112 protein-coding genes and 1 pseudogene (2 of these 113 running past the window's edge) are annotated in these 111,851 nt (G+C 59.3%); 51 read left to right on the top strand and 62 right to left on the bottom strand.

Going from position 1 to position 111,851, the window contains the following annotated elements; genetic code table 11:
- The 3 genes in view from DY250_RS12640 to DY250_RS12630 are tightly spaced (at most 54 nt apart) and all read right to left on the bottom strand, a layout consistent with a single transcriptional unit that may run on beyond the window.
- On the bottom strand, window positions 1-40 hold the 5' end (the start) of the coding sequence (locus tag DY250_RS12640; protein ID WP_115612586.1) for a TerD family protein. The gene continues 578 nt to the left of window position 1, outside the view; 40 of the gene's 618 nt are visible here — the first part of the coding sequence; its start codon is at window positions 38-40; its stop codon lies beyond the left edge, outside the window.
- A gap of 2 nt (window positions 41-42) precedes the next feature.
- Window positions 43-678 carry a vWA domain-containing protein gene (locus DY250_RS12635; protein WP_115612585.1) on the bottom strand — a complete coding sequence of 212 codons (636 nt, stop codon included), beginning with the start codon at window positions 676-678 and terminating at the stop codon, window positions 43-45.
- 54 nt (window positions 679-732) lie between these two features.
- Entirely contained in the window at window positions 733-1,311 is a 579-nt protein-coding gene (locus tag DY250_RS12630) for a TerD family protein (protein ID WP_006984234.1), read from the bottom strand.
- A 72-nt stretch (window positions 1,312-1,383) separates the two neighbouring features.
- Here DY250_RS12630 and DY250_RS12625 point away from each other — a divergent pair, with 72 nt between their 5' ends.
- A complete protein-coding gene (locus DY250_RS12625; protein ID WP_115612584.1) occupies window positions 1,384-2,514 on the top strand; it encodes a phosphoribosyltransferase domain-containing protein in 1,131 nt (376 codons plus the stop codon).
- A 206-nt stretch (window positions 2,515-2,720) separates the two neighbouring features.
- Here the strand turns inward: DY250_RS12625 and DY250_RS12620 are convergent, their stop codons facing one another.
- From DY250_RS12620 to DY250_RS12610, 3 genes are all read right to left on the bottom strand, one after another.
- Window positions 2,721-3,437 (bottom strand): UDP-2,3-diacylglucosamine diphosphatase, encoded by a 717-nt coding sequence (locus DY250_RS12620; protein ID WP_115612583.1) that lies wholly within the window; start codon window positions 3,435-3,437, stop codon window positions 2,721-2,723.
- A 66-nt stretch (window positions 3,438-3,503) separates the two neighbouring features.
- Window positions 3,504-3,995, bottom strand: a complete 492-nt coding sequence (locus DY250_RS12615; RefSeq protein ID WP_115612582.1) for a peptidylprolyl isomerase — start codon at window positions 3,993-3,995, stop codon at window positions 3,504-3,506.
- Window positions 3,992-4,570 carry a peptidylprolyl isomerase gene (locus DY250_RS12610; protein ID WP_115612581.1) on the bottom strand — a complete coding sequence of 193 codons (579 nt, stop codon included), beginning with the start codon at window positions 4,568-4,570 and terminating at the stop codon, window positions 3,992-3,994. Before DY250_RS12610 ends, DY250_RS12615 begins: the two co-directional genes overlap by 4 nt.
- 67 nt (window positions 4,571-4,637) lie before the next feature.
- Here DY250_RS12610 and cysS point away from each other — a divergent pair, with 67 nt between their 5' ends.
- The 5 genes from cysS (at window position 4,638) to DY250_RS12585 (ending at window position 11,434) form a co-directional block, all read left to right on the top strand.
- The gene (gene cysS, locus DY250_RS12605) at window positions 4,638-5,993 is read left to right on the top strand and encodes a cysteine--tRNA ligase (protein ID WP_115612580.1); all 1,356 of its coding nucleotides are present in this window, start codon (window positions 4,638-4,640) and stop codon (window positions 5,991-5,993) included.
- Between the two features lie 30 nt (window positions 5,994-6,023).
- The gene (locus DY250_RS12600; protein WP_115612579.1) at window positions 6,024-7,568 is read left to right on the top strand and encodes a site-specific DNA-methyltransferase; all 1,545 of its coding nucleotides are present in this window, start codon (window positions 6,024-6,026) and stop codon (window positions 7,566-7,568) included.
- Between the two features lies 1 nt (window position 7,569).
- A complete protein-coding gene (locus tag DY250_RS12595) occupies window positions 7,570-8,148 on the top strand; it encodes a hypothetical protein (RefSeq protein WP_115612578.1) in 579 nt (192 codons plus the stop codon).
- A complete protein-coding gene (gene hemW, locus DY250_RS12590; protein WP_115612577.1) occupies window positions 8,145-9,278 on the top strand; it encodes a radical SAM family heme chaperone HemW in 1,134 nt (377 codons plus the stop codon). The genes DY250_RS12595 and hemW overlap by 4 nt, the downstream gene beginning before the upstream one ends.
- A gap of 230 nt (window positions 9,279-9,508) precedes the next feature.
- Window positions 9,509-11,434, top strand: coding sequence for an OPT family oligopeptide transporter (locus tag DY250_RS12585; RefSeq protein ID WP_115612576.1), 1,926 nt, complete (start codon window positions 9,509-9,511; stop codon window positions 11,432-11,434).
- 215 nt (window positions 11,435-11,649) lie between these two features.
- On the opposite strand, the gene DY250_RS12580 is transcribed toward DY250_RS12585, so the two are convergent.
- The 3 genes from DY250_RS12580 to DY250_RS12570 form a co-directional block, all read right to left on the bottom strand.
- A complete protein-coding gene (locus DY250_RS12580; RefSeq protein ID WP_115612575.1) occupies window positions 11,650-12,396 on the bottom strand; it encodes a TatD family hydrolase in 747 nt (248 codons plus the stop codon).
- A gap of 4 nt (window positions 12,397-12,400) precedes the next feature.
- Entirely contained in the window at window positions 12,401-13,714 is a 1,314-nt protein-coding gene (locus DY250_RS12575; protein ID WP_245951134.1) for a TRAM domain-containing protein, read from the bottom strand.
- A gap of 61 nt (window positions 13,715-13,775) precedes the next feature.
- Window positions 13,776-14,120, bottom strand: a complete 345-nt coding sequence (locus DY250_RS12570) for a helix-turn-helix domain-containing protein (protein WP_115612574.1) — start codon at window positions 14,118-14,120, stop codon at window positions 13,776-13,778.
- A 193-nt stretch (window positions 14,121-14,313) separates the two neighbouring features.
- Between DY250_RS12570 and DY250_RS12565 the strand changes: the two genes are divergently transcribed.
- From DY250_RS12565 to DY250_RS14105, 3 genes are all read left to right on the top strand, one after another.
- Complete coding sequence (locus tag DY250_RS12565) at window positions 14,314-15,279, top strand: AEC family transporter (RefSeq protein ID WP_115612573.1); 966 nt, start codon at window positions 14,314-14,316, stop codon at window positions 15,277-15,279.
- A gap of 35 nt (window positions 15,280-15,314) precedes the next feature.
- Window positions 15,315-16,952: an NAD-dependent malic enzyme gene (locus DY250_RS12560; protein WP_115612572.1), complete on the top strand. Its 1,638-nt coding sequence runs from the start codon at window positions 15,315-15,317 to the stop codon at window positions 16,950-16,952.
- 80 nt (window positions 16,953-17,032) lie between these two features.
- A complete protein-coding gene (locus DY250_RS14105; RefSeq protein WP_172542374.1) occupies window positions 17,033-17,185 on the top strand; it encodes a hypothetical protein in 153 nt (50 codons plus the stop codon).
- Window positions 17,186-17,189: 4 nt separating this feature from the next.
- Here the strand turns inward: DY250_RS14105 and DY250_RS12555 are convergent, their stop codons facing one another.
- Window positions 17,190-17,420 (bottom strand): HP1242/YdcH family protein, encoded by a 231-nt coding sequence (locus tag DY250_RS12555; RefSeq protein WP_115612571.1) that lies wholly within the window; start codon window positions 17,418-17,420, stop codon window positions 17,190-17,192.
- A gap of 158 nt (window positions 17,421-17,578) precedes the next feature.
- Between DY250_RS12555 and DY250_RS12550 the strand changes: the two genes are divergently transcribed.
- From DY250_RS12550 to DY250_RS12540, 3 genes are read left to right on the top strand one after another with little or no spacing between them, the layout of a single operon-like run.
- The gene (locus tag DY250_RS12550) at window positions 17,579-18,709 is read left to right on the top strand and encodes an acyltransferase family protein (RefSeq protein ID WP_245951133.1); all 1,131 of its coding nucleotides are present in this window, start codon (window positions 17,579-17,581) and stop codon (window positions 18,707-18,709) included.
- Complete coding sequence (locus DY250_RS12545; RefSeq protein ID WP_115612570.1) at window positions 18,706-19,281, top strand: DUF1007 family protein; 576 nt, start codon at window positions 18,706-18,708, stop codon at window positions 19,279-19,281. The genes DY250_RS12550 and DY250_RS12545 overlap by 4 nt, the downstream gene beginning before the upstream one ends.
- The gene (locus DY250_RS12540; RefSeq protein ID WP_115612569.1) at window positions 19,266-20,168 is read left to right on the top strand and encodes a nickel/cobalt transporter; all 903 of its coding nucleotides are present in this window, start codon (window positions 19,266-19,268) and stop codon (window positions 20,166-20,168) included. Before DY250_RS12545 ends, DY250_RS12540 begins: the two co-directional genes overlap by 16 nt.
- Window positions 20,169-20,293: 125 nt before the next feature.
- Here DY250_RS12540 and DY250_RS12535 read toward each other — a convergent pair whose 3' ends face one another.
- Entirely contained in the window at window positions 20,294-20,974 is a 681-nt protein-coding gene (locus DY250_RS12535; RefSeq protein ID WP_245951132.1) for an ACP-like domain-containing protein, read from the bottom strand.
- 192 nt (window positions 20,975-21,166) lie between these two features.
- On the opposite strand from DY250_RS12535, the gene DY250_RS12530 reads away from it, so the two are divergent.
- Window positions 21,167-21,367 carry a hypothetical protein gene (locus tag DY250_RS12530; RefSeq protein WP_006986279.1) on the top strand — a complete coding sequence of 67 codons (201 nt, stop codon included), beginning with the start codon at window positions 21,167-21,169 and terminating at the stop codon, window positions 21,365-21,367.
- Between the two features lie 36 nt (window positions 21,368-21,403).
- Window positions 21,404-21,877: an MliC family protein gene (locus DY250_RS14655; protein ID WP_245951131.1), complete on the top strand. Its 474-nt coding sequence runs from the start codon at window positions 21,404-21,406 to the stop codon at window positions 21,875-21,877.
- Between the two features lie 45 nt (window positions 21,878-21,922).
- On the opposite strand, the gene DY250_RS12520 is transcribed toward DY250_RS14655, so the two are convergent.
- The 6 genes from DY250_RS12520 to infA form a co-directional block, all read right to left on the bottom strand.
- Window positions 21,923-25,006, bottom strand: a complete 3,084-nt coding sequence (locus DY250_RS12520; RefSeq protein WP_115612567.1) for an efflux RND transporter permease subunit — start codon at window positions 25,004-25,006, stop codon at window positions 21,923-21,925.
- A gap of 118 nt (window positions 25,007-25,124) precedes the next feature.
- Complete coding sequence (locus DY250_RS12515) at window positions 25,125-26,180, bottom strand: efflux RND transporter periplasmic adaptor subunit (protein ID WP_115612566.1); 1,056 nt, start codon at window positions 26,178-26,180, stop codon at window positions 25,125-25,127.
- Window positions 26,181-26,454: 274 nt separating this feature from the next.
- On the bottom strand, window positions 26,455-27,483 hold the full coding sequence (locus DY250_RS12510; protein ID WP_115612565.1) for a threonine aldolase family protein: 1,029 nt from the start codon (window positions 27,481-27,483) through the stop codon (window positions 26,455-26,457).
- 123 nt (window positions 27,484-27,606) lie between these two features.
- The gene (locus tag DY250_RS12505) at window positions 27,607-27,885 is read right to left on the bottom strand and encodes a cell surface protein (RefSeq protein ID WP_115612564.1); all 279 of its coding nucleotides are present in this window, start codon (window positions 27,883-27,885) and stop codon (window positions 27,607-27,609) included.
- A gap of 104 nt (window positions 27,886-27,989) precedes the next feature.
- On the bottom strand, window positions 27,990-28,514 hold the full coding sequence (locus tag DY250_RS12500) for a restriction endonuclease (protein ID WP_115612563.1): 525 nt from the start codon (window positions 28,512-28,514) through the stop codon (window positions 27,990-27,992).
- 52 nt (window positions 28,515-28,566) lie between these two features.
- Window positions 28,567-28,785, bottom strand: coding sequence for a translation initiation factor IF-1 (gene infA, locus DY250_RS12495; RefSeq protein WP_006986287.1), 219 nt, complete (start codon window positions 28,783-28,785; stop codon window positions 28,567-28,569).
- 156 nt (window positions 28,786-28,941) lie between these two features.
- Between infA and gcvT the strand changes: the two genes are divergently transcribed.
- The 4 genes from gcvT to DY250_RS12475 all read left to right on the top strand — a co-directional run bounded on the left by gcvT (window position 28,942) and on the right by DY250_RS12475 (window position 32,498).
- A complete protein-coding gene (gene gcvT, locus DY250_RS12490) occupies window positions 28,942-30,045 on the top strand; it encodes a glycine cleavage system aminomethyltransferase GcvT (RefSeq protein WP_115612562.1) in 1,104 nt (367 codons plus the stop codon).
- A 59-nt stretch (window positions 30,046-30,104) separates the two neighbouring features.
- Window positions 30,105-30,722 (top strand): hypothetical protein, encoded by a 618-nt coding sequence (locus tag DY250_RS13815; RefSeq protein WP_147293524.1) that lies wholly within the window; start codon window positions 30,105-30,107, stop codon window positions 30,720-30,722.
- 130 nt (window positions 30,723-30,852) lie between these two features.
- Window positions 30,853-31,515 carry a hypothetical protein gene (locus DY250_RS12480; protein WP_115612560.1) on the top strand — a complete coding sequence of 221 codons (663 nt, stop codon included), beginning with the start codon at window positions 30,853-30,855 and terminating at the stop codon, window positions 31,513-31,515.
- 11 nt (window positions 31,516-31,526) lie between these two features.
- Window positions 31,527-32,498 carry a hypothetical protein gene (locus DY250_RS12475; RefSeq protein WP_115612559.1) on the top strand — a complete coding sequence of 324 codons (972 nt, stop codon included), beginning with the start codon at window positions 31,527-31,529 and terminating at the stop codon, window positions 32,496-32,498.
- Window positions 32,499-32,866: 368 nt separating this feature from the next.
- On the opposite strand, the gene DY250_RS12465 is transcribed toward DY250_RS12475, so the two are convergent.
- From DY250_RS12465 to trhP, 7 genes are all read right to left on the bottom strand, one after another.
- Window positions 32,867-33,607: an acid phosphatase gene (locus tag DY250_RS12465; protein ID WP_006986292.1), complete on the bottom strand. Its 741-nt coding sequence runs from the start codon at window positions 33,605-33,607 to the stop codon at window positions 32,867-32,869.
- Between the two features lie 342 nt (window positions 33,608-33,949).
- Entirely contained in the window at window positions 33,950-34,474 is a 525-nt protein-coding gene (locus DY250_RS12460; protein ID WP_115612557.1) for an FtsB family cell division protein, read from the bottom strand.
- Complete coding sequence (eno, locus tag DY250_RS12455) at window positions 34,474-35,766, bottom strand: phosphopyruvate hydratase (protein ID WP_006986294.1); 1,293 nt, start codon at window positions 35,764-35,766, stop codon at window positions 34,474-34,476. The genes DY250_RS12460 and eno overlap by 1 nt, the downstream gene beginning before the upstream one ends.
- Before the next feature lie 18 nt (window positions 35,767-35,784).
- Window positions 35,785-36,597: a 3-deoxy-8-phosphooctulonate synthase gene (kdsA, locus tag DY250_RS12450; protein ID WP_115612556.1), complete on the bottom strand. Its 813-nt coding sequence runs from the start codon at window positions 36,595-36,597 to the stop codon at window positions 35,785-35,787.
- Window positions 36,594-38,228: a CTP synthase gene (locus tag DY250_RS12445; RefSeq protein ID WP_115612555.1), complete on the bottom strand. Its 1,635-nt coding sequence runs from the start codon at window positions 38,226-38,228 to the stop codon at window positions 36,594-36,596. Before DY250_RS12445 ends, kdsA begins: the two co-directional genes overlap by 4 nt.
- Entirely contained in the window at window positions 38,225-39,520 is a 1,296-nt protein-coding gene (gene tilS / locus DY250_RS12440) for a tRNA lysidine(34) synthetase TilS (protein WP_245951130.1), read from the bottom strand. The genes DY250_RS12445 and tilS overlap by 4 nt, the downstream gene beginning before the upstream one ends.
- Window positions 39,521-39,734: 214 nt before the next feature.
- A complete protein-coding gene (trhP, locus tag DY250_RS12435) occupies window positions 39,735-41,075 on the bottom strand; it encodes a prephenate-dependent tRNA uridine(34) hydroxylase TrhP (protein WP_115612848.1) in 1,341 nt (446 codons plus the stop codon).
- A gap of 104 nt (window positions 41,076-41,179) precedes the next feature.
- Here trhP and DY250_RS12430 point away from each other — a divergent pair, with 104 nt between their 5' ends.
- Entirely contained in the window at window positions 41,180-41,644 is a 465-nt protein-coding gene (locus DY250_RS12430) for an S-ribosylhomocysteine lyase (RefSeq protein ID WP_006986300.1), read from the top strand.
- Between the two features lie 302 nt (window positions 41,645-41,946).
- On the opposite strand, the gene DY250_RS12425 is transcribed toward DY250_RS12430, so the two are convergent.
- Together DY250_RS12425 and DY250_RS12420 are read right to left on the bottom strand one after the other, a co-directional pair.
- The gene (locus DY250_RS12425; RefSeq protein WP_115612553.1) at window positions 41,947-43,017 is read right to left on the bottom strand and encodes an AAA family ATPase; all 1,071 of its coding nucleotides are present in this window, start codon (window positions 43,015-43,017) and stop codon (window positions 41,947-41,949) included.
- 114 nt (window positions 43,018-43,131) lie between these two features.
- Window positions 43,132-43,626 carry a DMP19 family protein gene (locus DY250_RS12420; RefSeq protein WP_115612552.1) on the bottom strand — a complete coding sequence of 165 codons (495 nt, stop codon included), beginning with the start codon at window positions 43,624-43,626 and terminating at the stop codon, window positions 43,132-43,134.
- 70 nt (window positions 43,627-43,696) lie between these two features.
- Here DY250_RS12420 and DY250_RS12415 point away from each other — a divergent pair, with 70 nt between their 5' ends.
- The 6 genes from DY250_RS12415 (at window position 43,697) to DY250_RS12390 (ending at window position 50,900) form a co-directional block, all read left to right on the top strand.
- Entirely contained in the window at window positions 43,697-44,233 is a 537-nt protein-coding gene (locus DY250_RS12415) for a methylated-DNA--[protein]-cysteine S-methyltransferase (protein ID WP_115612551.1), read from the top strand.
- The gene (gene crcB, locus DY250_RS12410) at window positions 44,230-44,586 is read left to right on the top strand and encodes a fluoride efflux transporter CrcB (protein ID WP_115612550.1); all 357 of its coding nucleotides are present in this window, start codon (window positions 44,230-44,232) and stop codon (window positions 44,584-44,586) included. The genes DY250_RS12415 and crcB overlap by 4 nt, the downstream gene beginning before the upstream one ends.
- A gap of 108 nt (window positions 44,587-44,694) precedes the next feature.
- On the top strand, window positions 44,695-47,502 hold the full coding sequence (locus tag DY250_RS12405) for a valine--tRNA ligase (RefSeq protein WP_172542372.1): 2,808 nt from the start codon (window positions 44,695-44,697) through the stop codon (window positions 47,500-47,502).
- 450 nt (window positions 47,503-47,952) lie between these two features.
- Window positions 47,953-48,432 (top strand): CBS domain-containing protein, encoded by a 480-nt coding sequence (locus tag DY250_RS12400; RefSeq protein ID WP_115612549.1) that lies wholly within the window; start codon window positions 47,953-47,955, stop codon window positions 48,430-48,432.
- An 8-nt stretch (window positions 48,433-48,440) separates the two neighbouring features.
- A complete protein-coding gene (locus DY250_RS12395) occupies window positions 48,441-49,766 on the top strand; it encodes an ArsB/NhaD family transporter (protein ID WP_115612548.1) in 1,326 nt (441 codons plus the stop codon).
- 165 nt (window positions 49,767-49,931) lie between these two features.
- Window positions 49,932-50,900: a polyprenyl synthetase family protein gene (locus DY250_RS12390; RefSeq protein ID WP_245951129.1), complete on the top strand. Its 969-nt coding sequence runs from the start codon at window positions 49,932-49,934 to the stop codon at window positions 50,898-50,900.
- On the opposite strand, the gene DY250_RS12385 is transcribed toward DY250_RS12390, so the two are convergent.
- Both DY250_RS12385 and yihA read right to left on the bottom strand, forming a co-directional pair.
- Window positions 50,897-51,673, bottom strand: coding sequence for a TSUP family transporter (locus DY250_RS12385; RefSeq protein ID WP_115612546.1), 777 nt, complete (start codon window positions 51,671-51,673; stop codon window positions 50,897-50,899). The genes DY250_RS12390 and DY250_RS12385 overlap by 4 nt on opposite strands.
- The gene (yihA, locus tag DY250_RS12380; RefSeq protein WP_115612545.1) at window positions 51,663-52,274 is read right to left on the bottom strand and encodes a ribosome biogenesis GTP-binding protein YihA/YsxC; all 612 of its coding nucleotides are present in this window, start codon (window positions 52,272-52,274) and stop codon (window positions 51,663-51,665) included. Before yihA ends, DY250_RS12385 begins: the two co-directional genes overlap by 11 nt.
- 84 nt (window positions 52,275-52,358) lie before the next feature.
- Here yihA and DY250_RS12375 point away from each other — a divergent pair, with 84 nt between their 5' ends.
- The 3 genes from DY250_RS12375 to DY250_RS12365 are packed head-to-tail and all read left to right on the top strand — an operon-like array spanning window position 52,359 to window position 54,191.
- Complete coding sequence (locus DY250_RS12375) at window positions 52,359-53,036, top strand: c-type cytochrome (RefSeq protein WP_115612544.1); 678 nt, start codon at window positions 52,359-52,361, stop codon at window positions 53,034-53,036.
- A 1-nt stretch (window position 53,037) separates the two neighbouring features.
- On the top strand, window positions 53,038-53,493 hold the full coding sequence (locus DY250_RS12370; RefSeq protein ID WP_115612543.1) for a YcgN family cysteine cluster protein: 456 nt from the start codon (window positions 53,038-53,040) through the stop codon (window positions 53,491-53,493).
- Window positions 53,494-53,498: 5 nt separating this feature from the next.
- Window positions 53,499-54,191, top strand: a complete 693-nt coding sequence (locus DY250_RS12365) for a cell division protein ZipA C-terminal FtsZ-binding domain-containing protein (protein WP_115612542.1) — start codon at window positions 53,499-53,501, stop codon at window positions 54,189-54,191.
- 142 nt (window positions 54,192-54,333) lie between these two features.
- Here the strand turns inward: DY250_RS12365 and gap are convergent, their stop codons facing one another.
- The 4 genes and pseudogenes from gap to cysT all read right to left on the bottom strand — a co-directional run bounded on the left by gap (window position 54,334) and on the right by cysT (window position 57,439).
- The gene (gap, locus tag DY250_RS12360; protein WP_006986316.1) at window positions 54,334-55,341 is read right to left on the bottom strand and encodes a type I glyceraldehyde-3-phosphate dehydrogenase; all 1,008 of its coding nucleotides are present in this window, start codon (window positions 55,339-55,341) and stop codon (window positions 54,334-54,336) included.
- 162 nt (window positions 55,342-55,503) lie between these two features.
- Window positions 55,504-55,989, bottom strand: a complete 486-nt coding sequence (locus DY250_RS15175) for an ATP-binding cassette domain-containing protein (protein ID WP_218565600.1) — start codon at window positions 55,987-55,989, stop codon at window positions 55,504-55,506.
- Between the two features lie 93 nt (window positions 55,990-56,082).
- Complete coding sequence (locus DY250_RS15170; RefSeq protein WP_218565599.1) at window positions 56,083-56,616, bottom strand: sulfate/molybdate ABC transporter ATP-binding protein; 534 nt, start codon at window positions 56,614-56,616, stop codon at window positions 56,083-56,085.
- Window positions 56,613-57,439: pseudogene (gene cysT / locus DY250_RS12350) on the bottom strand (sulfate ABC transporter permease subunit CysT). Before cysT ends, DY250_RS15170 begins: the two are co-directional and overlap by 4 nt.
- Before the next feature lie 249 nt (window positions 57,440-57,688).
- Between cysT and DY250_RS14800 the strand changes: the two are divergent.
- Complete coding sequence (locus DY250_RS14800; RefSeq protein WP_281270390.1) at window positions 57,689-57,817, top strand: hypothetical protein; 129 nt, start codon at window positions 57,689-57,691, stop codon at window positions 57,815-57,817.
- Between the two features lie 48 nt (window positions 57,818-57,865).
- Here DY250_RS14800 and DY250_RS12345 read toward each other — a convergent pair whose 3' ends face one another.
- The 7 genes from DY250_RS12345 to DY250_RS12315 all read right to left on the bottom strand — a co-directional run bounded on the left by DY250_RS12345 (window position 57,866) and on the right by DY250_RS12315 (window position 64,280).
- Entirely contained in the window at window positions 57,866-58,435 is a 570-nt protein-coding gene (locus DY250_RS12345) for a hypothetical protein (RefSeq protein WP_115612541.1), read from the bottom strand.
- 3 nt (window positions 58,436-58,438) lie between these two features.
- Window positions 58,439-59,077 (bottom strand): thermonuclease family protein, encoded by a 639-nt coding sequence (locus tag DY250_RS12340; protein WP_115612540.1) that lies wholly within the window; start codon window positions 59,075-59,077, stop codon window positions 58,439-58,441.
- The gene (locus DY250_RS12335) at window positions 59,067-59,456 is read right to left on the bottom strand and encodes an integration host factor subunit beta (RefSeq protein ID WP_172542370.1); all 390 of its coding nucleotides are present in this window, start codon (window positions 59,454-59,456) and stop codon (window positions 59,067-59,069) included. Before DY250_RS12335 ends, DY250_RS12340 begins: the two co-directional genes overlap by 11 nt.
- A 141-nt stretch (window positions 59,457-59,597) precedes the next feature.
- The gene (gene rpsA / locus DY250_RS12330; protein WP_115612539.1) at window positions 59,598-61,268 is read right to left on the bottom strand and encodes a 30S ribosomal protein S1; all 1,671 of its coding nucleotides are present in this window, start codon (window positions 61,266-61,268) and stop codon (window positions 59,598-59,600) included.
- Between the two features lie 24 nt (window positions 61,269-61,292).
- Entirely contained in the window at window positions 61,293-61,967 is a 675-nt protein-coding gene (cmk, locus tag DY250_RS12325; protein WP_115612538.1) for a (d)CMP kinase, read from the bottom strand.
- Window positions 61,960-63,279 (bottom strand): 3-phosphoshikimate 1-carboxyvinyltransferase, encoded by a 1,320-nt coding sequence (gene aroA, locus DY250_RS12320; RefSeq protein WP_115612537.1) that lies wholly within the window; start codon window positions 63,277-63,279, stop codon window positions 61,960-61,962. The genes cmk and aroA overlap by 8 nt, the downstream gene beginning before the upstream one ends.
- Window positions 63,280-63,371: 92 nt before the next feature.
- The gene (locus tag DY250_RS12315) at window positions 63,372-64,280 is read right to left on the bottom strand and encodes a cation diffusion facilitator family transporter (protein WP_245951128.1); all 909 of its coding nucleotides are present in this window, start codon (window positions 64,278-64,280) and stop codon (window positions 63,372-63,374) included.
- A 354-nt stretch (window positions 64,281-64,634) separates the two neighbouring features.
- Here DY250_RS12315 and DY250_RS12310 point away from each other — a divergent pair, with 354 nt between their 5' ends.
- Window positions 64,635-65,825: an NRAMP family divalent metal transporter gene (locus DY250_RS12310; protein ID WP_218565641.1), complete on the top strand. Its 1,191-nt coding sequence runs from the start codon at window positions 64,635-64,637 to the stop codon at window positions 65,823-65,825.
- Between the two features lie 57 nt (window positions 65,826-65,882).
- On the opposite strand, the gene DY250_RS12305 is transcribed toward DY250_RS12310, so the two are convergent.
- From DY250_RS12305 to DY250_RS12285, 5 genes are all read right to left on the bottom strand, one after another.
- Window positions 65,883-66,992 (bottom strand): mevalonate kinase family protein, encoded by a 1,110-nt coding sequence (locus tag DY250_RS12305; protein ID WP_115612534.1) that lies wholly within the window; start codon window positions 66,990-66,992, stop codon window positions 65,883-65,885.
- Window positions 66,993-67,002: 10 nt separating this feature from the next.
- The gene (locus tag DY250_RS12300) at window positions 67,003-67,233 is read right to left on the bottom strand and encodes an antitoxin (protein ID WP_218565595.1); all 231 of its coding nucleotides are present in this window, start codon (window positions 67,231-67,233) and stop codon (window positions 67,003-67,005) included.
- A 34-nt stretch (window positions 67,234-67,267) separates the two neighbouring features.
- Window positions 67,268-68,422, bottom strand: a complete 1,155-nt coding sequence (locus DY250_RS12295; protein ID WP_115612533.1) for a hydroxymethylglutaryl-CoA synthase — start codon at window positions 68,420-68,422, stop codon at window positions 67,268-67,270.
- A gap of 127 nt (window positions 68,423-68,549) precedes the next feature.
- Window positions 68,550-69,575 (bottom strand): type 2 isopentenyl-diphosphate Delta-isomerase, encoded by a 1,026-nt coding sequence (fni, locus tag DY250_RS12290; RefSeq protein WP_115612532.1) that lies wholly within the window; start codon window positions 69,573-69,575, stop codon window positions 68,550-68,552.
- Window positions 69,572-70,618 carry a hydroxymethylglutaryl-CoA reductase gene (locus DY250_RS12285; RefSeq protein ID WP_115612531.1) on the bottom strand — a complete coding sequence of 349 codons (1,047 nt, stop codon included), beginning with the start codon at window positions 70,616-70,618 and terminating at the stop codon, window positions 69,572-69,574. The genes fni and DY250_RS12285 overlap by 4 nt, the downstream gene beginning before the upstream one ends.
- A 72-nt stretch (window positions 70,619-70,690) precedes the next feature.
- Between DY250_RS12285 and DY250_RS12280 the strand changes: the two genes are divergently transcribed.
- The 4 genes from DY250_RS12280 (at window position 70,691) to sstT (ending at window position 75,392) form a co-directional block, all read left to right on the top strand.
- On the top strand, window positions 70,691-70,879 hold the full coding sequence (locus tag DY250_RS12280) for a hypothetical protein (RefSeq protein ID WP_115612530.1): 189 nt from the start codon (window positions 70,691-70,693) through the stop codon (window positions 70,877-70,879).
- 154 nt (window positions 70,880-71,033) lie between these two features.
- The gene (locus DY250_RS12275; RefSeq protein ID WP_115612529.1) at window positions 71,034-71,891 is read left to right on the top strand and encodes a hypothetical protein; all 858 of its coding nucleotides are present in this window, start codon (window positions 71,034-71,036) and stop codon (window positions 71,889-71,891) included.
- Window positions 71,892-71,921: 30 nt separating this feature from the next.
- On the top strand, window positions 71,922-73,763 hold the full coding sequence (locus tag DY250_RS12270) for an ABC transporter ATP-binding protein (RefSeq protein ID WP_115612528.1): 1,842 nt from the start codon (window positions 71,922-71,924) through the stop codon (window positions 73,761-73,763).
- Between the two features lie 279 nt (window positions 73,764-74,042).
- Complete coding sequence (gene sstT, locus DY250_RS12260) at window positions 74,043-75,392, top strand: serine/threonine transporter SstT (protein ID WP_115612526.1); 1,350 nt, start codon at window positions 74,043-74,045, stop codon at window positions 75,390-75,392.
- 32 nt (window positions 75,393-75,424) lie between these two features.
- On the opposite strand, the gene DY250_RS13810 is transcribed toward sstT, so the two are convergent.
- On the bottom strand, window positions 75,425-75,673 hold the full coding sequence (locus DY250_RS13810) for a hypothetical protein (RefSeq protein WP_147293522.1): 249 nt from the start codon (window positions 75,671-75,673) through the stop codon (window positions 75,425-75,427).
- Window positions 75,674-75,690: 17 nt separating this feature from the next.
- Here DY250_RS13810 and pbpC point away from each other — a divergent pair, with 17 nt between their 5' ends.
- Complete coding sequence (pbpC, locus tag DY250_RS12250) at window positions 75,691-77,682, top strand: penicillin-binding protein 1C (RefSeq protein ID WP_115612524.1); 1,992 nt, start codon at window positions 75,691-75,693, stop codon at window positions 77,680-77,682.
- A 551-nt stretch (window positions 77,683-78,233) separates the two neighbouring features.
- Here pbpC and hrpA read toward each other — a convergent pair.
- Window positions 78,234-82,142 carry an ATP-dependent RNA helicase HrpA gene (gene hrpA / locus DY250_RS12245; RefSeq protein WP_115612523.1) on the bottom strand — a complete coding sequence of 1,303 codons (3,909 nt, stop codon included), beginning with the start codon at window positions 82,140-82,142 and terminating at the stop codon, window positions 78,234-78,236.
- Between the two features lie 200 nt (window positions 82,143-82,342).
- Here hrpA and DY250_RS12240 point away from each other — a divergent pair, with 200 nt between their 5' ends.
- From DY250_RS12240 to DY250_RS12210, 7 genes are all read left to right on the top strand, one after another.
- On the top strand, window positions 82,343-83,602 hold the full coding sequence (locus tag DY250_RS12240) for a lytic murein transglycosylase (RefSeq protein ID WP_115612522.1): 1,260 nt from the start codon (window positions 82,343-82,345) through the stop codon (window positions 83,600-83,602).
- Between the two features lie 55 nt (window positions 83,603-83,657).
- Complete coding sequence (locus DY250_RS12235; RefSeq protein ID WP_115612521.1) at window positions 83,658-84,701, top strand: restriction endonuclease; 1,044 nt, start codon at window positions 83,658-83,660, stop codon at window positions 84,699-84,701.
- Window positions 84,694-86,367 (top strand): hypothetical protein, encoded by a 1,674-nt coding sequence (locus DY250_RS12230; RefSeq protein WP_115612520.1) that lies wholly within the window; start codon window positions 84,694-84,696, stop codon window positions 86,365-86,367. Before DY250_RS12235 ends, DY250_RS12230 begins: the two co-directional genes overlap by 8 nt.
- Entirely contained in the window at window positions 86,360-86,782 is a 423-nt protein-coding gene (locus DY250_RS12225) for a hypothetical protein (protein WP_115612519.1), read from the top strand. The genes DY250_RS12230 and DY250_RS12225 overlap by 8 nt, the downstream gene beginning before the upstream one ends.
- Before the next feature lie 137 nt (window positions 86,783-86,919).
- Window positions 86,920-88,008, top strand: a complete 1,089-nt coding sequence (gene aroB / locus DY250_RS12220; protein WP_115612518.1) for a 3-dehydroquinate synthase — start codon at window positions 86,920-86,922, stop codon at window positions 88,006-88,008.
- 168 nt (window positions 88,009-88,176) lie between these two features.
- Entirely contained in the window at window positions 88,177-89,265 is a 1,089-nt protein-coding gene (locus DY250_RS12215) for a TerC/Alx family metal homeostasis membrane protein (RefSeq protein WP_115612517.1), read from the top strand.
- Window positions 89,266-89,289: 24 nt separating this feature from the next.
- Window positions 89,290-89,868, top strand: coding sequence for a TerD family protein (locus DY250_RS12210; RefSeq protein WP_006984429.1), 579 nt, complete (start codon window positions 89,290-89,292; stop codon window positions 89,866-89,868).
- Window positions 89,869-89,921: 53 nt separating this feature from the next.
- Here the strand turns inward: DY250_RS12210 and DY250_RS12205 are convergent, their stop codons facing one another.
- The 6 genes from DY250_RS12205 to agaF all read right to left on the bottom strand — a co-directional run bounded on the left by DY250_RS12205 (window position 89,922) and on the right by agaF (window position 95,879).
- Window positions 89,922-90,134, bottom strand: a complete 213-nt coding sequence (locus DY250_RS12205) for a hypothetical protein (protein ID WP_115612516.1) — start codon at window positions 90,132-90,134, stop codon at window positions 89,922-89,924.
- A 218-nt stretch (window positions 90,135-90,352) separates the two neighbouring features.
- Window positions 90,353-91,723, bottom strand: coding sequence for an L-serine ammonia-lyase (locus tag DY250_RS12200; protein ID WP_115612515.1), 1,371 nt, complete (start codon window positions 91,721-91,723; stop codon window positions 90,353-90,355).
- Between the two features lie 9 nt (window positions 91,724-91,732).
- Entirely contained in the window at window positions 91,733-92,959 is a 1,227-nt protein-coding gene (locus DY250_RS12195; protein ID WP_006984426.1) for a serine/threonine transporter, read from the bottom strand.
- Window positions 92,960-93,388: 429 nt separating this feature from the next.
- Window positions 93,389-95,107 carry a phosphoenolpyruvate--protein phosphotransferase gene (gene ptsP / locus DY250_RS12190; protein WP_115612514.1) on the bottom strand — a complete coding sequence of 573 codons (1,719 nt, stop codon included), beginning with the start codon at window positions 95,105-95,107 and terminating at the stop codon, window positions 93,389-93,391.
- Between the two features lie 71 nt (window positions 95,108-95,178).
- Window positions 95,179-95,439: an HPr family phosphocarrier protein gene (locus tag DY250_RS12185; RefSeq protein WP_006984423.1), complete on the bottom strand. Its 261-nt coding sequence runs from the start codon at window positions 95,437-95,439 to the stop codon at window positions 95,179-95,181.
- Window positions 95,440-95,441: 2 nt separating this feature from the next.
- Window positions 95,442-95,879, bottom strand: coding sequence for a PTS galactosamine/N-acetylgalactosamine transporter subunit IIA (agaF, locus tag DY250_RS12180; protein WP_115612513.1), 438 nt, complete (start codon window positions 95,877-95,879; stop codon window positions 95,442-95,444).
- Window positions 95,880-95,991: 112 nt separating this feature from the next.
- On the opposite strand from agaF, the gene DY250_RS12175 reads away from it, so the two are divergent.
- Window positions 95,992-96,282, top strand: coding sequence for a type II toxin-antitoxin system RelB/DinJ family antitoxin (locus DY250_RS12175; RefSeq protein WP_115612512.1), 291 nt, complete (start codon window positions 95,992-95,994; stop codon window positions 96,280-96,282).
- Entirely contained in the window at window positions 96,279-96,548 is a 270-nt protein-coding gene (locus DY250_RS12170) for a type II toxin-antitoxin system RelE/ParE family toxin (RefSeq protein ID WP_115612511.1), read from the top strand. The genes DY250_RS12175 and DY250_RS12170 overlap by 4 nt, the downstream gene beginning before the upstream one ends.
- A 98-nt stretch (window positions 96,549-96,646) precedes the next feature.
- On the opposite strand, the gene DY250_RS12165 is transcribed toward DY250_RS12170, so the two are convergent.
- The 10 genes from DY250_RS12165 to DY250_RS12125 all read right to left on the bottom strand — a co-directional run bounded on the left by DY250_RS12165 (window position 96,647) and on the right by DY250_RS12125 (window position 104,398).
- Window positions 96,647-97,591, bottom strand: a complete 945-nt coding sequence (locus DY250_RS12165; RefSeq protein WP_006984419.1) for a PTS system mannose/fructose/sorbose family transporter subunit IID — start codon at window positions 97,589-97,591, stop codon at window positions 96,647-96,649.
- A 2-nt stretch (window positions 97,592-97,593) separates the two neighbouring features.
- Window positions 97,594-98,382 carry a PTS N-acetylgalactosamine transporter subunit IIC gene (agaW, locus tag DY250_RS12160; protein ID WP_115612510.1) on the bottom strand — a complete coding sequence of 263 codons (789 nt, stop codon included), beginning with the start codon at window positions 98,380-98,382 and terminating at the stop codon, window positions 97,594-97,596.
- Window positions 98,383-98,394: 12 nt separating this feature from the next.
- The gene (gene agaV, locus DY250_RS12155) at window positions 98,395-98,877 is read right to left on the bottom strand and encodes a PTS N-acetylgalactosamine transporter subunit IIB (protein ID WP_115612509.1); all 483 of its coding nucleotides are present in this window, start codon (window positions 98,875-98,877) and stop codon (window positions 98,395-98,397) included.
- A 42-nt stretch (window positions 98,878-98,919) separates the two neighbouring features.
- A complete protein-coding gene (locus DY250_RS12150) occupies window positions 98,920-99,210 on the bottom strand; it encodes a type II toxin-antitoxin system RelE/ParE family toxin (RefSeq protein ID WP_006984416.1) in 291 nt (96 codons plus the stop codon).
- Window positions 99,188-99,394, bottom strand: a complete 207-nt coding sequence (locus tag DY250_RS14100; protein ID WP_006984415.1) for a hypothetical protein — start codon at window positions 99,392-99,394, stop codon at window positions 99,188-99,190. Before DY250_RS14100 ends, DY250_RS12150 begins: the two co-directional genes overlap by 23 nt.
- Window positions 99,395-99,535: 141 nt before the next feature.
- Window positions 99,536-100,711 (bottom strand): SIS domain-containing protein, encoded by a 1,176-nt coding sequence (locus tag DY250_RS12145; protein ID WP_115612507.1) that lies wholly within the window; start codon window positions 100,709-100,711, stop codon window positions 99,536-99,538.
- Window positions 100,712-100,742: 31 nt separating this feature from the next.
- Window positions 100,743-101,747 carry a tetratricopeptide repeat protein gene (locus tag DY250_RS12140; protein WP_115612506.1) on the bottom strand — a complete coding sequence of 335 codons (1,005 nt, stop codon included), beginning with the start codon at window positions 101,745-101,747 and terminating at the stop codon, window positions 100,743-100,745.
- Window positions 101,744-102,193: a tetratricopeptide repeat protein gene (locus DY250_RS12135; protein WP_115612505.1), complete on the bottom strand. Its 450-nt coding sequence runs from the start codon at window positions 102,191-102,193 to the stop codon at window positions 101,744-101,746. The genes DY250_RS12140 and DY250_RS12135 overlap by 4 nt, the downstream gene beginning before the upstream one ends.
- 128 nt (window positions 102,194-102,321) lie before the next feature.
- Window positions 102,322-103,599, bottom strand: coding sequence for a class II D-tagatose-bisphosphate aldolase, non-catalytic subunit (locus tag DY250_RS12130; RefSeq protein WP_115612504.1), 1,278 nt, complete (start codon window positions 103,597-103,599; stop codon window positions 102,322-102,324).
- The gene (locus tag DY250_RS12125; RefSeq protein ID WP_115612503.1) at window positions 103,580-104,398 is read right to left on the bottom strand and encodes a DeoR/GlpR family DNA-binding transcription regulator; all 819 of its coding nucleotides are present in this window, start codon (window positions 104,396-104,398) and stop codon (window positions 103,580-103,582) included. Before DY250_RS12125 ends, DY250_RS12130 begins: the two co-directional genes overlap by 20 nt.
- Before the next feature lie 373 nt (window positions 104,399-104,771).
- Between DY250_RS12125 and DY250_RS12120 the strand changes: the two genes are divergently transcribed.
- The 7 genes from DY250_RS12120 to pheT all read left to right on the top strand — a co-directional run.
- Window positions 104,772-105,785, top strand: a complete 1,014-nt coding sequence (locus DY250_RS12120) for an SIS domain-containing protein (RefSeq protein ID WP_115612502.1) — start codon at window positions 104,772-104,774, stop codon at window positions 105,783-105,785.
- An 84-nt stretch (window positions 105,786-105,869) separates the two neighbouring features.
- Window positions 105,870-107,789 (top strand): threonine--tRNA ligase, encoded by a 1,920-nt coding sequence (gene thrS / locus DY250_RS12115; RefSeq protein WP_115612501.1) that lies wholly within the window; start codon window positions 105,870-105,872, stop codon window positions 107,787-107,789.
- A 1-nt stretch (window position 107,790) separates the two neighbouring features.
- Window positions 107,791-108,306, top strand: a complete 516-nt coding sequence (infC, locus tag DY250_RS12110) for a translation initiation factor IF-3 (protein WP_115612500.1) — start codon at window positions 107,791-107,793, stop codon at window positions 108,304-108,306.
- A gap of 64 nt (window positions 108,307-108,370) precedes the next feature.
- Window positions 108,371-108,559: a 50S ribosomal protein L35 gene (gene rpmI, locus DY250_RS12105; RefSeq protein ID WP_006984406.1), complete on the top strand. Its 189-nt coding sequence runs from the start codon at window positions 108,371-108,373 to the stop codon at window positions 108,557-108,559.
- A gap of 10 nt (window positions 108,560-108,569) precedes the next feature.
- Entirely contained in the window at window positions 108,570-108,923 is a 354-nt protein-coding gene (gene rplT, locus DY250_RS12100) for a 50S ribosomal protein L20 (protein ID WP_006984405.1), read from the top strand.
- Between the two features lie 100 nt (window positions 108,924-109,023).
- Window positions 109,024-110,058: a phenylalanine--tRNA ligase subunit alpha gene (pheS, locus tag DY250_RS12095; protein WP_147293521.1), complete on the top strand. Its 1,035-nt coding sequence runs from the start codon at window positions 109,024-109,026 to the stop codon at window positions 110,056-110,058.
- A gap of 9 nt (window positions 110,059-110,067) precedes the next feature.
- Window positions 110,068-111,851: the 5' portion of a phenylalanine--tRNA ligase subunit beta gene (pheT, locus tag DY250_RS12090; protein WP_115612499.1), read on the top strand. Its footprint extends 616 nt past the window's final position; the window shows 1,784 of its 2,400 coding nt (coding positions 1-1,784); it begins with the start codon at window positions 110,068-110,070; its stop codon lies beyond the right edge, outside the window.

The raw sequence follows: 111,851 nt of genomic DNA, 5'->3' as shown, positions 1-111,851 counted from the left end.
GCAGGCTGACGCCCTGGCCTTTTTGCAGGTTGATGGCCATGTTTACAGCACGATGTTGAGTTCGGGGGGCGGCGGCGGCAATTCATCCAGCCCGCTGACTTCTTTGCCGCTTTCGATTTTCTGGCTGGAAACGGAGATGGAGGAGCTGACCCACTGGAAGAAGCTTTTGATGGAGGTGGCGTCGGCGGTGTCGAGCGAGACGACGGTTTCGGTGATGCGTTTCAGGGTGGCGGTGTCCGCACTGGGGCCGGCGGCACAGGCGACGAAGGTGCCGGTTTTCACGCCCCGGATGGCGGTGATGCCTTTTTCCAGGTCATCGGTTGGCGCGCCGTCAGAGAGGAGGAAAACCACGGGTTTCCAGTCGCCTTTAACTTCGGCGCTGCCTTTCACCACTTCGCGGTTGATGCAGTCGGCCAACAGGGTCAGCGCGGCACCGAGGGCGGTCATGCCGCTGGCGTGCAGATCGGGTGTCTGGAAGCTCATCAGTTCGGTGAGTGGGGTGAGCTGTTTGGCGTCGTTATTGAAGGTGATGACGGAGAGATAGGCAGTTTCCAGCGCGTAGGGGTCTTGACGCAGGGCGGAGACGAGAACTTGCAGACCGTTGCGTACGGATTCAATGGCTTCGCCGTGCATGGAGCCGGAGGTATCAACGAGGAGGTAAACGGGGAGGCGTCGCATGGGATTTCCTTATAGGGTTGGGCGAAAGGCAGCCACGCGGGCTGCCTTGCGGGCTTAGAGGTAGGGGACGATTTTCGGCAGGATGAGATCCGGCGTCGCGCCCTGGCTGTTTTCGCCGATGGCGTGCATTTTCCATTCGCCGTTGTGGCGGTACAGCTTCGCCATGATTTGCGCGGTGTGGTTGCCTTGCGCGGAGAGGTTGTAGCGGGCGATTTCTTTGCCCGTCTGCCCGTCCACCAGGCGGCAGTAAGCGTTTTCTACCTGGCTGAAATTCTGCCCGGTGTAGTTGCTGACGGTGAAGACCAGGGTTTTGATATTGGCCGGGATACGGTTTAGGGCGACGGCGATTTGTTCGTCGTCCCCGTCGCCTTCGCCGGTGCGGTTGTCGCCGCTGTGCTGGATAGAGCCGTCGCGGCTCGCCAGCTGGCCGAAATAAACGAGATCGAGGGGGTTGTTGTTGTCATCGAAGACGAAGCAGGAGGCGTCGAGGTCGATAGACTGCTCACGGCCAAAGCCGAATAGGCCCTTTTTCTTGGCGACGTCCCAGCCGAGACCCATAACGACGCTGGTGAGCGTGCCGCCCGCTTCTTTTTCCAGAGAAATTTTCTGGCCTTTTTGCAGATTGACTGCCATAAGCACTCCTTAATTGAGGAAGATTGATGGAAAGAAAGCGCGGGCGATTGTACCAGCATTACCCCGCTTATAATGCGCGCATTTTTAACCACTTACCCCGCCATGCCCGCCTACACCCTGCCCTACGGTACCTTGCATCTCGACATTGACCATGCTGACCTGCCGCCGGACGACCTTTTCGCCCTCGGTGCCCGCGACAACCCGCGCCGCGTCTTCCTCTTCGTCAGCAAAGTGCTGGGCAAACACATCCCGGTGCCGACCGCGACCCTCGTCCGTGTACATCGCCTGCTTGCCGCGAAACTGCCCGCCGACCTGCCTGCCCCCGTGCTCTTCATCGGCATGGCGGAAACGGCGACCGCATTGGCGCAAGGCGTCTTTGAAGCCTGGCTTGCCACCCATTCGGCCACGCCCGCGCTCTACCTGCACACCAGCCGCTTGCGCGTCAAAGGTGCCGACATCTGCCCCTTCGAAGAAAGCCACAGCCACGCCGCGCAGCAATGGTTGCACCTGCCTGCCGAACGCGGTCTGCTCAATGCCGCGCAAAGCCTGGTGCTGATTGATGACGAACTCTCGACCGGCAACACCTTCCGCGCCCTCGCATCCGCCCTGCGCCCGCAACTGCCCGCTCTGCGCACGACGCACTGGCTCTCGCTTACCGATTTCAGCCCGCCTGCCGCCGCTCGCGACGTGCAGCGGCACAGCCTGCTGCGCGGCCGCTGGCACTACGAAGCGACCGCTACCGTGCCACCCGTTGCCAGCGTACAGGAAGCGCCCATTACCATCGCCGACAGCGGCTTTGGCCGCCTCGGTATCCGCCAGGCGGTGCGGCTGGATTCCGCCGTCTGGGCGGAGACGGGCGACATCGGCGCGGGCGCGCGCGTCCTCGTCCTCGGCACCGGCGAATTTATCCATCCGCCTGCCGTCTTCGCCCGCGAACTCGCGGCGCGCAGCGGCGCGGATGTGTATCTGCAATCAAGCAGCCGCTCGCCCGCACTCCCATGGGGCGCGCTGCCGCACAAGCGCAGTTTCGCCGACCCCTACGACGCTGGCGTGCCTTATTACCTCTACAACCTCGCCACGCCCGACGCCTACGACCACATTTTTATCTGCCACGAACACCCCGCCAACGCGGCGTTACGGGAAACCGCTGCAACGCTGGATGCGCGACTGCTGCATTTGCGCGCCAAGCGGGATAAAACCTGAATACTTGCCTAGTAAACGGCGTAAATACTGGGCTTTGTCGCTGTGCGGTTTTGTCCAACCCCCACCCCAACCCCTCCCCCATAAAAAAGGGGAGGGGCTTTTTTGTGCGAGATTCGCGTTCGGTACGCGCCAAGCGGGATAAAACCTGACCTCGCCAAGCGGCGTGTACTGGGCTCGTCAAGCAAAATCAGGTCTATTTGAAACGACTATAACGGCGGCAGGCTGGCGCTGTCGATGAGGCGGAAGCCGTCCGCGTCGTGGCAGAGGATTTGCCCATGCGGATGCCAGTCGCCGAGGACGTACACAGTTGTGCCGTCATCCAGCGGGTGCACGGCGGGACGGTGGGTGTGGCCGTGGATGAGGATATCTGCCTGTTGTGCTTGCAGGATGCGGCGGATGGTGGCGGGATTGGTATCCGTGATACGTGATGCTTTGCGGCGGGTGCGCTTGCGGCTTTGCCCGCGCAGTTTTTCGGCAATGGCGAGGCGCCAGCGCGCGGGCAGGCGGTAGTAGAGGCGTTGCAGGCAGCGGCAGCGCAGGATGCGGCGCAGGCGCTGGTAGCCGTGATCATCGGTGCAGAGCAGGTCGCCGTGTTCGATGAGGACGGTTTTGCCGCCGAGGCTCAGGCGGTGGCGTTCGGGCAGGATGTGCATGTTGGCCGCGCACGCGTAGGTGTCGCCGAGGAGGAAGTCGCGGTTGCCGTGCTGGTAGTAAACGGGGCAGGGCAGGGCGGCGAGGGCGGCGGCGATGCCCTGTTGCAGGGGGCTCGCGAGGTCGTCGCCGAGGTAGTAGTCAAAGAGGTCGCCCAGGATGTAAACGGTGCCGGCGTCGCGGGCGAGGGCGGCGAGGGTGGCGCGGAAGGCGGCGGTGATGTCGGGCCGTTCGGCACTAAGGTGGATGTCGGCGAGGAAGTATTCCGCCACGGGAGTTCCGGTTGGGTGAGCAATAAAATAGAGGCGGGCTGAGGTCCGCCCTATGTCGGTCGTGGTTTAGAGAACTTCCGTCTTCTCAATCACCACTTCTTCCAGCGGCACGTCTTTGTGCATTCCCCTGCGGCCGGTTTTGACCGTGGCGATTTTATCGACGATGTCCATGCCGGCGACGACCTTGCCGAAGACGGCGTAACCCCAACCGGCGGTGGTTTTGCTGGTGTGGTTGAGGAAGTGGTTGTCGACGAGGTTGATGAAGAATTGCGCCGAGGCGGAATGCGGGTCGCTGGTGCGCGCCATGGCGATGGTGCCGCGCGCGTTTTTCAGGCCGTTGTCGGCTTCGTTGGCAATCGGCTCGCGCGTGTCTTTTTCTTTCATGCCGCTTGCCATGCCGCCGCCCTGAATCATGAAGCCGGGGATGACGCGGTGGAAGATGGTGCCGTTGTAGAAGCCGTCTTCCGCGTATTGCTGGAAGTTCTGCGCGGTGACAGGGGCTTTGTCGAAGTCGGGTTCGATATCAATATTGCCGTGATTGGTGATGAACCGGATCATTTTTGTTTGGCCTCTTTGGTTTTTTCGGGAAGGATTTCAACGGATTGGATGGTGATGGTTTCTGCCGGGACGTTGGCGTGTGGCGGGCGTTTTTCCGTCGGCACTTTGGCGATGGCGTCCACCACGTTCATGCCGCTGGTGACTTTGCCGAAGACGGCATAGCCGTAGCTGTCCGCGCCGCCGGGGTTCAGGGCGTCGTTATCCACGAGGTTGATGAAAAACTGCGAGGTGGCGGAATGTGGATCGCTGGTGCGCGCCATGGCGATGGTACCGCGCGCGTTTTTCAGGCCGTTGTGCGCTTCGTTGGCAATCGGCTCGCGTGGTGGCTTCTCACGCAGGTCAGCCGTATGGCCGCCGCCCTGAATCATGAAGCCGGGGATAACGCGGTGGAAAATGGTGCCGTTATAAAAGTTGTCTTCAGCGTAGCGGCGGAAATTGGCGACGGTGGCCGGAGCCTTATCTTCATCGAGTTCGACGGTGATGTCGCCTTTTGTGGTGTGGATGATGGCGGTCGGTGTGGCGAGGGCGCTGCCGAAAGCGAGGCAGAGTGAGAGGCTGAGGAGCCGTTTTGACATGGTTTTTCCTTAGGTTTCAAGGGGCGTTTATACTAACAAACTTTTGAGATGACCCACCGGAGAACCCATGAGCGCCTTGCAGTTTTACAACAGCCTGAGCCGGCAAAAAGAACCCTTCCGCCCGCTGCATGCAGGCAAAACCGGCATGTACGTCTGCGGCATGACCGTGTACGACTACTGCCACATCGGCCATGCGCGCGTGATGGTCGTTTTCGACACCATCACCCGCCACCTGCGCGCACTGGGCTACGAACTGCATTACGTGCGCAACATCACTGACATCGACGACAAAATCATCGCCCGCGCTGCCGAAAACGGCGAAACCATCGCCGCCCTTACAGAGCGCTTTACCGCCGCCATGCACGAAGACGAAGCGGCGCTGGGCTGCCTGCCGCCGGACGAAGAGCCGCGCGCTACCGACGCCGTGCCCGGCATGATTGCCCTGATTGAAACGCTCATCAAAAAAGGCCACGCCTACGCGGCGGATAACGGCGACGTGTACTACGCCGTGCGCAGCTTCCCCGGCTACGGCAAGCTCGCCAACCGCAGCCTGGACGACCTGCGCGCCGGCGAACGCATCGCGGTAAACGAAGCGAAAAACGACCCGCTCGATTTCGTGCTGTGGAAAGCGACAAAGCCCGGCGAACCCAGTTGGGACAGCCCCTGGGGCCAAGGCCGCCCCGGCTGGCACATCGAATGCTCGGTGATGAGCGCCGCCGCGCTCGGCGAACACTTCGACATCCACGGCGGCGGCATGGACCTCAAATTCCCGCACCACGAATGCGAAATCGCGCAAAGCGAAGGCGCCTGCGGCCACCGGCACGTCAACTACTGGCTGCACAACGGCTTCGTGCAAATCAACGACGAGAAAATGAGCAAATCGCTCGGCAACTTCTTCACCGTGCGCGATGTGCTCCAGCACTACGACGGCGAAACCCTGCGCACCTTCATCCTCGGCAGCCACTATCGCGGCCCGCTCAATTACAGCGATACCGCCCTGGCTGAAGCGAAAAAAATGCTGACCCGCCTTTACACCGCCCTCGATAAACAGCCGCTGGACGGCGCGCTGGATACCGCCGCCGTCGCCGCCTTCGAAGAAGCGATGAACGACGACATCAACACCCCGAAAGCCTTTGCCGTCCTCTTCGACCTCGCCCGCCGCATCAACAGCGGCGATGCCCACCTCGCCGCGACGCTGAAAACCCTCGGCGGCCGTTTCGGCATCCTGCAACAAGCCCCCGCCGTCTTCCTCAAAGGTGAAGGCAGCCTCGATGAAGCGACGATTACCGCCCGTATCGCCGAGCGCAATGCTGCCAAGGCTGCAAAAGACTACGCCCGTGCCGATGCCATCCGCGCCGAACTCGCCGCCCAGGGCATCATCCTCAAAGACACGGCGGGCGGTACCGAGTGGTGCTATGAATAACCCCGCCAGCCGCCAGGGAAGTATCGGTTAATGACGGGGCACGACAACAGCGCGCTGGCGAAAATCGCCGCCCTCTTCCCCCACTGCATCCGCGAAAGTCGGGACGCTCACGGCAAGCCTGCGCCCGTCGTGGATTTCGACCTGCTGCGTCAGGAACTGGCGGGGGCGCTGGCCGAAGGCCCGCAGGAACGTTATCGCCTGGACTGGCCGGGCAAACGTGCCGCCATCCTTGCCGCCAACACGCCGCCCGCGCACCGCCTGCGCCCCTGTCCGGCGGAAAGCGTGGATTTCGAGCACACGCACAACCTCTTTATCGAAGGCGACAATCTGGAAGCGCTGAAACTCTTGCAGGCGGATTACGCCGGGCGGGTGAAAATGATCTATATCGATCCGCCTTACAACACCGGCAACGACTTTATCTACAAGGATAAATTTGCCGAAAGCCACCATGTGTACCGCCGCCGCGCCCGGCAGCAGACAAGCGAAACCGGCGACGAGGCGGGCAGTGACCACGAGCATGATGGCCGCCTGCACGCCAACTGGCTGTCGATGATGTACAGCCGCCTGAAAATGGCGCGCCCCTTGCTGGCGGACGACGGCGTCATCTTCATCTCCATCAGCGAAAAAGAGCTGGCCAACCTGAAAATCATCGCCGACGAAATTTTCGGCGCCGCCAACTTCATCGAACTCTTCAGCTGGCAGAAAACGACGACGCCGGCCAACCTGTCGCGGAAAACCAAAAAAACCTGCGAATACATCCTCGCCTACCAGAAAAAAGAAGACGTGCCGCTGTGGGGGACGGTAAAGGCGGCGAAAAGCAGCAACGGCCTGATGAACCAGAGCAATGCCGTGGGCAGGCTGGTCTTCCCCGCCTACCTCACCCGCACCAAACTGGCCGACGGCGTCTATCCGGCGGGCATGTACGGCACCAAGGCCTATGACATCGAGCTGGAACAGGCAACCACCGTCAAAGGCGGCGTGTTTACCCGCCCGGTACACCTGCGCGGCAAATTCAAGTGGACGCAGCCCTATCTGGAACAGCAACTCCGCGCCGGGGTGCAAGTCTTCATCCAAAGCCGCGCCTTCTCGCCCTCTTACGAAAAAGCGGCCTATGCAGCGGAAAAATCCTGGAACCTGCTCAATCAGGACTGCGGCGTCGGCACCAACGAAAACGCCAGCAGCGAGCTGGACAAACTCTTCAGCCCGAACTTCTCCGACAAACTCTACCCCAAGCCGCTGTCGCTCTTGCGCTACCTGATCAACACCAACGTCGGCAAGGACGGCCTCATCCTCGACTTCTTTGCCGGCTCGGCGACCACGGCGCATGCGGTGATGCAGCTCAACGCCGACGGCGGCAGCCGACGCTTCATCATGGTGCAACTGGCGGAACGGACGCCGCGCCACTCCGCCGCCGGCCAGGCGGGATACCTGACCATCGCCGACATTGGCAAAGAGCGCCTGCGTCGCGCCGCCGCCGCCATCCGCCAGACTGCCGCCGCCGACGGACAACCACTGCCCGCCAACTGGGACGGCGGCTTCCGTGTGCTGAAAATCGGCGACGACGGGGAGGCCTGACATGATCCTCATCCGCCGCGACAACGGCTTCCGCTTCGCCGCCCACTGGCGCTACGCACAGAGCAAGGCAGCGGCGATGCTGGCGCAGCAACTCTATTCCCGCTTCGGCTACGACGACGAGCTGCGGCTGGAAAAAGCCGCCATCGGCTGCCTCGGCGAAGCGGCCTTCCGCCATTTCCTGCACAGCCAGCGCATCCCGTTTCAAGAAGACACGACCGATTTCAGCCAGGCGCGCAGCGACGCCTTTGACGTCGCCATTCACGGCAAAACCATCGACGTCAAAGTGGCGAAAAAATCCACCCCCAACCTGCCCAACGATCACTGGACCTACGGCTACCCGCAGGAACAGCATCCCGCCAGCAAAGATTACGTCGTGGTCGGCCTCGTGGATTTCACCCTCGGCATCGTCGCCTTCTACGGCTGGATCAGCGGTGCGCAAATCAGCCGCTACCCCGTCGTCACCCAAAACAGCTACGCCAAATTCCCTTACGAAACCCCCAACCACGAATTCCGCTACGGCGACATGAATAAAGACTTCCAGCAGCTCTTCCGCCTCTGCGCCGCCGCACCTACCGTATGAACCCTATTCCGCAAAGCCTCTACATCCACATCCCGTGGTGCGTGCGCAAATGCCCGTATTGCGACTTCAATTCACACGCCCTGCGCGGGCAGATTGATGAGACGGCCTACATCCGCCACCTGCTCGCCGACTTCACCGCCGATTACGACGGCCGCCCCATCTACTCCATCTTCATTGGCGGCGGCACGCCGAGCCTGTTGAGCGGCGCGGCGGTTGCCGCCCTGCTGGACGGCATCGCTCACCTCGCCCCGCTTGCCGCTGATTGCGAAATCACCCTGGAAGCCAACCCCGGCACCTTCGAGCAAGAAAAATTCGCCGCTTACCGCGCAGCGGGCGTGAACCGCCTCTCCATCGGCGTGCAGAGCTTTGCCGATGCGCAGTTGCAGGCGCTGGGGCGCATCCACAGCAGCGCCGAAGCGGTGCGCGCCGTTACCCTCGCACAGCAGGCAGGCTTTACCCGTATCAACCTCGATGTGATGTTTGCCCTGCCCGGGCAGGACGTCGCCGGCGCGCTGGATGACCTGCGCCAGGCCATTGCCCTTGCCCCGGAGCACATCAGCTGGTACCAACTCACCCTGGAACCGAATACCGCGTTCTACGCCAACCCGCCCGTCCTCCCCGACAGCGACACGCAAATCGACATCTACGAAGCGGGCAGCGCCCTCTTGACGGCGGGTGGCTACCGCCAGTACGAAACCTCGGCCTGGCGTGCGGGCGAACCCTGCCGCCACAACCTCAACTACTGGCAATACGGCGACTACCTCGGCATCGGCGCGGGCGCGCACGGCAAACAGACACGGGACGGTGTCATCACCCGCCGCAGCAAATACCGCGCCCCGGCGGCGTACCAAAAAGCGGCGGGAGCGGGCGGGAACCCGTATAGCGACCAGCAGCTTGCCGTCGCCCGCGACGAACAGGCCTTCGAATTCATGATGAACGCCCTGCGCCTGAAAGACGGCGTGCCGACCGCTTACCTGACGGAACGCACCGCCCTCAGCCTGGACGACCTCCGCCCGACCCTGGACACACTCGTCGCCCGGGGCCTGCTCGCGCCGGATATCGGGCACCGCCTGCAAACGACGCCGCGCGGCTTCGCCCTGCTCAACAACGTGCTGGATGCCTTCCTGTGAGTAGCAGCGTGGGGAAAAAGTAACTGCTTGCCGGGCCCAGCGATGGCGCTGCTTGGTGGCATCTTATCGCTCCGCAGGTTAAACCGCACAAATTTCATCACATTTCACCGTTTAATCGCGATGATTATTTGTGAAGAAGATTGGATAGGCACATTTTGGAGTGTTAATATGCCCACACAGGAACGCTGCCAACAGGATGTTTTCACCTTTATGCATAAGGAACTCCAACCATGTCAGAAAAAATCTTACCCGCCCAACCCGTGATGGACCCCGGAAAACCGTATGTGGAAATCAACAGCTACGTCGTGTTCTGGGGTCTCTTCTACGCTGCCGTCTTTGCCCTTGCCGTTGGCTATCTCGGCCTGAAAATCGGTCAGACCATTGATGCTTTCGCCCCCGTTTCCATTCTGGCAATGGGCATGGCGATCATTTTTCACCGCCCGAAGCAGAACGCCTTCGCCGAAACGGTGCATATTCAGGCAATCGCGAGTGCCGGCACTAACGGGCTCGCCGGCGCACTCTTTTTCCTGCCTGCCTTCTACATCCTGAATATTGAAGGCATCAGCTTCTTCCAGATGGCGGCACCGATCGTACTCGGCAGCGTACTCGGCGTTTTCCTCTGCGTCATGTTCCGCCGCTATTTCTGCGAGGACATGCACTTCGTCTACCCCTTCCCGGCCGGACGCGCGGCGACGGAGGTGCTGACCAGTAACGGCGGCAGCAAGGCGAAGCTGATGATGGTGAGCGGCGCCATCGGCATGTTTTACGATTTCGTGCTGAACACGCTTGGCTGGTGGCAGGAAGTCATCCGCACCAACACCTTCAAATGGGGCATCCTCCTGCAAGAGAAGACCAAGCTTACCGCCTCGCTGGATACCGATGCGGCCCTGCTCGGCCTCGGTTATTTCACCGGCCTCAGATACGCCGCCATCATCGCCGCCGGTTCCTTCTTCTCGTGGTTCGTCTGCATGCCCATCGTCTACTACCTTGCGCCGGAACACATCATGCTCGTGGACGGGCAGCAAATGCTGCTGAAAGACGTACCGGTCAACACCGTCTTTTTCAGCTACATCCGCCACATCGGCATCGGCATGCTGGCAATGGCGGGCATCATCGGCCTGCTCACCATGTCGAAAGTGGTCAGCGGCGTGGTGAAAAAAGCCATCACCGATATTTTCAGCAGCAAGACCGTGGAAGTGGGCCTGCTCCGTACCCAGCGTGATATACCGATGTCGGTGCTCGTCCTCGGCATCATCGTGACCACCGTCCTCTTCGCCCTTTTCTTCCACATCAACTACGCCGAAAACCTGACCCAGACCGTGCTGGCCTTCCTCATCGTCCTCATCATGTCTTTCCTGCTCTCGGTGGTCGGCATCAGCTCCATCGCCTACACCGGTAACGAACCCGTCTCCGGCATGACCATCTTCATGATCATCGTCGCCGCCCTGATTCTGACCTCGGCCGGCGTCTCCGGTACGGTCGGCATGATCGCCATCCTGATGATGGCCGCCTTTGTCGGCACCACCATCGGCATGGCGGGCAACTTCATGTCGGAAATGAAAGTGGCACACCTGACCGGCGCAACACCCGCCAAGATGCAGCAATGGCAGATTGTCAGCGCCATCATGGCCTCCATCCTCTCCGTCGGCGTCCTCATCCTGCTCAACAACGCCTACGGCTTCACCGGCGAACACCCGCTGCCCGCACCGCAGGCCAACGCCATGGCTGCCATCATCAAGCCGCTGATGACCGGCGAAAGCGCACAATGGCCGCTCTACATGGCGGGCGCGCTCTTTGCCGTCGTGCTGTGGATGATGAAAGTGCCACCGCTGGCCTTCGCCCTCGGCACCTATCTGCCGATGGAAATCAACAGCCCGATCCTGGTCGGCGGCCTGATTGCCCACTTCGTCGCCAACAGCAGCAAGGACGAAAAACTGAGCGCGCTGCGCCTCAGCGAAGGCAACACCATCGCCTCCGGCCTGGTTGCCGGCGGCGCTATCGGCAGCCTGTTCAGCGCGGTGCTGCGTATCGCCGGCGTGGATGTCTTCATGACCGACTGGTCGGAAACCCCGGCAGCTACCTACCTCGGCATTGCCACCTACGCCGCCCTCTGCATCTTCCTCTACAAAGTCGCCGTCAAGCCGAAACAGGCCTGAGGCGAAACCGCAGGAAAAAGCCGCTATCCGGGATAGCGGCTTTTTTGTGCCGGGAGGTGAGATGCCCCGTCAAGCGGCGTAAATACTGGGCCCGTCAAGCGGCGTCGTTACTGGGCCCGCCAAGCGGTGTAGATACTGGGCCGTCAAGCGGCGTCATTACTGGGCTCGTCAAGCGGCGTCATTACTGGGCCCGCCAAGCGGCGCCGTGACTGGCCTTACCAGGCAAAAAAAGCATCGCAATTCGCTTCGGATTGGCGGCTGATACGATCCAGCGGCTCGCCGCGCAGGCGGGCGAGGTTGGCGGCGACGAGGGCGGTGCGCGCGGGGTGGTTCGCTTCGCCCTGGTAGCCGCAGAGGGGCTGGTCGGGAGCATCGGTTTCGAGCAGGTAACGGTCGGCGGGGACGGCCGCCAGTTGGCGTTGCAGGCGGGCGGCGCGCGGATAGGTCGAGGTGCCGCCGATGCCGATGTAACCGCCGAGGGCGAAGATCTGCGCCAGTTGCGCGTCCGAGCCGGTAAAGCTGTGGATGACGAAGCGGGCGTAGTGGGCGCGTTTCAGCTGATGCAGCACGGCATCAAGCGATTTGCGCGCGTGCAGGAGCAGCGGCAGGTGGTGGCGGCGGGCGATGTCGATTTGCGCGGCAAAGGTGGCGCGTTGCGCGGCGCTGTCGCCGCTGAGGAAGTCAAGGCCGCATTCGCCGATGGCGACGGTCGGGTGGTTGTGGATTTGCGTTTCCAGCGCGTGCAGATCGTCGTCGCTGTGTTCGTCCTGATAGAGCGGGTGCAGGCCGTAGGCGGCATACACGCCGGGCAGGGCGGCGGCGCGTGCCACGTCCGCCCAGCGCGCGCGGGTGGTCGCGGCGATGACGATGCGGCCAACGCCCGCCGCCTGCGCTTCCTGCACGGTGGCAGCGGGATCGGGAAACCAGTCGAGGTGGCAGTGGCTGTCGGTGAAGGCGGGCATAGCGTCAGCGGGTAAAGAGCAGCAGGCTTTCGACGTGCGCCGTCTGCGCGAACATATGCAGCAGGCGGCCGCTGGCGATGCGGTAGCCTTTGCCGCTGAGAATGGCGGCGTCGCGGGCGAGCGTGCCGGGGTTGCAGGAAACGTAGGCGATGCGCGCCGGGCCGTGTTTCGGATCGAGCACGGTACAGAGCGTCTGCGCCCCGGCGCGCGGCGGATCAAGCAGCCAGTAGTCCGCCCGGCCCCAGCGGTGCAGCTGTTTGGTGGTAACGGTAAAAAGATCGGCGCGCGCGAAACGGCAGCGGTCAGCAAGGCCGTGCGCAGCGGCGTTTGCGGTGGCGCGCGCCACCATCTCGTCCACGCCTTCGATGCCGAGCACATCTGCGTCGCTACGCGCCAGCGGCAGGCTGAAGTTGCCGAGGCCGCAGAAGAAATCCATGACGCGCGCGCCTGCTTCCGCGCCCAGGGTTGCCAGCGCAAACGATACCAGGCGGCGGTTGAGGGCTTTGTTGGCCTGGGTGAAATCGTCCGGCGTGTAAGGGAGGGTGAGGCCGTAATCGGGCAGTTGATAGGCCAGCGGCGGCGCGTCCGGCGGGATGGCGACGGTTCCGGCATCGTGTTGCAGGCGGATTTGCCACGGTTGCCCGTCTTCCTGATGCCAGGCGGCGATGGCTTCTTGCGCGGGACGCGCGTCCACCGCTTCGCGCAGGCGGATGCGCAGCACGTTCACCCCGTCTCCGGCGCTGAGGTCCACGCCGAGAATGGCGGTGCTGCGCGCGAGGGCGGCGCACAAGGCGCGGATGTCGGGGAGGCGGGCGGAGAGGGCGGGGGCGAGGGTAGGGCAATGCGTGATGGGGACGACGGTATTACCAGCGCGGGCACGGTAGCCGAGGTGTTCGCCATCCCAGGCAAGGCGGGTGCGGGCGCGATAATGCCAGTTGGCCCCGCTGATGGCGGGGAGAACGGTCTGCGGACGGACGCCGCCGATGCGCGCCAGCTGTTCCAGCCAGACGGTTTCTTTGAGACGGTGCTGCGCGGCGTCGCCGGCGTGTTGCAGGGCGCAGCCGCCGCAGGCGGCGTAATGCGGGCAAGCGGGCGGAACGCGCTCCGGCGCAGGGATAAGAATGTCGATGGCTTCTGCGGTCGCGTAGCGTTTTTTGCTTTCGAGGACGCGGGCGGTAACGCGTTCGCCCGGCAACGCGCCGCTGACGAAATGGGTCTTGCCGTCGTGGCGGGCGACGCCGCGCGCTTCATAATCGAAGCCGGTGATGTCGAGGGTGAGGGTGCTGGGCATAATCGGGATGGGAAACGGTTGGCGCATTATTCTACGCCGCTGCGGCGATGTTTCAGGTGGGAATGCCCGTTTTGTCCCGCTTGGCGGCTCACGCCTGTTGCAGGCGGTGGGCAAAGCGTTCGAGAAAATGCAGCATCAACTGGCGATCATTTTCCGCCAGACTAGCGATGGCGGTGTGCACATGGTGCGTCTTGTCGAAGAGGCGCGGGCTGCTTTCGGCCAACAGTTCGGCAGCGGTGCAATCGAAGATTTCCGCCAGTTCTAGCAGGCGGACGACATTCGGCATGATCAGACCGCGTTCCATGCGTGAGACTGCTTCATTGCCGATTTGCAGTTTTTCCGCCACCTGTTCCTGGGTTAGGCCGCTTTGCTGGCGGTATTGGGCAATAGCGCGGCCGATGCGGCGGTTGATTTCTTCATGATTAATGTTCATTTTAGGTAGTCCGTTCAACTTGGAAAGTGGAATATTCAGCGTTTATCCGTGTTTGATTAAGGACTTTTTAATATGAACGGTCATCCTTTTAGTTTGATTTATGGGTGTACAATGCAGGACGAGCGACAGTCTGCTGCTGTCAGACTTAGCATTTTCCCTTCTGTTCCCGACGGTTATAACCAAGGAGCTACCCATGATCTTCCTCACCGCTGTGGAAAGTGTCCTGTCCGTCGTGTTGCTGATTGCGCTGGGTTTCGTGTTGCGACAGCGCGGCTGGTTTGCCGATACGTTCGCTGCCAACATCTCGCGGCTGATTATGAATATTGCGCTACCGGCATCGATTTTCGTGTCGGTGCTGACGTATCTTCACCGCGACCAGCTCGCCGCATTATCGGATGGACTGATATATGGTGTGGTATCGCTTTTGTTGGGTTATCCGATGGCCTGGCTGATGGTGAAGGTATTGAAGGTGCGTCCGGGGCGGCGTGGGGTATTTATTAACACCATCGTTAATGCCAATACGATTTTTATCGGCCTGCCGCTCAATGTGGCGCTGTTCGGCGATGCGGCCATGCCGTATTTTCTGGTCTATTACGTGTTGAATACGGTCTCGACCTGGGCGTTCGGGGTCTTTCTGATTGCCCGCGACCCGCTGCCCGGACAATCCGCCGCACCGCAGAAAAAATTTGACTGGAAAAAACTGTTGCCCGCGCCGCTCTTGGGCTTTTTGCTGGCGATGGTCTTCCTGCTGGCCGATATTCCGGTGCCGTCATTCGCCCATGCCGCGCTCGGCTATATCGGCGCGACGGTAACGCCGCTTTCGCTTCTCTATATCGGAATTACCTTGTGCGATGCGGGGCTGGCAAGCATCCGCTTCGACCGCGATACCATCGCCGCGCTACTGGGTAAATTTGTCTTCGCGCCGCTGTTGATGTTCGTCCTGATTTATCTTGGCAAAAGTTGGCTGGCGCTGTCTGCGGCGGAGGCCAAGACTTTGATTGTGCAGTCGTCCGTATCCGCGTTGGCTGTCCTGCCGATTCTGGCGAACGAGGCCAGGGGCGACGTGCGCTTCGCCACCAATGTTGTGACCACCAGCACGCTGCTCTTTGTGGTGGTAGTGCCGCTGGTGGATTGGCTGCTGGCATGGCTGCCCCTTTAAACCCTTTCCCTTCAATATCCCCATAGGAGACAATGATGAGTAATACCCCCGATGTCATGCAAAACCCGCTGACCAATAAGGGCACCGCGTTCACGGTCGATGAACGTGCAAAATATGGCCTCACCGGCCGACTGCCCGTCGCCGTGGAAACCCTCGACCAGCAGGCAGCGCGCGCCTATCGCCAGTTCGCGTCCTACGAGAAGGACATGGAGAAATACATTTTTCTTGACCAGCTGCACAACCGCAACGAGGTGCTCTACTACAAGCTCTTGACCGATCATCTCGCGGAAATGCTGCCGATTGTTTATGACCCGACCGTCGGCGAGGCGATCAAGCAGTGGAGTCGCGATTACCGCCGCTCGCGCGCTGTGTATCTCGATGTGAACCATCCGGAGAATATCCGCGCTTCGTTTGCGACGCTGGGCCTCGGCGCGGATGATGTCGATTTGCTGGTGGTATCGGACGCGGAAGAAATCCTCGGCATCGGCGACTGGGGCGTGAACGGCACGGATATTTCCGTCGGCAAGCTGGCGGTGTACACCGCAGCGGCAGGTATCCACCCCGCGCGCACCATCGCTGTCAATCTTGATGTCGGCACCGACAACGAAGCGCTGCTCAATGACCCCGCCTACCTCGGCAATCGCCACGCCCGCGTGCGCGGCGAACGTTACGATGCGCTGATCGCCGAATACCTGAAAGTGGCGGCGGAACTCTTCCCGCACGCGCTGCTGCATTTTGAAGACTTCGGCCCGTCCAATGCCCGCCGCATCCTTGTGCAGAACCGCGATAAATACCGCATTTTCAACGACGATATGCAGGGCACGGGCGCCATCGTTATGGCCGCCGTCTTCTCCGGGCTGAAAGTCACTAAGCAAACCTTCGCCGAACAGCGGTTGGTCGTTTACGGCGCGGGCACGGCGGGCACCGGCATGGCGGATCAAATCAGCGCGGCGATGGAACGCGACGGCCTCTCGCGCGAAGAAGCGAAGAAACGGGTGTGGCTGATCGACCGCAACGGTCTTGTTACCGACGATATGGCCGACCTACCCGACTATCAGCAGGCATACGCCCGCCCCGCCGCCGAAGTGGCCGGCTGGCAGAAAGCGGACGGCAAAATCGGCCTGCTCGAAGTGGTGAAGCAGGTGAAGCCGACTATCCTGATCGGTACGTCCACCGATCACGGTGCCTTTACCGAAGCCGTCGTCAAGGCGCTGTGCGCCGGGGTGGAGCGCCCCATCCTGTTGCCGCTATCCAACCCGACCGAGCGCATCGAAGTGATGCCCGCTGATGCCATTGCCTGGTCGGACGGGAAGGCGTTGCTGTCGGTCGGCATTCCCGTTCCGCCTGTACCGTATAAAGGCGTGAATTACGTCATTGGTCAGGCAAACAATGCCATGCTTTACCCCGGCCTTGGCCTGGGAGTTATCGTCTCTGGCGCCAAACACGTTACCGACGGCATGCTGCTCGCTGCCGCCGAAGCCGTCGCTTCACAGGTCAACCCGCAAGACGTAGGCGCATCGCTGTTGCCGCCGGTGGATAACCTGCGCGCCTCATCCGCCACCGTCGCGGTCGCCGTCGCCAAACAGGCGGTGAAAGACGGTGTCGCCACCAAGCAGACGGATAATTGGGTGCAGACGGTGCAGGATGCAATGTGGCAGGCGGAATATCAATAAACACGCGATTGTCGCCAAGCTATATAAAGGGGGCTGTCATCGTGCAGCCCCTTTCCATATCCAAATAACGGAAACACATCATGATCTTTATCACCGCTACCGGAGGCGTGCTATCCATCATCCTTATCATAGCGCTGGCCTTCCTTCTGCGGCAGCGGGACCGGCTTTCGCTGGGAAACCGCAAGAACAGGCAAAAGAAAGCCCCGCATCAGCGGGGCTTTGCGTTGGTCTGACGCTTCAGCCGCGTGCGGCTTCTTTTTTGCGCAGGTAGTCGTAGATTTTGTCTTTCAGCGCGAGTTTTTCGCGTTTTTTGCGGTCAATGTCCGCCTGGCTGTTGGCAACGACGGCGGCATCACTTTCCATGCGCTTGATTTCTTCATCAAGGCTGTTGTGCTCGTCGAACAGGCGCGCAAAGTGGTTGTCATTCTGGCGCAGCTCGGCAATCAATTCGCGGTATTCGTGTAGCATGGGTTTTTCCTTTATGTTGTGGGGGATAGCCCCATTCTACCGTATTTTCAGGGGGCCGGTGTTAGCCGTGGCGCGCTTCGGCGAGTTTTGAAACAGTAAGTTTCCATTTCCCGGCCGTTTGTGAATAATGGGCCTTTCCACTTCGTAAGGCGTTGATTTTGTCTGCCCGTACCCCGCGTCCCACCCCGGCGCCCCGCTATTATTACGGCCTTGATGAGCTGCGCGCCGCGCTGATGCTCATCGGCGTCTTCTGGCATGCCGCTGCCGTCCTCTCGCCGTTCGCCGCTTTTGTTTACGCGAGCCCGTATCACCGCTCGATGGCACTCTATGCCACGATTTACCCCGAACATCTGTTCCGCATGGAGGCATTTTTCCTCGTCTCCGGCTTCCTGTCGCAGATGACGCTGGCGCGCAAGACAAAAGCCGTGTTCTGGCGGGCACGGCTGAAACGCGTGCTGGTACCGTTGCTCCTGGGCTGCCTTGGCGCGAACTTTATCCTGCAGGTCTTCGGCAGCATTTTCATGGAATACCAATGGGCGCACTACGATTTCTGGCGCTGGGTGATGCACGGCTGGTTCCTCATCTGCCTGATGGTCTTCGCATCCATTGACATGCTCTTGCCGCGCGGGGTGTTCGCGCGCATCGGCATGCTGCCCTGCCTGCTGGTCGCGGCCATCAGCTCGGTTGGCTACACCGCGCTGATTTTCTGGAACAGCGAAAGCTGGCACCTCGGCGGCGACCTCAGCACGCTCTACAACTTCTTCATCCTGCACGGCGTGCAGTATTACCCCTTCTACTTCGCGGGTTCGCTGCTCTACTACCACCAGGACAAACTGGCGCACATCAGCCGCCGCACCCTCATTCTGCTGGGTGTGCTGTCGCTGGTTGCCATGGCCCTGATATACCCGCACGGCTTGGAGCTCTATCCCATCTTCAATAACGGCATTGACGGTATCCTCATGCAGCGCCTGGTGCTGATGACGGCATCCGGCAGTGTCGCCTTCCTTCTTTTCTACTATTTTTACCATGTACAGCGCGAAGGCAGCCGCACCGTGCGCTACCTCATCAACTCGGCCATCGTCATCTACCTCGTGCACCATCCGCTGGTCATCATGCTCGGCTGGCTGCTGGACGATCCCGCCCTCAGCAACACCCAGTACTACCTGCTGCTGCTCACCCTCACCTTCACCTTCTCCTACCTTTGCTACGAAGGAGTGCGCCGCGCCGCCATCCTGCGCTTCGCCTTCGGCCTGAAACCGCAACAGCCACGCCACGCCCTCGCCACATGAAAACCCTGCTGTCCCTGCTCCTCGCACCCGCACTCGCCCTTGCCCATCCGCACCAATGGATAGACCTGCGCATTACCCCGGAAACCGACGCCGGCGGCGCGCTTACCGCCCTGCGCGAAAGCTGGGAATTTGACCCCTACACCTCCGAAATCCTCATCCAGCGCAACAAAGAGCCTGCCGCCCTGGCTCAGTTCAAAAAAGACATTGACCAATACTTCCGCGAACAGCACGGCTTCACCTACGGCGACACCCTCAGCTTCGGCGAGCCGCGTGACAGCGCCATCGATACTGCCGGCGGCGTACTGCGCTACACCTACACCCTGCCACTCAAACAGCCCGCGCGCGGCATGGCGCGCTTCAAAGTCTACGAAAACAGCTACTACATGGACGTCACCTACGCCCTTGACCAGCCCAAACAATGGGACAACGGCTGCACCCTCACCATCCGCGAAGCCAAACCCAGCGCCGAAGAAGAAGAACTGGCGGCGAGCTTCGACCAGAACGCCCAGGCGCCAGCCGGACTTGGCGCCGTCTTTGCCCAAACCTCTGAACTCCAATGCGGCACACCCTGACCCGTCTCCTGCCGGCACTTATCGCACTGGTGCTACTCATCCTCCTCATCGCCTACTGGCAACCGCTGCACCACGCCCTGCAACGCCTGCAAAACCAGTGGCAGCGTGACCTTGCCGCGCAACTCCTCGCCCTGCGCCGCCACGGCAACGACACCACTACCTGGCTGACACTGAGCGGCCTCGGCTTCCTTTACGGCATCCTGCACGCCATCGGCCCCGGCCACGGCAAAGCCATCATCGCCACCTTCACCCTCAGCCAGCCCACCGCACGGCGGCAAACCCTTGCCATCGCCATCGGTGGTGCCCTCATGCAAGGGATAAGCGCCATCCTCTGGGTTGCGCTCGCCATGGGACTGCTGCACCTGCTCATGCCGGACGCTGTTAACCACAGCTACTGGCTGAACCGCGCCAACGCCGCCCTCATCATCGCCATCGGTGCCTACATCCTCTACCGTCACCGCCCGCGCCGCCGGCACGACGCGCATTGTGCCTGCGGTCATGACCACCACCATCACGATACTCCCGCCACGTCCGCCCTCAGCCCGTGGGCGGCGATCATCGCCATCGGCATCCGCCCGTGCAGCGGCGCCGTTATCAGCCTTGCCGCCGCCTGGAGCTGGGGCATCACTGGTGCGGGCATTGCCATGACGCTCGCCATCGCCTGCGGCACCGCGCTGACTATCACCACCATCGCCCTGCTCTGCTACTACGGCAGACAACACCTTGCCCACCGCCTTACCCACGATGGTGCCCGCTTGGCCCGCCTCACCCGCACCCTTGCCCTTGCCGGCGGCCTCATCCTCATCCTCCTCGGCGCCTTGCTCTGGCAAAGCGACAGCGACACCGCCCCTGCGCCTACCAGCAATCCCATCGGCCTGCCGCGCTGACGCTTGCGAGGCCAGTGTTTATCCCGCCTTGGCGGGCCCAGTAACTACGCCGCTTGGCGAAAATCGTCGTGTCTGCAGCACGGTCACAAAAAAGCCCGCCGAAGCGGGCTTTTTCCTGTCATCCATCATTCTGTCGGAGAACAGTCTTTGTAGGCGATCTGGTTGCCCGGGCCGGTAACCATCACCGGTTGATCGCGGAAGTTGTCAGCAGTCATGTCGCTGGTGCTGAGGCGGTAGCCCGCGCCTTTGAAGGTAACATCAACATTGTCGGAACTGGCAAGATCGTATTTCATCGTCACTTTCTTGCCTTTCAGCGTGGCATCGGCCTTCACCGGCACACCCGCGCCGTTGAAGCCGTAAGTCACGCGCAGGCGGCGGTCGGCTTCACACATATAGGAAACGGTACCGGATTTGGTCACCTTGTTGGCGTTAATCGGCTTGTCGCTGGAAGCCGCTGCACCTGAGGCCGGATTGCAGTCCTTGAAGAGGATCTGGCTGCCCGGCGCAAAAATCATGATGGGCTGCTCGCGGTAGTTGGAAGAATCCATGCTGGAGGTGCTGATTTCATAGCCCGCTCCCTTGAAATAGGTTTCGACGTTGTCAGAGCGGTTCAGGTCGTATTTCATCACGCGAGCCTTGCCTTTCAGCGTGGCGGTGGCGCTGGTCGGGATGCCCTGTTTGTTGAAGGAATAGTTGACCGTCACCTTTTTGTTACCCTGGCATTGGTAGCTGACCGGGGCGGCGGAAGCAGAAGCGGAGAAGCCGAGTGCGAGTAACGCGGCTGCGGCGGGGAACCAGATTTTCATCGTAAAAACTCCTTGAAATTGAAGGAAAAAAGCGCAGGATGCCATGCGCTGCCTGCGCCGCGCAGTATAGAGATTGTATGGCGCAACTGTCTTGCAAAATGGTTAGCCACGCCTTGCAAAATATTAGCTTTCTGCCGCCGGGCATTCCGCTATGATGCGCGCGCCATCCGGCATTACCCGAATGGAGAATCGATGAAAATACAGCATATTATCTTCGTGGCGCTCGCCGCTGCCAGCCTCGCTGCCTGCAAAAACATCAGCAGCGGCATGAACCCGCGTGACCGCCATCCGGAACGCAAGGGCGAAGTGTATCCACAGGTTAATGACGCCCAGAGCGGCAACTACTACGGCGTGGCACCGCAAGAGATGCCGCCGCAGGAAGTATATCCGTAACAATAACCCCCATCCCTCAATAACAAGGAAACCCCCATGAAACTGCAACAACTGACCACCCCGGCACTTGCCAGCCTGCTTCTCACCGCTTGTGTCAGCAGCGGCATGAACCCGCACGACCACAACCCCGCACCGAACTACCCGCAGCCGGACTATCCGGTTTACCCGCAGGACAACAGCGCCTATCCGCAGCCGCAGAACCCGCGCCAGCCGATGCGCCCGCAGCAGCAGGGCTATACCGGCGGCCCCGGCCACTTTGACTGCGAAAACGGCCTTGCCGTGGATATCCGCCATCTCGGCACCGAGCAAATCGAACTGCGCCTGAACGACAAGAGTGCCGTGCTGCAAAATGCCACGACCGCTTCCGGTGAACGCTACGTTGCCACCAAAGGCCTCTACGGACGCGGCGCGGAATGGCACCAGAAAGGCAGCGAAGGCATCCTCAACTTCATTGACCCCTACGGCAACGCGGTTGAGACGAACTGCCGCAGCGGCATCATCCGCAACTGATTGCAAAAACGCCGGAAAGTCCGGCGTTTTTTTTTATGCCCGGAATCATCCCGGCGTAGGTGCGTCGCTTGTCTGGGCGGAGCTATGTTTTTTCTTCCTCCGCAGTAAATCCCCCGCGCCTTCCATCAGGCTGTACACCACCGGAATGACGACGAGGCTGAGGAGTGTCGAGGTGACAAGGCCGCTGATGACCGCCACCGCCATCGGCTGGCTGAAGGTCGGGTCGCCTTTGCCCCAGCCGAGCATGAGCGGGGTCATGCCCGCGCCCATCGCCACGCTGGTCATGATGATGGGGCGGGCGCGTTTGTGGCAGGCGTCGATGATGGCGTCATGGCGCGGCAGGCCGTCGCGTTTTTCGGCGATGATGCTGTAATCGACGAGCAGGATGGAGTTTTTGCTGGCGATGCCCATCAGCATGATGAAACCGATCATCGAGCTCATGCTGATGCCGCTGCCGCTGATGAGCAGGCCGGCGAAGGCGCCGCCGATGGACAGCGGCAAGGCCATGAGGATGGTGAAGGGTTGCAGGACGCGGTGGAAAAGGAGGATGAGGATGGCGAGGATGCAGAAGATGCCGACGCCCATTGCCAGCACGAAGCCTTCGAACAGTTCTTTCATGTTTTCCGCCTGACCTTCGTCGAGGGTGCGCACGGCGGGGGGCAGGTGCTGCATGGTCGGGGTGTTTTGCACGGCGGTGACGAGTTCGCCGAGCTGGCCGCTGCCAACCTGTGTCGTCACGCGGATTTCGCGGGCGCGGTCGAAACGGGTGATTTGTGAGGGGCCGCCGCCGAAGTCGAGGCGGGCCACGTCGCCGACGCGCACAGTACCGTTTGCGGTACGGATGGCGAGGTCGTGCAGGGTGGCAAGGTCGGCGCGAGCATCTGCGGGCAGGCGGACGACGATGGGGATTTGCCGGCTGTCGAGGTTCAGTTTGGCGAGGCGCTGTTCGTAGTCGCCTTGCGTGGCGATGCGCAGGGTATCGGCGATTTGCGCGGTGGTCACGCCGTGATCGGCCATGTGGAGCGCGTCCGGGGTGATGCGCAGTTCTTCGCGGGCAAGGCTTCTGGTACTGCTGACGGTGCCGGCGTTCGGCAAGGCGCGGATGTCGTGCATCAGGGCTTGCGCGGTTTCTTCGAGAAGGCGCGGGTTGTCGCTGGTGAGCGAGACGATGTAGCCGGGTTCGCCGCCGTTGCTGAGGCCGACGCTGAAGCGCGCGCCGGGGATGCTTTCCAGGCGGCGGTTGATTTCCTGTTCGATATGGGTCTTGTCGGGGCGGCTGCCGCGCGGCGCGAGGACGATGTCGAGGCTGGCGCGGTTGCGCGCTTTGCCGCCGATACTGCCGATGACCCGTGTCTGCTCGCCGATAGTGCTGAGGATGTGTTCGATGCCGTCGATGTCGGCGATGGCGCGGCGTACCTGCTCGCTGACGGCGAGGGTGTCACGCAGGACGGCATCGGGGGTGAGCTCGATGGTGACGCGCGTCTGGTCCATGTCGTCATCCGGTATGAAGGCGCTGGGCAGGTGGCGCGCCCAGCCGAGCGAGACAGCGAAGAGGACGATAGTGAGCGCGAGCGTCGTCCAGCGCCAGCGCAGCACCAGGGCGACGACGGCGAGGTAGGCGCGCATCAGGATGCCGTCGCTGCGCGCGGCATGTTGCGGTTCCGGGCGCAGGATGTAGGCGGACATCATCGGCGTAACGAGGCGGGCGACGACCAGCGAGAAGAACACGGCAATCGCCGCCGTCCAGCCGAACTGGCGGAAGAACTGGCCGATGACGCTGCCCATGAAGGCGGTCGGCAGGAAGACGCCGATCAGGGTGAAGGTCGTGGCAATCACCGCCAGGCCGATTTCGTCCGCCGCTTCCATCGCCGCGTCGTAGGGCGATTTGCCGCCGCGCAGGTGGCGGATGATGTTTTCGATTTCGACGATGGCATCGTCCACCAGCACGCCGATAACCAGCGACAGCGCCAGCAGCGAGATGATGTTCAGGGTAAAACCCAGCAACCACATGACGAGGAAGGCGGGGATGACCGATAGCGGCAGGGCAATGGCGGCAACCAGCGTCGCGCGCCAGTTGCGCAGGAAGAGGAAAACGACGAGGACGGCGAGCAGCCCGCCTTCCAGCAGCATATCGAACGAGCTGTGGTAATCGTCCTCGACCGGTGTGGCGCGGTCATAGACCTTGGCAATCGTCATCTGCGGATAATCCGCCTGAATGCGGGCGAGCTCCGCCTCGACCGCATGCGCGACCCCAACCTCGCTCGCGCCCCGGCTGCGGGTGATGGAGAAAGCGACCACCGTCTCACCGTCGTAGAGCGCCAGCGAATCCGCTTCCGCTGCACCATCGCGGATGGTGGCGAGATCGCCCAGGCGGTAAGCACCGCCCGCCGTGCGGATTTGCAATTCGGCCAGCGCGGGCGCATACGACAACGCCCCCAGCGCACGGATTGTCTGCTTGCCGCCGCCGACCTGCGCCTCGCCGCCTGCCGCATCGCGTTGCAGCGCGAACAGTTGCTGCTGCAATTCCGTAATCGTCAGCCCCAATCCCTGCAACTTCACCGGATCGGGCAAGACCTCCACCGTGCGTGCCTCGCCGCCGATGCGGTCCACACTGCCGACGCCGGGAACCGCGGTCAGGCGGCGGTTCAACTTGTCATCCACAAACCACGACAGCGCCAGCACGTCCATATCGCGCGCCGATACCGAAAACGTGAGCAGCGGCAGCCCAGTCGTCCCTATCTTGCTGATCACCGGTTCATTCGCATCCGCCGGCAAATCGCTGCGAATCTCGCCGATAGCCGAACGCACCTCGTCCAGCGCCTCCTGCAAATCCTTTTCCAGGCGGAACTCGATAATCGTGGTGGAAGCGCCGGTCTGCAACACGCCGCGAATTTTCTTCACCCCGTCGATGGACGCCACCCGACTCTCCACCTTCTTGGCAATATCCGTTTCCAGCTGCGGTGGCGCGGCACCGGGCAGCGTGACCGTAACCATCACCACCGGGAAATCCATATCGGGGAACTGCTGGATCTTCATCACATTAAACGCGTGAATGCCGCCGAGCGTGAGCAGGATGAAGAGCAAAATCGTGGCCAGTGGATTACGGATCGACCAGGCAGAAAAATTCATGACTTACCTCCGGTTAAAAATGGCGGGTAGGAAGAGACCGTAGGGTGGGCTTCAGCCCACCATTGCCATAGCGACATGGGTTTGTGGTGGGCTGAAGCCCACCCTGCATACCGAAGCATCACTCACCATCCACTACGCGCACCATATCCCCATCCTGCAAAAAGCTGCCGCCGCGCAGCACAAAGCGCGCATCCGCTGCCAGCCCCTCGCGCACCACCACGCGCTCGCCGATACGTTCGCCCAGCGATACCGTGCGGCGGGAGGCGCGGTTGTCGCCATCCACCAGCACCAGCAAGTCATAACCATCCTCGCGCACCACCGCCGACGCCGGCACCGTCAGCACCGCTTCCCCGCCGAGGGCAAACGCGCCGCGCACAAACATTCCGGCGCGCAGCGGCGCATCTTGCGGCACATCAACAAACACCGTAACCAGCCGCGACGCCGCGTCCGCCGTCGGCGCCAGCTTGCGTACCCGTCCATTCACCGCCGTCCCGCCCACCGCGAGATGTGCCACCGTGCCTGAACGAAGCGACGCCGCCGCATCCGGCGCGACCCGCGCCCGCCATTCCAGCGCGCCATTCACCTGCACCGTAAAGAGCGGCAGTCCGATTGCCGCCGTCATGCCAAGCTCCGCCGGACGTGCGGTGATAATGCCCGCCGCCGGGGCGCGCACCTGCGCATAACCCAGACGCAACTGCGCGAGACGCAGCGCCGCCTGCGCACCATCCAGCGCCGCCTGCGCATCACGCTCGGCGGTGAACAACTGCTCGGCATCATTGACACTGAACGCGCTGTCCTTGACCAGCTTGCGCGCCCGCGCCGCATTGCGCTTCGCCTGCGCCAGCGCCGCCTGGGCACGGTTCACCGCCGCCTGCGCCTGTGCCACCTCCTGCTGCAAAGGCGCGGCATCAAACAGAGCCAGCACCTGCCCGGCCTGCACGCGGTCGCCGACATCCGCCTTCAACTGCGCAAGGGCCACCCCGGCCAACTGCGCATTCACCGCCGCCAACTCGCGCGCAGCGACCTCGCCCTCAGCGGCAAGGGTGCGCTCGTGCGTGACGCGCTGCGGCGTGCCGAGCTGCACGGTGAGCGCGGATTTCTCCTCCGCCGGCGGCACCTCCTGCGCGAATAGCCACGAAGACAAAAAAACGAAGAAAAACAGCGGGAATTTCATGTGGTCAGCTCCTTACCATAGAGAAGACGCAGTGTAGCAAAAGGTAGTGGACGGATTTTGCGGCGGCGGAAGCCCGGGTTTTATCCCGCTTGGCGGGGTTGGTAACCACGCCGCTTGGCGACCCAAACCGTAGGGTGGTTCAGCCCGCCGCAAAACCGTGTCACTGTGGCAATGGCGGGCTAAAGCCCGCCCTACGCGAAAGCCAGTATTTTCGCCGCTTGGCGGTCAACTTCCGTCATCAACCCATCTGCCCGGCGGCAGCGGGCGGGTGTGATCAGATGGCTGCCAGCAACGCCTCGACTTCCGCTGCCGTGGTCGCCCAACTGGTGCAGTAGCGCACGATTTGTTGGCCGTTTTCCGCAGGCCAGTAGGCGGCGAAGCCGTAGTCGCGGATGAAGCGCGCCGCCTCTGCTTCGGGCAGGATGGGGAATTGCTGGTTGGTGGTGGAAGCGCCGTAAAAGGCAATGCCGCGCGCGGCGAAGGCGCTGCGGATGCAGCGGGCATGGGCGATGGCGTCGTGGCAGATGCGGGTGTAGAGGTCGTCGGTAAAAAGTACGTCGAACTGGATGCCGAGCAGTCGCCCTTTAGCAAGCAGGCCGCCGTGTTGCTTCATGGTCGCGCGGAAATACGGTTTGCAGGCGTCACGGGTGATCACGACCGCCTCGCCGAAGAGGGCACCGCATTTGGTGCCGCCAATGTAGAACACATCGCTCAGGGCGGCGAGGTCGGCAAGCGTCACGTCGCTCACTTCGGGATGCAGGGCATAGCCGAGGCGGGCACCATCAACGAAGAGCGGCAGGCTGTGGCGGCGGCAGACTTGCGCCAAAGCGGCGAGTTCCGCACGGCTGTACACCGTGCCGAGTTCAGTCGGCTGCGAGATGTACACCATGCCGGGCTGCACGATGTGCTCCTGAATACCGCTCGCCGCGTAGTACTGGGTGAAGAAATCCTGCACTTGCGCTGCCGTCAGCTTGCCGTCGGTGGACGGCAACGCCAGCACTTTGTGCCCGGCTGCTTCAATGGCGCCGGTTTCATGGGTGGCAATGTGCGCCGCTTCCGCCGCAATCACACCCTGATGCGGGCGCAGGATGTGGGCGATGACGGTGGTGTTGGTCTGTGTACCACCAACGAGGAAATGCACGTCGGCGTTGTCATCGCCGATAGCAGCACGGATTTTGGCGCGCGCGGAGGCGCAGTAGGGGTCAAGGCCGTAGCCGGGGGTTTGTTCGAGATTGCTGGCGATGAGGCGTTCGAGGATGGCCGGGTGGCAACCGGCGAGATAGTCGCTACCAAAGGAGGGCATAAGATGCTCCGCAAAAACGCGGATTATACGCGCGCAGCGGATAGCCTCCCCGCCGGAAGAAATGCCAAACTACCGCGCATAAAAAAGCCGAACCCGCAGGTCCGGCTTGATAAAGAGGTCAACTCAGCCTTTGGCTGCGTCTTTTTTCTCTTCGGCATCGTCCTTGTCGCTATCTTGATCGGCCATGCTGTAGGCTTCCAGAGCCGTTTTGCAGAAGGTCTCCTGCTGATCGGCAGGCACAGCGGCGACTTGATCCTTGATGATTTTCATCGTCTGTTCGCTGTAAGCACCGTCTTTTTTCAGGCCTTCTTCCGCTTTCTTGAAATAGTCGTCACAGGAACCGGCAAGGGCAATGACCGGGAACGCGGCAGCGATCAGGGAAGCAAACACTGCTTTTTTCATAAAGATTCCTTATGGTTAAGGGTTAAAGGGAGGCCCGAAGGCGATGCGATAATAGCACGCTGCCGGCATACGGCTTATTCGTTATCGGCTTGGTAACAGCCGCTTCATTTTTTCGCTGCTGCCTTGATGCGCACGACTTCGGCGACGAAGCGGGCGATGTGGGCGGCGATTTCCGGATCATCCACCGCGCCGATGAGGGCGCAGCGGTCTTCCTTATCGCCGTCTTGTACGGTGATGGTCGCGCCGTTGTAGTGAGCGAAGAAGAGGGCCTTGCCGCCACGGATTTTCCCCCGGTGCAGCAGCCATACCCGCCCGGTGTCATCACGTGCAAAAGCGCCGGATATGGCGCGGTTCAACCCGTCCGCCGGGATGTTGATTTCACTGGCAAGTGCCACTTTCTTCCCCGCCTGCGGTGCACCGTTACCGAAGCCGTGCCAGTAGGTTTTGTCGCTCTGTTGGGCGGCGTACCACAAGTCGAAGGAGGGCGAATAGGCAACGGTCACGGTAAAGCTGCCGCCGGCACCACCCACGGTGCAATCAATGCATTCGGGCAGGGCGGCGCGCAGGTTGGCGTCGAGTTGTTGTGCGGCAGCGCGGATGCTGGCTGCGTCACTGATGATGCGGTGCATGGTGTACTCCGGATGTAAAAAAGCCCGCGTACTGCGGGCTTTCTGGGCATTCTTATTTTTCGCGGAAAATGATGCGGCCTTTGCTCAGGTCATACGGCGTCATTTCTACTTTGACTTTATCGCCGGTGAGGATGCGGATGTAGTGTTTGCGCATACGGCCGGAAATGTGGGCGTTGATCATGTGGCCGTTTTCCAGCTCGACACGGAAAGTGGTGTTGGGCAGACTCTCTACCACGGTGCCGATCATTTCAATATTTTCTTCTTTGGACATGGTTACCTGTGTGGATGAAAAAACGCGCGGATTCTAGCAAGCTCCCGTTATAAATACAATTATCCGCCCGGTAGCGGGGAAGGCGTATAATACTTCACAGCAACCCTCAAACTTTAACCGCGTTTCAACAATTTTTCCCAACTAAGGAGACTTAATATGAGCACTGAGAAACACACCGCCCTCTATGACTGGCACGTCGCCCACGGCGCGAAAATCGTCCCCTTTGCCGGCTACGCCATGCCGGTGCAATACGCCGAAGGCATCGTGAAAGAACACCTGTGGACGCGCGAGCACGCCGGGCTCTTTGACGTGTCGCATATGGGGCAGCTCACCATCAGCGGCGCGGATGTTGCCACCAGCCTGGAACGCCTGTTGCCGGTTGACCTGCACGGGCTGGAAGTCAACCAGCAACGCTATGCCCTCTTGATGAACGCCCAGGGCGGTATTGATGACGACCTCATGCTCACCCGCCGTGCCAATGATTTCTACGTCGTGGTCAACGCCGCCTGCAAAGACGCCGACTTCACCAAACTGCAAGCCGGGCTGCCCGATTGTAAAGTCGAATGGTGGCCGGAACGCGCCCTGCTCGCCCTGCAAGGACCGGAAGCGGTAGAGGTGCTCGCCGCTATCGAGCCGAAAGTACGCGACCTGACCTTCATGCACGGCGGCGCCTTCACCCTGCTCGGTGCCGAGTGCTGGGTCAGCCGCTCTGGCTACACCGGGGAAGACGGCTACGAAATCTCCGTGCCGAACAGCAAAGCCGCCGTCTTTGCTGATGCGCTGTGCAGCGATGCCCGCGTCAAACCCATCGGCCTCGGCGCACGCGACAGTCTCCGTCTCGAAGCGGGTCTCTGCCTCTACGGCAATGACATTGACACCACCACCAGCCCCATCGAAGCCTCGCTTATCTGGGCCATCCAGAAAGTGCGCCGCCCCGGTGGCGACCGCGCCGGTGGCTATCCGGGCGCAGATATCGTCGCCCGCCATATCAAAACAGGTGCATCACGCAAACGCGTCGGCTTCAGTATCGAAGGCCGTGCGCCAGTGCGTGCCCATACCGACGTGTACCACAATGGCGAAAAAGTCGGCACCATCACCAGCGGCGGCTTCGGTGCCACCGTGAACGCGCCGGTGGCAATGGGCTACGTCCGCACCGATCTTGCCGCTGTCGGCACCAAACTCACCGCGAAAGTCCGCGACAAAGATGTGCCAATTGAAATCGTCGCCATGCCGTTTGTGCGCAAGGATTACAAAAAATAATTCCGCACTGACCCAAGTCCCCCGCCCAATGCGGGGGCTTTTATGTCTTTAAAAATCCAATGCCCTATAACGAAACCATTATCTGCTACCTGACTGAAATCCATAGTGGCATTCGCGAAAAAATCACCCTGCCCATCAATGCCCTGGATAACCGGAAAAAGGCGCTGGTATTTATCGAAAAATATGCCATATCGGGATTCCTGTATGCTGCTGGGAAAATACAAAACCATATCAAATGGCAATGGCTGAAATGGGCAGCGCTGCTGTTTCCTGTCTATCTTGCTCTGGCTGCGCTGATTTATTTGGGTGATAAAGACGCCATCAATGCCTTCTTTTACCGCCTTTTTGAGTGGCTGCACATTCCCGTCCGCTCGCCGCACGGCTGGAATTACAGCGCCTTCCTTGCCCTGCTGTTTGCCCTGTTGCAAACAGGGATAATGACAAAATACCGCCGCCATTTATACTGGCTGCGGCGATATATCTATTATCAACACCCTTTGCGGATATACTTTCTTATCCTGCTCGGTTTTCCCATCATGGTATTCCTCCTGTTTCTCTTTATTTATTTGCGGATATGCAGCATCCTTCCGCGAAGTGTGAGGAAATACTATGCCTGTTGGAAACAGAAGATATGTTTTTTGCGGCGACCATATTGTGCTATAGCACCATCATGCTGATACAACTCATGCTGTATGGACTGTTTTGCAGTGTTTTCTATCTAAACCATGAACGCCGCGATGAAGAAATTGATGACGCTATAACCCTCAACAACCTGAAATACCCGCACTGAAAACAGACAGAGAAAAAATGCCCCAAGAACCCCTGATTACCCATGTCAAACCGCGCGCTATGGATGCCGATGTTTTGCAGCTCCTCATCCATAGCGTGCAGATCTTGATTGCCCAATATCCGCCTGAAATCATCATCGCCGTCATGAATGATTTGCAGGCTTCCTATCTCGCTCGCTGGCGCAAGCGGCAGTTTCTCCTCCTGCCCGTCTATTACGCGCTGGCGTCGTTCATCTTTCTCACGGACATCGTTGCGACTAACGCCTTCTTCCACCGCCTCTTTGCTGCCCTATATCTGCCAGTTCCCGAGCGCGGCGGCTGGTATTACAGCGCCTTTCTCGCCATTCTCTTCCAAAGCTACTGCCTGCTGCCGCTGATACAAGGCGCAAAAGAGCTGGCCATATTCCGCCGCTCCATTACCTACCGCGACAGCGACCGTTACCTCACTATCCCCCTCTACCGCGCACTGTGCCTCTTCGCCGCCGTCATTAGCCTGTGGCTGTTCCTGCTTATCCCTGCATTGGCGGGCAACCGCTGGCAACTTTTTACCGTCAGCTCCGTGCTTGCTTACGCGGCACTGGGCACGGCAGCTTATGCACTTTATCGTACGCTTCTCGTCATTTATCCCGATAAAATAGACTTTGGTCGCTTGGTAGCCGCCGTACAACAACCCATTCCCTAAGGATAATCCCCATGCAAAAAACCCTTATTGCTCTGACCTTCCTCGCCGCACAAGCAGGCGCTGCGTCGCTTTTTAGCGACGATATTGCCGCCGACAAACAGCCGCTGACCTACCTCGGCAAAGACAGCAAAGCCGCCACTGCGCTGCTCTTGACCCAGAAAGCCGACGGTGGCGACGCCGTGGCACGCATCGCGGCGGACAGCCCTGTTACCATCCTGCTTGTGGATGACAAAGGCCGGGCGCTGGTCAAAAACGCTTTTGGCCTGACCGGCTGGGCGCAGGCGGATACCAGTGGCGCCGCTGCCGACAAACTGGATGGCCTGCAAAAAGCCGTTATCGGCGAAGACGCATTCATCTTCTATCACGATCCGAAAAACAGTACCTTTTTGAACGAAAGCCTGCCGGGTAAAGACGAGGAGCCGGAAGTCCATCGCGCCTTGCGCGGCAAGCTGGCGGGGGATGACAAAGACTACTTCGTCTATTGCGACCAGGGCATGAGCGGTGACCCGAACTGCACCATCTTCCCCGTTCCTGCCGATGGCAAAGCGCCGACAGAGACGGCCTACGATGAAAACCGCACCCTGAATGGCGAAACCTACTACCTGCCCGGCGACGGCACCGTGTACACCGATACCCGCGCCAACCTCTACTACCAGACGCGCAGCAAATACACGCTTAAAGGCGACAAACTGGATGAAGTCATCCAGCCCTACCACTACATCGGTGTGGATAGCAAAGCCGAAAACACCTTCACCCTGGACGGCCTCGACGGCAAAAAACACAAAGTCAAAAAGGGCGAGAAAGTACGCGTCATCCTTGACGACCCGCACGCCATTCCCTGCAAAGAAGACGAAATCTGTAAACTGAAACTGCTGGTGCAAAATGCCGCAGGCGACACCGGCTGGGTCATACCGGACACATATAGCGGTGAAGAAGACAAGCCGGGACCGAAGATCGAATACATCCGCTTCTATGGCGACTAACCGCCGCTTCCTGAGACACCGACACCGTCGGTGTTTTTTATGCGCGATTCACGCCAGGCGGCGTGGTTGCTGGGTCCGCCAAGCGGCGTGGTTGCCGGGTCCGCCAAGCGGTGTGGTTGCCAGGTCCGCCAAGCGGCGTGGTTGTCGGGTCCGCCAGGCGGCGTGGTTGCCGGGTCCGCCAAGCGGCGTGGTTGTCGGGTCCGCCAGGCGGCGTGGTTGCTGGATCCATCAAGTGGTGGGTTTGTGGGGTTTCGTCGCGGCTGTTTTCCATATTTCTGCTGTTTTCCCACAAAAACGCCGCAATGCGCGGCGTTTCTTCTATGCGATGCGCACCAAGCGGGATGGAACCCGCTCTCGCGTTGTTGAGTCTATTTTTGTTGTAGGGCTTTGAATTCGGCCTTGGCTTTTTCCAGTTGTGCGATGAAGGCGGGTTTGTTGTGCAGGGTGGCGACTACGGCGCTTGCAACCACGCGGGCGGCGTCCACATCGCTTTGCCAGTGATAGCCGCAGATGACCCGGCTTTGCCCCATTTCAAATCCGCGCTCGAAGATTTCCTGCTGGCGTGCCGGATTGATTTCGGCGAGTACCAACGCGCTTGCCCAGCCAATGGCGGTGTGGCCGGAGGGGTAGGAGCCATTTTTCGAGAGTTTTTCTTCGTCATCGGGGCGGCAGGTGTGTTCTTCAAAGAAGGCAAACGGGCGGATGCGCATGTAGTGTTTTTTGGCGGTGCGGGTGGCAAGCTCGCCTGCGTCTTCGCGGAAATGCAGGAGAAGTTTGTGGATTTCTGGAGTATCTTTTTCGGTGATGGGCATCCCGAAGGCTTCGGAGAAGGCCTGTGGCACGCCGCTGCCGCTTACGTGGGCATCGTTGTAGGCGAGCTCGCCGCGTGGGGTTTTGCGCAGTTGTTTGCCTTTGTCGTATTGCGCCTTGTCGTTGAGGAAGGCGATGCTGTCCATTGCCGGCGGTGGCGGCAGCAGTTTGAGGCTGTCGGCGACTTCATCTAGCGTCATGTAATACACGTCGGGACGGGTGGTAACGTCACCTTCGCCCGCATGCAGGGCGAGGGGCAGTGAGGCGAGCAACAGGGTTGTCAGCAGGGGCTTTTTCATATGTGGGTCCTGTGGAATGGATGGAGAAGCGGGCTGCACGACTATAGTTAAACATCTAAAAAATCGTAACGGCGTTGCGCTGCCTGTAAGGTCTGCGGCAGCGCGCCTTATTACGCTCTTTTATCTATTCAGCTATATAGGGACTTCAAATAGAAACCTACGGTATTGGCGCGACTCGTCGTGTTACACGTACGGTCTTCGTCGTGCCGCTTTATTTGAAGTTACTGTGCAACCCGGAGGTATTGTAACGCGAACACCGTGTTTTTCACAGGAATATATCTGAATTACCACGTTTGTTTTGTGTTTTTTTGAGGATTTGCCCAAGTGAGCAGGCGGAAGACGCTATTGCAGCGCTTCAAGTTGCAGCGGCACAGGGCTGACGGGGATGGGGGTGACGGTTTCATCGCCGTTACCGGAGCCACCAGTCGCAGGATTGACAGATTCGAGGGTGAGTTTTTGATCCAGCGGACGGGCATTGCCCGGCAGTTGCGGCGCGGCAAGGAGGAGGTTGTCGGCTTTTTGCCGTTTTTCCCGTTCGACGAGGCCGGGGATGTCGGGAATATGCGCCATTTCGCTGTCCGGCAGGACGAAGTAGGTCTCGTTTTTGCCGATCATGCCGTAGTCCTCACGCGCTTTTTCTTCGTACATGCGGTAGGCGTCGGGGGATTTGAGGCTGTCCACGTTGATGCGCAACGCATCGTTGCGGTCATTGAGTGCTTTGTTTTCACGCAAATGCAAGCCGACCTGCTGGCGCAGGTCGGCGATGTGTTCCTGGGTGCGGTTTTGCAACCGCCACAGGTAGGCGTTTATGAGTCCGAGGCTGAGCGCGATAGCGAGCAGCGTCAGGTAGATAAACGCTCGCTTCATCAGTTCTTGATTTTGCCAAGCAGAGCAGCTTTGCCACCGTAGCGGACTTCATTGCCGAGTTCGGCTTCGATGGTCAGCAGGCGGTTGTATTTGGCGACGCGGTCAGAGCGGCACAGTGAGCCGGTCTTGATTTGCGTGGCGCTGGTGGCAACGGCGATGTCGGCAATGGTGGTGTCCTCGGTTTCGCCGGAACGGTGCGAGACGATGGCGGCGTAACCGGCATCTTCAGCCATTTTGATGGCTTGCAGGGTTTCGGAGAGGGAGCCGATTTGGTTCGGTTTGATGAGGATGGCATTGGCGATGCCTTTTTCGATGCCTTCTTTGAAGATGCGGGTGTTGGTGACGTAGAGGTCGTCGCCGACGAGTTGCACTTTGCCGCCGAGTTTGTCGGTGAGGATTTTCCAGCCGTCCCAGTCGCTTTCGTCAAGGCCGTCTTCGATGGAGACGATCGGGTAGCGCTCAACGAGGCCGGCGAGGTAGTCCACAAATTCGGCAGAGGTGAAGGTTTTGCCTTCGGAAGCGAGGCTGTATTTGCCGTTTTCGTAGAGTTCGGAAGCGGCAACGTCAAGGGCGAGGTAGATTTGTTCGCCAGCTTTGTAGCCTGCTTTGGCGATGGCTTCCATGATGACTTGCAGGGCTTCTTCGTTGGAGCCGAGGTCAGGGGCAAAGCCGCCTTCGTCGCCGACGCCGGTGGAAAGGCCTTTGTCATGCAGGACTTTTTTCAGGGTGTGGAAGATTTCGGAACCGGCGCGCAGGGCTTCGTGGAAGCTGTTGAAGCCGGCAGGCATGATCATGAATTCCTGGATGTCCACGCTGTTGTCGGCGTGTTCGCCGCCGTTGACGATGTTCATCATCGGTACGGGCAGGGTGTAGCCGGTGGTGTTGTGCAGCACGGCGTAGAGCGGTTTTTTCAGGCTGGCAGCTTTGGCGTGGGCGAGGGCGAGGGAGACGCCGAGGATGGCGTTTGCGCCGAGGTTCTTTTTGAAGTCATCGCCGTCGAGGTCGAGCATGATTTTGTCGAGGGCGGTGAGGTCGTCAATGGCTTTGCCTTTGAGCGCCGGGCCGAGTTTTTCGTTGACGTTGGCGACGGCTTTGGTCACGCCTTTGCCGAGGTAGCGGGCTTTGTCGCCATCACGCAGTTCGAGGGCTTCGCGTGAGCCGGTAGAGGCGCCGGAAGGAACGCCAGCGGTGCCTTGTGCGCCGTCGGAAAGGGTGACGGTGACTTGTACGGTCGGGTTACCGCGTGAGTCGAGGATTTCGAGGGCTTTGACGTTTTGTACGGTTGTCGTCATTGTGTTGGCTCCTGTTAGTTAGAGGGTTTTGGCGATGTTGTCGAGCGCTTGCAGTTGTTTGAGCAGCTCGGGCATGTGTCCCAGCGGCCAGGCATTCGGCCCGTCGGAGAGGGCTTTATCCGGGTCGGGATGGGTTTCCATGAACAGTCCCGCGACGCCGACGGCAACTGCCGCGCGCGCGAGGACCGGCACGAATTCGCGCTGCCCGCCGGAGGAGGCGCCTTGTCCCCCCGGCAGTTGCACGGAGTGGGTGGCGTCGAAGACGACGGGGCAACCGGTTTGTTTCATCACCGGCAGCGAGCGCATGTCGGAGACGAGGTTGTTGTAGCCAAAGCTCACGCCGCGTTCACACAGCATGATGCGGTCATTGCCGGTGCTTTTTGCTTTATCGGCGACGTGGCGCATGTCCCACGGCGCGAGGAACTGGCCTTTTTTGATGTTGACCGGCAGACCCTGGGCGCAGACGTTGTGGATGAAGTTGGTCTGGCGGCAGAGGAAGGCCGGGGTTTGCAGCACATCCACCACGGCAGCGACTTCATCCAGCGGGGTGTCTTCGTGCACGTCGGTAAGAACGGGGACGCCAATCTCGGCTTTGACTTTGGCGAGAATGCGCAGGCCTTCGGCAATGCCGGGACCGCGATAGCTGGCACCGGATGAGCGGTTGGCTTTGTCGAAGGAGGATTTGTAGATGAAGGGGATGCCGAGATCGTCAGTGATTTTTTTCAGGGTTTCCGCTGTTGATAGCGCGAGCGCTTCGCTTTCGATGACGCAGGGACCGGCGATGAGGAAGAAGGGACGGTCGTTGCCGACTTGGTGGCCACAGAGGTTCATGCGTCTGCTCCGTCGTGATGGGCGCGCGCGGCGCGGATGAAGGATTCGAAGAGCGGGTGCCCTTTGCGCGGGGTCGAGGTGAATTCGGGGTGCGACTGGCAGGCGATGAACCACGGGTGGTCTGGCAGTTCGACGACTTCCACCAGGCCATTGTCTTCGGAACGGCCGGAGATGATCATGCCTGCGTCTTCGAGGCGTTTTTCGTAGTGGCTGTTCACTTCGTAGCGGTGGCGGTGGCGTTCGTTGATGATTTCCGCGCCGTAGATTTGTGCGATTTTGCTGCCGGATTTGAGCCGTGCCGGCAGGGCGCCGAGGCGCATGGTGCCGCCGAGGTCGCTTTGTTTGTCGCGCTGTTCAGTCTCGCCGCGTTCGTTCACCCATTCGGTGACGAGGGCGACCACGGGTTCCTGGCTGCTATCGCCCCATTCGGTGCTGCCGGCATTTTCGATGCCGAGGACGTGGCGCGCGTATTCGATGACGGCGAGCTGCATGCCGAGGCAGATGCCGAGGTAGGGGATGCGGTTTTCGCGCGCGTATTGCACGGCGCGGATTTTGCCGCTGATGCCGCGATTGCCGAAGCCTCCCGGCACGACGACGCCGTCCACGCCTTCCAGCAGCGATACGCCCTGCCGGTGCAGGTCTTCGGAGTCGATGTAGCGGATTTTCACCGCATTACCGCTGCGGATGCCGGCGTGGTAGAGCGCTTCGTTGAGCGATTTGTAGGCATCGGTGAGATCCACGTATTTGCCGACCATGGCAATCGTCACTTCCTGTTGCAGGTTGGCGATGGCGTCGTTGACCTGCTGCCAGTCACTGAGATCAGCGGGGGCGGCGTCAAGGGCGAAGTGGCGCATGACAACTTCGTCCACGCCCTGCTTGTGATAGAGCAGCGGGATTTCGTAGATATTTTTCACGTCCAGCCCGGCGAAGACCGCATCAGCGGGGACATTGGTGAAGAGGGCAATTTTGCGCCGCTCGTCTTCGGGAATATCACGGTCGGCGCGGCAAATCAGCATATCCGGCTGAATGCCGATCGAGCGCAATTCCTTGACGCTGTGCTGTGTCGGCTTCGTTTTCAATTCCCCTGCGGCGGCGATATAGGGCAGCAGCGTCAGGTGGATATACATGCAGCGGCTGCGGCCCAACTGCGTACCCAACTGGCGGATGGCTTCGAGGAAAGGCAGCGATTCAATATCGCCGACCGTGCCACCGATTTCCACCAGCGCAATATCCGCCCCCTCGGCGGCGCGTAACACGTACGACTTGATGGCATCGGTAATATGCGGGATGACCTGCACCGTCGCGCCCAAATAATCGCCGTGGCGTTCCTTGCGGATCACCTCGGCATAAATGCGGCCGGTGGTGCAATTATTGAACTGGGTGGCACGCATCCGCACGAAGCGTTCATAGTGGCCGAGGTCAAGGTCGGTTTCCGCGCCGTCGTGGGTAACAAACACCTCGCCGTGCTGGAAGGGGCTCATCGTCCCCGGATCGACATTGATATACGGATCGAGCTTGATCAGCGTGATGCGCAGCCCGCGTGATTCCAGAATAGCGCCCAAAGAAGCGGCGGCGATGCCCTTCCCCAAGGAAGAAACCACGCCGCCGGTAACAAAAATAAACTTGGTCATGCGTCCGAAACCGATGAAAAATGATGCGAAATGCTAACAGAATGCGCCTGTTGATGCCAGTCAAACGCCAGCCCGTCCCAGCCCGCCGCCGCACCAAAACCGCCCAACCACGCCGCTTCACCGTCCACCAGCAAGAGCGGCAGACGGCGGCGCAAATACGGCGGCACCCCCTGGTTCTGCAAAAAATTCTTCAGCGCCTGCGGATAACGCTGCCCGGGTGCCTGCCAGCGCGCGGCACAGGGAAACAGCGCCCAACGGCACACCCTGCCCGCCAGCAAATCCTGCCCCGTGCGCAAGTGCAACGCACCCACACCCTGCCACACTGTTTGGGCGGCAAACGGCGGTGGCGACTGCGGCGCACTGGCGCGGAACAAGTGCAAACAGCCGCGATGCTGCACCACTACCGTCCCGCCATAACACAATTCCGCATGACCATTCTGCCCGCCAAGCGCGTCTATAAACGACAACAACCGCTTAGCCGGCGGCGCGGGCTGCCCGGCACGCTGCAACCAGCGGCGTAACAAGGCCTTGGCGACCGTTGCCCCATGCGCAGTAACGAGCGCGTCCCACGGCAATACCGTCTGCGCCTCGCCCAGAATCCCGTCCAGCAACGCCTGCTGCACCGCTTGCGCTTCAGCCAGCCAGCCCGCCGAACGCGCGACCGCTGCCGCCATCTCCACCAGCGGCGGCAAACCCGCATGACGCAGGCGGTTGCGGGCAAAACGCGTATCCACATTGCTGGGATCATCCAGAAACGGCACCCCCTCGGCGGCAACAAACGCCTCAATCGCGGCGCGCGACGTATCCAGCAGAGGCCGCCAGTGCGCGCCATCGGCAAACGGACGTTGCGCAGGCATCGCCACGAGACCGTCCAGCCCGCTGCCGCGCAACAACTGCAAAAAAAACGTCTCGACCTGATCCTCGCGGTGATGCGCGGTGAGCAGCACCCCACGCGGTGGCAAACGCGCCGCCAGTGCCTGATAACGCAGCATTCGCGCCCTGGCTTCCAGACTCTCGCCCGACGCCGTATGCCAGTTGAGACGCAACACCTCGCAACGGATCCCGCGCGCCGCTGCCTCACGCACACAAAACGCGCCCCACTCGCCACTCGCCGCCGACCAGCCATGATCCACATAACAGGCGACAAGCGGTGCCGTAAGCTGTTGCCGCTGCGCGACGAGCGCCTGCAACAGCGCCATACTGTCGCGCCCACCGCTTAACGCGAGCCAATACGCCGCTGGGCGGTACGCCGCCTGCCAGTGCCAGAAGGGGGAAGAGTCAGAAAGCAACATCGGGATTACCAGCATGGAAAACGGCGCGAGGATAGCGCAAGAAGGGTGTAAATACAGAGCCCGCGTAGGGTGGGCTTCAGCCCACCGGGCAGGCACAGCCTGCTTTTTGCAATCTTGATAAGGGATAAAAACAACGCCAAGCGGTGTAAACACTGGGCCCGCCAAGCGGCGTCGTTACCGGCTTCATGGCGACATCACGCAATGCCACTTGTTATCACAAATGCTTCGCCAGCAGGGTATAGGTATCAACCGCGCCGAGGTCGGTTTGCACCCGCCAGCCGCTGCCTTTCGCTGCCGCTACGATCTCGCTGCTGCTCACGTCGCGCAGTTCGCCGAGGGTGAGATGGCGGTTACCGCCCGGCTGGATGAGTTCGATGCTGTCGCCGCTGGCGAAGTGGTTTTTCGCTTCAATGGTGGCAAGGCCTGTTGCCGCGTCAAAGGCGATGACTTCGCCGACGAATTGCTGCGTGGCAGCGTTCGATGAACCGGTGGCGTAGTTTTGCTGCGCCTTGATTTGCCGGCGCACAAAGAAGCCGTCGGTATAGCCACGGTTGGCAAGCCCTTCGAGGCTGTCGCTGAGACCAGGATCGAAGGGGCGGCCAGCAAGGGCGTCGTCAATGGCGCGGCGGTAGAGTTGCGCGGTGCGCGCCGCGTAGTAGAAGGATTTGGTGCGGCCTTCGATTTTCAGGCAGTCCACGCCGATTTTTACCAGTTCGCCGACGTGCTCGATGGCGCGCAGGTCGCGGCTGTTCATGATGTAGGTACCGTGTTCGTCTTCGGTGATTTCCATGTATTCGCCGGGGCGGTTCGTTTCTTCGAGGTAGTAGGTGCGGTCGGCGAGCGGGTGACGCTCTTGCGGGTCGGTGAGCCCTTGCAGCGCGTCGGGGGAGAAGATGCGGTCGGGCGTGGGGATGAATTCGCCCTCGCTTTCTTCGGTGGCGCCGTGCGTTTTGTATTGCCAGCGGCAGGCGTTGGTGCACACGCCCTGGTTGGGGTCGCGGTTGTTGAAGTAGCCGGAGAGCAGGCAGCGCCCGGAGTAGGCGATGCACAAGGCGCCATGCACGAAGACTTCCAGCTCGATGTCCGGGCAGCGTTCGCGGATTTCGCGGATTTCGTCCAGCGAGAGTTCGCGCGAGAGGATGATGCGGCTGATGCCGTTTCTTTCCCAGAATTTGACGCTGGCCCAGTTCATGCTGTTCGCCTGCACGGAGAGGTGGATGGGCATGTCGGGGAAGGCGTCCTTGACCAGCATGATGAGGCCGGGATCGGACATGATGCAGGCGTCCGGCCCCGCCCTGAGCGAGGGGCTGAGGTCGCGGATGGCGGTTTGCAGTTTGTAGTTGTGCGGCATGGCGTTCACGGTGAGGTAGAACTGCTTGCCCAGCGCGTGTGCCTCGTTGATGCCGGTTTGCAGGTTTTCGTCGTTGAACTCGTTGCCGCGCATGCGCAGGGAGTAACGCGCCGCGCCCGCATAGACGGCATCCGCGCCGTAGGCAAAGGCGTAGCGCATGGTTTTCAGGGAGCCGGCGGGGGCGAGGAGTTCGGTGTGTCGCATAAGTTCTCGGAGGGTATGGAAAAAGCGCGCATTATAGCGGCCCGCCTGCGGGGTCTGTGGCACAATGGCCGCCCCTTTTCTACTGAATAAATGCAGGAGTTGTTATGCAAAAACGCATGAATGTCGAGAGTTTCAACCTCGACCACACCAAGGTGAAAGCCCCCTATCTGCGCCTCGCCGACAAGAAACAGGGCGAACACGGCGACGTGATTTTCAAATACGACCTGCGCATCTGCCAGCCGAATCAGGAGCACATGGAAATGCCGGCGCTGCACTCGCTGGAACACCTGATGGCGGAGCTGTCGCGCAATCACAACGGTCATGTGGTCGATATTTCGCCGATGGGCTGCCAGACGGGGTTCTATGTGTCGCTTCTGAACGAGCCGGAATATCAAACGGCGCTGGATTTGATTGAAAAGACCCTGCGCGACGTGCTGGAAGCAACGGAAGTTCCGGCCTGCAATCCGGTGCAATGCGGCTGGGCGGCCAGCCACAGCCTGGAAGGCGCGAAGGAACTGGCGCGCAAGCTGCTTGACAAGCGCAGCGAGTGGGAAACGATCTTCGCCTGAGGCGGCGGATTCCCGCGCCGGATACTGCCCCGGCACACGATAAAGTCCTTCCCCGACGGGAAGGGCTTTTTTATCCCGCTTGGCGCATACCTCACCTGAAAACGTGCCCGCTAAAGCCTCCTTCCCTATTTTTAGCGGAGAAAGAGAGTATTCCTCCGCAGGACGCACCCAAAAGCGCCATTAACCTGCCGGACGCCAAAATCCAGAATCATCTGCCGCGAGGCGGTTCAAGTCCAGCGCAGCAATGCTAATAACGGACTGAAACCCGCCTGCGAGGAGCGTTTCATTTCCCGGCATCGGTATCACAGCTGCTCGCGGATCCAGCCCAGCATATCGGGATGGTTCACCGCCCACTGCCCCTCGCTGTTTTTGGTGATGAAATCCGCGCGCGTCAGGCGGCGCAGCGCGGCTTGCACCTGCGGCACGCTGACATCATCCACCCCCATTTGCGCCGCCAGCCATTGTCTTGTGTCCTGGGCGTACAGGGTTTGCTTCTCTTGTGCCAGCGCTTGCAACAGCAGGCGATCCAGCGCTTTCAGTTCCCGCCAGATAGCGGCGTAATCGGCGCTGTCGTGCAGGTATTGCTGCTGTGCGGCGGCGGCCACGTCCAGCGGCAGGGTAGGGTCAATAATCATGTTCTGAATGATGGTGCGCAGGTGCAGCGGGATGTGTTCGAAGCGGACAAGCCATTGATACAGCGCCTGTTTGTCCAGCGTATTGGCGGTGCGCGCCTGATAGATGTCGGCAAGGAAATCGGTAAATTCCTGTTCCAGGCGCGGGAATGCCATCGCGTGCGCGAACTGGAAAAACGGCGCCTTGTAATCGCTGAACATTTGCCGCAGGCCGTTCATACTGGATCCGGTAAAGATGACTTTGACCTGTGCCCGGTGCACATCCAGCCCGGTGCGCAGCGAACGGATGAGGCCGCCCGTGTCGCTGAGGCGGGCCAGCTCCTGCACTTCGTCAAGAAGCAGCAGGATCCGTCTGCCACCCTGGGCCAATGCCTCGATGACTTCGCTGATACTCGCCGGAGCGGGTGCTTTTTCGCGGCTAAGGCTGGCACCAAAAGCAGAAACCTGCTCGATCCCCGCCAGCCACGCTTTCAGTTTGCCGCTGATGCCGAGTTGGCTGGCAAAATCCAGCAACGCAAGACGGAAGCGGTTTTCCGTCTGCGCGTCGCTATCCATGAAACTGAAATAGAAGGCGGCAAAATCGCGCGCTTCGGCGGCAGGCTGGATGTCGTTCAGCAAAAACTGCGTCTTGCCCATGCGGCGCGGGGCGAACAGGGTAAAGGCGCTGACCACACCTTCGGCCAGCATCGTCAGCAAGGCGTCGGCATAGGGGCGGCGGGAATAGTAAAGCGGGTCGTGCATGGCGGTTCTCCGGTGGTTGCGCGGGATTATACGATTTTAGACAGGTTTTGACGAATTAGACAAGAACCGTCTAATAACATCTAATCCTTTTGCAACAACGACCTACAGGAACACCTAGCGCGGATAGATGAAATCCGGCGCGTGTTCGCGGATGAAGCGAGCTATCTGCGGATAGAGTTCCGCGTCAATTTCATAGAACGCCTCGTCCAGCGGTTCCAGCGCCTCAATATCGCCGGCTTCGTTTTCATGTGCGTTCAGTTGAGCGTCGCGTTCTTCGTCATCAAAAGAAGGGGCACCATCAAAGAGTGCCAGCGCATCGGCATAGATGCGGATGAAGCGCGCATCACCCAGCAGTTGCAAAGCTTCCTGCACGTCCTGCCACATCACCCCCATCGGTGAGCCGAAGAACATGACGTGGCCACCGTCAAGTTCCTGAGTGTAGGCATCAAGCGCCATCAGCAGCCGCTGATGGCGAGTGAAGGGCTGCAAAGCGGCGCAGTACTCCGCATAGGTTTCGGTGTGGGCAATAGCAGCGCGCACGGGTTCCAGCACTGCGGTGTAGTTGTCTTCGTTGACGTTTTGGGCAAATTTCAGGGTGATGGCAGTCATAGTGTCTCTGAACGGTAGTCAATAAGCGTCGTATTATAGAATTTGCCCTTTAATTAAGCTGCTTCTTCTCATGAACACCCTCATCAGCCAACGCATCGTGAGCCCCCTCGGCGATCTCTACGTCTGTGCCAGCACGCGCGGTATCTGTCTGCTTGAATTTGCCGGCACGCAGCGCATCACACGCGAAAGCCGCCAGCTCGAACGCCACTTCGGCTGCCCGATTACCCTCGGCGAGAACGAACATACCCGCCAGACTGCCGCCGAACTTGGCGAATACTTCGCCGGCACACGGCGCGATTTCACCATTGCCCTGCACCCCGTCGGCAGCGACTTCCGGCAACGCGTCTGGGCGGCACTGCGCGCCATCCCCTACGGCACGACCACGCACTATCAGGCACTCGCGGCCACCATCGGCCATCCTGCCGCTGTGCGCGCTGTCGCCGCTGCCAACGGCGCCAATGCCATCGCCATCCTCATCCCCTGCCACCGCGTCATCGGCAAAAACGGTGCGCTGACCGGCTACGGCGGCGGCATCCATCGCAAAGCCTGGCTACTCGCGCACGAACGCGGCGAAGACAAGCACTCCACCCAACCCCTACCTCTATGACCTTGCAACACTTCACCCTTATCTTCCTTGGCGGCGGACTAGGCAGCGTGGCACGCTACCTATTCGGCGTCGCCCTGCCCGCCCGCGCCTTCCCGCTCGGCACATGGCTGGCAAACCTCATCGGCTGCTTCCTCATCGGCTATCTCGCGCAAACACTTGCCCGCGACAACGCCGCCCTGCGCGCCCTTTGCATCACCGGCTTCTGCGGCGGCTTCACCACCTTTTCCACCTTTTCGCTCGACATCGTGCAGCGCTGGCAGGACGGACATTACCTCGTCCCCACGCTCTATCTCATCATCAGCCTTGCCGGCGGTATCGTCGCCGTCCTCGGCGGCATGGCACTGGCACGCTAACCCCCGCTAACGTACCCCACGCAACCTTGTGGTTGCGCGGGGGGCCCCGCCGGGCGCATCCCGCCCCATGCTAAAATCCGCGCTTTTCTTAATGACACCGAGGTAATCATGAACACAGACGGCATGGCCACCCGCTACCAACCCGCCGACATCGAAAACAAATGGTACGACCGCTGGGAAAAGGGCAACTACTTCGCCCCCAGCGGCAGCGGCAAGCCCTACGCCATCATGATTCCACCGCCGAACGTCACTGGCACCCTGCACATGGGTCACGCCTTCCAGGACACCATCATGGACGCCCTCATCCGCTACCACCGCATGCTCGGTGACAACACCCTGTGGCAGCCGGGCAGCGACCATGCCGGCATCGCGACACAAATGGTCGTCGAGCGCCAGCTGAACGCGCAGGGCAAAACGCGGCACGACCTCGGCCGCGAAGCGTTCACCGCCAAAGTGTGGGAATGGAAAGCCGAATCCGGTGGGCAAATCATGCGGCAACTGCGCCGCCTGGGTGCCTCGCTCGACTGGATGCGCGAGCGCTTCACCATGGATGACGCCCTCTCGCGCGCCGTGCGCACCCTCTTCGTCAAACTCTACGACGACGGCCTTATCTATCGCGGTAAGCGTCTCGTCAACTGGGACCCGGTGCTGAAAACCGCCATCTCCGACCTCGAAGTCGAAAACCGCGAAGAAAACGGCCACATGTACCACGTCCGTTATCCCTTCGTCGCCGGACAGGGGCTAGACGGGCAGTACATGCACATCGCCACCACCCGCCCGGAAACCATCCTCGCTGACGGTGCACTTGCCGTGCATCCTGATGATGAACGCTACCGCCACCTGCTCGGCAAAATGGTGCACGTCCCGCTGACCGAGCGCGTTATCCCCATCATCGCTGATGAATACGTCGAAATGGACTTCGGTACCGGCTGCGTGAAAATCACCCCCGCGCACGACTTCAACGACTACGCCGTCGGCCAGCGGCACACCATGGAAGTCATCAACCTGATGAACCCCGATGCCACCCTGAACGACAATGTCCCCGCCGCATATCGTGGCCTCGACCGCTGGGTGGCGCGGGAGAAAATCGTTGCCGACCTTGATGCTGCCGGATTACTGGAAAAAGTAGAACCGCACACCCTGAAACGCCCCTACGGCGACCGCAGCGGTGTCGTCATCGAGCCCTACCTCACCGACCAGTGGTTCGTGGACCTGTCCAGCGACAAAGGCATGGCCAAGCTCACCCAGCCCGCGCTCGACGCCGTGCGCGATGGCCGCATCAAATTCGTGCCGGACAACTGGAAAAACACCTACTACAACTGGATGGAAAACCTGCAAGACTGGTGCATCTCGCGCCAACTCTGGTGGGGGCACCGCATCCCCGCCTGGTATGACGCCGACGGCAACGTGTACGTCGCCGAAAACGAAGCCGCCGTGCGCGAAAAATACCGCCTCGCCGCCGAACATCCGCTGACACAGGACGAAGACGTGCTCGACACCTGGTTCTCCTCCGCGCTGTGGCCGTTCGCCACCCAGGGCTGGCCGGACGACACCGCCGATCTCAAAACCTATTACCCCGGCAACGTCCTCGTTACCGGCTTCGACATCATCTTCTTCTGGGTGGCGCGCATGGTGCTGATGGGCATGTACTGCATGAACGGCGCAGTCCCCTTCCGCGAGGTATACATCCACGGCCTCGTGCGCGACAGCGAAGGACAGAAAATGTCCAAATCCAAAGGCAACGTCCTCGACCCGCTCGACATCATCGACGGCATCGACGGCGAAGCCCTGGTCGCAAAACGCACCAGCGGCATGATGCAGCCACAAAAAGCCGAAAAAATCGCCGCGCAGACCCGCAAAGAATACCCGGACGGCATCGCCGCTTACGGCACCGACGCCCTGCGTTTCACCTTCGCCGCGCAAGCGACCATGGGCCGCGACATCGTCTTCGACACCAAACGCGTCGAAGGCTACCGCAACTTCTGCAACAAACTGTGGAATGCCGCCCGCTTCGTGCAAATGCAGACCGCAGGCCAAAGCATCACCGCTGCCCCCGTCAAAGAAAAAAGCGCTGCCGACCGCTGGATCTACGGCGCACTCGACCGCACCATCCGCAGCGTGCGCGAAGCGTTTGACACCTACCGCTTCGACTTCGCTGCGCAAGCCCTGTACGACTTCATCTGGAACCAGTACTGCGACTGGTACCTCGAACTCGCGAAACCCGTCCTCGGCAAACACAACGACGATGACGCCGAAAAAGCGCGCACCCGTCACACCCTGCTCGACGTCCTCGAACAAGCGCTACGTCTCATCCACCCGCTCATGCCCTATATCAGCGAAGAAATCTGGCAACAAACCGCGCCTCTGCTCGGCACAGCGGGCGACACCCTCATGACCCAAGCCTACCCGACGGCAAGCAACGGCGAAGACCCGCAAGCCGACGCCGAAATCGCCTGGCTGCAAGAAACCCTGCTTGGCGTGCGCAAAATCCGCGCCGACATGAACATCGCCCCTGGCAAACCGCTGCCGCTCATCATCAGCGGCCTGGACGATAACGCCAGAGGCTACCTTGCCGCCCAGGAACGCAGCCTGCTCGCACTGGGCCGCCTCGACAGCGTACGCGTCCTCGCTGACGGTGAAGCCGAACCCGAAGCCGCCGCCTTCATGGTCGGCAGCGCAAAAAACATGATCCCGCTCGCCGGCCTCATCGACAAGACCGCCGAACTCGCCCGCCTCGACAAAGAAATCGCCAAACGCGAACAAAACATCGCCCGCCTCAGCGGACAGCTCGCAAACGTTCGCTTCACCGCCAGTGCCCCCGCCGCCCTGGTCGAACAGACCCGCGCCCAACTCGCCAGCGACGAAGAAACCGTCGCCGCCCTGCGCGCGCAGCGGGAAAAAGTCGCAGCGTTGTAAACATTCAGAGCCATCCCGCTTGGCAGTCGCCACAAACCCAGTAATTACGCCGCTTGGCGGCTGCCTAATTCCGCATTCCGCACAAAAAAAATCCCTTCCCCCGCTTGCGGGGGAAGGAGGCCGAAGGCCGGAAGGGGGGGATAAAAACCAGCGTTTACCTCTATTAGCGCAAACCCAGTTTACATCCCGCTTAGCGGCAATCCCTGTTATTTATGCCGCCCGGCGGCAACACGATCCCGCTGCCGAGGATTGCCCGCAAGCCCGTCGCCAGACGGGCTTTTTGTTACCGGCTGCCTTGATCTGCAAAGCCGACATTGGTACCGCTTGCCGCCACTATGGATGCGATGCGGCGACGGACATGGGCAAGCGGTGGCATTTTTGTGGAAGAATGAGGTTAGATGTGGTTTTTCACGCTACAATTATTGCTCTTCCCACTTCAAGGAGGCTTTTATGAACTACACCTGTCGTGATGTGAGGCTGCCTAACCACCCGACGTTGCATCCGGCGATGTCCATTGCCGGCGCGTTTGCCGCTATCCATCACCGCAATGAGCGCTTTTTCCCGGTAGTCGATGACGCCGGTGATTTTGTCGGTATTTTCAACAGCAGGTCGCTGGTGGAACTGCTGCTGCCACGCAGCCTCACCGCCAATCTCGGTCGCGAGATGAATCCGCCAGAGCTGAATTTCATGAAGACCACGCCTAGCGAACTGCTCCAGCGCCTGCGCGAGCATTATGAAGATCCGATTACCGATTACCTGATACGCGACGAAGTACCGCAGTGCACACCCGACACCAGCCTGATGGAGGCGCTATACCTGCTCTACCGTAGCCGCCGCAGTCACGGCGTCGTGCTGGCAAAGGGCAGCCGCTACTATCTTGGTTTGGTCAGCATCAGCAGTATTCTGGATAGCATCATCAGGGCCGCATAGGGGGAATCATGCAGGCGTCTCATGTGATCTTCGGTCTTGACCCGATGTGGTCGTCGGGCATCATTCTGGTCATCGTCTATATCGTCCTCATCATGGAGAAACTCAACCGCGCGGTCACGGCACTGCTCGGCGCGATGTTGATGATTTACTGCGGCCTGCTCAATCAGCATCAAGCGCTGGAAAAGGTGGATTTCAACACGCTGTGGCTGCTTACCGGCATGATGATGCTGGTCAACATCACCGCGAAAACCGGCGTGTTCCAGTACGTTGCCATCCGCTCGGCGAAGTGGGTGCGCGCCGACCCGGTCGGCATCATGCTGATGCTCTCAGGCATCACCGCGCTCTTTTCCGCCCTGCTGGATAATGTGACGACGGTGCTGCTCATCACGCCGGTGACGCTGCTGATTACTGAGCAGCTCAGAGTCCGCACCTTCCCCTACCTCTTTGCCACCATCCTCGCCTCCAACATCGGCGGCACGGCAACCCTCATCGGCGACCCGCCGAACATCATCATCGGCTCAAGAAATGGCCTCAGCTTCGGTGAATTCATCTACCACATGACGCCGATCGCCCTCATCATCATGGTGACCGTCGCCGCCATGCTGTGGCTGGTACACCGCCGTAACCTGAAAACCACCTTGCGCGCCCGCGCCGCCATCATGCGTTTCAATGAAAAAGAGGCGATTACCAACCCAAAACTGCTGAAAAAATGTATCGGCGTCTTCGCCCTCGTCCTCCTCGGTTTCTTCGTTGGGCACCCGCTTGGCGTTGAACCCGGCACGGTGGCGCTTTCCGGCGCGGCGCTGCTGATGCTGCTCGCCTACGGCAAGCAGCCGGCGGAAAAGCAAACGGAAAACGTCCACCACGCCTTTGCTGAAGTGGAGTGGATCACCATCTTCTTCTTCATGGGGCTTTTCATTATCGTCGGCGCCGTCGAACAAAGCGGCCTGCTTGACGTGCTCGGGCACAAACTCATCGCCGCCACCAATGGCGATGTGCCGAAAATGGCCTATGCGGTGCTGTGGGTCTCAGCCATCCTTTCCTCCGTGCTGGACAACATCCCCTTCGTCGCCACCATGATTCCACTCCTGCAATCGGCAGGAGCCGGCATCGATCCGCTCACCTTCGAACCGGTGTGGTGGGCGCTGGCCTTGGGCGCCTGCCTCGGCGGCAACGGCACCCTCATCGGTGCGAGTGCCAACCTCACCGTCGCTGCCTTTGCCGAGCGCGCCAAACAGCCCATCGGCATGGTGCAGTTCGCCAAATACGCTTTCCCACTGATGCTCTTCACCATCCTGCTGTCGCACATCTACCTGTGGCTGCGCTATTTCTGATGATGGTCTGACCAGCTTCGTGCACAACGAAGATTCGCCGCTTGTCGGGGCCCTGTGCTGGGGCTTCGCCAAGCGGCGTCGTGGCGCGGTTTTGTCGCCTGCGGAGGCTATCGGCTACAATGCCGCCTTTCCTTTCAACTCCGTAACAACTTCATGGGAACACAGATGGACGACACAGCAATCCGGCAACTCATCCAGCGCGAAATGGCACAAACCGAAGCGTTGATGCAGGCTGAAATGCGGGCGGAAGTGCCGCTGGCGGAACTAGTGATGCAGTACGCCATTGGCGACGGCGGCAAGCGTTTCCGCCCGCTGCTGACCCTGTTGAGCTGCGGACTGTGCGGCTATCGCGACGAACACGCTATCACCGCCGCCGCCTTCATCGAATTTATCCATAACGCCACCCTGCTGCACGACGACGTGGTGGATGAATCCGCGCTGCGCCGTGGCAAACCGTCCGCCAACATCGCCTTTGGTAATGCCGCCAGCGTCCTGGTCGGCGATTTCCTCTATACCCGCGCCTTCCAGCTGATGGTGCGCACCGGCAACAGCGACGCCATCGCCATGATGGCCGATGCGGTCAACCTCATTGCGGCGGGCGAAGTGATGCAGCTCGGCAACATGCACGATCCCGATGTTGATGAAACCCGCTACTACCGCGTCATCGAGCTGAAAACCGCCGTGCTGTTCGCTGCTGCCTGCAAAGTGGCGGGACTGCTGGCCGGCCTTGATCCGGCACAAAGCGAACGACTCGCCGTCTATGGCCGCAAACTCGGCATGGCCTTCCAGATTATGGACGATTTGCTGGATTACACCGGCGATGAAGCGCTGATTGGCAAAGCGCTAGGCGACGACCTCGCTGAGGGCAAACCGACCCTGCCGCTCATCCGCGCCCAGCAGCAATTACCTGCCGCCGACAAAGCGCGTCTGCGCCACATCATCGAGCAGGGCGAACGCGAGGCGATCGGTGAAGTGATGGCCTTATTGCAAGCAACGGATGCCCTGTCCTACAGCCGCGAAGCCGCTGCGCGCCTGGCAGACGAAGCAGTGCAAGCACTTGCCTCCTTCCCTGACAACGACTACAAAACCGCACTCACTGCTTTGGCGGCGCGCACCACCGAACGCCGCCGCTAAAACCAGAAACGATAGGCCAAATAACCGCTCATCAAGAGTGACATCGTAATAACCGCCGGACGAATCAGGCGGTTCCCCTTGCTGATAATCAACCCGGCCGCAAGACGCGCCCCGAGCAACTGCCCGACCGCCATCATCAGACCAACCAGCCAAATTACCCGACCGCCGGCCAGAAAAACGAAGAGCGACATCAGATTGGTGGTGGCGTTATACGCCTTCGCCTCTATCGTCGCGTTTTGCAAGGTGTAGCCGCGCAAGGCAATCAGTGCCAGCATCAGGAAACTGCCTGTACCCGGGCCGAGGAAGCCGTCATAAAAACCGAGCGGGAAAAGCGCGCCGCTGACAAAATGGCCATAAGGCAGACGTGCTTCCCGCTCCATCGTGCCCAGCGACGGCATAAAAATGAATAGCAGGGCGACTGTTGCCAAAAGCAGCGGCAACACCTTGCGTAACAGATCGGGCGGCAGCCACTGCACCACGGCCGCTCCCGCCGCAGCACCGAGCGCACAGGCGATAATCCCGGGCAACAATTTACGAAAACGAATCTGGCCACGGCAGACAAAATACCAAGTTGCCGACAGCGTACCGAAACTGCCCTGCAACTTGTTTGTGGCCAACGCCGCATCTGGCGGCAATGCCAGCATCAGCGCCGGCACCGTCAACATCCCGCCGCCACCGGCCAGCGTATCGACAAACCCCGCCACCATCGCTACCAGCAGCAGCGGCAACAATACCCACGGCGACAAACCGGCATTGAGCAACTCATTCAGCATGAGCCACCTCCATCCACGCATCCAGTTGTGCCACCAGTTCGGCCAGCCCCAGCCGCTTCAAACTGGAAAAGAGCTGCACCGAAAACGGCGCATGCCAGTTCACCAACTCACTACGCAACGCGCGCAATTGTTTCTCTGCCATGCTACGACTGAGCTTGTCCGCCTTCGTCAACAACACATGCGCGGGTAACTGCCGCTCGGCACAACATTCCAGCATGCGGATATCCAGTTCCTTCATCGGGTGGCGGATATCCATCAATAGCACCACCCCGCGCAGCACCTCGCGTTGCAACAAATAGCGGCCAAGCAGGGCCTGCCAGTGCGCGCGCACCTGCTCTGGCACTTCGGCATAACCATAACCCGGCAAATCGACCAAAAAACACCCTGCATCAGGCAGGGCAAAATAATTGATGAGCTGCGTCCGCCCCGGCGTGCGCGACACCCGGGCCAGCGTCTTCTGATTCGTCAACGTATTTAGCGCACTCGACTTGCCGGCATTCGAGCGGCCGGCAAAGGCGATTTCGACACGCGAATCAGGTGGAAATTGCGCCTCGCGATTGGCGGAAAAGGCAAAAACCGCCTGCTGGTAACGACTATTCATCTCTTGTAAAATGCAGAAAAACCGCCTGAAATTCTATATCAGGCCCCTGATAAACAACAAAAGAAAAATCTTGCGGAGCAAGTCATGAAAAAAGGCATAGTGACAATCCTGACCATCGCCGTTGCCGGCTGGGTACAAGCTGCCGATATCAAAGCGGGTGAAGAAAAAGCGGTTGTGTGTGCCGCCTGCCACGGACCCGGTGGAGCAAGCAGCAACCCCGAATGGCCGATACTGGCGGGACAAGGACAAAAATACCTGGAAAAACAATTGCGTGATTTCAAGAGTGGCGAGCGTCCGAGCCTTATCATGCAGCCGCAAGCTGCCTTACTGGCCGACGAAGACATCGTCAACGTCGCCGCCTATTTCGCAGCGCAAACACCGCCACCCGCTACGACCGAAGGCGCAGGGGAAAATCCCGAAGAACTGCTGGCGCTTGGCGAAGCACTCTATCGCGGTGGTAATCTCGAAAAAAGTATCCCCGCCTGCATGGCCTGCCATGGCCCCGCCGGTGATGGTATCGAACCGGCCGCTTTCCCGCGCGTCTCCGGGCAGCATGCCAAATACACCCGTACCCAGCTGGATGCCTTCAAGACCTCGGCTCTCTTTGACCAGCAGGCGAGCGAAACCGACCCGAGCAGCCTCGTCGTGCGCGGCAACGACCCGAACGGTATGATGCGTGACGTGGCGGAGAAACTCACCCCCAAACAAATCGAAGCCGTCGCCCGCTACATGCAGGGACTACATATGCCGGAAACCCCCTGAATTGCACCAACACGATGACCAATGGTGGCGACAACCCCTTGAACGCCTGACCGACAACCAATGGGAAGCCCTCTGCGACGGATGCGGACTGTGCTGCCTGAACAAAATGGAAGATATTGATACGGGAGAAGTGTACTTCTCCCGTGTTGCTTGCAAACTACTGGACATTCACAGCGGGCGCTGCCGCGACTACCCCTGCCGTCACACCCAAGTGCCGGACTGCCTCAGCCTGCGCGAACTGCCGCGCCAGGACTACTCCTGGCTGCCGCCCAGCTGCGCCTACCGCCTGCGCCATGAAGGCAAAAACCTGCCCGACTGGCACTATCTCGTCTGCGGAGACAAAAAAGAAGTGCACCGCCGACACCGCAGCGTGCGCCACTTTGCACTCAGTGAAAACGAAGGCCACGCCATAGACGATTACCTCATGTACCGTCTTGAAGACATACTCGGAGCCTAGGAACCATGACCAACCCATCCGTATTGTTACTGCGCATCACCGCCGCCATCATCATCCTCGTCGCCATTGCCGGCACCTCCCTCATGATCAAACGCCAGCGCGACCGCGAGCGCGACATACACGACGGCCATCCCAAATACCGGGGCTCAACCCTTGATGCCCCGCCTGCTGAACATAACCGCAAAACCAGCCGCCTCAACCCTGGTATCTTCGGCGGCAGCAAAAACAGCGCTCCGCCCAAGCCACGCAGCAAACCACCGGAGCTGATCGTCCCGCTCACCATCATGGCGCCGAACAATCACCCGTTCAGCGGCAAAACTATCTCCCGTCTCGTGCAAGCCTTCGGCCTGCAATACTCGCCCAACCAGACCTATGAACTCATCGGTGCCGGCGGACGCGAAATCTTCTGCACCATGCTGGACGTGCGCCGCCCTGGTATCTTCCCGCAAAATCTGGATAACGCGGAACACAACTACGAAGGCCTCATGCTGGTGCTACAACTGCCGGTCAGCCAGGAACCCGTCAAAGACTGGGAAACCTTCAGCGCTCTCGCCCACGAAATGGCGGAACACTGCGACGGCTGTCTCAGCGATCACAAGCGCCGCCCGCTGGAAGAACGTGCACTTGCTCGCTACCGCAAAAATATTGAAGGCTACGAAGAGCACTATCAGAACTGGCTGCGCCTCCAGCGCGGCTGATACAGGAAGGTATCCCTTCCTAGCCGTTAAAACCCCGCCTAAAAATTTAGCTATGTGCCCCACAGCTGAAGCCACGAAGTCAAGCGGGAGAAGCAGCAATAAAAAACCGCCCCGAAGGGCGGTTTTTTCATGCAAGTCGTGATTACTTGATGAGGCTGGCAAAGTAGGCCAAGGTACGGATGAGCTGGTTGGTGTAGCTCATTTCGTTGTCATACCAAGCGACAGTTTTCACCAGCTGTTTGTCCCCGACGGTCATCACTTTGGTTTGCGTGGCGTCAAAGAGTGAGCCTTCGCTGATGCCGACGATGTCGGAAGAGACCAGTTCTTCTTCGGTGTAGCCGAAGGATTCGTTGGCAGCGGCTTTCATCGCGGTATTGACTTCTTCGGCAGTGACTTTTTTCTCTAGGACGGTGACAAGTTCGGTCAGGGAACCGGTAGTGACAGGCACGCGTTGTGCGGCGCCATCCAATTTGCCTTGCAGTTCGGGGATAACGAGGCCGATGGCTTTGGCGGCACCGGTGCTGTTCGGCACGATGTTGGCGGCAGCGGCGCGGGCGCGGCGTTTGTCGCCTTTGCGGTGCGGGGCGTCAAGGGTCATCTGGTCGCCGGTATAGGCGTGGATGGTGGTCATCAGGCCTTCGACGATGCCGAATTTGTCTTGCAGGACTTTGGCCATCGGTGCCAAGCAGTTGGTGGTGCAGGATGCGCCGGAGATAACAGTTTCGCTACCGTCGAGGATTTTGTGGTTGACGTTGTAAACGATGGTTTTGATATCGTTACCGCCCGGTGCGGAGATGACGACTTTTTTCGCGCCGGCCTTGATGTGTTTCTCGGCTTTGTCTTTGCTGGTGAAGAAGCCGGTGCATTCGAGGACGACGTCTACACCCAATTGGCCCCACGGCAGTTCTTCCGGGTTAGCGTTGGAGAAAACTTTGATTTCTTTACCGTTGACGACGAGGCTGTCGCCTTTGAGTTCGGCGGTGCCGTGGAAACGGCCTTGCGAGGTGTCGTATTTGAAAAGGTGCAGCAGCATGTCGGCCGGGGTAAGGTCGTTGACGGCGACGACTTCGATATTTTTCGCTTTGTCCATTTGGCGCAGAGCGAGGCGGCCGATACGTCCGAATCCGTTGATGGCGACTTTGATTGTCATGAGTTTTATCTCCTGGTTTGTGGGTTGAAAGCCGCGCGATTATAGCACTATTGCCTCAACTATTTAGAAAAAGCGTTGATTGTCAGCCTCACTTAGGGTTTGCTGAAAAGGGGTAGCAGGCGGGATAAATACTGATTCCGTCAAGAGGAATAAAACCTGGGTTTATGCTGGCTGCACCACGCCGTCCCGCTCATGCAGCAGCGCCTCTACCGTGCCGCCCTCACGCAGGAAATAAAGCTGGCGCGGTTTGATGTACACGCGCTGTCCCGTTTGTAACGCCTGGCGGCGGAAGACTTGCGCCGCCAGCGGCAGTTGCCAGCGCGCATCATTGCCCCAGCACAGGTTATGCACAGTGATGCGGTAGTTCGCACCGAGCAGGGTGACGTTGTTGATGACCAGCGGCAGTTTCACATGGTCTGGCGGATGGTCGGCGAGTTCGATGTCCTGTACGCGCAGGGCGGGTTCGCCGTTGCCGTCGGCAAGTGGCTGTTCGACTTTCGCCAAGGCATGGCTGCTGTGCACGATGTGTGCGGCGAAGTGCGCAGAAAAACGCTGCGTTTCACTCATGAAGGCGAAGACTTGCGCATCGGCGGGCGCGGCGTAGAGCTGTTGCGGGTCAGCGTTTTGCGCAATCGCGCCGTGGCGCATCACTACGATGCGGTCAGCGAGATCAAGTGCTTCTTCGCGGTCGTGGGTGACGAAAACACCGGTGAAGCCCAGCTCGCGTTGCAGACCTTTCAGCTACTGACGCAAATCCTGGCGCACTTGCACGTCCAGCGCGCCGAAAGGTTCGTCGAAGAGGGCAACTTCCGGCGTGGTGGTCAGCGCCCGTGCCAACGCTACCCGCTGCTGCTGCCCGCCGGACAGTTGCGCCGGGTAACGGCTGCCGAAGGTAGCGAGCTGCACCATTTCCAGTAGTTGTGCGACCTTCTGCCGGATGACGTTTTTCGCCGGACGCTGCCCGCGCGGCAACACGGTAAGCCCAAAAGCGACATTATCGGCAACGGTCAGGTGCTTAAAGAGCGCGTAATGCTGGAAGACAAAGCCGATATGGCGCGCACGCACGGGGACATTGGTCACATCGCGGCCATTCAGGACGATGCGCCCGCCGTCCGCCGATTCCAGCCCGGCAATCAGGCGCAACAGGGTCGTCTTGCCGCTGCCGGACGGGCCCAGGAGCGCCGCCATTTCGCCCGTCTCAATGCGCAAATCCGTGGGCAAGAGCGCCGGAAACTCGCCGAAACGCTTGTGTAACTGAACAACCTCAATACTCATACATGCTCCTCATGCCGCGCGACCCAGGCTTTCAACGCCAGCGTCGCGAACGCAATACGCACCAGCAGCATCGCGCTGGCAAATGCAGCCGCCGCCTGATAATCCTGATACAACAATTCCACATTGAGCGGTAACGTCATCGTCGCGCCGCGAATATTGCTGGATACCACCGACACCGCGCCGAACTCGCCCAGACTGCGCGCGAACGACAACACCGCGCCGGCGAGAGCAGCGGCAGAATCACGCGACAAAACACCTGCCAGGGACGTGCGCCCAGCGTCGCCGCTGCCTCCTCTACCTGACGCGGTAGCGCTTCCAACACTGGCTGCACCGCGCGTACCACAAACGGAATACTGGTAAAGACCATCGCCACCACAATCCCCAGCGGCTGAAACGCCACCTGCACGCCCAGCGCGGCAAGTGGCCGTCCCAGCCAGCCATCGGCGGCAAAAAGAGCAGCAAGGGCAATCCCCGCTACCGCCGTGGGCAGGGCAAACGGCAAATCGACGAGCGCATCGACCATCCCCTGCCCGAAAAAACGATAACGCACCAACACCCAGGCCAGTAGCAGTCCGCAGACCGCGTTCACCAGCGACGCCCAGGCCGTCGCCCACAGCGTCACGCGGAACGCCGCCAGCACCTGAGCATCAGAAATCACCGCCCAATAATCCGTCAGCGACAACCGCGCCACATTCATGACCAGGCCGGTGAGCGGCAGCAACAGCACCAACGCAACAAAAAACAGCGACAACCCCAGCGACAGACCGAAACCGGGCAACACCTGCAAACGGCGCGGACGGGGCAAAGTGGAAACAGGCGACATGATGAATACTCTTGCAATCGGGCGGGCGAGTATAAAACGCCGCCTGCGCGCGCTTTATGCCAAAAAGGCATAAGGGACAAACCGGGGATGGATATGGATTGCACCTGGGAAGCCCGCAATTACACCGCTTGGCGCCTGCCAACATTGACCCGCAGTACCGCCGCATCGTCCAACCCGCCATAGCAGAGCATCGGCGGGATGAGGCCGAGCGGGAAGTCCTCCAGCGTAAGAAGGAGTGACAACAGGCAGGTGAGCCCCCTCATCAGCAAGCACGATGTCACCGATGATGCGCAGGCGTTCAGCGCGGTTGAAGCGGCGCGCGAGAGTTTTTTAGAAGACGTAATAGCAATCCCGGGAATGAAACCGGGATGGGAATAAGATTAAGCAATGGCATACCGAAGCGTCACAGCTAGCAGCGCCGACGCTTCAGGAGGCATGCGGTCGTTGACGGCGTCGCTTCCGCCAGAAGGGGACGGCGATGGCGATAGGCACGATGGCGAGGGTGATGAGGATGGTACCGAAGACAACGGTGCCGTTTAAGCCGCTATCGCTGTTGGTGATGTAGAGGCTGCGTAGCAAGCGGGGTTCGCCGTGCGCCGTAGCGGGAGGGCTGATGAGGGCATAGTGCTGCCTCGGCCAAAAGTTGCTGCGGCTTTGCCAAAGGGCGATGGTGAAGCCGCCAATGGAGCGGGTTTCCTGCTGTTGCCAGGCGGCGCCGAGCGTGGTGCTGATGTCGGCATAGAGGGCGGTATCGTCTGCCGCGCTGTGGAAGGTCTGCCCGCAGTGTTTACGTTTGCTGTCATCACCATGCGCGGTGATGTCGCTCACGGCATCAGCGGCGCGGTCATAATGCTGACGGGTGTTATCGTCGCGGATGCGGTTTTTTTCGCCGTTAAGTGGCAGATAGGCACAGAGATCCGCTGTTTTTGCCGCTTGCGGCGGCGTGCAGGCAGTAAGGCTGAAGGCGAGCAGGAGAGGGACGAGGTATTTACGCATGGTTCAGAGGTGGTGGCGACGCCAGATTTTCGGGTTGATGGGCTGCTGGTTTTTGCCTTTGTGCCAGAAGCCACGGCGTGCTGCGCGGGCATTTTTTTCTGCCTGTTTATAGGCGGCGGGGGTATCTTTGCTGTCGTAGGCGAAGGCGTAGCCGTCTTCAACCATTTGCAGGTTGATGTTGCGGCCGTACACAAACAGGGTGCCAAGGCTGCGCTGGTAGTAGTCGGGGCCAAGATAGTGCATATCGAAGTTTTGCCCGAGACGCTTGCCGAGTTCGCGTTTGGATTCTTCGCCGAAGGGTTTTTGCCCCATTTCCGGCGCGTCGATACCGGCGAGGCGGATGCGGATTTCCTGTTGGCCTTTTTGCCCGTTGCAGCGGGCGGTGACGGTGTCGCCGTCGTAGATTTTTTTCAGCGCACAGCGGTAGGTTTGGCCGTTTTGCCCGTGAAAGGCATCATGGCTGCCGCTGTCGTTGCTGCGCCCTTCTTTGTGCGGCCAGGCAGCGAAGGCGAGCATGATGACACCGCTCAAAACCAAGATGATGACTTTGTCGAGGCTCTTTTTGCCGCGCAGGAAGGATATAAATAGCGCCGCGAGGCGGCGCTGTTGTTGTTTGTTTAGTGGTGTGCGTTTACGCGTCATTTTCGTCCACCCGTTCGCGCAGTTCTTTGCCGGCGCGGAAGTAGGGGATGGATTTGGCCGGAACCTCAACGGATTCGCCGGTTTTCGGATTGCGTCCGGTGCGCGCCTCACGGTAGTGCAGGGAAAAGCTGCCGAAACCACGGATTTCGACGCGGTCGCCTTTTTCCAGGCTTTGGCAGATTTTTTCGATGATCAGTTTGACGGTTTCTTCGACGTCCTGGCTGCGCAGTTGCGGGTAGCGCATACAGAGGCGGTCAATCAGTTCCGATTTGGTCATGTTCGCTCCATTGCGTTTTTTGTGGTGTCGCCTCGGGGCGGCCTGGTGAATGCTGTTGTGGATAACCGCAGCCTGGTAGCTACGGGATATATAGTTAAACATCTAAAAAATCGTAACAGCGTTGCGTCGCCTTGCCGTACTACCTGTACTGTCTGCGGCGACGCGCCTTGTTACGCTTTTTTATCTATTCAACTATAAAGACGGTTTGCCGCCGCTGACGCGGCGGCAAAGGATTGACGTTTTTTAGTTGTCGTTATTGCCCAGCTCTTTGAAGATGTCGCCGAGCGAGGTGCCGCCGTGGTTTTCTTTACGGGTGTAGTCCTGGATGACGGCTTTTTCGTCCGCCACGTCTTTGGCGCGGATAGACAGGTTGAGGGTTTTGTGTTTGCGGTCAACGCTGATGACTTTCGCCTCGATTTCGTCGCCGACGGAGAGCAGTTTGCTCAGGTCTTCAACGCGTTCGATAGCGGCTTCACTGGCTTTGAGGATGCCGTTGATGTCGTCGCTCAGCTTGATGACGGCCTGACGCTCATCCACTTCGCTCACGGTGCCCTTGACGACGCTGCCACGGCCATTGGCGGAGGCGAAGGCGGCGAAGGTATCCTGGCTGAGCTGCTTGACACCCAGCGAGATGCGCTCGCGTTCGGCATCAATGGCGAGGATGATGGCTTCGACTTCCTGACCTTTCTGGTAATGGCGCACAGCTTCTTCGCCGTTTTCATCCCAGGAGAGGTCGGAGAGGTGGATGAGACCGTCAATGCCGCCTTCCAGGCCGATGAAGACGCCGAAGTCGGTGATGGATTTGATTTGCCCCTTGACGTGGTCGCCCTTGTTGAATTTGCGGTCAAATTCCTGCCACGGGTTCGGTTGGCATTGCTTCATGCCGAGCGAGATGCGGCGGCGTTCCGGGTCGATTTCCAGGATCATGACATCCACTTCCTGACCAACGGCGACAAATTTGCGCGGGTTGACGTTTTTGTTGGTCCAGTCCATTTCGGAGACGTGGACAAGGCCTTCAACGCCGTCTTCGATTTCCACGAAGGCGCCGTAGTCAGCGATGTTGGTGACTTTGCCACGGGTTTGGCTGTTGACCGGGTAACGTTCGGCGATGTCGCCCCACGGGTCGGAGCCGAGCTGTTTCAGGCCGAGGGAGACACGGGCGCGTTCGCGGTCGAATTTGAGGACCTTGACTTCGACTTCGTCGCCGATGTTGACCACTTCGGACGGGTATTTGATGCGTTTCCACGCCATGTCGGTGATGTGCAGCAGGCCGTCCACGCCGCCGATGTCGAGGAAGGCACCGTAATCGGTGAGGTTTTTGACCACTGCCTTGACGACATCACCTTCTTGCAGGTTTTTCAGGACTTCGTCACGCTCGGCCTTGTATTCGTTTTCGAGAACGGCACGGCGGGAGATGACGATGTTGTTGCGTTTTTGATCGAGTTTGATGATTTTGAAGTCGATTTCTTTGCCTTCGCTGAGGGCGGGGTCTTTGACCGGGCGGACATCGACCAGAGAACCGGGCAGGAATGCCTTGACGCCTTCGACATCGACGGTGAAGCCGCCTTTGACGCGGCCGGAGATGATGCCGGTGATGGTTTCGCTGTCGTTGAATTTCTGTTCCAACACTTCCCAGGTGCGGATGCGTTGGGCTTTTTCGTGCGAGATTTTGGTTTCGCCGAAACCGTCTTCCAGCGCTTCCAGGGCGACTTCAACGCTGTCGCCGACGGCGACGGTGAGGTTGCCGTTTTCATCGGTGAACTGACTGGCAGGGATGAAGCCCTCGGATTTGAGTCCGGCGTTCAGGACGACGAAGTCTTTGTTGATTTGTACGACTTCGGCCTTGATGATGGAGCCGGGTTTGAGTTCGGCGGTTTCGATGCTTTTTTCAAAAAGCTCAGCAAATGATTCCATAGAGTTCTCTGGTTGATAAAAGGGTTAGGAAAAAGAAAAACGTGCGGCAATTTCCTTGGAAACTTGCTGGTGCACGTCCTGAATCGACAGTTTGCCCGTGTCGATGATCACCGCGTCCGAAGCTGGTTTGAGCGGGGCTACGCTGCGGGTTTGGTCGCGCTTGTCGCGCTCGGCAAGCTCTGCGTAGATGTCGCGCACATTAACACATTCTCCCTTTGCTAACAACTGCTTATGGCGCCGCTCGGCGCGGATTTCGCTTGACGCAGTCAGGAAAAACTTGAGCGGCGCGGTGGGGAAAACAATCGTGCCCATATCGCGGCCATCGGCAACGAGCGGCGCCTCACCGGCGAAATGGCGCTGATAATCCAGCAGGGCGGTGCGTACTTCCGGATAAGCGGCAATTTTTGAGGCGGCATTGCCGCAGCGCTCGCTGCGCAATTCGTTGCCGACGGGTTCGCCGTTTAACAGCACCGTGCAGCCATCTGCATCCAGGCGGAAATCAATCTGTAAATCTGTGGTGAGTGCGGCAATCTCTGCCGCTGCCGCATCCGCCTTGCCTACCGCCAGCGCGCGCAGTGCCAGCAGGCGGTAAAGCGCGCCGCTATCAAGATAGGCCCAGCCCAGTTCGCGGGCGAGATTCTGGCACAGCGTGCCCTTGCCGACCCCGCTTGGGCCGTCCACGGTGATGACTTTACGCATGGCTTTCCTCAATCTGCATCCCAACCCCTTGTGCCAGCGCGCGGAAGGTCGGGAACGACGTGGCAACGTTGGCGCAATCCAAAATCTCAACCGGTGCGGCGGCGCGCAGGGCGGCGACGGCGAAGCTCATCGCAATGCGGTGATCGCCGTGGCTTGCCACCTGACCGCCTGCAAACGCTGTACCGGCCTTGCCGCGAATGCGCATAGAGTCTTCACCCGCCCCGCAATCCACGCCCAGGGCGTGCAGCCCAGCCGTCATGACCGCGAGACGGTCGCTTTCCTTGACGCGCAATTCGTGCAGCGCGCTGGCCCGCGTCTCGCCCTCGGCGCAGGCGGCGGCGATAAAAATAATCGGGAACTCGTCAATAGCAATCGGCACCAGCGCCTCGTCAATGGTGATGCCGTACAGACGCGAAGCGCGCACACGCAAATCGGCGATCGGTTCGCCGCCCGCTTCACGCGGGTTTACCACGGTGATGTCGCCGCCCATGGCGCGCAGAATCTCGACGACCGCCGCGCGGGTCGGGTTCATGCCGACGTTTTCCAGCAGCAACTCGCCCTCAGGCGCAATCAGCGCCGCGACGAGGAAAAATGCCGCTGACGACACATCGCCCGGCACGACCACATCGCGCGCGGTCAAACGCTGTCCGCCGCGAATCGCCAGCGTCGCGCCATCCTGCTGCACCGCCACGCCGAAACCGCGCAGCATCCGCTCGCTGTGGTCGCGGCTGATGCCGGTTTCCGCGATGAACGTCGTGCCCTCGGCGTACAGCCCCGCGAACAGCAGTGCGGACTTCAACTGCGCGCTGGCGATTGGCAGCGTGTAACGGATGCCGTGTAGCGGTTTGCCGTGAATCGCGAGCGGCGCCGTACCGCGTTCGCTGGTTGCAATCTCCGCGCCCATCAGCGCCAGCGGCTCGGTCACACGGCGCATCGGCCGCTGCATCAGCGACGCATCGCCAATCAGTTCGCTGGCAAACGGCTGCCCGGCCAGCACCCCCGCCATGAGACGCATACTGGTGCCGCTGTTGCCGACATCCAGCGGGGCGGTGGGCGCGCGCAGGCCGTGCAGACCGGCACCATGCACCGTCACCCGGCCCTCGCCGTGATGCTCAATGGCAACGCCCATCGCCTGAAAGGCGCGCATGGTAGCGAGGCAGTCCTCGCCTTCAAGAAAACCGCTGATATGCGTGGTGCCGTCGGCGAGTGCGCCGAGCATGATGGCGCGGTGGGAAATGGATTTGTCGCCAGGCACGCGCACCGTGCCGGACAGCGACGGCGCAGGGTGGCTGCGCCAGATGATGTTTGTCATGTTTTCTCCTCGTTGCAAAGCGGGCATCTTATAGTGGGGTCTGCGTGAAATCCATGCGGCCTGCCTGCGGGAAAAAGTCTTTTTTCAAATGTTTATACCTCAGCACGACCGGGATTTTCGGACGCGGGCGGCGGGCAGGGGTGGCAGCCGTTGCATTCGATGAAGACGCGGCTGAGGCGGGCTTCTGCGGCGGCAAGGCGGGCGCGCAGACGTTCCTTCATCACGCACAAGCTGGCGACGCTCAGGGTTTCGTCCACCCGCAGACACAAATCGACGACGAAGGCGCTGCCCATCTTGCGCACCAGACATTCCTGCACCGCCTGCACCGTTTCTTCCTGCTCTGCCGCTGCGATGATGCGCTGCCGCAGGTCGCCGAAACGGTCTTCATCCATGATGTCGGCCAGCGCCGGGCGGAAGATGCACCAGGCGTTGTAAAAGATGATGGCGGCGGCGACCAGCGCCGCCCAGTCGTCGGCACTTTCCCAGCCTTTGCCCATAACGAGCGACACCGTGATACCGAAAAAGGCGGCCAGCGAAGTCAGCGCATCGCTGCGGTGGTGCCAGGCCTCCGCTTCCAGGGCGCCGCTGCCCGCTTCGTCGCCTTTACGGTGGAAAAAGCGGAACAGCCCCTCTTTCACCACCACCACCGCGAGCAGCACAACGAGGGTAAAGGGTGCGGGCACCTTATGCGGGGTAATGATGTGGACGACGCTTTTGTAGGCAATGATGCCTGCCGAAGCGAGGAGGAAGGCGACGGTGATGAAGGTGGTGAGCGATTCTGCCCGCCCGTGGCCGTAAGGATGGTTGGCATCGGGCGGGCGACCGGCGAGGCGCAGGCCGAAATAGAGCAGCAGTGAAGAAAAGATGTCGGTGGTGGATTCGATAGCGTCCGCAATCAGCGCGTAAGAATTACCGAGAATCCCCGCCGTGCCCTTGATAAGGGCGAGGACGGCGTTGCCGAGCACGCCGAGCAGTACCAGTCTGGCGGCGGGCGCGCTCATTGCCCCGCCCCGCATGTTGCTGTAACCATAAAACCTCCGGAAAAACGCGGCGCAGTATAGTGGAAGCGTGGGGGTGCGGCTTGTTTCCGTCGCCGTATTGGCAAGTAACGGTCTTGTTCTGCGATATAGGGAATATTCCCTATATTTGCCAATTTACAGGGCATTTCCTCTCGATATTGAGGTAAATACGACAATTCCTAGTAATAAACCTGGAAAAATCAGCTGATTCCGCTACAATGCGCGCTTTTTCCACAGGAGGTTGTTTTGACTACCCAGACGCTTTCCCCCGCATTGCAAATTTCTTCCGCTTCCACCTGGCACAGCCGCCTGCGCGCCCTCGGTCCCGGCATTCTCATGGCCTCCGCCGCCATCGGCGGCTCGCACCTGGTCGCCTCTACCCAGGCAGGGGCGCGGTTCGGCTGGCAGCTGGCACTGATTATCGTCCTGACCAATCTCTTCAAGTACCCGTTTTTCCGTTTCAGCGCGCACTACACGCTAGATAGCGGCAAAAGCCTGATCGAAGGCTATGCCGAAAAAAGCCGCGCCTACCTGTGGGTGTTCCTGGTGATGTGCTTCCTTTCTTCCACCATCAGCGCAGCGGCGGTGGCGCTGCTCACAGCAGTGATCGTCAAGACGGCGTTGCCCGGCCTGCCGCTGTCGGTCAATATGTGGTCGGTGCTGCTCATCGCTTCCTGCGTGTTCATCCTTTTCATGGGACGCTACAAGGCGCTTGACACCTTGTCGAAGATCATCGTTGTCAGTCTGAGCATCACGACCGTCATCGCTGCGGGCATTGCCGCCTCGAAAGGGATGCAGATGCAGGCGGATTTCGTCGAACCCTCGCCGTGGACGCTCGCCGCCCTGCCTTTCATCATTGCCCTGATGGGTTGGATGCCGGCGCCGATCGAGATTTCCGCCATCAACTCGCTGTGGCTCACCGCCAAGCAACGCCACAACCCGGCGAACTATCGCGACGGCATGTTTGATTTCAACGTCGGCTTTATCACCAGTGCTGTGCTGGCGCTGTTTTTCCTCGCCCTCGGTGCATTCGTGCAATACGGCAACGGCGAAGCGGTACAGATGGGGGGCGGCAAATACGTCGGACAGCTCATTAATATGTATGCGGTGACGATTGGCGACTGGTCGCGACCACTGGTGGCCTTCATCGCCTTTGCCTGCATGTACGGCACGACGATCACCGTTATCGACGGCTATCCGCGCGCGATTGCCGAAGCGACGCGCTTGGTGCGCGGCAAGCCGTTCTTCCGCACACGAGAACTCTTCGCCTGGATTCTCTGGGTTTCCATCTCTGCCGTGGCGCTGATCCTGTGGTTCCAGGGGGCACTCGGCGAGTTGCTGCGCTTCGCCATGATCACCGCCTTCCTCGCCGCGCCGGTCTTCGCCTGGCTCAATTACGGGCTGGTACGGCAAGATAAAAAACACCGCCTTTCTGCTTCCATGAACGTGCTGGCGCTGGTCGGCCTGGTCTATCTCTTCGGCTTCGCGCTGCTCTTCATCCTCAATGAAACGGGTGTGCTGGCATAAGGGCATGACACCAAAACAAAAAAGCGGGCAGCAAGCCCGCTTTTTTCGTGCTGCCGTTCAGCCCGGAACCGCCGCCAGCGGGGCGGGCGCGGTGACGGTATCGTCATTGGGCAGGATATGCGCGCCGCGCGGGGCGATGTGCAGTGCGTCCCAGGTCAGAGCCGGTTGAGCGGCAAGCAGGGCGGGGATGGCCTGCGGGTCGGGGTGGTAGGCGAGGACGATGCCGCCGCCCGCGCCGCGATGCGCGCCCGCACCGCTGATTTTTGCCGCGCCGCCTGCTGTTTCAATGGCAGCGATGAGTGCGGCGGCAGGCGCAGGAACGGTGCCGATGTGTTGCAGCAGACGGTGGTTTTCGCGCAGGGCGGGACGCGGGTCGGCACCCGTGGCGAGCGCTTCTTGCAGGGTAGTGGTCGTGTCGGCAAAGCACTGCCACAGAGCCGTATCGTTGCCATGCTGCTGGCGCACATGGGCGACGCATTCGCCGGTGCTGACGATGGGGATGCCGGAAAGTATCCAGTACCAGCCGCTGCCAAGGTTGGCGGCAAGCGGTGTCGGTGTGCCGTCGCGCAGGATGTGCAGGCCGCCATAGACGGTGGCGGTGGCGTCAATGGCGCTGCCTTTGCCGTGTTGCAGGCGTTCGCAGAAGCGGACACGCTCGAAGCGCTGCTGGTCGCTCATCGGGCGGCCAAGCAGGTGTTCGTAGAGGACGAGGGTGGCGGCGATGGCGGCGGCGGAGGAGCCCATGCCCGCGCCGAGCGGCAATTCGCTGTGGCTGCTGAGGCGGCCGGGCACAGGCAGGCGGCTGCCCGCGCTGAAACCGGGCAACGGCAGATGGCGCAGCAGGGTGGCGAGGCTGTAGATGACGAGGTCGTCCGGGCGGCGCAGGATGTTTTGCACGGCGCGCTCGCCCCGGTCGTATTGTTCGAAGCGGCGGTCAAGTTCGTCTTTGAGACGATGCAGCGCGGCGGTGCGGTAGTGCTTGCCGGCGGAAATACCGGCGAGGGCGGTGCGGATGGTGCGGCTGCGGTGGATGGGGGCGAAGCCGATGGTGGTGTAGCGCGTGATAGCGCAGACGATGGCAGGCGCGCCATAAACAACGGCATGTTCGCCGCTGAGGATGATTTTGCCGGGGGCGCGGGCGCGGGTAATAGTGTCGTGGGCGTTCATGGGCGTTTCGTTACGTCCAGTGGTGTTGTGGTTTGCGCTGTTGTTTGACGCAATCCTGGAGATATTGGTGTATTAAGGCCTCAGTGGTGGTATGCAACTCTTCCGCCAGGGTCTGGAAGCAGGCGGCACTGTCTGCGTCAAGCGGGATGATAACGGCTTGTTTGAGCTGTGCAGTGTAGGGATTGCGGCGTGTCCGGCTGAAGTCGTATTCGTCGTTCATGGTCATCTGGTTGCTGTTCACATGGGAAACCCCGTTTTATCCCGCTTGGCGGGTTTCAGACGCTTGCCGGACCGTCGTAATAGCGGCGGTGGTTTTTGATGGCAGCGAGGCGGTAGGGGGCAGGGTTATCGTGCGGCATTTCCACATCGCTTGCGCCATCCGGGGCGTGCCAGTAATCAAGGTAGGTGGGGTAGTCGATTTCTCGGCGTGCAGCGAGCAGGGCGCGGTGCGCGTCGCGGCGGCGGTGCGCCTGGTAGTCGGCGCTGATAGTGGCGGCAAGATATTCGCCGGTGCAGCCGGAGCCGTAGCTGAAGAGGCCGACGGTTTTACCGGCGAGGTCGTCGCGGTTGTCGAGCAGCGCGGCGAGGCTGGTGTAGAGCGAAGCGGTGTAGCTGTTGCCGGTATCGCGGCTGTAAGTCAGGCCGGGGGCGAGGGTGGCGTCTTCGGCGCGGGTGTTGTTGATGCGGGCGAGGTGGGCATGCGCCTTGATGCCCATTTTGTTGAAGGGCAGGTGGTAACAGTAGGCGGCGTGGGCATCGTAGGGCAGGCCGCCCTTGGCGCGGTAGTCCTGCCAGGCGTGTTCGAGGGCTTTCAGATAGGCCAGCGTTGAGTATTTGCCATCCACCAGCGGGGTTTTGCGGTAGTTCGGCCGCCAGAAATCCATGATGTCTTCGCTGTACAGGCCGCTTTCCGGGGCGATGACGGCGAGGCGCGGCTCGGCACTGATGAGCATGGCGACGGCGGCAGCGCCCTGGGTCGGCTCGGCAGGGCCGTTCAGATCGTATCGGGCGATGTCGGAGGCGAGGATGAGGACTTTGCGCGTGGGCTGGCGGGCGATAAGGGCGCAGGCGAATTGCAGGGCGGCGGTGGCGCTGTAGCAGGCCTGTTTGAGTTCGACGGTGCGGCTGTTGGCGGGAAGGTTAAGTAGGCGGTGCACGCTGACAGCGGCGGATTTCGCCTGGTCCACGCTGCTTTCGGTGGCGAAAAGGACGGTGTCGATGCTGTCCGTGCCGCAGTCGCGCAGGATGGGGGCGGCGGCATTTGCGGCCATGCTGATGATGTCTTCGTCGTGCGGGGGGATGCTCATCCGCTCCTGGCCGATGCCGAGGCGGTATTTATCCGGGTCAATATGATGCTGGGCGGCGAGGGTGGCGAGCTCAAGGTAGTAGTGCGGGGTGTAAAAGCTGAGTTGGTCGATGCCGATGTTCATATGGGTATGGCTCGCGTGATGTTTTTTTGAGATTTTGGTGGGAAAGCCCGCCGGAGCGCGGCAGCGCGCGGATTATAGCATGGGGGTTTCTTCACATTGTGAAACGGCAGGGCGCAAAGGCGCGTCGTTACGGGCTTAGCAGCAGGGCGTGGTTGTCGCGCAGGGCGGCATTGTCGCGGCAGCCGAGGAGGAAAAGCGCGGTGCGGTATTCGCGTTCGAGGCGGCGGATGGCGGCGATAACGGCGGCAGTGCTTTCTTGCGCAGCGGCGAGGAAGGGCGCGGCGATGCCGCACAGTTCGGCGCCGAGGAGGATGGCTTTGGCCATATCGATGCCGCTTCTGATGCCGCCGCTGGCTATCAGGGTCACGTCAGGGTGGGCAGCACGGTTGAGGCGCAGCGCTTCGACGGTGCTTAGTCCCCAGTCCTGGAAGGTGAGGCCGAGGGTGTCGGCGGGGTCACGACGGCGGTGGTGTTCGATGCGGCTCCAAGAGGTGCCGCCGCGTCCGGCGAGGTCGTAGTAGCGCACGCCGGCCTGTTTGCCGAGGGTGATGTCGGCAGGCGAGAGGCCGCTGCCGACTTCTTTGAGCAGCACGGGCACGGGCGTTTCGCGCACGATGGTGGCGATTTTGGCGGTGAGATCGCGGTAGTCGGTATCGCCTTCGGGTTGCACGGCTTCTTGCAGGGGGTTGAGGTGCAGGTAGAGGCCGTCGGCGGCCAGTGTTTCCACGGCGCGGCGGGCGTGGCTGCTGTCAAAGCCGTAGTTGAGCTGCACGGCGCCGAGGTTGGCGATGAGGACGGCGTCGGGGGCAATGTCGCGCAGGCGGAAGCTGGCTTCTGCCGCCACTTCGCTGAACTGGACGCGCTGCGAGCCGACGGCCATCGCCACGCCGCAGGTTTCGGCGGCAGCGGCAAGGTTGTGGTTGATGCGCTGTATTTCCGGGTCATCGCCGCCGGTCATGGAGGAGATGAGGAGCGGCAGGCGCAGGGTTTTGCCGAGGAAGGTGCAGCGGATGTCGATGTCGGCGAGCGCCAGCTCAGGCAGGGCGCGGTGCGTCAGGCGCAGGGCGGCAAAGCCGCTGCCGCCGCGCTCGATGGCGGGGTCTTGCGCGAGGGCGTCAAGGTGTTCGCGTTTGCGCCGGCCGATGGTGCTCATGCGCGGCGTTCCAGGGCGAGATGGGCGCGCATCAGTTCGCCGGGGTTGGTTTGTGCAGCAAGCAGCGACAGTTCGCCGCAGAGGACGGTAGCGGCGCAAATGGCGGCGAGGCGGCGTGCGTTCTCGCCGGCGGGGCGGTCTTCGCGGCAACCGAGGGCATGCAGGTGCGCTTCGACGGCGTCATTGCCGCCGCCTTTGCCGTTGCCGACGCTGCCGATGATGAGGTTCGGCAGGGTGCAGCTGAAATAGAGGTCGTCGCCGCGTGTTTCGGTGTGGACGATGCCTTGCGAGCCTTCGATGATGTTCGCCGCGTCCTGGCCGGTGGCGAGGTAGAAGGCGAGGAGGATGTTGGCGAAGTGGGCGTTTGCGCTACGGATGCTGCCGGCAAGCGCCCCGCCGATGTGGTTTTTGCGCAGGTTCAGCGCGCAGATTTTTTCCGGTGTGGTGCGCAGCATCCGCTCGCAGAGGCGGCGCGGGATGGTGATTTCGGCGATGATGTTTTTGCCTCGGCCGAGGATGCCGTTCACTGCGCTGGCTTTTTTGTCGGTGCAGTAGTTGGCGGAGATGGAGCCGTAGGCGAGTTCGGGATGGACGGCGAGGATGTGGGAAAGTACGGCATCGGCGGCTTTGGTCACCATGTTGTGTCCGGAGGCGTCGCCAGTTGCGCATTCGAGGCGGAGATAGAGCAGGTTGCCGACGATTTGGTGGTGCAGGTCGAGCAGGCGGGCGAAGCGGCCTGTTCCTGCGACAACGGCGGCGAGTTCGTCACGCGCGGCGAGGATTTGTTGCAGCGCGGTGTAGGCGGTCGCGGCATCGGGCGCTTCGAGCAGGATGCTGCGCGCCATGCGGTCGTCAATCAGGGTGCAGCGCACGCCGCCGCAGTGTTCGGCGACTTTCGCGCCGCGCGCGGTGGAGGGCCAGAGCGGGGTTTCGTAGGTGGCGAGCGGGACGCGGACGGTGTCGTTCACGGCGTTGCCGCGGATGGTAAGCGGTCCGATCCATTGGGTCGGGATGGGGGTGATGTGGGTCTCTCGGCGGGGCATATTTTGCTGGTTTTACAGGAATTTTCGGCGAAGCAGTATAGCATGCGGCCCTTTCCTCTTAAGGAGAGATTCATGCGCCCCGTAAAGCGTCCGCCGATTAACCCGCCTACCCCTTATGCATGGAAATATGGTCCTGTCCGCACCATGGAAACGTATTTCGGCTATCAGATGCTGACCTATATTGGCATTGTCGTGCTTGCCGAGTTTTTATTTTCCCTGCGATTCGCAGGACTATCGCCGCAGGCCCAAAAGCAGAGATAGATGATGAAGACGAGCGCGAAGCATATTTGCAGAAAATGGCGCTGAATGGTTTTGTGCCGTCAGCTGTGCGGCAGCAATATGTGATGGCAGTGATAGTCTGTTTGTTGTTGTGCCAGTTATTGAAGATCTTTCTATTAAGATCAAGGGGATTGGCATGCCTTTCCATCCGTTTTTTCTTTATATGCTCTGCCAGTCCGCCTTGTGTGCGGCAATCGTCTGTATTGGGCAATGGCTGTTTGCTTTTCCCTTGCGGCAGGATGCAGTGCTGAATATCGCGCAACACAGCCCGGTTTTCCTCGCTCTCGCCGCCCTGATGTTTTATGCCGTGCATCAGGTAGATGTTTTGTTGCGCCGTTATCTGGATGGTGCGCGGTTGCCCGTCCGTGAGCAGCGATGGGCTTTTGCACTGGTGGCGGCGTTGTTGCTGTTCGAGACGTTTGTTCTCGGCGCGTGGTTGCAAGACGGGGTATTGGTATGGCAGCCCGCCTGGCTGGGCGGTGTTATTGACGGGTTGCGGGCGCACAGCGGCGTGCTGCATGACGCTGCCATTGCGCCGGGCTGGTTCAATATCGAGATACGCGACACGGTATTCGCCGCGCAGTTTGCCGATGCAGCCGCGTTTCTGGCCGCGCCCGTGGCGGACGGGGTGCTGCTCTTCCTGGGTTTGCAACTGTGTTTTTTCCCGCTGATGGTGCTGGCCGCTTATCCGCTGCTGTCGCGCCTGCTGGATGAAGCGGGCTTCGCTGCCGTCTCGCCGCGCACGCTGTGGGCACACGGACGGCGGCTGCGGGCGGTGATTTATTCACTCTTCGCCGCTCTGTGTCTGCTGATGACGCCGCTGCTGGTGTTCTGCCCGATGGGGTTTTTCGTCGAGGCAGCGGTGGATGCGGCGGCGTGGCGCGAGGCAGCGCTCTGCACGGTGCTGTATTTGCCGCCGTTTGTCTTCGCCTTGCGTTATCTCGGCGGCTGGCGGGACGTGCTGCGCCGAGCCCCTCCAGCCGCCGCGCTATAATCCCCGGCTTTCTTCACCACTGAGGTTTCCATGTTTGCCAAAATCGAGCAACGTACGTCGCCGTTCCCGCCTGACTGGTCGCCGGCGCCGCCGCAGCGGCTGTTTGCCTTTATCCGTTATTACTGTCGTGGTTTTTATGCGCCGCTCGTCATCATCATGCTGGCAGGCATCGGCGTGGCCGTGCTGGAAGTGCTGCTGTTCGGCTTTATCGGCGACATCGTCAACTGGCTCGGCGCGCGCTCGCCCGATACGCTGTTGCAGGAGGAAGGCTGGCGTCTTGCCGGCATGGCACTCGTGGTACTGGTGCTGCTGCCGCTGTGCAATCTCGTCGGCACTGTCGCGCGTAACCAGATGATTATGGGCAATATGCCGATGGCGGTGCGCTGGCGGATGCACAACTATCTGTTGGGGCAGAGTCTCAGTTTTTATCAGGACGAGTTTTCCGGCCGCGTCTCGGCGAAGGTGATGCAGACGGCACTGGCCGTGCGCGCTGTCGCCACCAGCTGCATGGACGTGATGGTGTACGTCGTCGCCTATTTCTTTTCCATCATCGCGCTGATGGCCAGCCAGCACTGGGCGATGCTGCTTCTGATGCTTGCCTGGCTCGCCGCCTACGCCACCATCATCAGCCATTTCCTGCCGCGCCTGAAACGCGTCGCCGAAGAACAGGCGGACGCGCGCTCGACCATGACCGGCCGCGTCACCGATGCCTACACCAACATCGCCACCGTCAAACTCTTCGCGCACACGCGGCGCGAGGCGGACTACGCGCGCGGCGCCATGCGCGAATTTCTCGCCACCGTGTACCGCCAGTTCCGCATGGTCTCGACGCTGGATATCTGCCTCTTCACCCTCAACTACTCGCTCTTCTTCCTGATTGGCGCGGTCGGCATCACCCTGTGGATGCACGGTGCGCTCAGTGTCGGCGCGATTGCCGTCGCGGGCGGCCTCGCCCTGCGCTTAAACGGCATGTCCACCTGGGTGATGTGGGAAATCGGCGGCCTCTCGGAAAACATTGGCACCGTTACTGACGGCATGACGATGATGACCCGCCCCATCGCCGTGCAAGACCGCCCCGGCTGCGAAGAACTCACGGTCACGCGCGGCGAAATCGCCTTTGACCGCGTCAGCTTCGGCTATCATCAGGACGACGTGAAAAAGCCGCACATCCTGCACGACCTCTCGCTCAACATCCGTCCCGGCGAAAAAATCGGTCTGGTCGGGCGCAGCGGCGCGGGCAAATCGACCCTGGTCAACACCCTGTTGCGCTTTTACGACCTGGACGGCGGCGAAATCCGCATTGACGGGCAGAATATCGCTGCTGTCAGCCAGGACAGCCTGCGCCGCCACATCGCCATGGTGACGCAGGACACCTCGCTGCTGCACCGCTCGGTGCGCGACAACATCCTCTACGGTCGCCCGGACGCGAGCGAAGAAGAACTGCAACGCGCCATCGAACAGGCGGAAGCGGGCGACTTCATTGCCGGCCTCTCCGACAGCTACGGCAATACCGGCCTCAACGCGCAAGTCGGCGAACGCGGGGTCAAACTCTCCGGCGGGCAGCGGCAGCGCATCGCCATCGCCCGCGTCCTGCTCAAAGACGCGCCCATCCTGATTCTCGATGAAGCCACCTCGGCGCTGGATAGCGAAGTGGAAGCGGCCATCCAGACCAGCCTGAACCGCCTGATGGCAGGGAAAACGGTGATTGCCATTGCGCACCGCCTCTCCACCATCGCGGCGATGGACCGCCTCGTCATCCTGGACGGTGGCCGCATCGTCGAACAGGGCAGCCACGACCAACTGCTGGCCAGCGGTGGCATCTACGCGCAGCTGTGGGCACGGCAGACGGGCGGCTATCTCGGCGGGGAATGAAACAAACGGCGGGCAACCGCCGTTTGTTTGGTGCTTGCCGGGATGGGGCTTTGGAGGCTGAAGGTTCAGCCGTGAGGCCGTCAAGCGGCATCAATACTGGCCCCATCAAGCGGCGTAAACACTGGATCCGCCAAGCGGTGTAAACACTGGGCCCGTCAGGCGGCAACAAATAGCAGCAAAAAGTAGCGGCACCGCGTTGTTCCGCCACGAAACACCCCGGAGCGCGCGTGAGAAACAGGTAATATATCCGCCCTTTCAACCACCCAAGGAAACTCTATCATGCGCGACCTCCTCCGCTGGCTAGGACGCAGCCTCGTCCGCCAAATCATCATCGCCATGCTGCTCGGCATCATTATTGGCAGCCTGCTCATGCAGACCGGCATCCCGCAACCCGATGGTCCACTGGCTCCGGTCTTATCATCCGTCGTCCCCCTATCATTCAACCACTACCTGACAGATATCCTCTACGGCGCCGCCCTGACCCACGGCACCCTGCTCGTCCCTGCCGCCGAATACTTCCAGATCCTCGGTGACTTCTTCACCAAAGCCCTGCGCGCCGTCGCCCCCGTCCTCGTCTTCGTCCTCATCACCCACGCCATCTCGCGCCACCGCCAGGGACGGGCGCGCGGCCTGAAAAACATCATCGGCCTCTACATCGCCGGCACCTTTGCCGCTGCTGCCGTCGCCGTTTTCACAAGCACAATCTTCCCGACCGAGCTCTACCTCAAAGCTGCCGAAGACACCGCCGGCGCCCCGGAAAACCTCAAGGCCGTACTCACCACCCTGCTCTTCAAAATCACCGACAACCCCATCAACGCCGTCGTACAGGGCAACTACATCGGCATCCTCACCTGGGCCATCCTCGGCGGCGTCGCCATGCGTCATGCCAGCGACACCAGCAAAATCGCCCTTGACGACGCCGCGCGCGTCATCCACTACATCGTCGGCATCGTCATCCGCATCGCACCCTACGGCGTCTTCGGCCTTGTCACCGCCACCGTCGCCACCACCGGCTTCTCCACCTTTGCCACCTATGCCCGCCTTATCGCCGTCCTCCTCGGCAGCATGACCGTGGTTGCGCTTCTCGTGAACCCGCTCCTCGTCTGGATCATGCTGCGCCAAAACCCCTACCCGCTCGTCTGGCGCTGCCTCGTGCAAAGCGGCATCCCCGCCTTCTTCACCCGCAGCTCGGCGGCGAACATCCCGATCAACCTCAACCTCAGCGAACAACTCGGCCTGCGCGAAGAAACCTACAGCATCAGCATCCCGCTCGGCGCGAACATCAACATGGCGGGCGCCGCCATCACCATCGCCGTCCTCTCGCTGGCCGCTGCGCACACCCTGCACCTCCCCGTGCATCCCCTGAACGCACTCATCCTCTGCTTCCTCGCCACACTGGGCGCGGCAGGGGCATCGGGTGTGCCGGGCGGCTCGCTGATGCTCATCCCGATGGCCTGCTCGCTGCTTGGTATTGACGGGCAGACCGCGGCGCAAGTTATCGCCATCGGCGTGCTCATCGGTGTCATCCAGGACAGCGCCGAAACCGCGCTCAACTCCTCCTCGGACGTGATCTTCACCGCCGCCGCCGACCTCGCCGACCGGCGCAAAAACGGTGCGGCTACGTCATGAAAAAAGCCCCCGCCAGGCGGCGGGGGCTTTCCTCAAAAACCGGCCTCCTTCAACGCCCGCTGCAGCCGTGCAAACGCCTGCTCGCGCAAAATACGGAACTGCGCCTCGTCAATCTCGCCGTTGGCGAGCTGACATTCCAGCGAAAACATAATCCGCTCAAAGGCCGCTTCCGCCGCCGCGCGCGCTTCCAGGCGCCCCTGCACACCGCGCGCACGCCGCCAGTCTCGGCCAATCTTCCATACCACAAAAGCGACCAGCGCAAACCACAACAAAAATTTCATACCGACCTCGCAAACCAATGAAGCGCACCATTTTCCACATAATCCTCGGCCTTTGCCTGACAACCTTGCTCGCCCTCCTCACCCTGCTGCGTCTCGACCGTGCCTACCCGCCCGACATCCGCGCCTGCACCGACTACTCGCCCGTCGTCCACGACCGCCACGGCGCCGTGCTGCACAGCTATCTCACCGCCGACGGCAAACGCCGCCTGCCGCCGGGCGCCCTGCCCGACACCTACCAAAAACTCCTGCTCAACTACGAAGACCGCCGCTACTACGCGCACCACGGCATCGAAATCCGCGCCATCCTGCGCGCCCTGTGGCAAAACCTGCATGGACGGCGCACCGTCTCCGGCGCCTCCACCCTCACCATGCAGGCGGCGCGCCTCAACTACCACACCGCGCACGACCTCGGCGGCAAAATCAAACAAAGCCTGCGTGCCCTGCAACTCGAATACCACTACGACAAAGCGACCATCCTCAACTGCTACGCCACCCTCGCGCCAATGGGCGGCAACCTCGAAGGCATCCGCGCCGGCGCCTGGTACTACTTCGGCAAAGCCCCGGCCGAACTCTCCACCAGCGAAACCGCCTGGCTCATCGCCCTGCCACAATCGCCGAACCGCCTGGCCGACCCCGTCCGCGCCCGCGCCGCGCGCGACCGCATCCTCGACAGCGCCGCCGCGCGCGGCATCATCAGCCAGGAAACCCTGCAGAACGCCAAACGCGAACCGCTGCACCCCGCACCGCACCCCTTCCCGCAACACGCACCGCACTACGCCGCCCTCGCCCAGAAACGCGGCGAACACCGCACCACCCTTGACCGCAGCCTGCAAAGCCAACTCGAAACCACCCTCAGCGCCGCCCTCGAACAACGCCCGCCACGCAGCAACCTCGCCGCCCTCATCCTCGACAACACCAGCGGCGAAACCCGCGCCTACCTCGGCAGCGCGGCGTATCACAACAAAGAACGCCTCGGCGCGAACGACCTGCTCACCGCCATCCGCTCGCCCGGCAGCACCCTGAAACCCTACATCACCCTCTACGCGCTGGACCGCTACCGCATGCACCCGCAGACCCTCATCGACGACACCCCGCTTGAAGGCAGCTACAACCCGGCGAACTACGACCAACAATACCTGGGCCGCATCACCCTCGCCGAAGCCCTGCAAAAATCGCGCAACACCCCGGCGGTGCGCCTGCTGTCCCGCATCGGTGCCGATACCCTCGCGAGCTGGCTCGAAGAAAACGGCCTGCCGCTCGCCACCCTCGACAACAGCCCGCCCAACCTTACCCTGGCACTCGGCGGCGTCGGCATCCGCGCCACCGACCTCGCCGGCCTCTACCGCAAACTCGCCAACTGCACCTATCGCCCTGAACTGCCCGCACCGCTTGCCAGCCAGCGCGCCTGCCTGCAAACCAGCCAAATCCTGCAAAAAGTCGGCGACAGCCGGGGCGCGCTCACCTATGGCGCCGAACCCGTCGCCCTGAAAACCGGCACCGCCTACGGCTGGCGCGACCTGTGGGCCATCGCCTACACCCGCGACCACACCGTGCTGCTCTGGGCGGGACGCGCCGACGGCGGCTACAGCGACCAGCGCGCCAGCGCCGATGCCCTCATCCCCATCATGCGGCAAATCATCGCCTTCCTCCCCAACCCGCCGCGCCGCTACAGCGCGCCGAAAGCCGCCTGGAACACCAAAGGCGACACCGGCACGCCGCCGCCTGCGCCCGCCCTGCGCATCACCGCACCGGTGGACGGTGCCATCATCGAAAACCGGGGACAGGCCATCACCCTGCAAACCAACGGCAACAACCCGCCCTACCTGTGGCTGGTCAACCGCGAACTGCTGGGACAGAGCCACACCCCGCAAACCCTGTGGCAACCGGAAGGCGACGGCGACTACGATATCGAGACCACCGACCGCGCCGGCAACCACGCCCGCATCCATATCCGCCTGCAAAACCCGCAGCAAAAACCGGCCACGGTGAAACTGCAACCGGCACCATGACGGCGCGCCGAGCGGGATAAATACTGGGGGCGTGTAGGGTGGGCCTTGGCCCACCGCAAAACGATGTTGCGATGGCATGGTGGGCTAAAGCCCACCCTACGGTTTAAATCGCTGCCAAGCGGGATAAATGCTGGGGTTGCGTAGGGTGGGCCTTGGTCCACCGCAAAGCGATGTTGCGATGGCATGGTGGGCTAAAGCCCACCCTACGGTTCAAACCGCTGCCAAGCGGGATAAATACTGGGCTCGCCAAGCGGGATAAATACTGGGGTTGCGTAGGGTGGGTCTTGGTCCACCGCAAAACGATGTTGCGATGGCATGGTGGGTTAAAGCCCACCCTACGGTTCAAATTGCTGCCAAGCGGCGTAAATACTGGGCCCGCCAAGCGGGATAAATGCTGGGGTTGCGTAGGGTGGGCCTTGGCCCACCGCAAAACGATGTTGCGATGGCATGGTGGGCTAAAGCCCACCCTACGGTTCAAATCGCTGCCAAGCGGCGTAAACACTGGGCTCGCCAAGCGGGATAAAACGGAGGGCGGGTTTGTTCGGGTGGCGTTAGGGCAGTTTTTCTGCTGCCTCACTGAGGCGTTTGGGTGAGACTTTGAGGGTGCTGCCGGTTTCCTGGGCGTAGGTCTGGATGCGGTAGGCTTCAAGCAGGCGGTGGTAGTCCTGTATGGCGGCGTGGTGTGCGGCGGGGAGGCCGCGCGGGGTTTTCTGGTAGGGGTGGGCGATGCCGGTTTTTTGCATGGCTTGTTGCAGGCGGCTTTCCCACGGCGCGAGGTCTTGTTGGCGTTGCAGGTCTTTGAGCGGGTCGAGGCGGCTTTTTTCCAGGCGTTTTTGGGTGGCGAGCAGGGCGCGTTCGATGGTGTCCAGTTCGGCGGTCGGGGTGTCGCGGATGAATTCGGGGTAGATGAGGCGGGCGAGGTGTTGTTCGATGTCGTCACGGATGGCGGGTTGTTTGTGTTTGCCCAGTTGTTGTTTGGCGTCGCTGTAGGCGGCGAGGATGCGGGTGAGTTGGGCGGCAAGCTGGTTCGCGGCGGGGATGAGTCCGGCTTCGCCGCGGGCGAGGGCTGCTTCAAAGGCGGCGCGGCTGCGCGGTACGCCGTCGGCGAAGCAGATGTGTTCGAGCAGGCGGGCGGTGATGTCGTCGGCGAGTGTGCTGTCGCTGCCGATTTTGCGGTAGTGCAGCGCCATTTGGGTGTAGCCGGGCAGGTTTTTGCGCAGGTATTTGAGTTTGTTTTGGAGTTTGTCGGCGAGCAGGCTGTGTACGCCGGCGCGGTGCGCGGCATCGGCCCGCTGCGGGTCGTCGTGCAGGCGCAGGCGGCGTTCGCCGTTTTCGAGGGTGAGGGCGGGGTAGCCGGTGATGCCGTTCGGCAGGGTTTCTTGTGCGGGCAGTTCGTCCCAATGCCAGTCGTTGACGGGCTGGTCGCCGCCGTAGCGGCTGTGGCTGCGGCGGCGGAATTGGGCAGCAGCGCTGTCGCTGTACTGCGCTTGCAGGGCGGCGAGGTCGCGGCTTTCGGCGATGGTCTGGTTTTTGCCGTCAAGCAGGCGGTAGTTCATGCGGTGGTGGTCGTCGATGTTGAGGTTGTCGAAGGCGTCCAGCGGGATGTTGGTGCCTTTGATGGTGTGGATGGTGTTGCGGATGGCGGGCATGAGCGGGGCGTCGGGGGTGTCCTGGATGCGCGCGGTGATGGCGGCGGCGATGGTGGGGATGGGCACGAGTTGGCGCCGCCATTGTTTGGGCAGGGCGCGCAGGATGGCTTCGATTTTGGCAGGCAGCATGGCGGGGACGAGGCGTTCGTAGTCGGCGGCGTTGAGCGCGTTCAGGGCGGGGAGTGGCACGCAGAGGGTGACGCCGTCGGCGCTGCCGCCCGGTTCGAAGTGGTATTCGAGGCGCAGTTTTTGGCCGTGGTGGGTGAGGCTTTCCGGGTAGTCGGCGTCACTGGGGGTGTCGTCCACCAGCAGCAGGTCGGCTTCACGCATGGTGAGCGCCGCTTCGCCGTGCTGTTTGAGCCATTGTTCGAGGGTGACGGTGCTGTGTATGTTTTCGGGCAGGCGGGCGTGGTACCAGGCGGCTTGTTGGGCTTCGTCCGCCAGGATGCCCCGGCTGCGGGTTTTGTGTTCGCGTTCTTCGAGGGTTTCGATGAGGGCGCGGTTTTTGGCGATGACGCCGCTTTTGGTGTGGATGTCGCCGGGAACGAGGGCGTCCTGGATGAAGATGTCGTGGGCGAGCGCAGGGTCGTGGCGGGCGTAGGGAACGTTGCGTCCGGCGACGATGGGCAGGCCGTAGAGCAGGGTGGTTTGGGTGGCGAGGATGTTGCCGGCTTTTTTGCTCCAATGGGGGTTGGTGTAGGTGTGTTTGACGAGGTGGGCGGCGATGTGTTCGAGGTCAGCCAGCTGGATGGGGGCGCAGGTGCGCGCGTAGGTGCGCTGGGTTTCGACGACGCTGGCGGCCATGATGGCTTGCGGCGGTTTTTTGGCGAGCACGGAGGCGGGGTAGATGCTGTAGCGGGCGTGGCGCGGGCGCAGGTAGTCGCGGGTTTGTTCGTCCCAGAGGCCGACTTGGTCGAGGAAGCCGGTGAGCAGGGCGCGGTGCAGGGTGTCAAGTTGCGGGTTGTCGTAGGCGAGGCGGCCTTTGGCGCCGTCCGGCAGGTCGTTTTGTGGTGCGGGAGGGGCTACGGCATCAAGGTGCAGTTTTTGTTCGCGCAGGTCGCGGATGAGCTGGTTGGCGAGTTCGCGCCATTCGCGCATGCGTTGTGCGTTCAGGTAGTAGTTTTTGCACCAGGCGCGCAGGCGGTTGTTGCTGGCGGTGCGGCGTTCGCGCTGGTAGGCGGCGAAGAGGTTGAGCAGGGTTTGGTAGTCGCTGGTTTTGTCGGCGAATTCGCCCTGTTTTTGGTCGGCGCGCGCTTCTTGGCCGTAGGGGCGTTCGCGCGGGTCCTGGATGGAGAGGGCGGCGATGAGGATGACGGCGTCTTGCAGGCAGCCGGTTTTTTCGGCGGCGTAGATGATGCGCGCGAAGCGGGGGTCAACCGGCAGGTGCGCCATTTGTCGCCCAAGCGGGGTGAGGCGGCGCGCTTCGTTGGTGGCGCCCAGTTCGAAGAGCAGGCGGTAGCCGTCGTTGATTTGCCGCGCGTCGGGCGGGTCAACGAAGGGGAAGGCGGCGATGTCGCCCAGTTTGAGGACGAGCATTTGCAGGATGATGGCGGCGAGGTTGGTACGCAGGATTTCCGGTTCGGTGTAGGCGGGGCGCTGGCGGTAGTCGTCTTCGCTGTAGAGGCGGATGCAGATGCCGCTGGCGGTGCGGCCACATCTGCCGGCGCGCTGGTTGGCGGCGGCTTGCGAGATGGGCTCGATCGGCAGGCGCTGGGTTTTGGTGCGCAGGCTGTAGCGGCTGATGCGCGCGGTGCCGGTGTCGATGACGGCTTTGATGCGCGGCACGGTGAGCGAGGTTTCGGCGACGTTCGTCGCAAGCACGATGCGCCGCGCCGCTTGCGGGCGGAAGACGCGCTGCTGGTCGGCGAGCGAGAGGCGGCCAAAGAGGGGCAGGATGTCGGTATCGCGCAGTTGTTCGCGGCGCAGGCGGTCAGCGACTTCGCGGATGTCGCGTTCGCTGGGGAGGAAGACGAGGATGTCGCCGCGTCCGTGCTGGTCGAGTTCGGCGACGGCGCGGAGGATGGCGTCCGGGCTGTCTTCGTCTTCGCCCGGCGGGCGGTAGCGGATTTCCACGGGGTAGGTGCGGCCGCTGACGTTGAGGATGGGCGCGTTTTTGAAGTGGGCGGCGAATTTGTCGGCGTCGATGGTGGCCGAGGTGATGATGATTTTGAGGTCGGGGCGTTTGTCGGCGAGGCGGCGCAGGTAGCCGAGGAGGAAGTCGATGTTGAGGCTGCGTTCGTGCGCTTCGTCCACGATGATGACTTCGTAGCGGGCGAGGTAGGGGTCGGACAGGGTTTCGGCGAGCAGCATGCCGTCGGTCATCAGTTTGATGACGGTGTTGTCGCTTGTTTTTTCGTCGAAACGGACTTGGTAGCCGACGGCGGCGCCAAGCGGTTCGTCCAGTTCTTCGGCGATGCGGGCGGCGACGCTGCGCGCGGCGATACGGCGCGGCTGGGTGTGGGCAATCATGCCGCGCGCGCCGAGGCCGAGGGCGAGGCAGAGTTGTGGCAGTTGTGTGGTTTTCCCCGATCCCGTCTCGCCGCTGATGATGACGACCTGGTTGTCGGCAATCAGGCGGCGGATTTTGTCGGCAACCGCCAGTACGGGCAGGTTGGCGCTCAGTTTCGGCGCAGGCAGGGCGGCACGGCGCGCGGCGACCGCTTCTTGTGAGGCGGCGTAGTCAGCGGCAAAGCGCGCCCGCATCCGGTCGGCAGGCTGGCCGCGCCGCTCGCGTTCGCGCAGTTGGCGGTAGAGCTGTTGCAGGGGGTGGCGGTCCTGGCTGCGGACGGTGGTGAAATCGGGGGCGGTCATGGTTTATGCGGGGTGGGAAAAGCGGCGGATTATAGTCGCTTGCGGCGGGGGAGATTCTCGGGCTTTTGTTACTGGCGGGTGGTTTATCCGGTAATTGCACCGCGTGTGCCGTGGAAGCCGATCGTTTACAGACAACAAATTGCCGCCCCGTCCGTCTGCCATTATCCTAACCACTTCTTCATTTACGCCGGATTGCCGTCATGACCCTGTTCCGTTCCATCCTCGTTTTCGCCATTGCCTACCTGCTCACCGCCTGCGGCACGCGTCCGCCGGTCATGGTCGTTGAACCCGAACAACCACCACCGCTTGAGCCGGAAACCCCGCCGCCGCTGGCGCAGCCTGCGAACTTCGCCGAATGGCAGCAGGCATTCGCCCAGCGCGCCGCCGCTGCCGGTATCGCCGACAGCGACATCCGGCAACTGCTCGCCCGCACCCATTACGAAGAAAAAGTTGTCAGCGCCGACCGCAAACAGCCGGAGCTGAACAAAATGGTCTGGGCGTACCTCGACAATGCCGTCTCCAACGACCGCATCCAGAAAGGCCGCGCCCAGCTCTCCCGCTACCGCAGCCTCTTGCAGCAGATTGAAGCGCAGACGGGCGTCGGCGCGTCCTACATCGTTGCCTTCTGGGGTATGGAAAGTGCCTACGGCGCGAACACCGGCAACATCGACCTCATCCAGGCCCTCTCAACCCTGGCCTACGAAGGCCGCCGCCGCGATTTCGCCGAACAACAACTCATCGCCCTGCTGCGACTGATTGAGCGCGGCGACGTGAGCTGGGACGAACTGCGCGGCTCGTGGGCGGGCGGCATGGGGCATACCCAGTTCATCCCGACCACCTTCCTGCAATACGGCGTGGACGGCAACGGCGATGGCCGCCGTGACCCGTGGCAAATCGAAGACGCACTGGCATCCACCGCCAACTACCTGAGCAAATCCGGCTGGCAGCGTGGACACCGCTGGGGGCGCGAAGTGAGCCTCGCCCCCGACTTCGATTACCGCTACACCGACCAAAGCCTGCCGCTGGCGCAATGGAGCCAGCTTGGCGCGCGGCAAACCAGCGGCGCCGCCCTGCCGCAGGAAAACCTGCAAGCCACCCTGTGGCTGCCCGCCGGACACAGCGGACCAGCGCTCCTGCTCTACCCGAACTTCAAAACCATCAAGGTCTATAACAACTCATCCAGCTACGCCCTCGCCATCGGCCTGCTTGCCGACGGCATCAGCGGCAACAGCGGCAGTATCAGGGCCGCCTGGCCGCGCGACGAACAGGCGCTCAGCCGCGACGAAGTGCAACGCCTGCAACAGGCACTCACCGCCGCCGGTTACGACACCAAAGGCAGCGATGGCATCCTCGGCGCGAACACACGCAGCGCCTTCCGCCAGTGGCAGACCGCAAACGGACAAATCCCGGACGGCTTTATCAGCCAGCGCAGCGCAGCGGCGCTGCTTGACGGGTATTGATTATATCTAACAAATTGATAATATTAAGCATGCAATTAATTTTTGGAGGAAACATATGAAATATATACAAAAGATAATTTTTGGTAGTCCTGGTACAGGAAAGAGCTATTTAGTGGATAAAAATATTATCCCTAATGAATTAGGAATTAATATCTCTGAAAATCCAGAAAATGTTATTAAGGCGGTATTTCATCCTGAATACACTTTTGGAGACTTTATGGGAAAACTATTACCTATGACAAAGGCAGGGCAAGTAGAATATAATTTTTACGAAGGACATTTTTTGAAAGCTCTAAGTCAAGCATATAAAAATATTTTGAAAGTATATGATAAACAAGGAAATAAGGATGAAAGTAAAGAGATTGAAAACGTTATATTGGTAATTGATGAGATTAATAGAGGAAACTCATCTGCTATTTTCGGTTCTATATTCCAACTTCTAGATAGAGATAATGATGGGTGGTCAAGTTACAATACTAGTATTAATGGTATTATGTTTATTAGATTATTAGAACTAATAGGATGTAGTTTTACTTATGATAAGAATCAAGAAATAGATGAATATAGATTATTGCCTTATGATGGGGTTAAAAAATTAGAGACTCTTCAGAATAAAATTTCATTCTTAAATTTTGATTTAATTAATAAAACAATAAAAATACCACCTAATTTATCTATTGTTGCAACGATGAATACATCTGATAACTCCATATATCATATGGATTCAGCTTTTAAAAGACGGTGGGATTGGGAGTTTGTAGATATAGACTCTAATCTAATAAAAAGTCCAGGTAATGCATTTATAGATCGACAGGAGTGGGGAAAGTTTGTCAACAATATTAACGCCTTTATTAAAAATAATAATAATTATATTCGCGGAATAGAGGATAAACAAATTGGGAAATATTTCATAAAAAATGAAATAATTTCTAAAGCGGATATTCAGAATAAACTGATGTTTTTTATTTGGGATAGTGTTTTTTCTCGAGATAAAAAGCCGCTTATGGAGTTATTGAATAATAATAAACTAGTAACTTTTGGGGATTTTTCATCAAAGGTAGATGGTTTCATTAATGCTATAAAAGAATATCATGTTTGATTTTAATAAAATAAAAATAGTTAAAGGTGAAGAACTGGAAGGATATGGATCTTTTGTAGGAATTAGAAGAGATCGGGGCGGTAATTTGGTTTTTAGCCTTCCTAAGGGGTTTGATAATTTTGAAGAAACATATAATAATGTTAAAGAATTATTCTTTAGGATGTATAGAACATTTAAAAAATTTCGTTATATTTATACAAATAAATTAGATAATATTTCTGATGAAAGGCCACAATCTAAGGATAATTTAATAATAAATAATGATCTTTCATATAGATTTGTTAATAAAGAAAATAATGAAGAAGTAATTCTGTATAGCAAAATAGATGCTATTGATAGTATTATGGATCTCTGTAAAGAACTGGAAATTGCTACCTTAGTTAGGGAAATTGGACTAACAGAAGATGTAGACTATTCCAGAATAGATTATTTAATTGATAAGGGTATTTACCAAAAAAACAATGCCATATTTGTAGAGTTTTCATTAGATAAGAGAAATGTAATAAAGGATATTCCTTCAGACTTAATTGAGATGTACTGTTATATTTATAAAGAGCTTGCCGTTGAATTAAAAGTAGACTTGGATGTTGCTATAGCAGATATATCAGCATCTTTTTCTGCGAAATATCTCTCTTATAATCAAGGTTTATTTAATGAAAATTCTTTTATTTCTACTGTTTTAACACTCAAAGATGTTCTAAATAAAATACATAACTTAACACCATATAAAAATAATCACTATTGGTTGATTTATGAAGCGATAGAAAAATTTCTATATGGGGAATTAGAAGCAAATATAGATAATAATGAAGAAGGCTTCTGGGGAATTAATAATTTTTCTCAAGTCTGGGAAGATATGTGTAATTATTACATGGCAAGTAAGAGAGAAAATCAAAATATATTGTACTGCGATACTCTGACACCTATTAATAAAGAGGGATTAATAAAGAAAAAATTTGGCGGATATTGGGTGTATGTAAATAAAGATTTTTATAATCCTTTTTATATTGAATTTAATGACAAAAAACGCTGGATGCGCCCTGATATGGTTCTAGAGAATAGAGAAAAATTTTTAGTTAATAGTGAAATTGAGAAACTTTATAATGAAAGTATACGTAGACACATTAAAGAAAGTAGTTTTTCTCATATATATGAGGAAGTTAGATTTACACTTAGAGATGGATATCATTCTAACACATTTTTTGAATTTCTTGATAGATTACGTAGCAATCTTTTTCGCCAACATAAGATAATCTCCCGACAATCTCGCTTTCTTCCAAAAAATAAATACTCTTTTTCTATAAAAAATATAGAAAAAGATAAGTTAAGTTTGATGCTGGATAAATTTTTTCAAAAAGGAATGAAATCTAAAGATAGTAATCAAGCAGATATTTATATTATAGATTGGAAATATTTGCCACTCAATTTCTTTAATAAAAAATCTGAAAAATCAATGCTTGATATTAACAAGCAATTGGTATATGAATTTTGTCTTTCTAGTCAAGAAACTTACCAAGAAAAAAAGATAAGAAGTCAATTTGGATTGCCATTTTATACGAAATCACAAGATTATCCCTTTTTTGCGGCTAAAGAAACAAATATATCGGGCATTGAGATTATGTATGTAGATTTTTACATGATACAGGAGGTTTACTTAGATGCATGATACTTTTATAAGCAATTTTGTTATTGGAATAAAGTTGAATAAATGCAATAAAATATTTACTTGTCTATTTCAGAAAGAAATAGAAAAATTTCTATCTGCTAGAGATATTTATGATTTTGATATAGTACCCTTCGAGGAACAGATATCATTCAGTGATTTTTGTGGGAATAAGCAAGTAGAATTTGAATATTTTTATAAATACCTATTAGCAACAAGTAGAGAAAAAGAAAAAGTGGAAGTAAAAGTAAAAGTTTGTATTTCATTTGATAAAGAATTATGTAGTAAATTGTGTGATAAGACAAATAGATATTATAACTGTATTGCTATAGGCGGAGTTGAGAAAATTTACTTTTTATTCTTCAAATTAGAGGAGATCTATCATTTTTTATATTCAGATGATTTGATGGGATCATAAGAATTAAACAACTAATCTTTATCTAAGTATGATGGTGAAAATTATGGCAATTAAAGATCCTGAACTTTCGCTAGGCAAGATAGTCATACTCAATTTCTCTCCTCTAATATCACCCACATCCACACCATAGGAGCCCTATGAACACCCTCACCGTCAACCTGCCTGCCGGCGCCGCGCGCAGCTACCCCATCCACATCGGCCACGGCCTCCTGCACGACCGCGACCTGCTCGCCTCTATCATCCCGCAGCGGCAAATCTGCATCGTCACCAACGACAACGTTGCCCGCCACTACCTCGCCCCGCTTACTGCCGCCCTTGCCGACAAAACCGTCATCACCGTACACCTGCCTGACGGTGAGGCGCACAAAAACCTCGCCAGCTACGCACAAATCCTCGATGCCCTCGTTGCCGCCCGCTACGACCGCGATAGCCTCATCATCGCCCTCGGCGGCGGCATCACCGGCGACATTGCGGGCTTCGCTGCCGCCACCTACCAGCGCGGCATCACCGGCCTGCAAATCCCAACCACCCTGCTGGCGCAAGTCGATTCCTCGGTGGGCGGCAAAACCGGCGTCAACCACCCGCAGGGCAAAAACCTCATCGGCGCCTTCCACCAGCCGCAGGCCGTGCTCATCGATACCGCCACCCTCGCCACCCTGCCGCCACGCGAATATGCCGCCGGCATGGCCGAAGTCATCAAATACGGCCTTATCAACGACCCCAGTTTCTTCACCTGGCTCGAAACAAACCGCGACGGCATCCGCGCCCACGATCCCGCCCTGCTGGCGGAAATGATTGCCCACTGCTGCGCCAACAAGGCGGCGATCGTCGCCGCTGACGAACGCGAACAGGGCGTGCGGGCGCTACTCAACTACGGCCACACCTTCGGCCACGCCCTCGAAGCGCTGACCCATTACAAGCGCTGGAAACACGGCGAAGCGGTGGCCATCGGCAGCGTCATCGCTACCCGCCTTGGCGTCATCCTTGACCGCGTTAGTGACGCAGACGCCGTCCGCACCGCCGCGCTTTTTGCCGCTTACGACCTGCCGGCCACCATCCCGGCTGAGATCACCACTGCCGCCATCCTCGACAAAATGCAGCTCGACAAAAAAACGCGCGGCGGCATCCTGCGCCTTGTCCTGCCGCAACACTTCTGCGACAGCGGCATCGATGGCGGCGTCGCTGCGGAAGCCATCCGCCAGGCGATTGACGCTTGCCGCGCCTGAGCGGGTCCAGCATTTACGTCGCTTGGCGGGCGCAGGCATGATTTATGCCCTGGCCGATTCTCACGCTACGTTAACCACCGCTTACGAGAAAACCCGTACATTTTCAGTATAATGCGCGCCCCGCCGCCGCTTGGGCGGCGTTTTTCCCCACCTTTGCCAAGGAACCTCATGACAACCCCTATTGATGCCACCCACCACCTCGGTTTCCCCATTGAAACTGTGGCCGTTTTCGCCGTCCTTTCCATCGGCGCCATCTTCATCGACCTGCATGCACACCGCGATGACAAGCCGATGAGCCTGAAAAGCGCCTCGCTGTGGACGGTCTTCTGGATCGTTATCTCGCTCGCCTTTGCCGGCTTCCTCGCCTGGCACCACGGCGCGACGGCAGCGAGCCTCTTCATTACCGGTTATGCCCTGGAAAAAGTGCTTTCCGTCGATAACCTCTTCGTGATGATGGCCATTTTCACTTGGTTCAAAGTCCCCGAAGGCTACCGCCACCGCGTCCTTTATTGGGGCATCATCGGCGCCATCATCTTCCGCATGATTTTTGTCGCCATCGGTACCGGCCTGCTTGCCCTCGGCCCCTACGTCGAAATCATCTTCGCCCTGGTCGTTGCCTACACGGCGGTGATGATGCTGAAAAGCGGCGGCGATGACGGTGAAGAAATCGAAGACTATTCCGACCACATCGCCTATCGCTGGGTGCACCGCTTCTTCCCCGTGTGGCCGCGTCTCTACGGGCACAGCTTCTTCCTGAATGGCAACGAACTGGAAAAAGCCCAGGCGGAAGCGCCGACGGAGCACCTCGAACTCGCCGGCGAAGACACCAAGCACCCCGAACGCAGCCACCCGCAGGCGATGAAAAAAGGTGCCTGGGTCGCCACCCCGCTCCTGCTCTGCCTCGCGGTGATTGAAATCTCCGACGTGATGTTTGCCTTCGACAGCGTCCCGGCTGTGATTGCCGTGTCGCGCGAGCCGCTGATTGTCTATAGCGCGATGATGTTCGCCATTCTTGGTTTGCGGACGATGTATTTCGTGCTGGAAGCACTGAAAGGCTACCTCGTCCACCTCGAAAAAGCGGTCATCGTCCTGCTCTTCTTCATCGCCGCCAAGCTGGCCCTTTCCGCCACCAACCACCTTTTCCATCACGGCTTCGACATCTCGCCGGTGGCCTCGCTCATCGTCGTCCTCGTCGTGCTGGCCGCAGGCGTTGTTGCCTCGGTGCTCTATCCGGAAAAGGCGGAAGAGAAAAAATAACCCACTACCCGCAAGGAAATCCCCATGGCTATCTCCCTCAATAAAGGACAAAACGTCTCCCTCAGCAAAACCGACCCCAGCCTGCGCCAGGTGATGATCGGCCTCGGCTGGGACGCACGCAGCAGCGACGGGGCCGATTTCGACCTTGATGCCAGCCTGTTCATGACCGGCGACAACAAGAAAGTCCCCTCCGACGCCTACTTCATCTTCTACAACCAGCTGCGCTCGCCGGAAGGCGCGGTGGAGCACACCGGCGATAACTTGACCGGCGATGGCGACGGTGACGATGAAAGCATCCTCGTCCAGCTCGACAAGCTGCCGGCGAACATCAGCTCGCTCTTCATTACCGTTACCATCCACGACGCTGAAATCCGCCGTCAGAACTTCGGCCAGGTGAGCAACGCCTTCGTCCGCCTCGTCAATCACGAAACCGGACAGGAAGTGCTGCGCTTCGACCTCTCCGAGGATTACAGCACCGAGACGGCAATGGTCTTCGGCGAAATCTACCGCCGCGACGGCGAATGGAAATTCCGCGCCATCGGCCAGGGCTACTCCGGCGGCCTGTATGCGCTGTGCCAGCAGTACGGCGTGAACGTCGGCTGAAAACCGCCCACAAAAAATCCCCGCTCCGGCGGGGATTTTTTTATGCAGCACTGTTACTGCTTGTCTGCGTTATTCAGACGCTGCTGGGTATTCTCCAATCCCTTGTTGAGTTCTTTCTCCGCCTTGCCGACGGTTTCATCCTGGAATTTCAGCATGGGGTTGTCGGCGCGGGCCTCGGCCGATTGCGGGGTGGTTTTCGGTTTTTCGCTGTCGCAGGCGGCAAGCGCCAAGGCGCAGACGAACAGCAGGGCGGTTTGCTTGAACATCGGGTTCTCCGGTTGCGTGAAAGAATGCCGCCTGACGCGGCTGGATGACGGTCGCAGGCGCGGCACCGGCAGAAAAAGGAGATAAGCCGCCGGTGCCCCACCCGCAACCGTCGTCCCTACTATAACTATTACGACAGGAAAGAAAAAACACTTCTGCGCCGTTATCTTTCCTCTATGCGAAGGTGGGCCAAGGCCCACCTTTCGTACTACCGAAGCACTCAGTCACACGGCACTTTCACCGCAAGGCCGCCGGTGGAGGTCTCGCGGTATTTCGCGTTCATGTCGCGACCGGTTTCGTACATGGTCTCGATGACTTTGTCGAGGGTGACGCGTGGTGCGCTGGTGCGGCGCAGTGCCATGCGGCTGGCGTTGATCGCTTTCACCGCGCCGATGGCGTTACGCTCAATGCACGGCACTTGTACTTGCCCGCCGACGGGGTCGCAGGTGAGGCCGAGGTTGTGTTCCATGCCGATTTCTGCCGCCATGCACACTTGTTCCGGTGTACCGCCCATGATTTCCGTCAGCCCCGCTGCCGCCATCGAGCAGGCGACGCCGACTTCGCCCTGGCAGCCGACTTCTGCGCCGCTTATGGAGGCGTTCATTTTGTAGAGTGTGCCGATGGCGCTGGTCGAGAGCAGGTAGCGTTCGATGGTTTCCTGGGTCAGTGGGTGGATGAATTTGTCGTAGTAGGCCAGTACCGCCGGAACGATACCGCAGGCGCCGTTGGTCGGTGCGGTTACGACCCGCCCGCCGGCAGCGTTTTCTTCGTTCACTGCCAGCGCGAACATGTTGACCCAGTCCATTACTTCCATCGGATCCTGCACGCTGCGCGATTCGAGGATGTGGCGCAGGCCGCAGGCGCGGCGCGGCACTCTCAGCGGCCCCGGCAGCAGTCCTTCGGCGTACTGACCGCGCTCGATGCAGGCGGCCATGGTCTGCCAGACGCGTTGCAAGTAGATGCGCAGTTCTTCGTCGCTGTGTAGCGCCAGTTCGTTTTTGCGGATGAGCGAGGAGATGGAGAGACCCTGCTCTGCGCAGTGGCGCAGGATGTCTGCCGCGTTGTGGTAGGGGAAGGGTTCTTGCACCGCACTTGCTGTGGTTTTGCCGAAGTTTTCTTCGTCAACGATGAAGCCGCCGCCGATGGAGTAGTAGGTCTTGGTGAGTAACACTTCTTCGCCCGCGTAAGCGGTGAGGGTCATGCCGTTTTCGTGCAGCGGCAGAAATTTGCGGTGGAAGGGCATATCGACCTTGAAGTCGAAGGTGATGGTTTGGCTATTGTCGGGATCGGCTTCGTTCAGGGTGAGGCGGCCGTTCGTTTTCACCGCGTCAACCGCCTGCGGGATGTATTCGATATCGACAGTGTCCGGGCGGTAACCCATCAGGCCGAGCAGGATGGCAAGGTCGGTATTGTGGCCGCGTCCGGTCAGCGACAGCGAGCCATAGACATCGGCACGGATGTGGTCGGTGCGCGCAAGTTGTCCGGTAGCGAGCAAGTCGTCAATGAACTGTCGTCCGGCCTTCATCGGGCCGACGGTATGCGAGCTCGAAGGGCCGATGCCGATTTTGTACATGTCAAAGACGCTGATCATGGTAATACCTCAGAACAGTTTGTAAACCACGGCAGAGATGGCAATGCTACCCATGACGACCACGAAGACGTTGCTCGGCGTGCCCCGGAACCGTTGCAGTGCGGGTACATGGCGGATAGCGTACATCGGCATGATAAAGAGGATCATGGCAATCACCGGTCCACTCAGGCTTTCGATGAAGCCGAGGATGCTGGGGTTGAGAATGGCGACGATCCACAGGGTGATCATGAAGAATGCGGCACTGATTTTCTGGAACTTTTTCGGCTCGATGGGTTTATCCAGCAGTTGATTGACTAGTCCTTCCAGTCCTTCGCGCGCACCGAAATAGTGGCCAAAAAACGAGCTGCTGATGGCGAGGAAGGCGACGAACGGGCCGAAGTAGGAAATGATGGGGTTGTCAAAATGGTTGGCGAGGTACGAGAGGATGGAAATATTCTGTGCTTTCGCTTGGGAGAGGTCGGCTGGGGTAAGGCTGAGGACGCAGCTGAACACAAAGAGCATGACAAAGGCGACCAGCATCACCGCCGCCTGCCGCAGTGTTTTGCTGATTTCGCGGTCAGTATCGCTGCCTTGCGGGAAATGGTGCGCGTGGGATACGGCACAGCTGGAAATCGCTGGTGAATGGTTAAAGGCGAAAACCAGTACCGGAATCGTCAGCCACAGTGTCGAGACAAAATCACGGGCGGACGGCACTTCGCGCAGAATCGCGCCATTCCAGTGCGGGATGAGGTACAGCGTGAGGCCGAACAGAATCGCAATTAGCGGATAGACCAGCCAGTTCGTCACCTTCAAAATGAAGTTTTCGTTGGTGAGCATGATGGCAATCATCACGCCGATAAGGACAAAGGACACGACCGCGCGTGACGGTGGCGCCATGTGCATCTGGTGTTCCATGAAAGAAATCACCGTGTTGGTGATGCCAACGCCATAAATCAGCAGAATCGGATAAATCGCGAGGAAATAGAGCAGGGTGATGAGGCGTCCGCCTGTCTTGCCGAAGTGTTCCTGTACCACATAAGTGATGTCCTGCCCCGGATTTTGGGACGAGAGGACAAAACGCGCGAGACCACGGTGCGCGAAATAGGTCATCGGCCCGACAAGGATGGTCATGATGATGAGCGGCCAAAACCCGCCCATGCCGGCATTAATCGGCAGGAACAGTACACCCGCGCCGACAGCGGTGCCAAACAGGCTGAGTGCCCAGGTGAAGTTAAAACTTTTGTAGAAAGTGTTCATGGAGAATTCCTTTGTGCTTCAGGATGATGTGAGTGGAGTAACCACTGCATTTTTCCGGGTATCTTGCGGTAAGCATTGGGCAAGCGGCATGCAGGGATTTCATGGGCAAGCGGCTACTGAATGCAGCCAGTTATGAAAAAGCCCCTCTGCCGTCATGTGACGATAAAGGGGCTTGCGAGTGATAGATGGCGCCTCGGGGCATGAGAATATCCTTCAGTGTGTATTTGAGCGAGATATTGTAGTTGTTTTTTTGTTTAGTTTGCTGAAATTTTGTGAAATTAACACGTTGTTTCGGGTAGATGAATGGAATGGCGTGTAATGATTGAAGGCGGTTGCTGCAAACAGGAACGCTCTTAAATTCACCGTCTTGCCGGAAGGCAGGTATAAAAAAGCGGGCTGAAGCCCGCTTTTTTGTCTGCGCCGGGTAAGTCAGTGTTTGACGCCAAGCAGCAGTTTGCGCACGGCTTCCGCATCTTCGGCGGCGATGGCGTTGTTGAGCAGGGTGCGGCATTCGTCGTATTGGAGTTTGCTGATGGCGTATTTGACCGCCGGCAGCATTTTGCCGCTGATGGAGATTTCGTTGAATCCCATGCCGACGAGGAGCGGGGTGGCTTCGAGCTGGCCGCCCATTTCGCCGCAGATGCCGACATCGATGCCGGCTTTGTGTGCGGCGTCGCAGGTCATTTTCATCAGGCGCAGCACGGCCGGATGCAGGCCGTCGTAGAGGTCGCTGATTTTGGTGTTGCCACGGTCCACCGCAAGGGTGTACTGGGTGAGGTCGTTGGTGCCGATGCTGAAGAACGCCGCTTCGGTAGCGAGTTGTTCGGCAATGAGCGCCGAGGCCGGCGTTTCAATCATGATGCCGACTTTGAGGTGCGGGTTGTGGTTGCGCCCTTCGGCTTCGAGTTTGACGGATTGTTCGGCGATTTGTTGTTTGACCCAGCGCAGTTCTTCCAGGCTGATGACCATCGGGATCATCACCCACAGGTCGCCGTAAGCGGCGGCGCGGATGGCAGCGCGGATTTGGCTCAGGAAGACTTCAGGGTTGTCTTTGTAGAGGCGGACGCCGCGCCAGCCGAGGAAGGGGTTTTCTTCTTTCGGGAAGTTGAGGTAGGACAGCGGTTTGTCGCCACCGATGTCCAATAGGCGCAGGATGACGGTCTTGCCTTTCATATGTTCGGCGACTTTGCGGTAGATGGCGTATTGCTGGTCTTCGCTCGGCGCCTGTTTGCTTTCCATGAAGAGGAATTCGCTGCGGAAGAGGCCGATGCCTTCGCTGCCGTTTTCGTCAATGAGGTGCAGGTCGTTCGGCGAGCCGATGTTGCTGTAGAGCGCAAAGGTTTTGTGATCCAGGGTGGTCGCCGGTTTGCCGTGCAGTTTGGCGTATTCGGCTTTTTGCGCGTCTTGCTGGGCTTTTTTGTTGGTATAGATGTTGCGCGTCTGTTCGTCCGGGTTGAGGACGAGGTGGCCGGTGTCGCCGTCGAGCAGGGCGGTGCTGCCGCTCGTAACTTCGTCCATGATGCTGCGCACGCCCATGACAGCCGGCATGCCGAGGTTGCGCGCGAGGATGGCAACGTGGCTGGTCAGTCCGCCATGTTCGAGGACGAAACCGCGCACTTTGTCGGGGTCAAGCTGCGCGGTTTCGGACGGGGTGAGGTCTTCGGCGAAGATGATGCTGTCCGGCGGGGCGCTTGCCAGCGAGGCAAAGGGCAGGCCGTTCAGGGCGAGGAGGAGGTTGTTTTGCAGGTCTTCGAATTCGGCGGCACGTTCGCGCAGGTATTCGTCTTCGAGGTTGCGCATGGTCTCGGCGACCTGGTCCAGGTATTCTTTAACGGCGGCGGTGGCGGTTTTGCGTTCGTCACGGATCAGCGCCTGGATGTCGTTATCGAGTTCTTCGTCAGCGAGCAGTTCGCGGTGGCTTTCGAAGATGGCGGCTTCGTGTTCGCCCTGTTTTTCGAGGACGCGGTTGTAGAGGCCTTCGAGGTGCGCATCCACTTTGGCCTGGGCATTGCGGAAGGCGCGGTATTCGTTTTTGACTTCGTCTTCGCTGATGGTGCGGGTGTCGATGTTCGGGGTCTGCGGGCGGAAGATCCAGGCTTGGCCGATGGCGATGCCGGGGGAAGCGGCGAGTCCTTCGTAGGCTTTCATGGGATGGCTCCTCTATGGTGGGCAAAATGGCAATACGCCGCAGTGGTGAGCTGCGGCGCATCAGGGGGTGTTTATTCGGCGAGGTTGGTGATGTAGTCGGCGAGTTTTTCGAGGGCGTCGGCTTCGTCGGCACCGTCGGTGCGCAGGGTGAGCTGATCGCCTTTGCTGAGGCCGGCTTGCAGCAGTTTCATCAGGGATTTGCCGTTGTATTCGTTGCCGTCTTTAATGATGGTGACGTTGGCTTCGAAGCCTTTGGCTTGCTGGACGAAGTCTTTGGCGGGACGGGCGTGCAGGCCTGAGGGGTTGTTGAGGGTCAGGGTTTTTTCTTGCATGGTTACAGTCCTTCTTCTGTCGGGTTGGGTGGCGGGGGGCGTCTGCTGTGGCTGCCGAAGCGGCCGATGCCTTCGCGTGCTGCGGGGAGCAGTTGTGCCACCAGTTGTTGTGCATCGTCGCTGTCGCCTCTTTCGAGGACGGCTTCGATGAGCATTTGCAGTGTGGTGCCGTAAACGACTTCGCTGTTGGCCCGGGTTTGGGTCAGCAAGACGGCTTGCCGGAAGGGCGCGCCACCTATGATGTCGCTGAAGATTACCACGCCGTTATTGTCATATAGTTTTACTATTTTTGCCAGTTTCTCACTGAGGGCTTCAGGGGTGTCGCCCTCGGCAAAATTCACGGCGTGCAGGTCTTTTTGCGGTCCGCTGATGAGTTCGAGCGCGCTTTTCATGCCGTCGGCGAAGTGACCGTGTCCTGTGATGATGATGGCGAGGGGCATGGGGTGTCCTTTTTTTGATGTGTGAAGGGGGGTTAAGCGGGAAACCGCGTGGTTGACTCGCTTGGCGGCAATTTTACAATACGCGTCATTGCAGTAGCAGGAGGGAGATGCCATGAGTACGGCGCATATCAGTATTCAGATAGATGACAATATTCACCATCAGGCAGCACAGGTGTTCGCCGGTTATGGTCTAACCTCGGCAGAGGCAATTGGCCTGTTTTTGCGGCAGGTGGCGGCGACCCGCAAGGTGCCGCTTGGTGCCGATTTTATGCCGGAGGCTATCGCCTATGAGCAAAACCCTGTGACGATGCAGGCAGTGGCCGATGTGCGGGCAGGCAGGGTCACGACGTATGAGAATTTTGCCGAGATGATGCGGGATTTGCATGAAGACCGGCATTCATGAAAAAGATCAGTGTTTCAAACCAGTGCAAGCGCGATATTAGAAGTCATTATTTGCAGTTGATTACGCCGGAATGGGCGGAGGTACTGCATACGTTGTGTCAAGGCCTGCCATTGCCGGAGCGGTATCGCGACTACGCGTTAAGCGGGGATTTGCAAGGCTTGCGGGATTGTCACGTCAAACCGGATTTAGTGTTGCTGTATCGCCGTGGTGAAAAGGCTATCGAACTGGTGCGTCTCGGTAGCCATAGTGAACTGGGCATCGGTTAAGTGGGTGCATAGCGGGAAGCCGCGTGGTTGTCCCGCTTGGCGGCTTTTGGCAAGCCCCATCCCATTTATGGGGTGGGGCTTTTTTTGCCGCCCGACCGCTATTGCACGGTCGCAGCCGCTTCCGTCGCTTCTTTTATGACGATTCCCATGCGTTCGGCAAGGACGTTCGCATCGATAATGTCCACGCCGAAGAGCTGTTTGACCAGCACCGGCAGGCCGACGCAGACGAGGCCGAAGACGATGGTCCAGAGGACGAGGCGCAGGGTCGAGGTGCCTTTTTTAATGCGCCACAGGATGAACATGGTCCACAAGAGCGGCAGCAGTTTCGGCATGATCGGGTCGATCAGGTCTTTTTGCAGGCTGTACACGAAGGGTTTTTCCACGCCTTCAACGTGGCGCACAAGTTGCAGGCCGGATTCGAGGCGGACGTAGCTTGCGGTCATCGCGCCGATGACGGTCAGGCCGACGATGGAGGCGGCGTGGCTGATTTTGCGCGTCTGTTCTTTGAGGTTGGCGATTGCCGAGACGCCCATTTTGTAGCCGTAGTTGGCCAGACCGAAGCGCAGCGCGAAGTGAACGATGTTGAAGAGGGCGAGGAAGAAGATCGGCCCCAGCCATGAGCCGCCGAGCGAGAAGGAAGCGCCGACGCCGCCGCAGATGGAGAGCAGGGTCAGCCAGAAGACGGCGTCACCGATGCCGCCGCCCGGCCCCATCGTCGAGACTTTGATGGCGCGGATGGTCGAGATGTTTTCTTTCGCTTCTTCCATCGAGACGACGAGGCCGGAGATGAAGGTCACGAGGAAGGGGTGGGTGTTGAAGAATTCGAGGTGCATCCGCATGGAGGCGCGCAGGTCGTCCGGGTTTTTGTGGATTTTGCGCAGCGCGGGCAGGATGGTGTAGAGCCAGCCGTTGGCCTGCATCCGTTCGTAGTTGAAGGAGGCTTGCAGGAAGAGCGAGCGCCACGCCATGATGCTGAGGTCGCGGCCAGTGATGACTTTATTGGCGTTTTGGTCCTGGTAGGTGTCGCGGGTTTCGGTAGTCATGGTTAGATTCCTTCTTCTTCTTGGGCTTGGGCGGGTTGTTGCTGCGCGATGTTGTCACGCAGGAAGTATTCGATGAGCGCGAAGACGACGCCGATGAGGGCGATGGCGAGCAGCGGCTGTTCGAGGTAGGCGGCGAGGATGAAGCCGAGGATGTAGTAGGCGACGTATTCTTTGCGCAGCATGATGTTCAGCAGGATGCCGAAGCCGATGGCGGGCATCAGGCCGCCGGCCATGCCGAGGCCTTCGGTGATCCATTTCGGCACGAATTGCACGTATTGCGCGGCTTTGGCGGCGCCGAGCCAGACAACGAGGAAGGTGACGATGGAGTAGAAGAGGAAGAGGATGGTCATGCCGAGGTAGTTCAGCCTGGCGATGCCGCCGTAGTTGAGGGTGTCGGCGTAGTGATCAGCCTTTTTCATCAGCGGCGAGAAGGCGGTGAAGAGGAAGGTGATGCAGACTTGCACGAAAAGGGCGAAGGGGATGGCGACCACAATCGCTTCTTGCGCGGTTTTTCCTGTCGCGATGACGAAGGCGGTACCGATGATGCCGCCCATGACGACGTTCGGCGGTTGGGCGCCGGCAAGCGGTACAAGGCCCATCCACATGAGTTCGAAGGAGGCGCCGGCGACGAGGCCAGCTTCGGGGTTGCCCATGAGGATGCCGACGATGGGGCCGGCGATGATCGGGCGGTGGATGTGGGTCAGGACGTTGAAGAGGTCGATCCCCGCGATGCCCGCGAAGATGGCAACCATGAGCGCCTGGATAAGGGTGATGTCGGTTAGGGTTTCCATGGTGTTTTCCTGTTAGTCAATGAGGCTGAGGATGGGTTTTTTCGCGTCTTCCGGTGTGCCTTGCGCAGTGCAGGGGATGCCGAGCGCTTCAAGTTCGCGGAAGGTTTGGATGTCGTCTTCGGTGACGCTGATGACTTTGGCGATTTGTTTTTTCCCTTCGGCATAGTGCAGGTTGCCGACGTTGATGGTTTTGATGGGCACACCGCCCTTGACGAGGGCAAGCGCGTTCTGCGGGGTGCGCACGACGAGGAAGATTTTCTGGTGCGATGCGGCTTTGTGGATGACGTCAATGGTTTTTTGCAGGGTGAAGAAACGGGCGCCGACGTTGCCGGCGATTGCCATTTCCATCAGGTTCTGCTGCACGGGATCGGCGGCGGTTTCGTCGTCGGCGACGAGGACGAGGTTGGCGCCGAGCCAGTTGGTCCAGGTCATGCCGACCTGGCCGTGGATGAGGCGGTTATCGATGCGGGTGAGGAGGATGTTGGGTTCTGCCATAGGTCTTTCCTTTATGTTTATGTTGGGGGGATGGGGGTGGGGTTAGCGTTTGCTGCCCCGTGCGGCATGGATGATGTCGATGATTTCGACGGTGTATTCGTCTTCCAGTATGCGGTAGTAAATGAGGTAAGGCCGCGCCAGTGTGCATATGCGCAGGTCAGGGCGGTTGTCGTCTGCGGGAAACATCCACGGCATAAAGGCAATCATGTTGTCTGTTGCCGAGCGGATTTTTCCCACCATCCGCATGGCGGCATAGTAATTGTCTTCGGCGATGTAGGCGGCAATGTCTTCCAACGCCGCTGTCGCCAGATTACGCCAGCGGATGCGGTACATCTTCTTTGACCTTTTCCGCGAGGCGGGCAAGCAGGTTGTCCAGTCGTGCCTTGCTTTCTGCTTCGCTGAGTAGCGGGCTTTGCAGGGCGGCATCAATCCGCGCCTGCACATAGGCGTCCCATGCTTGTTTTTCGGCTTCATTGGCAAAGGTCATACCGAGATGGTTGGTAACGGGAGTAGTCATGGCAATGTGTTCTCTTTCAAATGTGGCGGACTATGGTACCGCGGGGCTTGGGGCAAAAATTGCGTAATCATCCCGCTTGGCAGTTGTTTCGCCGCTGGTGTGGTGGGCTGAAGCCCACCCTGCGCTTTTTGCCGTGATGCGTCATGACGGATACGGGTAAAGCGTGACCCCGCGCACCACGCGGTTGACGCTGCCGTCCGGGCTGGGGTTGTCCGGGGCGACGCCCGTATCCAGGGCGCAGCGCAGGCCGGTGAGTTGGGCGTGCTGGACGTAGAGCGGGGCGAGGGCGGCATCGGGCTGGTTGTCCAGGGCAGCGTCGAAGGTAGTGATGTGCGCGCCGCTGGACACGAGTTCCGGGTAGCGCCGGAAATAGTTCGCCGGGCCGTAGAGGTGGATGCTCGCTGCGTGACCGTCGGCCAGCAGTTCCCAGGCGAGGTCGCGGTCGTATTGCTGGGTGTAGGGGTCGTTTGCGACGTAGAGGCAGACAGCGGTGCTGCCGTCTATCAGTGATTTGGGGCCGTGGCGGAAGCCAAGCGAGGTTTCGCTCATGGTCGGGATTTTGCCGCCGGTCATTTCAAGGATTTTCAGCGCGCTTTCGCGGGCGGCGCCGTAGAGGGGGCCGCTGCCGAGGTAGATGATGCGGTTTGCGGCGGCGAGGGTGTCGAGTGCGGGGGAGGTGTAGTAGGTGTCGCTGGTGTGCTGTTGTGCGGCGGCAAGCGCGGCGTAGTCGGGCAGCGGCAGGTTGAGCGCTTCGTAACAGAGGCCGAGGGTGTAGAGCGTCATGGTGCTGAAGCTTGATGTCATGACGAAGCTCTCGTCGTGTGTTTCCGGCGGCATCAGGCAAATGTGACCATGTTTGCCGCTGTAATCGGCGAGGCTGCTGTGTGCGTTGCAGACGACGGCAACGGGGGCGAGGCGTGGGGCGACAGTGGCAGCTTTTTCCAGCGAGGCGACGCTTTCCGGAGAGTTGCCGCTGCGCGCGAAGCTGAACAGGAAACCGTGCGCGTTGTGCGCGATTTTGTCCGCCGGCTGGGCGACGAGGTCGGTGCTGGCGGTGGCGATGTTGTGCGCGCGGCTGATCCGCTGGATAGCGGCGGCGAGGATGTCGCCGACGTAGGCGGAGGTACCAGCGCCGCTATAGGCAATGGTCGCCGTCGCGTCATGCAGGGCTTCGCGCAGTTTGGCCTTGAGCGCCGGGTCAGTAGCGGCGAGCAGGGCGGGGATTTGCCGCCAGCAGTCGCCCTGCTGGGCGATTTCACGGGCGGTGGCAGTGGCGCCGCGAGCGGCGAAGTAGCTGGGGTCTTGTCCGAAGATCATGGGGTTTCTTGGGTTGGTTGGGTTAGTGGGATTACTGGGTGTCGCGTTCCAGTGCGTACAGGATAAGTTTGGCCTGTTCCCGCGTACGCTTGCTGCCGTTGGTGATAGCCTGTTCAAGTAGGGTGCGGGCTTTGGTTTTGTCTGCCGCGAGGTTGCAAGCTGATTCACCATCTATGTAGTTGGCAGCAAGCGAGGTTTGTGCTTGGGGATGCCCTTGTGCGGCAGCCTGTTCGCGCAGGGCAATGGCGCGGCATGGGTCTTGTGGGTAGTAGTCGTCTATCAGGTAGCCTATGGCGTATTTCAGGGCGAGGGCGTTTTGCGCGTCGGCGTTGCCCAGGGCAGAGGCTTTTTCCCACCATTCATGCGCTTTGACCGGATTGCGGAAGCTGCTGTTGAGGCTGTCGTAAAGTCTGCCGAGCTGGTATTGGGCGGCGGCATGGTTTTGCGCAGCGGCTTTTTCTAACCAGTTCAGCGCCTCGTTCCTGTCGCGCGGGACGCCGACGCCAGCAAGGTAGAGGGCGGCGAGTTTGTATTGGGCATCGGCATCGCCTGCGGCGGCGGCAGGCTGCCATTTTTTGTGGAAGGTGGCGTAGGTGTATTGCGGGTCGGGGATGGTCGGCAGGGTGTCGAGTAGCAAGCGGGCTTCTTCGCTGTCTCCTGTGGTTTTTTGCCACCAGTCGCGGGCGGTACTGTCGCTTTGCGCCACGCCGTAACCGTTGGCGTAGAGCAGGCCGAGGCTGTATTGGGCGAAAGCCGCATCGTCATCGCTGCCCGCCAGGGTGAGCCACAGTTTGTGTGCGGTTTCGTAATCGCCTTTGGCATAGGCGGCTTTGGCATCGTAGTTGGCTGAGGCGTTGCTGAAGCTTTGGGTGAGGCTGGGGATTTTGGTGAGTTGTTCGATCTCTTCGTCTGACACGGTAAAGTTGCTGTTTGTGCCGCCGTTGCGCCCGCCGCTATCGTTTCCGCCGCCGAGGGTCAGAAAGGCGGCAGCAGCGGCGACGAGCAGCAGGGTGAGGACAAGCAGGGTCTTTTTCATGGTGTGCCTTCTTGTGCGGTGGTTCCGTGCGTTGGGAAGCCAGTGTTTACGCCGCTTGGCGGGGTTTGGGCGCTCTGTTCGTCAAGGATATGCAGGGCGATGGGGGCGGCTTCATGGCCTTGCGCGGCGGCTTTTTCTAGCCATTGTCGTGCCTTGGCGGTGTCTTTCGGCACGACGGTGCCGTCGCCGTAGAGGGCGCCGAGGTTGTACTCGGCATCGGGATAGTTTTGTGCCGCCGCTTTTTCCAGCCACGCAATCGCTTTGCCGTAGTCCTGCGTGACGCCGTCGCCTTTGCTGTAGCGGCAGGCGAGTCGGTATTGTGCCTCGGCATCGCCTGCTTCCGCTTGTGTGGTGAGTTGTGCGATGTTGTTCGCCACGCTTGGATCTTCAGCAATGGCCGCTGCGGTAAGGACGGCAAGGCTCAGGGCGAGGAGGTGCGGTTTCATCGGGTTTGCTTTTGTGTGGCGGGACAGGTCTTCTCTTTATTTGCCGGAATCCCAGGTTTTATCCCGCTTGGCGGGGTTCCCCCTTTCGGCCACCTTCCCCCGCAGGCGCGGAGGAAGGACTTTTTATGTCAGGCGCAAGCGGCGTAGTAGGGGGCGAGCGCCGCCTTGATGGTGTTGTTGATCAGGCTGTCGGCGGTGATTTTTTCGCCACGTGCGCGGCAGGCTTCCGCCCCCAGCGGCAGGTATTGGTGCGCAACGCCGAGCGGGATTTCCCGGCTGCCGAGGACGTCCAGCAGTTCTTGTACGGCTTTGGCAAGGCGCGGTTTGGTCCAGTAGTAGCGGATGCGGTCGGACAGGCTGTATGCCCGCAGCAGGCGCTGTTCGCGGCGGTCGCCGTGGTAATACTTCTGCCAGTCAACAGGGTCTTCGCGCATGACGGCATCGGCTTCGCCAATCAGGTCGGTGTCGGTTTCCAGGCCGAGTTCGATGGCAATCTGGCACAGGCCGAAGAGGGCCTCGCGGTAGGCAAAGGTCAGCGCCGGGCCGACTTTGAGGATGGCAAAGTGGTCGCGTACGAGGTTTTTGAAGGCTTCCGGGGTCTGGTAGTCGGTTGAGTGTGCTTCAAAGATGGCGTTCGGGAATTCGTCAGCGACGTCGGACAGCGCCTGTGCGCGTTCAGGACGGTAGTCTTCGACGCCGTGGTGGTCGAATTCGACGCCGGGCTGGACGACGAGGCCGACGACGCGCGCCCAGACGTCATCGCCCAAGCCGTGTGCGGCGAAGGTTTCGCGGTGGATGCGGTAGGTGGTGCGGGCGGCGTCCGGCGTGGTCGGGGTGACGCCATCAAGGGCTTCTTTCGCCCCGCCCGGTACGGGGACTTCGGTGCCGATGATGTACACGAGCGGTACGGCATCCGGCATGGCGGCGCGGGTGTCTTCGGCGATGCGGCAGAGGCGGGCGGCGCGTTCGGCGACGGTGGCGTCCGGTAGCGGCACGGGATCGCCGGCGCAGCTCATGCTGCAATCGAGGTGGATTTTTTCGTAGCCGGCAGCGACGTAGCTGCGGATGAGTTCTTCGCTGTTCGCCATGGCCTCGGCAGCGGGCAGATGTTGCCAGCGGTTCGGGCCGAGGTGGTCGCCACCGAAGGTGACGTCGCAGTCGGCAGGCAGCATGGCGCGGGTTTGCTCGATGTATTCGGCGGGGGTGAGACCGGTGTAGCCGCCGAACTGGTCCACCTGGTTGGAGGTGGATTCGAGCAGGAGCGGCGCGCCGTATTCGCGCGCGAGCTCGGCTGCGGCGCGGACAACAGCGGGGTGCGCGCTGCACACGGAGACGATACCGCCGTGGCCGCTGTGTTTGTGAGCGGCGACGATTTCGCCGGTTTTGTTATTTTTTGTCTGGGTCATTGTCGTTTACTTCGATGAGACGGATGTCGTGTTGACGGAAGTGTTGCTTGTAGAGCTCGGGCACGCCGCTTTCGGAGATGATGGCGGTGATGCGGTCAAAGTGGAAGAAGGTGCGGAAGGAGCGCTTGCCGTATTTGCTGCAATCGGCGAGCAGATACACTTCCTGCGCGTGTTCGGCCATGAGGCGGGTCAGGCGCGCGCGCTGCTCATTGGTGGTGGTCAGCCCCGCTTCGATGTCAATACCGTCGGCACTGATGAAGGCTTTGGAGAAATGACACTGGCGCAGGTTGTCAGTGGTAATCGCCCCTTCAAAGGCCATGACGTCTTTGCGCAGTTCGCCGCCGAGAGCGTACACGTTGGTGTTTTTGTGCGCGGCGAGGACGGACAGGGCATCGAGGCTGTTGACCATGACGTTGATGGCGGCATCGGGCAGGGCACGCACGAATTCGAGGGTGGTGGTGCCGGAGTCGATGACGAGGGAGTCGTCGATGGTGTTGATGAGGTTCGCCGCCGCCCAGCGGCCGATGATGCGTTTGGCGTTGACGTTCTGCGATTCACGCATGCTGCGCTTGAGCGGCGAGATGAAGCGGTCGGCAGAAACGGCGCCGCCGTGCTGCCGCTTGGCGACGCCCTGTTCTTGCAGGTAGTCAAGGTCGCGGTAGATGGTCATCAGTGAGACTTCGAAGCGCTCGGCGAGTTCTTGTGAATTGACGACACCCTGTTCGTTGAGCAGAGTTTGTATTTGTGCACGGCGGTCAACGGTGGTGTCGGATTTCATTGAGGAAGAAGATGAGGACATGGGACGTCTCCTTGCAATAAGGGATGAAGTTCGATGTTATGACTGAGTGTTTATGGTGTCAATATTTTTGTGGAAATTTGTGAGTTACGTGGAATTTTTCTGTGGTTGGCATTGGGGTGCGGTAGCGGTTTTTCCCTCATTTGTTTTTGTTTTGTCTCTGTATTTCTTGGTTTTACCGGGATGTTGAACGGCAGCGGCGCGGTTAGTCTCTGCGGCGGGGGTTGCGTTATGATGCACAGTGGTGCGGGCATTTGAACGTGTCCCGCGTGTTTTGTTGTGGTACGCGACGGGGCGGGTTTTTCTGCTTGGCGAGAATCCGGTGTTTACGCCGCTTGGCGGTGTGCGTGTACTTGTTTTTTTGTGAGGTGTTTTTATGTCTTTTATGTTGCAGGAAGCGCGTGAATCCGCTGAACGGGTTGCCGCACAGGATTTTTCGTCCGCGCTGGCGCTTGCTGAAGCGCTGAAAGCCCGCCCGCCGCGCGGGGTGGTCACGGTCGGACGTGGTACGTCCGATCATGCCCTGGGTTATTGGGCGTATGTATTGATGCATTCGCGCGGGATGCCGGTGGCGTCACTGCCGCCGTCGCTTAGCAGTGTGCTGGCCACGCCGTGGCAGGTGGAGGGCTATTTGGTGCTCGCCGCGTCGCAGTCGGGCAGTCCGCCGGATGTGATTGCGATGTTGCAGGCGCTGATGGCAGGTGGTGCGCAATCGGCGGCGCTGGTGAATGTGGTGCCGTCGCCGCTGGCGGAGGCCAGTCAGCATGTGCTGCCGGTACAGGCGGGCGAGGAAAAGAGTGTCGCTGCGACAAAGAGTTTTATCGCAACGGTCACGCTGGCGCTGCACTTGCTGGCGCATTGGCATGGCGATGCGGCGTTGTCGCAGGCGCTGGATGCGTTACCGGAACGGTTGCATCAGGCGGCGCAGGCGGATTGGGCAGCGGCGATTGAAGTGCTGCGGTCGCAGGAGCGGCTGTTTGTGGTCGGGCGCGGCACAGGGCTGCCGGTGGCGCAGGAGGCGGCGTTGAAGTGCAAGGAAACGTGTCAGTTGCAGGGCGAGGCGTTTTCCGCCGCTGAGGTGCGGCACGGGCCGATGGCGATTGTGCATGACGGTTTTCCGGTGCTGCTCTTCGCCCCGCCCGACCGTTATCAGGAGGATGCGTTGCAACTCGCCGCCCGCTTCGCCGAACGTGGCGCGCGCGTGCTGCTGGTGAGTGACAAGCGGGTGCCGGATACGCTGCATTTGTCGCTGGTGGATGCCGGGCACGAGGCGTTGCACGGGTTGACCGGGATTTTGTCGTGGTATGTCACTGCCGCCCATCTCGCCGAGGCGCGCGGCCTGAATCCGGATGAACCGCCGTTTTTGCAGAAGGTGACGCAGACGGTGTGACCGCTGGCGGGCGTTGGCGTACAATGCCCGCCTTCTTTTTTCCGGCGGCGTGTGGTAGTCGCCGCTTTTTTGTCAGGAATGTTTATGTTGAATATTACGTTGCCCGACGGCAGAGTCCGTCAGTTTGAGAATCCGGCCAACGGCGCGCAGATTGCCGCTGCTATCGGCAGTGGTCTTGCCAAAGCCGCTATCGCCGTAGTGGTAAATGGCGAGGAACGCGATTTGAGCGATGCGATTACCGCTGATGCGCATGTCGCCATCATCACCAGCAAGGACGAAGCCGGTGTGCACATCATCCGCCACTCAACCGCACACTTGCTTGGGCACGCATTGAAGCAACTGTGGCCGGAAGCGAAGATGGTCATCGGGCCGGTGATTGAAAACGGCTTCTACTACGACATTGACAGCAGCCACCGCTTCACCCCGGAAGATTTGGAAATGCTGGAAAAGCGGATGAAGGAGCTGGCCGCAACGGGTTATACGGTCGAGAAAGTGTGGACGCCGGTCGCCGAGGCGCGTCAGGCATTCTCCGACCGCCACGAGGATTTCAAGGTACGCCTGATTGATGATTTCGACGACAGCGTCAAGCAGGTCGGCCTGTATCACCATCAGGAATACCTGGATATGTGTCGCGGCCCGCATGTGCCGCATATGGGGCATGTCAAGGCGTTTAAATTGACGAAGTTGTCCGGCTCATACTGGCGTGGCGATGCCAGCGGCGAACCGCTGCAACGCATTTACGGTGTCGCCTTCGCTGATCAGAAAACACTGGATGCCTATCTGCAACAGCAGGAAGAAGCGGAAAAACGCGATCACCGCAAAATTGGCAAGCAGCTGGATTTCTTCCACTTGCAGGAAGAAGCACCGGGGATGGTGTTCTGGCACGCCAAGGGCTGGGTTATCTACCGCGAAATCGAGAACTATATGCGCGGAAAACTGCGCAAATACGGCTACGAAGAGGTGCAGGGGCCGCAAATCCTTGATCGCTCGCTGTGGGAAAAATCCGGCCACTGGGACAAGTTCGGCGGCAATATGTTCACCTGCTGCATTGACGAGCACGATTACGCCGTCAAGCCGATGAACTGCCCAGGCCACATCCAGATTTTTAACCAGGGCCTGCGCAGCTACCGCGAACTACCGGTGCGCTACGCCGAATTTGGTATCTGCCACCGTAACGAACCGTCTGGCACGCTGCACGGTCTGATGCGGGTGCGCCGTTTTGTGCAGGACGATGGTCATATCTTCTGTACGCGAGGACAAATCCGTGAAGAAATAGAGCGTTGCTGCCAGATGGTGTACGAAGTGTACAAAGACTTCGGTTTCCACGAAGTTGAACTCGCACTGTCCACCCGTCCGGAAAAACGGGTGGGATCCGATGAAATCTGGGATGAAGCCGAAGCCGATCTGCAAGCGGCGCTGGAAGCACAGGAAAGACCGTTCCGCCTGCAACCCGGAGAAGGCGCGTTCTACGGTCCGAAAATCGAATTTACCCTGAAAGACAGCCTCGGTCGCCGTTGGCAGTGCGGCACCGTCCAGCTTGACTTCTCCATGCCGGAACGCCTCGGCGCGCACTACATTGATGAAAACGACGAACGGCAGACGCCGGTGATGATCCACCGCGCCATCCTTGGCTCGTTGGAGCGCTTCATCGGTATCCTGATTGAACAATATGCAGGGCAAATGCCGCTGTGGCTGTCGCCGGTACAGGCGGTCATCATGCCGATTACCGATGCCCAGGCGGGCTACGCGAATGAAGTCGCCGAACAACTTGTCGCAGCAGGCCTGCGTGCGGAAAAAGATTTGCGAAATGAAAAAATTAGCTATAAAATCCGCGAGCATACCCTGCAACGCGTCCCCTATTTATTGGTCACGGGTGAGCGGGAAAAATCATCGGCAACGGTGGCAGTGCGCAAGCGCGACGGTAAAGACCTAGGCGCGATGCCTGTCACCGATTTAATTGCCCTGATGCAAGAACAAAGCAGCACAAAAGCACAGGAGATTTAGCATAGCCAAGCAACCGGAAACCCGCGTCAACGAAAAAATCACGGACGCACAAATTCGTCTGATTGGTGCCGATGGCGAACAGCTCGGCATCGTATCTGTCGAAGACGCTTTGAATGCTGCATACGAACAAGATCTGGATTTGGTAGAAGTGGCGGCAAATGCCGAACCACCAGTATGCCGAATCATGGATTACGGTAAATTCCGATTCGAGCAACAGAAAAAGCAACAGGAAGCGCGGAAAAACCAGAAGCGCATCCAGGTCAAAGAGATCAAATTTCGTCCGGGGACGGACGAGGGAGACTACCAGGTCAAACTGCGCAACCTGAATCGTTTCCTTACAGATGGTGACAAAGCCAAAGTGACCGTTCGCTTTCGTGGACGCGAAATGGCACACCAGGGTCTCGGGCAGGAACTGCTTACCCGTATCGAAGCCGATTTGGCCGAAGTCGGGATTGTTGAGCAAAAGGCGGGGATGGAAGGTCGCCAGATGGTGATGGTCTTCGCCCCGAAGAAATAACCTGTCAGCCGTATCGCAGTGCAAAAGTGCTGCGGAAACCAAAATAAACAATGCGAGTTTTAAAATGCCTAAATTAAAAACCCACCGAGGCGCAGCCAAGCGCTTCAAAAAAACGGCGAACGGCTACAAACGTTCCCACTCCCATGCGCGTCACATCCTGACCAAAAAATCCACCAAACGTAAACGCGGTCTGCGCGGCACAACGATGGTGCATGACAGTGATGTAAAAGCCATAAAGCAAATGATTGGTTAAGGAGTAGCACATGGCACGAGTAAAAAGAGGCGTTACCGCACGCGCCCGTCATAAAAAAGTACTGGCAGCAGCCAAAGGTTATTACAACGCCCGCCGCAAAGTCTTTCGTGTGGCCAAGCAAGCGGTCATCAAAGCAGGGCAGTATGCCTATCGTGACCGTAAGGCAAGAAAACGTCAATTCCGTCAACTGTGGATTATCCGTATCAATGCGGCTGCGCGTTTACACGAACTGTCTTATAGCCGATTTATCAATGGTCTGAAAAAAGCCGGAATTGGCATTGACCGCAAGATACTGGCTGAACTGGCGGTATATAACAAACAGGTCTTTGCTGTTTTGGCAGAAAAAGCGAAAGCGGCCTTATAAAACTTTATGTCCTGTTAAAAAACGGCTGCGTCAGGCAGCCGTTTTTTATCCGCCATTACTACTATCAGGCAGTAGCAACTAAATACACGGGGAACATCACGTGAGCGAACAATCGTCTGTCAAAGAAGCGTTGGAAAAAGCCTTACAGGATGGGCTTAAATCACTGAAAGAAGCACTAGATTTACCTGCGCTGGAAGCCTTGCGCAATACCTATCTCTCAAAGAAAGGTATCTTTACTGCGCATATGCAAGCACTGGCCAAGGCGAGTGCAGAAGAACGCCCTCAGCTGGGGAAAATCATCAATGATGCCAAAACACGCTTTCAGCAAGCCTTGCAAGAAAAAATGGATGCTTTCAAAGAGCGAGAAATGGCGGGAAAACTGACATCTGAGCGGGTTGATGTTACCCTCGCCGGACGGCAGAATTTTAAAGGAGGCTTGCATCCTGTCACGCTGACGCGTCGCTGTATTGAAGACTGGTTTGTCCGCTTGGGCTTTGTTGTCAAAGATGGTCCTGAAATCGAAGACGATTTTCATAATTTCACCGCACTCAATATCCCTGAACATCATCCGGCACGGGCAATGCAGGATACCTTCTATTTTGATCCGCAAACCGTGCTGCGCACCCATACGTCTGGTGTACAAATTCGCACTATGGAGCAGGAAGGAGCACCACTGCGCATCATTGCACCGGGGCGGGTATATCGCAGCGACTCGGATGTAACGCATACTCCCATGTTTCATCAGGTAGAAGGGTTGGTCGTGGACACATCCAGCACCTTTGCTGATTTGAAAGGCATCATCATCCATTTTTTGCGCGATTTCTTTGCACGCGAGGATTTGCAAGTGCGTTTCCGTCCGTCGTTTTTCCCGTTTACCGAGCCATCAGCGGAAGTTGATATTGCGTTCTTTACTGCAGGCGACGGAGCCAATGTGAAATGGCTGGAAGTCTTGGGTTGCGGCATGGTGCATCCGCAAGTGCTGCATAATTCGGGCGTTGATCCCGACATCTACCAAGGTTATGCCTTTGGTATGGGCATTGAACGCTTAGCGATGCTGCGTTATGGCGTACAGGACTTACGTCAGTTTTTCGAGAACGATGTACGTTTCCTGCGTCAGTTCCGTCATGAATTTTGAGGATAAACCATGCTGTTAAGTACACAATGGCTGAAAGAAGACTACGGCATTGACTTGCCGCCCGAACTGCTTGTCGAGCGCCTGACTATGGCTGGCTTGGAAGTGGATGATGTTACTCTCGCAGCGCCATCATTTTCCGGTGTGATTGTCTCGCAAGTTCTGACAGTGAATGCACATCCCGATGCGGACAAATTACGGGTGGCTACCGTGAATACGGGTAATAGTGAGGTGCTGCAAATTGTTTGTGGTGCGCCCAATATAGCTGCTGGTATCAGAGTTCCCTTGGCAACGATTGGCGCAGTGTTGCCTGGTGACGTACGCATCAAAAAATCAAAATTGCGCGGAATAGAGTCATTCGGCATGCTTTGTTCTGCGCGCGAACTGGGATTAAGTGACGAGCATGCTGGCTTGCTGATCCTGCCAGAAGATGCGCCGATTGGTGCAGATATTCGTGACTATTTGCATTTGAATGACAGCATCATAGATATTGACTTGACGCCGAATCGCGCTGACTGCTTTTCCATGCTGGGCTTGGCACGGGAAATAGTCCAGCTCTGTCGTGCAGAATTGGGTGGAGATTTCAGTCTGCCACCCCTGTCAGCGACTGAAGTCGCAACTAGTGGCAAGTGTTCATTGGTAATTGAGAACCGCACACCACAAGATTGCCCGCGTTATTTGGGCAGAATTATTCGAGGCATTGATGTCAGTCGCTCAACGCCACCACAAATAGCTGAACGACTGCGCCGTGTAGGTATTCGTCCCCATGACCCGGTAGTTGATGTTACCAACTACGTCATGTTGATGCTGGGAACACCGCTGCACGCTTTTGATGCCGACAAAATCAGCGGTGGTATCGTCGTGCGGTACGCACAAGCGGGAGAGAAACTGCGCTTGCTTAACGATAGCGAAGCGGTTTTGGATAAAGACGTATTGGTTATCGCTGATAAAGAAAAAGCCCTAGCTATTGCAGGGGTGATGGGTGGTGCAGAAAGCGCTTGCTCAGCATCAACACAAGACATCATTTTGGAAGCGGCGTGGTTTAATCCAACGCGCATTGCTGGTAAGGCTCGTCGCTTTGGTGTGGCGAGTGATAGTGCCCAACGTTTCGAGCGTGGCGTGGACTACACGTTGCAAGAGACGGCTTTAAATTTCGCAACTCAATTGATTTTAGATATCTGTGGTGGCGAAGCGGAAGATTTTAGTAGCGCTGTTAGTGAAGAAAATCTACCGCAACGTCTGCCGGTAGCGGTATCACGAGAGGCTATCGCCCAGCGTGTTGGTCATAGTTACGACGATATCACCATCAACTCTATCTTGATGGGGCTTGGTGGTGAAGTGCAACGTACTGAAAACGCATGGCAGGTAACGCCCCCAACTTGGCGCTTTGACTTGGCAATAGGTGAAGACCTGATCGAAGAAATCGCGCGTATTGATGGTTATGCGAATGTTCCGGATCGTTTGCCAGTCGTACAGTATCAACAAGACGCTGGTGGAAGTCGCAGTTTGCGTTATTACAGTGACCTGCTGGTGGCACAAGGTTTCCAAGAGGCGGTTACATATAGCTTTATTGATAACGCCAGTCATCAGGCGTTTTTCCCAGAATGCCCTGCTATTACCTTGCAAAATCCCATTAGTGCAAATCTAGCAGAAATGCGGCTCAGCTTGCTGCCGGGGTTAGTTGGCGCAGTGATTTACAACCGGAACCGTCAGCAGCAGGATTTACGGTTGTTTGAATGTGGTCGTGTGTTTTTGCCGCAATTAGAGAAAAAAATTGCAGATTGCTCCCAGCCTGT

Origin of the sequence: Cardiobacterium valvarum (assembly GCF_900460955.1) — a bacterium.
In the GTDB taxonomy this organism is placed as follows: Bacteria; Pseudomonadota; Gammaproteobacteria; order Cardiobacteriales; family Cardiobacteriaceae; genus Cardiobacterium; species Cardiobacterium valvarum.
Note: the sequence above shows the minus strand (reverse complement) of the source record. Positions and strands in the feature narration are given on the sequence as shown.

Bases quoted from the DNA above. Each gene is read 5' to 3' on its own strand.
- DY250_RS12635 (WP_115612585.1), bottom strand. From the start codon at position 678: ATGCGACGCCTCCCCGTTTACCTCCTCGTTGATACCTCCGGCTCCATG.
- DY250_RS12630 (WP_006984234.1), bottom strand. From the start codon at position 1,311: ATGGCAGTCAATCTGCAAAAAGGCCAGAAAATTTCTCTGGAAAAAGAA.
- DY250_RS12625 (WP_115612584.1), top strand. From the start codon at position 1,384: ATGCGCGCATTTTTAACCACTTACCCCGCCATGCCCGCCTACACCCTG.
- DY250_RS12615 (WP_115612582.1), bottom strand. From the start codon at position 3,995: ATGATCCGGTTCATCACCAATCACGGCAATATTGATATCGAACCCGAC.
- DY250_RS12610 (WP_115612581.1), bottom strand. From the start codon at position 4,570: ATGTCAAAACGGCTCCTCAGCCTCTCACTCTGCCTCGCTTTCGGCAGC.
- cysS (WP_115612580.1), top strand. From the start codon at position 4,638: ATGAGCGCCTTGCAGTTTTACAACAGCCTGAGCCGGCAAAAAGAACCC.
- DY250_RS12600 (WP_115612579.1), top strand. From the start codon at position 6,024: ATGACGGGGCACGACAACAGCGCGCTGGCGAAAATCGCCGCCCTCTTC.
- DY250_RS12595 (WP_115612578.1), top strand. From the start codon at position 7,570: ATGATCCTCATCCGCCGCGACAACGGCTTCCGCTTCGCCGCCCACTGG.
- hemW (WP_115612577.1), top strand. From the start codon at position 8,145: ATGAACCCTATTCCGCAAAGCCTCTACATCCACATCCCGTGGTGCGTG.
- DY250_RS12585 (WP_115612576.1), top strand. From the start codon at position 9,509: ATGTCAGAAAAAATCTTACCCGCCCAACCCGTGATGGACCCCGGAAAA.
- DY250_RS12580 (WP_115612575.1), bottom strand. From the start codon at position 12,396: ATGCCCGCCTTCACCGACAGCCACTGCCACCTCGACTGGTTTCCCGAT.
- DY250_RS12575 (WP_245951134.1), bottom strand. From the start codon at position 13,714: ATGCGCCAACCGTTTCCCATCCCGATTATGCCCAGCACCCTCACCCTC.
- DY250_RS12570 (WP_115612574.1), bottom strand. From the start codon at position 14,120: ATGAACATTAATCATGAAGAAATCAACCGCCGCATCGGCCGCGCTATT.
- DY250_RS12565 (WP_115612573.1), top strand. From the start codon at position 14,314: ATGATCTTCCTCACCGCTGTGGAAAGTGTCCTGTCCGTCGTGTTGCTG.
- DY250_RS12560 (WP_115612572.1), top strand. From the start codon at position 15,315: ATGAGTAATACCCCCGATGTCATGCAAAACCCGCTGACCAATAAGGGC.
- DY250_RS14105 (WP_172542374.1), top strand. From the start codon at position 17,033: ATGATCTTTATCACCGCTACCGGAGGCGTGCTATCCATCATCCTTATC.
- DY250_RS12555 (WP_115612571.1), bottom strand. From the start codon at position 17,420: ATGCTACACGAATACCGCGAATTGATTGCCGAGCTGCGCCAGAATGAC.
- DY250_RS12545 (WP_115612570.1), top strand. From the start codon at position 18,706: ATGAAAACCCTGCTGTCCCTGCTCCTCGCACCCGCACTCGCCCTTGCC.
- DY250_RS12540 (WP_115612569.1), top strand. From the start codon at position 19,266: ATGCGGCACACCCTGACCCGTCTCCTGCCGGCACTTATCGCACTGGTG.
- DY250_RS12535 (WP_245951132.1), bottom strand. From the start codon at position 20,974: ATGAAAATCTGGTTCCCCGCCGCAGCCGCGTTACTCGCACTCGGCTTC.
- DY250_RS12530 (WP_006986279.1), top strand. From the start codon at position 21,167: ATGAAAATACAGCATATTATCTTCGTGGCGCTCGCCGCTGCCAGCCTC.
- DY250_RS14655 (WP_245951131.1), top strand. From the start codon at position 21,404: ATGAAACTGCAACAACTGACCACCCCGGCACTTGCCAGCCTGCTTCTC.
- DY250_RS12520 (WP_115612567.1), bottom strand. From the start codon at position 25,006: ATGAATTTTTCTGCCTGGTCGATCCGTAATCCACTGGCCACGATTTTG.
- DY250_RS12515 (WP_115612566.1), bottom strand. From the start codon at position 26,180: ATGAAATTCCCGCTGTTTTTCTTCGTTTTTTTGTCTTCGTGGCTATTC.
- DY250_RS12510 (WP_115612565.1), bottom strand. From the start codon at position 27,483: ATGCCCTCCTTTGGTAGCGACTATCTCGCCGGTTGCCACCCGGCCATC.
- DY250_RS12505 (WP_115612564.1), bottom strand. From the start codon at position 27,885: ATGAAAAAAGCAGTGTTTGCTTCCCTGATCGCTGCCGCGTTCCCGGTC.
- DY250_RS12500 (WP_115612563.1), bottom strand. From the start codon at position 28,514: ATGCACCGCATCATCAGTGACGCAGCCAGCATCCGCGCTGCCGCACAA.
- infA (WP_006986287.1), bottom strand. From the start codon at position 28,785: ATGTCCAAAGAAGAAAATATTGAAATGATCGGCACCGTGGTAGAGAGT.
- gcvT (WP_115612562.1), top strand. From the start codon at position 28,942: ATGAGCACTGAGAAACACACCGCCCTCTATGACTGGCACGTCGCCCAC.
- DY250_RS13815 (WP_147293524.1), top strand. From the start codon at position 30,105: ATGCCCTATAACGAAACCATTATCTGCTACCTGACTGAAATCCATAGT.
- DY250_RS12480 (WP_115612560.1), top strand. From the start codon at position 30,853: ATGCCCCAAGAACCCCTGATTACCCATGTCAAACCGCGCGCTATGGAT.
- DY250_RS12475 (WP_115612559.1), top strand. From the start codon at position 31,527: ATGCAAAAAACCCTTATTGCTCTGACCTTCCTCGCCGCACAAGCAGGC.
- DY250_RS12465 (WP_006986292.1), bottom strand. From the start codon at position 33,607: ATGAAAAAGCCCCTGCTGACAACCCTGTTGCTCGCCTCACTGCCCCTC.
- DY250_RS12460 (WP_115612557.1), bottom strand. From the start codon at position 34,474: ATGAAGCGAGCGTTTATCTACCTGACGCTGCTCGCTATCGCGCTCAGC.
- eno (WP_006986294.1), bottom strand. From the start codon at position 35,766: ATGACGACAACCGTACAAAACGTCAAAGCCCTCGAAATCCTCGACTCA.
- kdsA (WP_115612556.1), bottom strand. From the start codon at position 36,597: ATGAACCTCTGTGGCCACCAAGTCGGCAACGACCGTCCCTTCTTCCTC.
- DY250_RS12445 (WP_115612555.1), bottom strand. From the start codon at position 38,228: ATGACCAAGTTTATTTTTGTTACCGGCGGCGTGGTTTCTTCCTTGGGG.
- tilS (WP_245951130.1), bottom strand. From the start codon at position 39,520: ATGTTGCTTTCTGACTCTTCCCCCTTCTGGCACTGGCAGGCGGCGTAC.
- trhP (WP_115612848.1), bottom strand. From the start codon at position 41,075: ATGCGACACACCGAACTCCTCGCCCCCGCCGGCTCCCTGAAAACCATG.
- DY250_RS12430 (WP_006986300.1), top strand. From the start codon at position 41,180: ATGCAAAAACGCATGAATGTCGAGAGTTTCAACCTCGACCACACCAAG.
- DY250_RS12425 (WP_115612553.1), bottom strand. From the start codon at position 43,017: ATGCACGACCCGCTTTACTATTCCCGCCGCCCCTATGCCGACGCCTTG.
- DY250_RS12420 (WP_115612552.1), bottom strand. From the start codon at position 43,626: ATGACTGCCATCACCCTGAAATTTGCCCAAAACGTCAACGAAGACAAC.
- DY250_RS12415 (WP_115612551.1), top strand. From the start codon at position 43,697: ATGAACACCCTCATCAGCCAACGCATCGTGAGCCCCCTCGGCGATCTC.
- crcB (WP_115612550.1), top strand. From the start codon at position 44,230: ATGACCTTGCAACACTTCACCCTTATCTTCCTTGGCGGCGGACTAGGC.
- DY250_RS12405 (WP_172542372.1), top strand. From the start codon at position 44,695: ATGAACACAGACGGCATGGCCACCCGCTACCAACCCGCCGACATCGAA.
- DY250_RS12400 (WP_115612549.1), top strand. From the start codon at position 47,953: ATGAACTACACCTGTCGTGATGTGAGGCTGCCTAACCACCCGACGTTG.
- DY250_RS12395 (WP_115612548.1), top strand. From the start codon at position 48,441: ATGCAGGCGTCTCATGTGATCTTCGGTCTTGACCCGATGTGGTCGTCG.
- DY250_RS12390 (WP_245951129.1), top strand. From the start codon at position 49,932: ATGGACGACACAGCAATCCGGCAACTCATCCAGCGCGAAATGGCACAA.
- DY250_RS12385 (WP_115612546.1), bottom strand. From the start codon at position 51,673: ATGCTGAATGAGTTGCTCAATGCCGGTTTGTCGCCGTGGGTATTGTTG.
- yihA (WP_115612545.1), bottom strand. From the start codon at position 52,274: ATGAATAGTCGTTACCAGCAGGCGGTTTTTGCCTTTTCCGCCAATCGC.
- DY250_RS12375 (WP_115612544.1), top strand. From the start codon at position 52,359: ATGAAAAAAGGCATAGTGACAATCCTGACCATCGCCGTTGCCGGCTGG.
- DY250_RS12365 (WP_115612542.1), top strand. From the start codon at position 53,499: ATGACCAACCCATCCGTATTGTTACTGCGCATCACCGCCGCCATCATC.
- gap (WP_006986316.1), bottom strand. From the start codon at position 55,341: ATGACAATCAAAGTCGCCATCAACGGATTCGGACGTATCGGCCGCCTC.
- DY250_RS15175 (WP_218565600.1), bottom strand. From the start codon at position 55,989: ATGCGCCACGGCGCGATTGCGCAAAACGCTGACCCGCAACAGCTCTAC.
- DY250_RS15170 (WP_218565599.1), bottom strand. From the start codon at position 56,616: ATGAGTATTGAGGTTGTTCAGTTACACAAGCGTTTCGGCGAGTTTCCG.
- DY250_RS12345 (WP_115612541.1), bottom strand. From the start codon at position 58,435: ATGCGTAAATACCTCGTCCCTCTCCTGCTCGCCTTCAGCCTTACTGCC.
- DY250_RS12340 (WP_115612540.1), bottom strand. From the start codon at position 59,077: ATGACGCGTAAACGCACACCACTAAACAAACAACAACAGCGCCGCCTC.
- DY250_RS12335 (WP_172542370.1), bottom strand. From the start codon at position 59,456: ATGTTTAACTATATATCCCGTAGCTACCAGGCTGCGGTTATCCACAAC.
- rpsA (WP_115612539.1), bottom strand. From the start codon at position 61,268: ATGGAATCATTTGCTGAGCTTTTTGAAAAAAGCATCGAAACCGCCGAA.
- cmk (WP_115612538.1), bottom strand. From the start codon at position 61,967: ATGCGTAAAGTCATCACCGTGGACGGCCCAAGCGGGGTCGGCAAGGGC.
- aroA (WP_115612537.1), bottom strand. From the start codon at position 63,279: ATGACAAACATCATCTGGCGCAGCCACCCTGCGCCGTCGCTGTCCGGC.
- DY250_RS12315 (WP_245951128.1), bottom strand. From the start codon at position 64,280: ATGAGCGCGCCCGCCGCCAGACTGGTACTGCTCGGCGTGCTCGGCAAC.
- DY250_RS12310 (WP_218565641.1), top strand. From the start codon at position 64,635: ATGGCCTCCGCCGCCATCGGCGGCTCGCACCTGGTCGCCTCTACCCAG.
- DY250_RS12305 (WP_115612534.1), bottom strand. From the start codon at position 66,992: ATGAACGCCCACGACACTATTACCCGCGCCCGCGCCCCCGGCAAAATC.
- DY250_RS12295 (WP_115612533.1), bottom strand. From the start codon at position 68,422: ATGAACATCGGCATCGACCAACTCAGCTTTTACACCCCGCACTACTAC.
- fni (WP_115612532.1), bottom strand. From the start codon at position 69,575: ATGAGCACCATCGGCCGGCGCAAACGCGAACACCTTGACGCCCTCGCG.
- DY250_RS12285 (WP_115612531.1), bottom strand. From the start codon at position 70,618: ATGCCCCGCCGAGAGACCCACATCACCCCCATCCCGACCCAATGGATC.
- DY250_RS12280 (WP_115612530.1), top strand. From the start codon at position 70,691: ATGCGCCCCGTAAAGCGTCCGCCGATTAACCCGCCTACCCCTTATGCA.
- DY250_RS12275 (WP_115612529.1), top strand. From the start codon at position 71,034: ATGCCTTTCCATCCGTTTTTTCTTTATATGCTCTGCCAGTCCGCCTTG.
- DY250_RS12270 (WP_115612528.1), top strand. From the start codon at position 71,922: ATGTTTGCCAAAATCGAGCAACGTACGTCGCCGTTCCCGCCTGACTGG.
- sstT (WP_115612526.1), top strand. From the start codon at position 74,043: ATGCGCGACCTCCTCCGCTGGCTAGGACGCAGCCTCGTCCGCCAAATC.
- DY250_RS13810 (WP_147293522.1), bottom strand. From the start codon at position 75,673: ATGAAATTTTTGTTGTGGTTTGCGCTGGTCGCTTTTGTGGTATGGAAG.
- pbpC (WP_115612524.1), top strand. From the start codon at position 75,691: ATGAAGCGCACCATTTTCCACATAATCCTCGGCCTTTGCCTGACAACC.
- hrpA (WP_115612523.1), bottom strand. From the start codon at position 82,142: ATGACCGCCCCCGATTTCACCACCGTCCGCAGCCAGGACCGCCACCCC.
- DY250_RS12240 (WP_115612522.1), top strand. From the start codon at position 82,343: ATGACCCTGTTCCGTTCCATCCTCGTTTTCGCCATTGCCTACCTGCTC.
- DY250_RS12235 (WP_115612521.1), top strand. From the start codon at position 83,658: ATGAAATATATACAAAAGATAATTTTTGGTAGTCCTGGTACAGGAAAG.
- DY250_RS12230 (WP_115612520.1), top strand. From the start codon at position 84,694: ATGTTTGATTTTAATAAAATAAAAATAGTTAAAGGTGAAGAACTGGAA.
- DY250_RS12225 (WP_115612519.1), top strand. From the start codon at position 86,360: ATGCATGATACTTTTATAAGCAATTTTGTTATTGGAATAAAGTTGAAT.
- aroB (WP_115612518.1), top strand. From the start codon at position 86,920: ATGAACACCCTCACCGTCAACCTGCCTGCCGGCGCCGCGCGCAGCTAC.
- DY250_RS12215 (WP_115612517.1), top strand. From the start codon at position 88,177: ATGACAACCCCTATTGATGCCACCCACCACCTCGGTTTCCCCATTGAA.
- DY250_RS12210 (WP_006984429.1), top strand. From the start codon at position 89,290: ATGGCTATCTCCCTCAATAAAGGACAAAACGTCTCCCTCAGCAAAACC.
- DY250_RS12205 (WP_115612516.1), bottom strand. From the start codon at position 90,134: ATGTTCAAGCAAACCGCCCTGCTGTTCGTCTGCGCCTTGGCGCTTGCC.
- DY250_RS12200 (WP_115612515.1), bottom strand. From the start codon at position 91,723: ATGATCAGCGTCTTTGACATGTACAAAATCGGCATCGGCCCTTCGAGC.
- DY250_RS12195 (WP_006984426.1), bottom strand. From the start codon at position 92,959: ATGAACACTTTCTACAAAAGTTTTAACTTCACCTGGGCACTCAGCCTG.
- ptsP (WP_115612514.1), bottom strand. From the start codon at position 95,107: ATGAAAGCCTACGAAGGACTCGCCGCTTCCCCCGGCATCGCCATCGGC.
- DY250_RS12185 (WP_006984423.1), bottom strand. From the start codon at position 95,439: ATGCAAGAAAAAACCCTGACCCTCAACAACCCCTCAGGCCTGCACGCC.
- agaF (WP_115612513.1), bottom strand. From the start codon at position 95,879: ATGCCCCTCGCCATCATCATCACAGGACACGGTCACTTCGCCGACGGC.
- DY250_RS12175 (WP_115612512.1), top strand. From the start codon at position 95,992: ATGAGTACGGCGCATATCAGTATTCAGATAGATGACAATATTCACCAT.
- DY250_RS12170 (WP_115612511.1), top strand. From the start codon at position 96,279: ATGAAAAAGATCAGTGTTTCAAACCAGTGCAAGCGCGATATTAGAAGT.
- DY250_RS12165 (WP_006984419.1), bottom strand. From the start codon at position 97,591: ATGACTACCGAAACCCGCGACACCTACCAGGACCAAAACGCCAATAAA.
- agaW (WP_115612510.1), bottom strand. From the start codon at position 98,382: ATGGAAACCCTAACCGACATCACCCTTATCCAGGCGCTCATGGTTGCC.
- agaV (WP_115612509.1), bottom strand. From the start codon at position 98,877: ATGGCAGAACCCAACATCCTCCTCACCCGCATCGATAACCGCCTCATC.
- DY250_RS12150 (WP_006984416.1), bottom strand. From the start codon at position 99,210: ATGTACCGCATCCGCTGGCGTAATCTGGCGACAGCGGCGTTGGAAGAC.
- DY250_RS14100 (WP_006984415.1), bottom strand. From the start codon at position 99,394: ATGACTACTCCCGTTACCAACCATCTCGGTATGACCTTTGCCAATGAA.
- DY250_RS12145 (WP_115612507.1), bottom strand. From the start codon at position 100,711: ATGATCTTCGGACAAGACCCCAGCTACTTCGCCGCTCGCGGCGCCACT.
- DY250_RS12140 (WP_115612506.1), bottom strand. From the start codon at position 101,747: ATGAAAAAGACCCTGCTTGTCCTCACCCTGCTGCTCGTCGCCGCTGCT.
- DY250_RS12135 (WP_115612505.1), bottom strand. From the start codon at position 102,193: ATGAAACCGCACCTCCTCGCCCTGAGCCTTGCCGTCCTTACCGCAGCG.
- DY250_RS12130 (WP_115612504.1), bottom strand. From the start codon at position 103,599: ATGACCCAGACAAAAAATAACAAAACCGGCGAAATCGTCGCCGCTCAC.
- DY250_RS12125 (WP_115612503.1), bottom strand. From the start codon at position 104,398: ATGTCCTCATCTTCTTCCTCAATGAAATCCGACACCACCGTTGACCGC.
- DY250_RS12120 (WP_115612502.1), top strand. From the start codon at position 104,772: ATGTCTTTTATGTTGCAGGAAGCGCGTGAATCCGCTGAACGGGTTGCC.
- thrS (WP_115612501.1), top strand. From the start codon at position 105,870: ATGTTGAATATTACGTTGCCCGACGGCAGAGTCCGTCAGTTTGAGAAT.
- rpmI (WP_006984406.1), top strand. From the start codon at position 108,371: ATGCCTAAATTAAAAACCCACCGAGGCGCAGCCAAGCGCTTCAAAAAA.
- rplT (WP_006984405.1), top strand. From the start codon at position 108,570: ATGGCACGAGTAAAAAGAGGCGTTACCGCACGCGCCCGTCATAAAAAA.